56 protein-coding genes, 6 tRNA genes and 1 riboswitch (1 of these 63 running past the window's edge) are annotated in these 84,307 nt (G+C 45.7%); of the genes, 45 read left to right on the plus strand and 17 right to left on the minus strand.

Annotation, left to right across the window (positions count from 1 at the left end; all coding sequences use genetic code 11):
- A protein-coding gene (locus tag NH462_RS11800) for a hypothetical protein (RefSeq protein WP_253105784.1) crosses the window boundary here: on the minus strand, positions 1-413 show its 5' portion. The gene continues 55 nt to the left of window position 1, outside the view; the window shows 413 of its 468 coding nt (coding positions 1-413); its start codon is at positions 411-413; the stop codon falls past the left edge of the window.
- 157 nt (positions 414-570) lie between these two features.
- Positions 571-921 carry a helix-turn-helix transcriptional regulator gene (locus tag NH462_RS11805; RefSeq protein WP_253105785.1) on the minus strand — a complete coding sequence of 117 codons (351 nt, stop codon included), beginning with the start codon at positions 919-921 and terminating at the stop codon, positions 571-573.
- A gap of 346 nt (positions 922-1,267) precedes the next feature.
- Between NH462_RS11805 and NH462_RS11810 the strand changes: the two genes are divergently transcribed.
- Positions 1,268-1,501 carry a hypothetical protein gene (locus NH462_RS11810; RefSeq protein ID WP_010607079.1) on the plus strand — a complete coding sequence of 78 codons (234 nt, stop codon included), beginning with the start codon at positions 1,268-1,270 and terminating at the stop codon, positions 1,499-1,501.
- Between the two features lie 125 nt (positions 1,502-1,626).
- Here the strand turns inward: NH462_RS11810 and NH462_RS11815 are convergent, their stop codons facing one another.
- Positions 1,627-3,705 (minus strand): TonB-dependent receptor, encoded by a 2,079-nt coding sequence (locus NH462_RS11815; protein ID WP_253105786.1) that lies wholly within the window; start codon positions 3,703-3,705, stop codon positions 1,627-1,629.
- A 111-nt stretch (positions 3,706-3,816) separates the two neighbouring features.
- Between NH462_RS11815 and NH462_RS11820 the strand changes: the two genes are divergently transcribed.
- The 8 genes from NH462_RS11820 (at position 3,817) to NH462_RS11855 (ending at position 11,386) form a co-directional block, all read left to right on the plus strand.
- Positions 3,817-4,206 carry an acyl-CoA thioesterase gene (locus tag NH462_RS11820; RefSeq protein WP_130126973.1) on the plus strand — a complete coding sequence of 130 codons (390 nt, stop codon included), beginning with the start codon at positions 3,817-3,819 and terminating at the stop codon, positions 4,204-4,206.
- Between the two features lie 125 nt (positions 4,207-4,331).
- Positions 4,332-4,751, plus strand: a complete 420-nt coding sequence (locus NH462_RS11825) for an META domain-containing protein (protein ID WP_010368829.1) — start codon at positions 4,332-4,334, stop codon at positions 4,749-4,751.
- 68 nt (positions 4,752-4,819) lie between these two features.
- A riboswitch (TPP riboswitch) is annotated at positions 4,820-4,949 on the plus strand.
- Between the two features lie 118 nt (positions 4,950-5,067).
- A complete protein-coding gene (gene thiC, locus NH462_RS11830) occupies positions 5,068-7,020 on the plus strand; it encodes a phosphomethylpyrimidine synthase ThiC (RefSeq protein ID WP_010368827.1) in 1,953 nt (650 codons plus the stop codon).
- Positions 7,021-7,078: 58 nt separating this feature from the next.
- Positions 7,079-8,092 (plus strand): FAD-dependent oxidoreductase, encoded by a 1,014-nt coding sequence (locus tag NH462_RS11835; protein WP_253105787.1) that lies wholly within the window; start codon positions 7,079-7,081, stop codon positions 8,090-8,092.
- Entirely contained in the window at positions 8,089-8,286 is a 198-nt protein-coding gene (thiS, locus tag NH462_RS11840; RefSeq protein ID WP_253105788.1) for a sulfur carrier protein ThiS, read from the plus strand. Before NH462_RS11835 ends, thiS begins: the two co-directional genes overlap by 4 nt.
- 2 nt (positions 8,287-8,288) lie before the next feature.
- Complete coding sequence (locus tag NH462_RS11845) at positions 8,289-9,086, plus strand: thiazole synthase (protein WP_253105789.1); 798 nt, start codon at positions 8,289-8,291, stop codon at positions 9,084-9,086.
- Between the two features lie 34 nt (positions 9,087-9,120).
- The gene (gene thiE, locus NH462_RS11850) at positions 9,121-10,644 is read left to right on the plus strand and encodes a thiamine phosphate synthase (protein ID WP_253105790.1); all 1,524 of its coding nucleotides are present in this window, start codon (positions 9,121-9,123) and stop codon (positions 10,642-10,644) included.
- Entirely contained in the window at positions 10,637-11,386 is a 750-nt protein-coding gene (locus tag NH462_RS11855) for a HesA/MoeB/ThiF family protein (RefSeq protein ID WP_253105791.1), read from the plus strand. Before thiE ends, NH462_RS11855 begins: the two co-directional genes overlap by 8 nt.
- Before the next feature lie 185 nt (positions 11,387-11,571).
- On the opposite strand, the gene asd is transcribed toward NH462_RS11855, so the two are convergent.
- Complete coding sequence (asd, locus tag NH462_RS11860; RefSeq protein WP_017217228.1) at positions 11,572-12,438, minus strand: archaetidylserine decarboxylase; 867 nt, start codon at positions 12,436-12,438, stop codon at positions 11,572-11,574.
- Between the two features lie 98 nt (positions 12,439-12,536).
- Positions 12,537-13,589 (minus strand): small ribosomal subunit biogenesis GTPase RsgA, encoded by a 1,053-nt coding sequence (gene rsgA / locus NH462_RS11865; protein WP_010368812.1) that lies wholly within the window; start codon positions 13,587-13,589, stop codon positions 12,537-12,539.
- 161 nt (positions 13,590-13,750) lie between these two features.
- On the opposite strand from rsgA, the gene orn reads away from it, so the two are divergent.
- The 20 genes from orn to alr all read left to right on the plus strand — a co-directional run bounded on the left by orn (position 13,751) and on the right by alr (position 25,824).
- Complete coding sequence (gene orn, locus NH462_RS11870; protein WP_010368811.1) at positions 13,751-14,296, plus strand: oligoribonuclease; 546 nt, start codon at positions 13,751-13,753, stop codon at positions 14,294-14,296.
- A 165-nt stretch (positions 14,297-14,461) separates the two neighbouring features.
- Positions 14,462-14,537 (plus strand) — tRNA-Gly (locus NH462_RS11875).
- Between the two features lie 194 nt (positions 14,538-14,731).
- Positions 14,732-14,807, plus strand: a tRNA-Gly gene (locus NH462_RS11880).
- Positions 14,808-14,935: 128 nt separating this feature from the next.
- Positions 14,936-15,011, plus strand: a tRNA-Gly gene (locus NH462_RS11885).
- A 126-nt stretch (positions 15,012-15,137) separates the two neighbouring features.
- A tRNA-Gly gene (locus tag NH462_RS11890) sits at positions 15,138-15,213 on the plus strand.
- A 195-nt stretch (positions 15,214-15,408) separates the two neighbouring features.
- Positions 15,409-15,484 (plus strand) — tRNA-Gly (locus tag NH462_RS11895).
- Between the two features lie 206 nt (positions 15,485-15,690).
- Positions 15,691-16,032, plus strand: coding sequence for a 30S ribosomal protein S6 (gene rpsF, locus NH462_RS11900; RefSeq protein ID WP_010368810.1), 342 nt, complete (start codon positions 15,691-15,693; stop codon positions 16,030-16,032).
- Positions 16,033-16,070: 38 nt separating this feature from the next.
- Positions 16,071-16,400: a primosomal replication protein N gene (gene priB / locus NH462_RS11905; protein ID WP_010368809.1), complete on the plus strand. Its 330-nt coding sequence runs from the start codon at positions 16,071-16,073 to the stop codon at positions 16,398-16,400.
- 11 nt (positions 16,401-16,411) lie between these two features.
- Positions 16,412-16,639, plus strand: coding sequence for a 30S ribosomal protein S18 (rpsR, locus tag NH462_RS11910; protein WP_002962753.1), 228 nt, complete (start codon positions 16,412-16,414; stop codon positions 16,637-16,639).
- A gap of 35 nt (positions 16,640-16,674) precedes the next feature.
- Positions 16,675-17,127, plus strand: a complete 453-nt coding sequence (gene rplI / locus NH462_RS11915; protein ID WP_010368808.1) for a 50S ribosomal protein L9 — start codon at positions 16,675-16,677, stop codon at positions 17,125-17,127.
- A gap of 414 nt (positions 17,128-17,541) precedes the next feature.
- On the plus strand, positions 17,542-17,955 hold the full coding sequence (locus NH462_RS11920) for a type IV pilin protein (RefSeq protein WP_253105792.1): 414 nt from the start codon (positions 17,542-17,544) through the stop codon (positions 17,953-17,955).
- Positions 17,939-18,397 carry a GspH/FimT family pseudopilin gene (locus NH462_RS11925; protein WP_010368806.1) on the plus strand — a complete coding sequence of 153 codons (459 nt, stop codon included), beginning with the start codon at positions 17,939-17,941 and terminating at the stop codon, positions 18,395-18,397. The genes NH462_RS11920 and NH462_RS11925 overlap by 17 nt, the downstream gene beginning before the upstream one ends.
- On the plus strand, positions 18,388-18,810 hold the full coding sequence (locus NH462_RS11930) for a prepilin-type N-terminal cleavage/methylation domain-containing protein (RefSeq protein WP_253105793.1): 423 nt from the start codon (positions 18,388-18,390) through the stop codon (positions 18,808-18,810). Before NH462_RS11925 ends, NH462_RS11930 begins: the two co-directional genes overlap by 10 nt.
- Positions 18,807-19,295: a prepilin-type N-terminal cleavage/methylation domain-containing protein gene (locus tag NH462_RS11935; protein ID WP_253105794.1), complete on the plus strand. Its 489-nt coding sequence runs from the start codon at positions 18,807-18,809 to the stop codon at positions 19,293-19,295. The genes NH462_RS11930 and NH462_RS11935 overlap by 4 nt, the downstream gene beginning before the upstream one ends.
- Before the next feature lie 4 nt (positions 19,296-19,299).
- Complete coding sequence (locus tag NH462_RS11940; RefSeq protein ID WP_253105795.1) at positions 19,300-21,039, plus strand: polymer-forming cytoskeletal protein; 1,740 nt, start codon at positions 19,300-19,302, stop codon at positions 21,037-21,039.
- Between the two features lie 206 nt (positions 21,040-21,245).
- Positions 21,246-21,797, plus strand: a complete 552-nt coding sequence (locus NH462_RS11945; protein WP_010368802.1) for an RNA polymerase sigma factor — start codon at positions 21,246-21,248, stop codon at positions 21,795-21,797.
- Positions 21,790-22,269 carry a hypothetical protein gene (locus tag NH462_RS11950; RefSeq protein ID WP_017217223.1) on the plus strand — a complete coding sequence of 160 codons (480 nt, stop codon included), beginning with the start codon at positions 21,790-21,792 and terminating at the stop codon, positions 22,267-22,269. The genes NH462_RS11945 and NH462_RS11950 overlap by 8 nt, the downstream gene beginning before the upstream one ends.
- A 10-nt stretch (positions 22,270-22,279) precedes the next feature.
- Entirely contained in the window at positions 22,280-23,218 is a 939-nt protein-coding gene (locus NH462_RS11955) for a DUF4097 family beta strand repeat-containing protein (protein ID WP_010368800.1), read from the plus strand.
- 124 nt (positions 23,219-23,342) lie between these two features.
- Positions 23,343-24,722, plus strand: coding sequence for a replicative DNA helicase (gene dnaB / locus NH462_RS11960; RefSeq protein ID WP_017217222.1), 1,380 nt, complete (start codon positions 23,343-23,345; stop codon positions 24,720-24,722).
- 19 nt (positions 24,723-24,741) lie between these two features.
- Entirely contained in the window at positions 24,742-25,824 is a 1,083-nt protein-coding gene (alr, locus tag NH462_RS11965; RefSeq protein ID WP_045987983.1) for an alanine racemase, read from the plus strand.
- 12 nt (positions 25,825-25,836) lie between these two features.
- Here alr and NH462_RS11970 read toward each other — a convergent pair whose 3' ends face one another.
- The 4 genes from NH462_RS11970 to NH462_RS11985 form a co-directional block, all read right to left on the minus strand.
- On the minus strand, positions 25,837-26,268 hold the full coding sequence (locus NH462_RS11970; protein ID WP_017217220.1) for a secondary thiamine-phosphate synthase enzyme YjbQ: 432 nt from the start codon (positions 26,266-26,268) through the stop codon (positions 25,837-25,839).
- Between the two features lie 23 nt (positions 26,269-26,291).
- On the minus strand, positions 26,292-26,762 hold the full coding sequence (locus tag NH462_RS11975) for a chemotaxis protein CheX (protein WP_010368796.1): 471 nt from the start codon (positions 26,760-26,762) through the stop codon (positions 26,292-26,294).
- An 80-nt stretch (positions 26,763-26,842) separates the two neighbouring features.
- Positions 26,843-27,277 carry a zinc uptake transcriptional repressor Zur gene (zur, locus tag NH462_RS11980; RefSeq protein ID WP_010368795.1) on the minus strand — a complete coding sequence of 145 codons (435 nt, stop codon included), beginning with the start codon at positions 27,275-27,277 and terminating at the stop codon, positions 26,843-26,845.
- Between the two features lie 126 nt (positions 27,278-27,403).
- Complete coding sequence (locus NH462_RS11985; RefSeq protein ID WP_253105796.1) at positions 27,404-29,866, minus strand: EAL domain-containing protein; 2,463 nt, start codon at positions 29,864-29,866, stop codon at positions 27,404-27,406.
- A gap of 260 nt (positions 29,867-30,126) precedes the next feature.
- Here NH462_RS11985 and ggt point away from each other — a divergent pair, with 260 nt between their 5' ends.
- The 12 genes from ggt to NH462_RS12045 all read left to right on the plus strand — a co-directional run bounded on the left by ggt (position 30,127) and on the right by NH462_RS12045 (position 74,044).
- Positions 30,127-31,821 (plus strand): gamma-glutamyltransferase, encoded by a 1,695-nt coding sequence (gene ggt / locus NH462_RS11990; protein ID WP_253105797.1) that lies wholly within the window; start codon positions 30,127-30,129, stop codon positions 31,819-31,821.
- Between the two features lie 112 nt (positions 31,822-31,933).
- Entirely contained in the window at positions 31,934-33,949 is a 2,016-nt protein-coding gene (locus NH462_RS11995) for an amidohydrolase family protein (protein WP_010368791.1), read from the plus strand.
- Positions 33,950-34,671: 722 nt separating this feature from the next.
- A complete protein-coding gene (locus NH462_RS12000; RefSeq protein WP_253105798.1) occupies positions 34,672-44,595 on the plus strand; it encodes a non-ribosomal peptide synthetase/type I polyketide synthase in 9,924 nt (3,307 codons plus the stop codon).
- Positions 44,595-54,422 carry a non-ribosomal peptide synthetase gene (locus tag NH462_RS12005; protein WP_253105799.1) on the plus strand — a complete coding sequence of 3,276 codons (9,828 nt, stop codon included), beginning with the start codon at positions 44,595-44,597 and terminating at the stop codon, positions 54,420-54,422. Before NH462_RS12000 ends, NH462_RS12005 begins: the two co-directional genes overlap by 1 nt.
- Complete coding sequence (locus NH462_RS12010) at positions 54,422-66,478, plus strand: non-ribosomal peptide synthetase (RefSeq protein ID WP_253105810.1); 12,057 nt, start codon at positions 54,422-54,424, stop codon at positions 66,476-66,478. The genes NH462_RS12005 and NH462_RS12010 overlap by 1 nt, the downstream gene beginning before the upstream one ends.
- 32 nt (positions 66,479-66,510) lie before the next feature.
- Positions 66,511-67,479: a TauD/TfdA family dioxygenase gene (locus tag NH462_RS12015; RefSeq protein WP_253105800.1), complete on the plus strand. Its 969-nt coding sequence runs from the start codon at positions 66,511-66,513 to the stop codon at positions 67,477-67,479.
- A gap of 81 nt (positions 67,480-67,560) precedes the next feature.
- A complete protein-coding gene (locus NH462_RS12020) occupies positions 67,561-68,937 on the plus strand; it encodes a serine hydrolase domain-containing protein (protein WP_253105801.1) in 1,377 nt (458 codons plus the stop codon).
- Between the two features lie 265 nt (positions 68,938-69,202).
- Positions 69,203-69,763: a DUF697 domain-containing protein gene (locus NH462_RS12025; protein ID WP_010368778.1), complete on the plus strand. Its 561-nt coding sequence runs from the start codon at positions 69,203-69,205 to the stop codon at positions 69,761-69,763.
- A gap of 80 nt (positions 69,764-69,843) precedes the next feature.
- Entirely contained in the window at positions 69,844-70,020 is a 177-nt protein-coding gene (locus NH462_RS12030) for a hypothetical protein (protein ID WP_017217212.1), read from the plus strand.
- A gap of 155 nt (positions 70,021-70,175) precedes the next feature.
- Positions 70,176-71,837: a cyclic peptide export ABC transporter gene (locus NH462_RS12035; protein WP_253105802.1), complete on the plus strand. Its 1,662-nt coding sequence runs from the start codon at positions 70,176-70,178 to the stop codon at positions 71,835-71,837.
- Positions 71,834-72,913 carry a prohibitin family protein gene (locus tag NH462_RS12040; RefSeq protein ID WP_253105803.1) on the plus strand — a complete coding sequence of 360 codons (1,080 nt, stop codon included), beginning with the start codon at positions 71,834-71,836 and terminating at the stop codon, positions 72,911-72,913. The genes NH462_RS12035 and NH462_RS12040 overlap by 4 nt, the downstream gene beginning before the upstream one ends.
- A gap of 69 nt (positions 72,914-72,982) precedes the next feature.
- Positions 72,983-74,044: a DUF6765 family protein gene (locus tag NH462_RS12045; protein WP_253105804.1), complete on the plus strand. Its 1,062-nt coding sequence runs from the start codon at positions 72,983-72,985 to the stop codon at positions 74,042-74,044.
- A gap of 43 nt (positions 74,045-74,087) precedes the next feature.
- Here the strand turns inward: NH462_RS12045 and NH462_RS12050 are convergent, their stop codons facing one another.
- The 7 genes from NH462_RS12050 to cutA form a co-directional block, all read right to left on the minus strand.
- Entirely contained in the window at positions 74,088-74,834 is a 747-nt protein-coding gene (locus NH462_RS12050) for a hypothetical protein (RefSeq protein ID WP_253105805.1), read from the minus strand.
- A 415-nt stretch (positions 74,835-75,249) separates the two neighbouring features.
- Positions 75,250-75,326 (minus strand) — tRNA-Ile (locus NH462_RS12055).
- A gap of 341 nt (positions 75,327-75,667) precedes the next feature.
- Positions 75,668-77,014, minus strand: coding sequence for an acetyl-CoA carboxylase biotin carboxylase subunit (gene accC, locus NH462_RS12060; protein ID WP_010368767.1), 1,347 nt, complete (start codon positions 77,012-77,014; stop codon positions 75,668-75,670).
- 20 nt (positions 77,015-77,034) lie between these two features.
- Complete coding sequence (accB, locus tag NH462_RS12065; protein ID WP_010368765.1) at positions 77,035-77,496, minus strand: acetyl-CoA carboxylase biotin carboxyl carrier protein; 462 nt, start codon at positions 77,494-77,496, stop codon at positions 77,035-77,037.
- A 19-nt stretch (positions 77,497-77,515) separates the two neighbouring features.
- Positions 77,516-77,977, minus strand: a complete 462-nt coding sequence (gene aroQ, locus NH462_RS12070; protein WP_069021390.1) for a type II 3-dehydroquinate dehydratase — start codon at positions 77,975-77,977, stop codon at positions 77,516-77,518.
- Positions 77,978-78,173: 196 nt separating this feature from the next.
- Positions 78,174-80,000 carry a protein-disulfide reductase DsbD gene (locus tag NH462_RS12075; protein ID WP_010368762.1) on the minus strand — a complete coding sequence of 609 codons (1,827 nt, stop codon included), beginning with the start codon at positions 79,998-80,000 and terminating at the stop codon, positions 78,174-78,176.
- Positions 80,000-80,320, minus strand: coding sequence for a divalent-cation tolerance protein CutA (gene cutA, locus NH462_RS12080; protein WP_010368760.1), 321 nt, complete (start codon positions 80,318-80,320; stop codon positions 80,000-80,002). The genes NH462_RS12075 and cutA overlap by 1 nt, the downstream gene beginning before the upstream one ends.
- Positions 80,321-80,449: 129 nt before the next feature.
- Here cutA and NH462_RS12085 point away from each other — a divergent pair, with 129 nt between their 5' ends.
- The 4 genes from NH462_RS12085 (at position 80,450) to NH462_RS12100 (ending at position 84,032) form a co-directional block, all read left to right on the plus strand.
- Positions 80,450-80,962: an FxsA family protein gene (locus NH462_RS12085; RefSeq protein ID WP_253105806.1), complete on the plus strand. Its 513-nt coding sequence runs from the start codon at positions 80,450-80,452 to the stop codon at positions 80,960-80,962.
- Positions 80,963-81,118: 156 nt separating this feature from the next.
- Complete coding sequence (locus NH462_RS12090) at positions 81,119-81,406, plus strand: co-chaperone GroES (protein ID WP_010368755.1); 288 nt, start codon at positions 81,119-81,121, stop codon at positions 81,404-81,406.
- Positions 81,407-81,456: 50 nt separating this feature from the next.
- The gene (gene groL, locus NH462_RS12095; protein WP_010368752.1) at positions 81,457-83,103 is read left to right on the plus strand and encodes a chaperonin GroEL; all 1,647 of its coding nucleotides are present in this window, start codon (positions 81,457-81,459) and stop codon (positions 83,101-83,103) included.
- A 299-nt stretch (positions 83,104-83,402) separates the two neighbouring features.
- Positions 83,403-84,032: a hypothetical protein gene (locus NH462_RS12100; protein WP_253105807.1), complete on the plus strand. Its 630-nt coding sequence runs from the start codon at positions 83,403-83,405 to the stop codon at positions 84,030-84,032.
- A gap of 77 nt (positions 84,033-84,109) precedes the next feature.
- Here NH462_RS12100 and NH462_RS12105 read toward each other — a convergent pair.
- Positions 84,110-84,307, minus strand: a 198-nt coding sequence (locus tag NH462_RS12105) for an IS3 family transposase (protein ID WP_253105808.1), incomplete at its 5' end; no start/stop codon positions are given.

The raw sequence follows: 84,307 nt of genomic DNA on the forward strand, positions 1-84,307 counted from the left end.
CCGCCGATGGTTTTTCTAATTTCATCAATACCTAAGACTGTAAAGTTGAAGGTACTAGCTTTTGCATCTGCGAATAGCACCCTAGGAGCATCACCTTTAGCTCCCCCAGCTCCGCCAAAAACTTGCTTAATATTACCGTCAGTTAAATAAACTCGGTCGGAAGCTGTAAATTTATTATGTGATTTTTTAACTTTAGGGTCATCAGCTTGTCCTCCTGTAGTGCCACCAATCACCTGATTAACTGAGTCAGCACTAAGTGATGATTTTTTACTTGGCGCTACTGAGTCACTTTCGACTTTTGGGTCTTTTACTTTTGGCCCAAGCGATCCACCGGATACCCTGTTAGCTTGTTTTTGGGTAAGTGCTGTTAAAGTTACGAGCCGGTTAGCTATATTTTTTATAAAAAAGCGCATAATGACGTCCTTTCTAAGTTAAGTTTTGCGGTGTTTAGTTTCCACTCCACTTTACTCCTTAACAATAAAGTTGAAAACATCGTGTTGCAAATAGACCTTATTCGTAACTTTATTATTTGCCACTTTAATGAGGGGCAATGAAAGTGCGCGTCTTTCATTAGCCGTTATCCTCATTGCTTGGTTTGTTATTTCGCGGAGTTGGCGACTTGCGCCACAATTTGGCGTCGTCAATTTTGTCTCTTAAGGCAAGGATTTGTTCTCTAAGTGGATTAAGGTTGATACCGCAGGCGTCGCACCATACTTCAAAATATTCGTAGGGAAATTTGCTTACGCCTTTTTCGTAGTTTTCATAAGTGCCACGCTCCACGCCGACCAAGTTAGCCATTTCTTGCGTGGTTTTGCCAGCGACTTTGCGCATGCGGCGCAGGTCGTCTCCTGTAAAGCGCTTATCAAATTTCCCCACCAACTCAATCTTTTTTGCCTGTCGCACTCGCGTAACAAACAGCATCAGTCCCTATTTAGCTGGATGTACGCTATTTGTTTGTCTCTATTGTTCGCTTAACCAAGTTGCATTTTTGTATCTAAACCGTAAACGCGAGTCTATCGTAGAAAATTTCTTTTTCAAGAGTAGTCCGCCTAAAAATGAACATTTTGTTGCATTTAATTAATCTTCGCTCGATTTTTTAGGCGAAGCCTGAGATGAGTAACTCATTATTTAACTGAGGTGTTGCGATGATGATTTTGGCGTTTTTAATTAATTTACAAATAAATTCAAAAAAATTTTCTTCGCGCAGATTTTTGCTCGAAGCTTTTGTTACTTTAGTGTGAAATAAAGTGACATGTTGGAGAGCAATATGGATTATCTACGCCAATATCATGACTTAACGATTTATTACGATGCCCTCAAGAAGGCGGCAAGGCAGGGTGACGAGGTGCCAGACACCACAACCAAATGGTTAGCACTGGTGGAAACAACCCTGTTTGAACTGCAAGAGCTTGCCCATATGGAAAAGGCTTACATGCAGAAGTCAAAAACGATGAATAATCTGGTTGAGTTGGTGTATTCCAGTGCCCCAAGCATGGAATAACTAAAAGGGTAATTGCTTTTTGAGTTTTTGCGGTGAGGGGGAACGTTTTACTCTAATTTTACGTTCCCCCTTTTTTCTTTTTGTGCCCGTTTATCGCCTTATGTGTAGGCGATAAACGGGTCGTACTACAGTTCGTAAGTCAAACTTAGACCATAAACGCGCGGCTCGCCGTACTGTACATAGGTATTGTCTTGCCAGCCGTCTAGTGGATTATTACCAAACCTAAAGCCACGTACCACAATGTCTTCTTCTGCAAGATTTCTACCCCAAGCCGTTAATGACCAGTTGTCACCATAGTAACTAAGGCTTGCGTTGATCAGGTTATGATTACGCGCTTGTTCGTTGTGACTATCCGAGAGGTAATAGTTGTCTTTGCCTTCCACACCTAATTCAACCACTAGGTTATCCATTAACTCGTAATTAACGGCAAACGAGTATTGATAATTTGGCGCTTGTGCTTGGTCGCGACCATCAAGGTTTAGGCCACTGGCAGCCACAAAGTCTTCAATCTCGGTCTCTAAATAGCCTGCGCTGTAGCTAAAACCAAGACGGTCCGTATATTGTAGGTTACCTTCAACTTCTAGGCCGTAGTTACTGCCTTTACTGGCGTTGTCGATGTAGCCTGCAAATTGCTGGTTAGAAACTTGCCATTGCTTTAACTGGATATCATCGCGTTGCATATAAAAAGCGGTAACACGCACAAGGTGACGTTTGTCTTCAGACTCACCTTTTACGCCAAACTCAGCGTTCCAAACATACTCTGGGTCAAAGTAATGGTGTTCGGCCGGAATGTTTAAACCTTCATCTTTGGCTTTTGCTAGTGCTTCGCCGTTTACACCGCCGACTTTGTAACCGCGAGTAAGGCTGGTGTAGATCATCGTGCGCGGTACAACTTGATATTCAAGTGCGACTTTTCCGCCCCACATTACATCATCGGTTTCGATACTAAAGCCGTTACTATCTAAATAGTCAGCGTCATATTGCTCTGCGCGAAGACCACCGATTAGGCGAGTTTTGTCTGAAAGGTGATGCACGTATTGACCAAAAATCGCCTTACTTTCTACGGTGTATGCTGACGTAAATGGGTTCTCAAGCCAAGTGTAATGACGGGTCAAATCAACATCGTTACGCTTTGCAAAAACACCTATCACCCAGTCATTTTGTTTATCTTTGATTAAAAACTCTATGTTGCCATTTTCATGGTTACGCTCGTAGGCATCGGTTGAGCTGTATCCTTCTGGGTGTAATCCTGCTGCGCATAGCGCTGGCTGAGCTGCGTCATTACATACCCAATCTTCGTCGTAGCTATATAAAGTATCAGCATCTAGCCCAGATACTTTAAATTCCACATTGAATAAGTCTGAGCGAGTATAAATTCCGCGTAGTGAAAACGCATCGGAGCTGAGGTTGTCTTGGCCCGGGTCATCAGCAACACTGTTACGTGAATTATCTAGGGTGAAACCGTCGTACCCGTTTTCAGTATCAATATGGTGATAAGCAAACTCTAGTGCGAAATTATCGCTCACTTGAGAGTTAAGTTTCACTCTTGCTACTTGCTCGTCTTGTTGCTGAGTAGGTTTGTTTAGGTAGAGGTTATCTACGTAGCCGTCAGACTCTCGTTGATAAAGGCTGACGCGCACAGCGGTGTCGTCGCTTAACCCTGTGCCCGCCGCAAGGCCTGCTTCGTAGCTACCATAATTACCTGCGCCTAACTTCACTTTTAATGAGGGCGCTGTGGTAGCGGCTTGGGTATTTACTTCAACGATTCCTGCTAAAGCATCTGAACCGAATTTAGTGCCTTGAGGGCCGCGATACACCACCACTGACTCAGTATCAAAAAGCAGCGCACTTGCGCCTAATCCTGAGTAATTAATACCGTCAATTAATAAGCCAACGCTGGGATAAATAGGATCAACAAACTGTGAACGTAAGCCGATCCCTCGGATTTGCATAAAGCGACCACGAGATGCACCTGCCGTAAAGTTAACGTTAGCGGTGGCACCCAGTATCTCATCTAAATATTGCGCACCACGTTTAGCGATAGTGAGTTCGTCCACCACCGAAGCGCTTGCACTTAATGTCTGGATAGTTTCATTCTGAAAATCGCCGGTGACGACAATAGTTTCTAGGTTATCGTCGGCAAGTACCTGATGAGAGAAAAATGGCAGCAGTGCCAGGGTGATCGTAGAGAGTTTTAACTTCATGCTTAATCTTTGTCCCATTTTTAATTGGGCACAGTTTAACAAAAGCCAGACCAGTTGACAGTGAAATTGTGTTATATGTTAGCCCGCAAATGTTAAACAAATAGGCCAGATATGAGTTTTAAAGTTGATTTTAAAGTCCGAGACTATGAGTGTGACTTACAGGGAATAGTTAATAACAGCGTGTATTTTAATTATTTAGAGCACGCAAGACATGAGTTTTTATTGGCGAATAACGTTGATTTTGCAGCGCTTGCAGAGCAAAAAGTGAACTTAGTCGTTATTCGTAGCGAAATGAATTACAAAGACTCGTTACGTCCAGGCGATGAGTTTTATGTTGAAGTCGCACTTGAGCGTGAAAGCAGAGTAAAGTTTGCATTTAAGCAAAAAGTAATAAGAGCGCATGACGATAAACTCATGCTTGATGCTGTGGTCACTGGAACTTCGGTAAATGAGCGCGGTAGACCGTTTTTACCTGACGCTATTACACACTTATTTAATTAAATACTACGATATGTAAACATGGCGACGGTAAAATACTCAATTGAGTGATTTTTACAGAATTTTACTGCTATTTTTGTGTCTTGAAACGTTATAATAAACTCAGGGCATAAAATAGTTGGTTTACCATGAAATTCATCAGCATAATCGGCGCAATAATGGCGCTTAGTGGATGTATATCGACAGGGAAGGTAGACACGGAAGCGCTTAAGTATTCCGCTTGGCAGTTACAGAGTATTAATGGCCAAAATATTACGCAATTACAATCAGACGCTGGACTTGGTGAAAAGCCTATTGATATTCGTTTTATCGATGCACTGCAGGTCAACGGTTTTGCGGGTTGTAATCGCTTTTTTGGTGAAGGCGAAATTGTCGAAGGGCAGTTAAAAGTTAAAAACTTGGGCATGACGCGTAAGTACTGTGGTGAAGAAATCGCTCAGGTTGAATCGCAGCTTATTAACCAATTACAAATTGGTGTCTTGCTTGAAGTAAATGCTAATAAGTTGACCTTAAAAGGAAAACCTCAGTTTAGTTTTATTAAACAATAAGCTGAAAATAAGAATTCCAGTGTCAGTGCTTGCGAGCTTTCGTGTTAGCAAGTAGACTGGCGCTAATTCGTTACTTGTCGGAGTGCCTTGAATTTTTGCAGCAAATTTGTTGCAAATAGTCGGGCTGAGATCGCATTTTGCGGGATCCGTGGACCTGATCAGGTTAATGCCTGCGTAGGGAACAAGACAGCAAACGCGCTGCGTTTGTCTGTAGCAATAGTGGTTTATTGCTATCCACCTTACCCGAGGACTATCCTCGTCTCTCTCCTTTTGGAGATCTGACAAGACACCTTTGTATGAAAATAAGAGGGACGTCATGTCAAACAATAGTAGCAAGCTAAGTCGTCGTGAAGCGCGAGCAGCCGCGGCAGAATTTATCCATAACCTTAAAGGCCAACCTTTTCCAAACTCACATAAAGTTTATGTGAAGGGCGAGCAAGCAGGCGTACGCGTTGGTATGCGTGAAATCACGCTAAGTGATTCGTTTGTAGGTGGCACCGAAGAAAATCCGGTATTTGAATCAAACGATCCCATTCGTGTTTATGATACTTCAGGTCCATACACAGATCCTGAAGTACCGGTTGACGTTCGTGCTGGTCTTCCTAAATTTAGAGAGCAGTGGATAGTTGAGCGCGATGATACCGAAATGCTAGAGTCGGTGACGTCACAGTTTTCTCAGCAGCGTATGGCGGATGAAGGGCTTGATCATATTCGCTTTGAACACCTACCTAAAATCCGTCGTGCTAAGGCGGGTAAAAATGTCACGCAAATGCACTACGCCCGCCAAGGGATAGTGACGCCTGAAATGGAATATGTGGCGATCCGTGAGAATATGGGACGCGCTAAGTTGCGTGAAGAATTGCTCGCGCAGCAACACAAAGGCCAATCGTTTGGCGCCAGTATTCCTGAGTTTATTACGCCTGAATTTGTGCGTGATGAAATCGCCCGTGGTCGTGCTGTACTGCCAAACAATATCAATCACCCTGAGACTGAGCCGATGATCATCGGACGTAACTTCTTAGTCAAAGTTAATGCCAATATCGGTAACTCATCTGTGACCTCTTCTATCGAAGAAGAAGTAGAAAAGATGGTATGGTCGACCCGTTGGGGTGCAGATACCGTAATGGATCTGTCTACAGGGCGTTACATTCATGAAACCCGCGAGTGGGTGGTACGTAACTCTCCTGTGCCAATCGGTACTGTACCAATCTATCAGGCACTAGAAAAAGTGAATGGCGTTGCCGAAGATCTAACCTGGGAGATCTTCCGCGATACCTTGATTGAACAAGCTGAGCAAGGCGTGGATTACTTTACTATCCACGCGGGAGTACTACTGCGTTACGTGCCGATGACGGCAAAACGCGTGACAGGTATTGTGTCTCGCGGTGGTTCAATTATGGCGAAGTGGTGTTTAGCGCATCACAAAGAAAACTTCCTCTACACGCACTTTGAAGACATCTGTGAAATCTTAAAACAGTATGATGTTTGTTTCTCATTGGGCGATGGCTTACGTCCGGGTTCTATTGCCGATGCCAATGACGAAGCGCAATTTAGTGAACTGCGTACCCTTGGTGAGTTAACTAAGCTTGCGTGGAAACACGATGTTCAGGTCTTTATTGAAGGCCCTGGACACGTGCCGATGCATATGATCAAAGAGAATATGGAAGAGCAGCTAAAGCACTGTGATGAAGCACCGTTTTACACGCTTGGCCCACTCACAACCGATATCGCTCCGGGTTATGATCACTTCACTTCAGGGATCGGTGCGGCGCAAATTGCGTGGTATGGCTGTGCGATGCTGTGCTATGTGACACCAAAAGAACATTTAGGCTTACCGAATAAAGAAGATGTAAAAGAAGGCTTGATCACCTACAAGATCGCGGCGCATGCAGCGGATCTGGCGAAAGGCCATCCGGGTGCTCAAGTTCGTGACAATGCGCTATCTAAAGCGCGTTTTGAGTTCCGCTGGCACGATCAGTTTAATCTCGGTCTAGATCCAGAGCGTGCTCGTGAATATCACGATGAGACCTTGCCACAAGAGTCGGGCAAAGTCGCTCATTTCTGCTCTATGTGTGGTCCTAAATTCTGCTCGATGAAGATCACTCAGGATGTGCGTGACTATGCAAAAGAGTTAGAAGCGCGAGGCATTGATCCTAATAATGTAGGCGAAGAGATCAGCATTAAAATGGTGGATGTTGAAGCCGAGATGAAAGCAAAATCAGAAGAGTTTAAGCAATCAGGCTCTGAGCTTTACCACAAAGCGATATGATCTATCCCATCATAGCCACCTTGATGCCCGTCGGGTGGCTAATTTTAGGAGTGTAGCTATGTCTACTCAAGCACGTGTTGCTATCTTGGGTTTTGGCTTAACTGGGCGCATCGCCGCGTTGATGCTCGCTGAGCGTTATCAAATCAGCGTATTTGAACAAGCAAAGCAAGGTACGGAGAGCTCAGCAGGTAGTGTGGCGGCGGCCATGTTAGCACCGTTGGCTGAGTCTGTGATATGCGATGAAGCATTGGCGCGGCAGGGGCTGGAGTCCTTGAAACTCTGGCCACAATTACTGGCGAAACTGGAAAGCCCGGTATTTTTTCAGCAGCTAGGCTCTCTTATTGTGGCACATGGCCAAGACCGTGGTGATTTAGTGAGTTTTCAGCAGCGCTTAAAGCCGTTAAAAGATCATAGTGCGGAAGTGGTGAATGGTACTCGGATCGCGCAATTGGAACCAGAGCTTGGCGGTGTGTTCCATCAAGGCTTGTATTTACCTTGCGAAGGCCAGCTTGATAATCAGGCGTTCTATCAAAGTAGTGCGGCAACATTGACGAAGCAAGGTGTAGAGATTAACTACGGTGTCCATTGTGATGAAGCGCAAAAGGCGCAGCTTAGTCAAGCGTATGACTGGGTGATTGATTGTCGCGGTCTTGGTGCGAAAGCTACGTGTAATGGGCTTCGTGGTGTGCGTGGCGAAGTAGCGAGAATTTATGCCCCAGAAGTGACCTTAACTCGACCTGTGCGCTTGATGCACCCCAGATATCCCATTTACATTGCGCCAAAACCAGACCATCAATTTGTTATTGGTGCGACGGAAATTGAATCGCAAGATAATGGTGAGATAACGGTACGTTCTACACTCGAATTACTCTCTGCTGCTTATTCAGTTCATCGTGGGTTTGCCGAAGCGCGAGTATTGTCTTTATTAGCAGGGCTTAGACCTGCGTTTAAAGATAATCACCCCAAAATTGAACAACAAGGTAATGTGATCAGTATTAATGGCCTATATAGACACGGTTATCTGCTGGCACCGCTTATCGTGAAACAAGCACTATCTAAGGAGTTATTATGAAAGTCGAATTTAATGGCGAAGCGATTAATATCAACCGCGAGCAAAATATTCAGGAATTTATTGAAGCCAGAGGTGCCAAACCGCCTTTTGCCGTCGCGCTTAATGGTACTTTTGTTTCTCGTACGGAGCTGCCAAGCGTGACACTAAGCGACGGTGATAAGATTGAGCTTTTATCGCCAATTCAAGGGGGATAAACATGCAGTCTTTGACTGATACTAAGCTCACTATTTATGGTGAACAATTTACTAGCCGCATGTTAATTGGCTCAGCACTTTATCCTTCTCCAGAGGTAATGCAGGGGGCTATCGCCACCTCAGGTGCTGAAATTGTTACTGTGTCGCTGAGACGCCAGCAAACTAAGCAGGCGGGTGATGACTTTTGGTCACTTATCAAAGAGATGGGACTACGAGTCTTACCAAACACGGCAGGCTGTCACAGCGTAAAAGAAGCGGTGACCTTGGCGCAGATGTGCCGGGAAGTGTTTGCTACGGATTGGATTAAACTTGAGCTCATTGGTGATGAATATAACTTACAGCCAGACCCAATTGCATTGCTCGAAGCCACCGAAATTTTGCTAAAAGACGGGTTTAAGGTATTGCCTTATTGCACTGATGATTTGGTGCTGTGTCAGCGTTTAGATGCGCTTGGTTGTGAAGTTTTAATGCCTTGGGGCGCACCAATTGGTACGGGAAAAGGGCTGTTAAATCCATATAACCTGCAAACCATTCGCACACGTTTGCCCCATCAAACCTTGATTGTCGATGCGGGACTCGGCTTGCCGTCTCACGCTTGCCAAGCTCTAGAGCTGGGTTATGATGCCGTACTATTGAATTCGGCAGTGGCTGGGGCGGGTTGTCCTATCACCATGGCAAAAGCGTTTGAAGCCAGCACGATTGCAGGGCGTCTGTCTTATTTGGCAAAAGCAATGCCACAAAAAGAGGTGGCATCACCTTCTACGCCAACCTTAGGCATGCCTTTTTGGCACGCAAACTAACTTGAATTGCGGATAACTATATAAGGAGTTCTCTTTGTCACATATCGTTTGGAGTATTGCGGGTTCTGATTCTGGCGGTGGCGCTGGTATTCAAGCGGATATCAAAGCAACGCAGAGCTTTAATGTTCATTGTTGTACCGTAGTAACTGCGTTGACGGCGCAAAATAGTTTAGGGGTGGAAGCGTTAAACCCGGTTTCGACCACGGTTATCGAATCTCAGCTGACGGCGCTTTCGCAAGATATGCCTGCAACGGTGATAAAGATTGGCATGCTCGCCAATGTTCAGCAGATCCAACTGATCGCTGAACACCTCGAGCATTATAAAGCAACATGGGAAAAGCCGCCGCTTGTGGTTTATGACCCAGTAGCCATCGCGACGAGCGGGGATTCATTAACCGAAGAAGACACGGTGGATGCGTTAAAAACCCATTTATTACCGCTGGTGGATATCATTACACCCAATACACACGAAACTCAGCTGCTGACAGGCGTGTATTTGATAGGTCCTGAAGCGGTAAAAGAGGCTGCTGCCAAATTGCGTGAATTCGGTGCAAAGTCGGTGATCATTAAAGGCGGTCATTGGGATTACCCAAAAGGCTACTGCATTGATTATGGCTTAGCGGGTGATACCGAGTATTGGCTTGGCAATGAGAAAATTCAAACACCGCATAGCCATGGTACTGGGTGTAGTTTATCGTCAGTGATCGCGGCATGTATGGCCAAGGAGTACCCATTTAAAGATGCTTTTATTCTCGCTAAAGCATACATCAATGCAGGACTAAAAGCGGCGATACGTTATGGTGAAGGTGTGGGCCCTGTTGCGCATACGAGTTTTCCAGTTGATCTCAATGATTACCCGCAAGTGATAGAAGCGGGCTCTTGGCTTGCTGATGAACTAGAGTTTGCATTACCTGAGGAATTTAATTTTGCTGCAGGCTTTGCCAACATTGACGACCCTATTGGCCTTTATGCCGTGGTAGACAGTGCAGACTGGGTGGAAAAATGTCTCGCTTTAGGTGTCGGTACGGTGCAGCTGAGAATTAAAGATCCAGAGCAAGCTAACCTTGGAGCTGAAATACAAACTGCCATTGCACTTGGACAAAAATACGATGCGAAGGTGTTTATTAACGACTACTGGCAGTTAGCGATTAAACACGGCGCTTATGGAATTCATTTAGGCCAAGAGGATATCGATAAAGCTAATCTTGTTGCCATCCAAGAGGCAGGGCTGCGCTTAGGTATTTCGACCCATGGTTTTTATGAAATGCTCAGGGCACATAACTATCGCCCAAGTTATTTGGCTTTTGGTGCCATCTACCCAACCACGACTAAAGACATGACTGGCCAAATCCAAGGGTTGGAAAAGCTGACACATTTTGTACCTTTGATGCAAAGCAGCTATCCAACCGTCGCTATTGGTGGCATTGATCTTAGCCGAGCACAGGAAGTGGCTGCAACAGGCGTCTCTAGTATCGCGGTTGTAAGAGCCGTCACTGAAGCCCAAGACCCACAGCAAGCTGTACTTGAATTAAAGCAAGCTATGGCGCGGCATGACTGAACTCAATGACAAAGAGCGGCTAAGGTATAGTCGCCATTTGCTGTTAAAAGAGGTCGGGGAGCAAGGCCAACTCGCATTGAAGCAGGCGCATGTGGCTGTGGTTGGCTGCGGTGGGCTGGGAAGCCCAGCGTTGTTTTACTTAGCGGCGAGTGGCATTGGTAAGCTTACTTTTGTTGATGACGACGACGTGGAATTGTCTAACTTACAAAGGCAAATTCTGTATAAGGTGAACCACCTTGGTCAGCAAAAATCCAAAGCAGCAGCAAAGGTGCTGGCAAGTCTCAATAACGAGATCACATTAGTACCAATGAATGCGAGATTGACTGATAAGAACGTCGCCGAGTTGCTCCGTGATGCAGATATTGTCCTGGATTGCAGCGATAACTTTACTACCCGTTATTTGCTCAATCGGTATTGTTATCAAGCGAGCAAGGTGTTGATAGCTGGAGCCGCGATTGCCACGCAAGGCCAACTAATGTGTTTTGATTTTAGAGCCAAGTCGCCTTGCTATGCTTGCGTTTTCCCTGAGGGTTCGCAAACATCAGTGGAGAATTGTGACAACTTTGGCGTCATTAGCCCATTACTGGGGGTGATCGGCGCGCAGCAAGCTTTATTGACCATAAACGTGCTACTTGGACATCACCAAGGAAGTGTATTTTGTACGCTAGATGGTATGAGTTTTCAGCAAAAGCAGTATAGGCTCAGTAAAAACCCCGAATGTGAATGTAGTGGCTTGAAGTAGTTTCAAGCCACTAATACCAATTAGTCTTAATACTTGCTCAATTTGAAGGAGTAAATCTGACGCTAACGGCGTTAAAAATTTCTTATTTAGAACAAACTAAATAGCAAAATTTTTGCCTTGTTATCGACAAGATTTTCTCGCCTCAAAATAGGTCACTTAATTAAGCAAATTGGTATAAAAGTAATTTACTCTGCTATTTTTGCGAAAGGTGTACCCATGCGTGTGACAGTCTCTGGGTTTTGGCCATCTAAGAACTCAGCCTTATTTGCCCCCCACGCTAAGATCACGGTAGAACCAAGCTTAAAGCGACCCATCTCTTCGCCTTTTTTCAGCATTATCGCGTTGTCACCTTCTGCTGGATATGTCCAAGTAAAGACATCTCTTCCGGCTGGTGGTGTCACTGTACCGGCCCAAATCGTCTCAATGCTAGCGACGATAGTTGCACCAACCAATACCATAGAAAGCGGACCAATCTCAGTGTCAAAAATAGCAACAACTCGCTCGTTACGAGCAAATAAATTAGGCACATTTTGCGCAGTAAGTGGATTTACTGAGAATAAGTCGCCTGGTACATAAATCATTTTACGAAGTGTGCCATCAACCGGCATGTGGATACGGTGATAATCCTTCGGCGCTAGATAAATCGTTGCAAACTTACCACCAACATAAGGCGCAACGTCTTCTTCTTTACCACCTAGCAGCGTCTGTAAGCTGTAGTTGTGGCCCTTAGCTTGGATAATTTGACCATCGACGACATCACCAAGTTGGCTGATTGCACCATCAACTGGGTGGGCAAGGATATCGCTATCTTCTGCCAAAGGACGGATCCCCGGCTTCAGCGGACGGGTAAAAAACTCGTTAAAGGTTTTATAGTGAGCTGGATCTTCGTGCAATGCCTCGCTCATGTCGATTTTATATTGTTTGATAAACAGCTTAATTAGCTTTGTGGTTAAGGCGCCAGCTTCTGCTGCGGCAAGCTTACCAACCAAACGAGAAACCGCATGTTTAGGTAATGCATATTGCATGGCAATTTTTAGTTTATCCAAATTCACTTTTAACAGTTCCTAATTATTAGTCTTGTCACTTTCGCTTTTTTGTATTGCGAAGTGGCTATCGGGCTCAAGTCATTGAGCCAATTTAGCAAATATTATCAGACTCTCGGCGCGCGCGCACCTGCGCGGCCATCAGCCATAGACTCTAAAATACGATGGTAACTTTCAAAACGTAATTCGCTGATTTTACCTTCATCTACGGCTTCACGAAGTAAACATCCCGGATCGTTCAGGTGTTTACAGTCTCTAAAGCGGCAACCGCCAATAAACTCCCTAAATTCTTTAAAGCACCAAGTGACGCGTTCCACGTCTAAGTGCCATAGGCCGAACTCACGGATCCCTGGGCTGTCGATCAGGTTTCCACCGGACGGCAAGTGGTGTAAGCGCGATACTGTGGTTGTATGTTGCCCTAAGCCGCTATTTTCGGAGACTTCTTTGGTGAGAATATCTGCATTGGGTAGTACCGTATTGACCAACGTTGATTTGCCAACCCCTGATTGTCCAACAAAAATGTTATTTTTGTCCTCAAGCATGTGTTTTAACTCGTCAATGCCTTCGCCTGATTTTGTACTGACTAACAGTACGCGATAGCCAAGCTCACGATATATATCTAAGACTTCATCAATATATTCGAGGCTTTCTTGGTCAAGCAAATCAATTTTATTTAGTAATAAAATCGGCTCTATCCCCATATCCTCACAAGCGACTAAATAGCGATCGATGATTTGAGGGGTAAATTCAGGCACAACGGCCGACACCATCAATATTTGGTCAATATTTGCAGCAACAACTTTCACACCGTCATAAAAATCTGGACGAGTGAGTTGTGTGCGCCTTTCATGTACAGCCTCAATTACGCCGGCTAAGTCACCATCACTGACCTTGGCACGACGAAAAATGACTTCATCACCGCAAACTAAGCTTGTTACGGTACGACGGATATTGCAACGCAAAACCTCTTGGTCTGTGGTTTCTATATCCGCATGTTGGCCGAAGCGGCTGATCACCACTGCAGCTTCTGTTGGCCCTAAGTTGTCGTTTTGCCATGAAACATCAGATACTTCTGTCTCTTTCGCTTTATCGATTCGCTTCTGATGATTGGCTTTAATCCGACGGGATTGGCCCTTACTGAGTTTCTTTTTCTTTGCCATGTTTATAATCTGTTTAAGCTTAGGCGTGCAGAGCGTTCAAATTTAGGCTATAAATCAATAAAACGCCGCGCATGGTAAAAAAAGCTTTAGGTCGAGTGTTTAAACTAATATGATATATCTAATTGCATTGGATCTAAAGGAAAGTACCGCTAAGGTAAAGTATGACTTTTCATGAATCAAACTTGATCTGGCTCGATCTAGAGATGACGGGGCTAGAACCGAAAACAGATAAAATCTTAGAAATCGCGACGGTGATCACAGACGGTGATCTCAATGTTTTAGCTGAAGGTCCAGTAGTGGCAATTCATCAAAGTGATGAGCTGTTGGACAATATGGATGAGTGGTGCACCAATCAACATGGTCGCTCAGGTCTAACTGCTCGCTGTAAAGCGAGTCAGTTCACGGAAGCAGATGCAGTTAAGCAAACACTAGATTTCCTTAAAGAGTGGGTGCCGCCAGGTGCTTCTCCAATGTGTGGTAACTCTATTGGTCAAGACCGTAGATTCCTCAACAAATACATGCCAGAGCTAGAAGCTTATTTCCACTATCGTAATTTGGATGTCAGTACGATAAAAGAACTTGCGAGACGCTGGAAGCCAGAGCTATTGGGTGAAATAAAGAAAAAAAGCTCTCATTTAGCACTGGATGATATCAAAGACTCCATCATGGAGCTGAAAGTTTATCAAGAAAAATTCTTCAAAGTTTAAAAAACACTTGCAAAGCAAATTTTATCTTGTAGAATCCTGCCCCGCTTGAGATGACAAGCCTTGCGGGGTTTCTTGAGCATAAATAAAGCAGTACAAGCTCAGCTGCTACAGGTAAAGACGCGACCTTGCGTAGTTACCGACAATATAATGAGCTAACTATGGAATGCGGCACTAGCTCAGCTGGTAGAGCGCGACCTTGCCAAGGTCGAGGTCACGAGTTCGAACCTCGTGTGCCGCTCCAAACACTTGCTTTAGGTGTATAAACTAAAAAATGTGATGCGGCACTAGCTCAGCTGCTACAGGTAAGGACGCGACCTAGCGTAGTTACCGACAAATTCAGAGCTAAATATTGTGATGCAGCACTAGCTCAGCTGCTATAGGTAATCAACGCGACCTTGCGTAATTATCGACAACACAATGAGCTAACTATGGAATGCGGCACTAGCTCAGCTGGTAGAGCGCGACCTTGCCAAGGTCGAGGTCACGAGTTCGAACCTCGTGTGCCGCTCCAAACTTCTCAGTTTGTATTCGACTGGAAAAATAAAGAATATGATGTGATGCGGCATTAGCTCAGCTGCTAAAACGTTAGACGCGACCTTTAGGTTGCGCCCAGCGGAAAATTAAGAGCTACATCGGAATGCGGCACTAGCTCAGCTGGTAGAGCGCGACCTTGCCAAGGTCGAGGTCACGAGTTCGAACCTCGTGTGCCGCTCCAAACTTCTCAGTTTGTATTCGACTGAAAAAACAAAGAATATGATGTGATGCGGCATTAGCTCAGCTGCTACAGGTAAGGACGCGACCTAGCGTAGTTACCGACAAATCCAGAGCTAAATATTGTGATGCGGCACTAGCTCAGCTGGTAGAGCGCGACCTTGCCAAGGTCGAGGTCACGAGTTCGAACCTCGTGTGCCGCTCCAAACACTTACTTTAGGTGTATAAACTAAAAAATGTGATGCGGCACTAGCTCCGCGGCTACAGGTAAGGACGCGACCTAGCGTAGTTACCGACAAATTCAGAGCTAAAGATTGTGATGCGGCACTAGCTCAGCTGCAGTAGGTAATCAACGCGACCTTGCCTTTATTACCGACAACATAACGAGCTAACTATGGAATGCGGCACTAGCTCAGCTGGTAGAGCGCGACCTTGCCAAGGTCGAGGTCACGAGTTCGAACCTCGTGTGCCGCTCCAACTCTCCTAAATATTCTTATTTTTCAATCATTCTAAAAACCCCTTGCAGATATAGCTTTATTCCACCAATTTTTCATAACAAACTGATTGCTTAATTTTAATGCTACGCGTAAAATACGCGCTCTTTCGGCCTTACTATTATCGTTCCTTGCCTTACCCCGACTGGCCGAAACGGGACAAGGCTATACTAACCGTAAGGAATATCCATGCGTCATTACGAAATCGTATTCATGGTTCACCCAGACCAAAGTGAGCAAGTACCTGGTATGATCGAGCGTTATACTGGTGCTATCACTGAAGCTGGCGGTACTATTCACCGTCTAGAAGACTGGGGTCGTCGTCAACTGGCTTACCCAATCGAAAAGCTTCACAAAGCACACTATGTTCTTTTGAACGTTGAAGCACCAACTGAAGTAATCAACGAGCTTGAAACTTCTTTCCGCTACAACGATGCAGTGCTTCGTAACCTAGTTATGCGTACTAAAAACGCGGTAACTGAAGCGTCTCCTCTTGCAAAAGAAGAGAAAAAAGAAGCAGCTTCTGCTTAATCGTTGTTGATTTCGGATTTGACTAACCTTTCGAGGTAATGGTGAGTAATCAGGTTGACCTGTATACCAATCAATATCTGCTTTCGGGCGTGATTTGTAAAACACCTAAATTTAGTCAAAGCCCAGCTGGGATCCCACATTGCATATTTGTACTTGAGCACAAATCAATGCAATTAGAGGCTGACCTTACTCGAAATGCCTACGTGCGTATTCAAGTGGTTGCCAGTGGAGAACAGTTCCGAAACCAAACTGAGCATTTATACGTTGGGCAAGCATTACAAGTTCGCGGTTTTATAAATCGCCACGAGAGCCGAAATGGCTTGAGTCAGCTGGTATTGCACGCACAACATATTGAAAGAATTAATTGAGGAAATTACTCATGGCACGTTATTTCAGACGTCGTAAGTTCTGCCGTTTTAAAGCGGAAGGCGTACAACAAATTGATTACAAAGATCTGGCTACTCTTAGAAACTACGTAACAGAAAGTGGCAAAATCGTACCTAGCCGTATCACAGGTACTAGCGCTAAATACCAGCGTCAGCTAGCAACTGCTATCAAGCGTGCTCGCTACCTAGCCCTTCTTCCATACACTGACTTACACAAGTAAGCAGCTGATTACTAGTTTTTAAAAGGTGTAGAGACATGCAAGTTATTCTACTAGACAAAATTGCAAACCTAGGTAGCCTAGGTGATCAGGTTAATGTTAAATCTGGCTTCGCACGTAACTTCTTATTCCCTAAGGGTAAAGCAGTTCCTGCAACTAAATCTAACATTGAAACTTTCGAAGCACGTCGCGCTGAGCTTGAAGCGAAAATCGCTGAAGAGCTAGTTGCTGCACAGGCACGCGCTGAAAAACTAGAAGCACTAGCTGAAGTAACTCTAGTTTCTAAAGCGGGTGACGAAGGTAAGCTATTCGGTTCTATCGGTACTCGCGATATTGCTGATGCTATCTCTGCAGTAGGTGTTGAGGTTTCTAAGTCAGAAGTTCGTCTACCTCTTGGTACTATCCGTGAGACTGGCGAGTTCGACGTAGCTATCCAAGTACACTCTGACGTTACAGCTACGATCAAAGTAATCGTAATTGCTGAAGCTTAATTTTTAATTGAGCTTAAAAAAGCCGTGTATTTTTATACACGGCTTTTTATTCACTTAATTTACCTAAATGATCCCGAGTTTCGGATAGTAAAAACCTAGTTAACAGATATTCTTAATACTATTGGTTTTGTTGGTATCCAACTTTTAGGTTGAATTAAGTAACCCCTCGAAGAAAATCATAATAATAATCTTATTCATACCAATTTAAGGTGTGACATGGATGATCCTCTCGCTCAAAGTTTGCCTTATATCAAAAGGCAATACTGCTGTAATGTGGTGTAATAAGTTTCCTTTTTAGAAACTTTCGCTCCATGTTATGTTTACATATTATAGGTTAGTCCTTTTCTTTGTCTTTTGTCTGTCATACAGTGGAATAAAATGACAGCGCTATCAATTTAGTGGTGGAATAATTAAATGTCTGTAAATAAAGGTTTTACGCTTACGGAGCTATTAATTGCCGTTGCAATAGTGGCGATCACAGCCAGCGTGGCATATCCGTCATATGTGGAATACGTTCAGGATGGACGTCGTTCGCAAGCACAGCAGCAAATGTTGGAAATGGCGGGGGTGATTGAACGCATATACAGCCGTAATAGTGGCTACCCTGATGCGAGTTTACTTACAGATCTGCCTGAATCTAAATTCTACATGTTTAAATATATTCCCACTGATAAACCAAATGGCGCAGTTGGGCAGTACCGTAATTTGGGATATCAATTTACAGCCACGCCAATAGTGGGAAAAGCACAAGCGACTGATAAATGTGGTGTGCTAAGTATCAACCATCTTGGTGAACAAGGACCGAAGAACAATGATTGCTGGCAATAGACATTTAGGGTTTACCTTGCTTGAGCTGCTTATTGCCATGGCAATACTTGCAATTTTAGCTTCGATAGCTGCGCCAAGTTTTATAAAGCAAATTCAGCAAGACAGACTTACGACACATGCTAATCAACTGCAGGCGGTATATCGCTTGGCCCGCAGTGAAGCGGTTCGACGTGAGCAACAGGTATCACTGGTCGTTGAGGACAGCGACTGGGTTGTGAAAACCAATGAAAATGGCCAATTGACCGAAGTGGGGCGGTTTTCTATTAAGCATAGCTCGATAGAAGTGGCACTGGCCGATCAAGTTGTGCGCGAAAGTGGCGAAGTGCTGGCGACAAACAATATATTGATCACCGACAACATTACCGATACCCAGGATTATCGTTTATGTGTGCTGGTCAGTGGTCAAAGTTGGTTAGCTGAGGCGGAACAAAATTGCAGTTAAGTAAGGGGTTTTCTCTCATTGAGGTCGTGGTGTCGATGTTGGTGGCTGGGCTTATGTTGCTTGGTCTTGCTGCGACGCAGCTTAAGTCATTACAGTTTGCCTCCAATAGCTTTCAATACACGATGGCGTTAATTCATGGCCAAAATGCAATTGAGAGGATATGGCCCTTGTTATGTGAATTGCAACACAACAACGATGATATGACACTTGCTAATCCACTTATTCAACAGCTGCATCCAGCGGATAGTCGCTATACGTTAGCGCTGCCTCCGGTATATAGCAATAACATGCAGCTTACAGTGAGTTGGGAAGATAAACGGGTAAAAAACTCTGCTGAAAACCAAATTTCTTTGACTACCAGTTACCCAAATGTTGAGGATACTTGCGCTCCACCACCAGGAGGAGGCGTATGAAACAAATAAAGGGATATACCTTACTGGAACTCATGGTCGCGATGGTTGTGGGATTAGTATTAGTGATTGGGATTGCAACGTCATACACGTCGATAAAAGAAACGGTGACGACAAGCCAGCAGCTTGCGACATCACAAGAGATTGTTCGCTATACCAATCGAGTGCTGATGCGCAGCATCAAGCAAACTCAGGAAATCCCTACTGTGACGGCGACCGATATTACGATCCGGCAATTGGCTGGGGTGCCCGCTTGTGATGGCAGTGTCCCCACGGTTGACTACACTGAACGCTATTTTTTACAAGATGGGTATTTAGTGTGCGATCGCGGCACTGGCGATATCAATCTTTTGAAAGGGGTAACTGGACTCGCGTTTGCAACCGATGCCAGTGGTCAGTTAATTACAGTCACAATACAAGGTAGTAGTTTTCCGACACAATACGGTACAGGCATACAGATGAATTTTTACGCTGGATTAGGTAGCTAATACAATGAAACAACAAGGTTTTACACTGGTTAAAGTGATGCTGCTTGGCGGCATGGCTAGCGTTGTGGTATTCGCTTCCCTCAAGGAAGGTGTTGTACAAGAAAGGTTAAGTGGTAACTTCCAAAAAGACATTAATGCAAGATTAGTGGCTGAACAAGGGATCAGAGAATATCGTCAAAAGCTGGATGCGGCGTTAAGTGGCAATCCACAAGATGTCAATGCGCTGATAAATGGTATTAGTAAAACCGGTAGTGGAACGATCTCTGATTCGCAATATCAGATCTCGGTTAATGCCAATGGCAATGAGTTTGAAATTGAAAGCTTAGGTCAGCGTCATGGTGAGCACGCGAACCATCGGCTAGTTGCGCGCTTCGAGTTACAGCCAGCAGCGAAAGAGTCCATATTCCAAAATGCGGTTACTGGTTGTAAAGGTGTGAACCTATCTGGTAGTGGCTCTGTTGACAGCTATGACTCATCGAAAGGCACTTACGAAGAAACAAAAAGCCATGATGGTGATGTACACACTGTGGTGGGCGATGCAGATGTGGTGCTATCAGGTCACTCTCCGATTAAAGGCGATGTTGAAGCATCTGGTGTGATTTACTTAAAAGGTTCTTCACCTATTTTGGGTGACGTTAGATCAAATACTGGGGTAGATATTTCGCCGTCATCAAGTGGTATTCGAGTAGAAGGTAATGTCTACAGCCGCGGCTTTTTTACCCATAGAGGCGGCAAGATCCAAGGTTATGTGCGCGCCATGGGTGACGCGAAAATGGAGTGGGGCGCTGAGATCATCAACCAAAATGGCGATGCGTTCGATATTCAATATACTGGCAGTGGTCAATTTAAAGATACTGGCTTGCAAGTTCAAGATGGTGTGCATTACTCCGATGCTAAATTTAGAGTCGCTGATTTAGTGGTTGAGCCGGTAAAGGTGTACGATCCTGATTCTCCCGACTACGACCCTGCAAAGCCTAATAAAGAGTGTGATCCTTTGGCGTTACCCTTTAATATGGATAGCATTATCGATCCTCGTAATCGATTTACTCCTCTCAATGTAGGCGCGCAACAAATCTTACATTTTAAACCAAAACAGGCAGTGTATGAGCGTAATGGATCGAGCGTGTATGTTGCCAAAGAGCACACCATTTATTTATTCCAAGGAGTGGATCAAAACCTCGGCACAGCGACAGAAAAAACTCAGCTCGCGTTTCCATTTAAAGGGTTGAAGTTAGGATCTGATGGCAAAATCAAGATCTCAGGTGGCGATGTGATTTGGTTGATTGATGGTGACCTCACATTAACTGGTGACACCCATATCTGGATAGAAAAAGAAAGTTCTCTGACCGTGTTCACTACTGGCAAAGTTTCTATTGGTGCAAGTGCTAAGGTTATTGCTGAGCAAGAAGGCTTAACCAAGAACAGCAAACTGCCCGTGTTTAGCGTGTACTCTTCATTTGATGGTCCCGAGGGTTTTGTATTTAGCGGCGCATCGTCACTATATGCTGCTATTTATTCACCGTTAACTTCTATTCTGTTGAACGGCAGTGGGCAATTGTACGGTACAGTTCGAGGGGCATCGATTACTGGTACCGGTGGTACAGGGATCCACTTTGATCAAGCATTAAAAAATGCAGGCATTGGCGTACAGCCGCCGGGACAAAAGCCGAAATTAGTCTTTAAGGGCTGGCACTATAAACCTTACCAAGTTGCCGACGAGAGCGAGGCTAACAGCGCTGAGTAACTTTCCTGAGTGGAGCGTCAGGTTCCACTTTTTGCTGCTAAATAAAAAAGTAAAATTTTTTCCAACCCTTTTAAACCATTTCTGATTTTATCTGCGTCTAAATAAGTACTTTATAAAAAAGTAGAAATTGGCAATTGAGCGTTGGTGACTTTGTTTGTTCCATTCGATATGCGAAGATGAAGGAATCAACCCAAAGGAACAGACGCATGATAATTAATGCCAAAGAGGCATTTACACAAGAACAAACCGATGCGCTAGTGGCTAGGTGCCAGCAAGGGGACCAAGGTGCATTTCGCGAACTATTTGAGCAACATCACCGTCGCGTATATGCATTATGTCTTAGATTGCTCGCTGAGCCCGCTCATGCAGAAGATGCATGTCAGGAAGTTTTTGTGCAATTGTGGCAAAAGATAGACCAATTTAAAGGGCAATCACAATTTACGACTTGGCTACATAGTGTGACCAGTAATATTGCTATCAGCTACCTTAGAAAGCAAAAAAACTGGTTACAAAAGGTCGTAAGCTTTGAACAATCCGGACTGGATGAGCAAGGAGCTGAGCAGCTAGGAGAGCTAAATGGCCTAGATAAACTCATTGTCAGATTGCCGGAACGTGCCAGGTTGGTCTTCGTATTACATGCTGTCGAAGGGTATCGCCACGAGGAAATTGCCAATATGTTAAACATGGCCGTAGGGTCGAGTAAATCGCAATATCACCGAGCACGTAACTTATTACAGGAGTGGTACAACAATGACTAAACCATCTTTTGATGAATTTATGCATACCGCACTGAATGACGAACAGTCGCAGCCAAAGCCACAACGTGACTTATGGCAAGGCGTTGAGCGTGCAATCAATCAAGCACAACCGATGCAGTCGCCAAAGCAAAATAATTGGCAAAAGTTATCTGGTATTGCTGCGTGTACTATTGCGGGCTTACTCGCTTGGCAAGTCATTATGAATCAGCCCAAGCAAGACTCACTGGCTAATATTAGCGCTTTTTTTGAGCAGCAAAAGCAGTCTTTACTGGTTCAATATGAAACGCAGCCAGCGCTGACTTCTGATTGGCAGACACAATTGCAAGAGCTCGAGCAGGCGGAACAAGCGATTAAGTTGTCTTTAAAGCAAGATCCTGAGAACGCTGCGCTGTTAAAAATGTTAGCTCAGGTTTATCAGCAGCAACTCGACTTAATCAATAAGGTTCACCAACCTCGTTGGCAACAAATTTAGGAGAATTAGGATGAAAGCATTAATTATTAGTCTAGCGGCGCTACCTGCGATAGTGTTTGCTGGAGAATCTATCGATAAAGAACTGTCGGTTCCTGCAAATGGTAAAGTTGTCATCGAGAATCAGCGCGGTGACGTAACGATAAAAACATGGGATAAAAATGTTTTTAAAGTGACAGGCGAGTTAGACGATAAAGCCGAGGGTTATAAACTTGAAACCTCTGGTGAGGTAACCGAGTTTATCGTGAAGATGCCAAGACGCTATAAAAGTTGGGGCGGGGGTGATGGCTCTAAACTCACCATTTACATGCCTCGTAGCAGTGAATTGAATTTTGAAGGGGTGGTGGTTGACGTTGAGGCTGCTGATTTAACGGCGGGCGCCCGTATCAAAACAGTCAACGGTAATATTAAAGCGAGTAAAATCAGCGGCAAAATTGCATTAGAAACGGTAAATGGTGATATCGATAGTCGTGACTTAGATGGCAATATTCAGTTTGAAACCGTCAATGGGGACATTGAAGATATCGCTTCGAGCGGTAAATTAAGGTTTAACGCCGTTAATGGCGAAATTAAAACACAAACCACTGCAACCGAGCTGCGCTTGGAAAACGTCAATGGCGAAGTCGAGTTGAAGATGGCAGAGTTAAAAGACTTGCGCTTATCTACCGTTAACGGCGAAATTGCAGTATATGCGGCAAAGTTACTGGATAACGCTAATATAAATATGGACAGCGTTAGTGGCGATATTGAGCTTTATTTCCCTGCAGATGTATCGGCAAGGTTTGAAATCAACGCGCATTCTGGTGGTCATATCACCAATGAGCTAAGTTCAGAGCAAGTTAAAAAAGCCAAATATGGCCCAGCTCGTTCACTTGAGTTTGTGCTTAACGGTGGTAATGCAGATGTAGAAATTGATACCGTTAGCGGCAATATTGAGCTAAAGCGTAACTAGTGAAGCAATAGAGCAGTAAGAACAACAAAAGGCCAGAGTTTCCCCCAAACTCTGGCCTTTTGTTATTTGCACTTATGGGTAGACCAGATACAATAGAGGGCCTTCAATTTCTCAATGTTGTGATATGGCTAAACCAGATATACAAGTCGATACCTTAAAAGTTCCACCGCACTCAATTGAAGCTGAGCAATCTGTGCTCGGTGGCTTGATGCTAGATAATGAAGCCTTCGACCGTGTTGCGGAATTGGTGGTGTCTCATGACTTTTATACCAGAACCCATAAGCTGATTTTTGAAGCAATGGAAAAGCTGGTAGAGCTTAGTCAACCTATCGACTTAATCACGATTTCTGAGAATCTAGAAAAGAACAATCAGTTAGAAACCATAGGTGGTTTCTCCTATCTTGCTGAGATTGCTAAAAACACGCCAAGTGCTGCAAACATTGATGCATACGCGAGTATCGTACGTGAGCGTGCGGTTGTTCGTGAAATGATTGGTGTGGCGAATGAAATAGCAGAGGCTGGCTTTAATCCTGAGGGACGAGATAGCCATGAGCTGTTAGATTTAGCTGAGAGCAAGGTATTTAAGATTGCTGAGCAGCGCACTAAAAGCACTGAAGGTCCGCAAAGTATTCACAGCATCCTAGAGAAAACTGTTGATAAAATTGAAGAACTTTACCAATCTCCACAAGATGGTGTTACCGGGGTAAGTACAGGCTACGGTGACTTAGACAAGATGACGGCAGGACTACAGCCTTCTGACTTGATCATTGTTGCAGCGCGTCCGTCGATGGGTAAAACCACGTTTGCGATGAACTTGGCTGAGCATGCCGCGATGACGCAAGATAAGCCGGTACTGATCTACTCGCTAGAGATGCCTTCAGAACAGATCATGATGAGGATGCTCGCCTCACTCGGCCGTATCAACCAAACCAAGGTACGTACCGGTCAATTAGATGATGACGATTGGGCACGCCTGTCATCCACCATGGGCTTACTGATGGAAAAGGGCAAGATGTACATAGATGATGCATCTGGTCTTACACCAACAGACGTGCGTTCACGCGCTAGACGAATTGCACGCGATCACGGTGGGATCAGCATGATCATGGTGGACTACTTGCAGCTCATGCGCGTACCGAGCCTTTCAGACAACCGTACGCTTGAGATTGCCGAGATTTCTCGTTCATTAAAGGCGTTAGCCAAAGAGCTGCAATGTCCAGTTATCGCGCTTTCTCAGCTTAACCGTACGCTAGAACAACGTGCAGATAAACGCCCAGTAAACTCCGACTTACGTGAATCAGGCTCTATCGAGCAGGATGCCGACTTAATCATGTTTATTTATCGTGATGAAGTTTACAACGACGATAGCCCAGACAAAGGCACGGCCGAAATCATCATAGGTAAGCAACGTAACGGTCCGATCGGTAAGGTTAGGTTAACTTTCCAAGGTCAATACTCTCGATTCGATAACTATGCGGGTCCAGCAATGGATGACGAATATTAACTGTCAATTGAGTAGTGAAATGCGACTAGCGAGTGCTGAAATAGATTTAACCGCGCTGAGAGAAAACCTACAGTTAACGCAAAAACTGGCGCCAAAAAGTAAGATTATGGCGGTACTTAAGGCCAATGCTTATGGTCATGGTTTGGTTAAAATAGCTCAGCATTTGCAAGATGCGGATGCATTTGCTGTGGCGAGAGTTGATGAAGCGCTCGCGCTTAGAACAGGTGGTATTACTAAACCAATTGTTCTGTTAGAAGGTTTTTTTCATCCTTCTGATTTACCTATTCTACTTGCCAATAATTTGCAAACCATAGTGCATGACATTTCTCAGCTTGAAGCCATTGAGCGTGCTAATTTAGATGCGCCGCTCACCGTTTGGTTAAAAGTAGATACCGGTATGCATCGTCTCGGCGTTGAGCCTGAAGAGTTTGAAGCATTTTATGCCCGCCTTAAGCGCTCAAAAAATGTTGCTGATAAAATCCACTTAATGACACATTTTGCTTGTGCCGATGATATCAAAGACAATAAAACTGAAGTACAACAAGTGCTATTTAAGTCTTTAGTTGGCCAAAGTCACGCACCATTGTGTTTGGCAAACTCCGCGGGGATCATAGGTTGGCCTGAATCTCATGGCGATTGGATCCGCCCGGGCCTAATGCTTTATGGCGTTTCTCCTATGCTTGCGCGTGTGGGCCAGCAACACGGTTTAAAGCCAGTCATGCGCTTAACCACTAAAGTTATTGCTATCAAGCGGGTGAGAGCGCATCAAGCGGTGGGATATGGCGGGCGTTGGCAATGTGAACAGGACACCTATCTTGCCGTTATTGGTGTTGGCTATGGAGACGGTTATCCCAGACATGCTAAAATTGGCACCCCAGTAGTTATTGGTAACCAGCGTTACGGCATAGTCGGCACCGTGTCTATGGATATGATCAGTGTGAATATTGGTGATAATCCTAATGGCATTCAAGTGGGTGACGAAGTAGAAATGTGGGGACCAAACCTGCCCGTAGAAGAAATAGCACAATGTGCAGATACTATTCCATATGAGCTGCTGTGTAACGTCACCCCAAGAGTAAGCTACGAATACATCGAAGGCTAATCGCTTGAATACCTAGCCTGTTCTGTCACCTTGAAGCGTTGCGATAACGCGTCTGGCACCGCCATGGTCACGATGCTCACCGAGATAAATACCTTGCCAAGTACCTAAACGCAGACGGCCCTCAGAAATGGGAATGGTTACTTCACATCCTAAAGTGCTGGATTTGATATGTGCTGGCATATCGTCGTCACCTTCATAATCATGGCGGTAGTAGCTTTGCCTCTGTGGTACAAAATGATTAAAGTGGCTTTCCATATCCATACGTACCGTTGGGTCGGCATTTTCGTTAATTGTTAGGCTAGCGGAGGTGTGTTGTATAAACAGGTGCAGCAGCCCTATACGATAGTCATGTAGTTCAGGAAGCTGAGAGATAATCTCGTCGTCTATCAAGTGAAAGCCTCGTTTTCGAGGCTTCAAGGTAATTTGTTTTTGAGTCCAACTCATTAAGTAACGTGTGTTTTTAACTGTTAGGCGAGTTTGTCGAAGCTGACTTCGATATTGGCATTACCGTCAGGAGAGGTGAATGGCATAATAAGTTTAGGGCCATCACATTTATGGGTGATGGTATGGCCTGGGCCTGAAACGACAACCGGTGTTGCCATATCAAACTCGTAGCCTTTTTCGCCGAGCAGGTTTTTAGCACCGCCAGTGACCATGTTGGTGATTTCACCAACCATATCAGTGACGTCTTCATTAATGGAATCAGGGCGCTCACCAAGCATACGCTCCATAATGGTTAGCGCTAGGCTCTCCTCAAAGGTGATCGAAAATGACCCTTTCGTTTGTGGACCAACCATGCCAATCAGACCCGATACATCACCTTGTGCGACTTCGTCTTTCTTCACTTTTGGCTTACCCGGCGTCAATTCTGTTTGCGCCATTGTAGCCAATACATTGATTAGAGATGATAAAAAGGGGTTGATGAACTCTACATTCATATGGACTTTCCCTTACGCATTTTTAATAAATTAGTGTCGCTCTTAGTGATAAGTGTAGTGGGCTTTTTTGCTCACTGCACTTAATCTTTACATTTTTCGCAACGGCCATGAGCCTCGATGGTTTGCTCTGTAACCACAAATCCGGTTTCTGCAGCTAGGCTGTTCAGTTCATGCGAAATCGTGTTTGAGTGTAACTCTTGAACGTTACCGCAACTATCACAGATCAGTAACTGCACTGGATGTGTGTGGTCGAAGTGATGGCAAAGCATAAACGCATTAGTACTTTCAATTTTATGGATAAAACCCAACTCAGAAAGAAAGTCTAAGGCACGATATACGGTAGCGGGTTTTGCAGCCGCTTCCGTCAACTTGAGCTCTTCAAGTAAGTCGTATGCGCCAACGCCACCTTGTTTAGAGGCGAGTAGTCTAAATACTTTTTCTCTAATAGGAGTAAATCGTGCACCACGGTTGTCACATACTTGCTTGGCTTTGCTAACTAGTAACTCTATATTCATGATTCAAAATCCTTACACTGCCTTGCAATACTAACATATTATTTTTATTAGTCTTGTGTTTACCCTGATTTATTATCTCAAGTGGATATTCGGGCGCGATGTTGCTTTTAAAGTTTGTTTTTCTTGCTAAGAAGAGCGCTTAACTGGTTCGATCTTAGTATGGTAAAAGGTTTCAAACTGTGCTGCAGAAAGCGGTTTGCTGATCAAATATCCTTGACCAAAGTCACATTCCAGCTGCTGCAATAAACGTAATTGCTCCAGCGTCTCCACGCCTTCGGCGACTACCTTCATCGATAAATTATGCGCCATGGCAATAATGGTTTTAACTAACGCTTTAGACTCGTGAGTGGCGAGCATATCGCTGATAAAACTGCGGTCTATTTTGAGTAAATCGAAGGGGTAATGACGGAGATAGTTCAGTGACGAATAGCCCGTACCAAAATCATCCAAAGATAATTTAAACCCTAACTGATGTAATTGGGTTAGGGTCTGTTTTACCTGTGCCTGTCCTGATATCAGTACGCCTTCCGTGATCTCCAACTCGATAAAGCGATTGGCAATCGGGATGTCTTTTACTAATAGCTCTATCTGTTTCAAAAGGCTTGGGTCTTTAAACTGCCTAGGTGATAAATTGATTGCGATACGGATGTCGGAGTCTAAGTGTTGCTGCCATTGGTGTGCTTGGTTAATAGCAGTTGAGAGCACAAACAATCCGATGTCGATGATCAAACCGCTTTGTTCTGCGACGGGAATAAACTCCGCAGGAGAGACATTACCCAGTGTTTTACTGTGCCAGCGGAGTAAAGCTTCCGCGCCAAATACATCACTGTCTTCAATATAAAATTGCGGTTGGTAAAACACTTCTAACTCGTTTTCATTCAGTGCTACGCGCAATGCTTCCTCAATTTCAATGCGCCGAGATAACTGTTGACTCATCTTCTGATTAAATAGACAGTAGTTGTTGCGACCATTACTTTTGGCATTGTACATTGCGGTATCAGCGCAGCTAAGTAACTCTTGGGGGGAGTTCGCGTCTAAAGGATAGATAGCAACACCTATACTGACTGAAATATTAAAATCTTTATCGTCGACAATAATGGGATGGTGAAAAAGTTTGATGAGCATATCGGCAACAGAGGTAATGTCTGCAGTGTGCTTAAACCCTCCCATCAACACAATAAACTCATCACCACTGAGGCGTGACACGGTATCTTGCTCACGTAGAGATTGCTTGAGCCTTTCCCCCGAAGCGATGAGAATTTGATCCCCCGTTTCGTGTCCGAGTGAATCATTGATCCTTTTAAAATCATCTAAATCAATAAAAAACACTACCGCAAGCTCATCGTTGCGTTCCGCATCAAACAGTTGCTGTGCTAGCCGCTCCATCGCTAAAAAGCGATTTGGTAAATCGGTCAATGAATCATAAAAAGCGTGATGTAAAATGACTTCTTCTTGACGCTTTTTCTCGGTGATATCTCGCACTGCGATAACCAGTTGATCTGTTCCTGGAATAGGAGATAACCGAGCTTCGAATAGCTTCGCTTGATCAGCAATTGTCAGTGGATATTCTATTTGGGTTAATTGGTGGCGCTGATTGGCAGACTTGATGGCTTGGCTAAATTGTTTAGCTGCGTGGGAGGGCAGTACCTCCGCCATTTTCTTGTTGATAAACTGCTCAGGCGACATATACAAGTCGTCTGATTTTCCGGTATGGCATTCTAAGATGGTACCATCCGTATTGATTATAAAGAATATATCCGGTAAAGCCTCAAAAACACTATTAATAAGAGCGTGCCGACGCTGTAATTCTTGGGTGCTTTGTAATTGTTGTTGCCAGTTTTTCTCTAACGTTTGTGCCATGACATTGAATTGCTTAGCAAGGACTCCAAGCTCGCCATGTCCCACTATGTCGGCTCTACTGCTCAAAGACTTTGTGGATAATGCATCGCCTACTTGGATCAGTCTTTTGATTGGCTTATGAATGAAGTAATGAGTAAAGCTTAGTAGCGCGATAATGATGAGTATCAAAAACACCGCTAAAATACTCGCCTTCGTTATCAATTGTTGCTTTAACGAAAGAAAAACGGTGCTTACGTCATAAATAGCAATCAGCCTAACTACATCAGCGGACTCAGCGACGGGCACTTTAGGTGAAATGGGAATGGCTGCGAGAAAGTGCTGCTGATTAGGGTCAAATGTTACAGTGAGATCAAGTGTGCGTAATGTTGCTGTCGCTTGCGCCTGACTGATAACTTGATTAAATACTTGTAGTCCAATCGCTGAGTGTTGGCTTTCGTTGAGGAGCGTTTCTCCTTGAATAAGGAAGAGCGCTTTATATTTACCGTCAGAATAATAATCCTCGAGAGTCAGACTTATCTGATTATCGTTGCCCTCCACAAATTCAGTGAAAAGATGTCTACCTAAATGCGTAAAGTTTTGTCTCAGCCTAGCCTCATAGCTTTCGAGCAGCATGTCTCGCTGGTTAACATATGAAATGGAGATAATAAAAGACGAGATCACCAAGCCACAGAGTACCGTGCCCCAAGTCAGCGTTTGTTTTAAATTTATAGAAATAACCTGATTACTCATAAATAACCAATTCAATTACCCCGATCCCGTTGCGTTTATTTTTTCCTGCAGAACACTCCAACATTAGTGTAGTCCAGCTGCAAAAACCTGTATCAAATTTGGGCGAATATTCTCGTGGTAGAGTGAGTACTATGACAATGGATTGTTGAGTTTTCGCATTAGGTCCAATCTCGTTTTCTTTCGCTTTGACCGCAAATGAATTGCTGTAAGCAATTTGGCTTTTTATATTGGTTAAAAAGAAAACAACAAAAGAGAAAATAATGAATAAGGTAGTTAAATGCACGCTGGTTACTATGCTTTGTGCATCAGTAAGCTCAGCGGCTCTCGCTTATGACAGGATCACGGGAAAAGCTTTCGCTAGTCGTTCTGAGGTTATTGCCACCCAGGGCATGGCGGCAACTTCTCAACCACTGGCAACACAAGTTGCAATAGAGGTATTGAAGCAAGGCGGAAGCGCCATAGATGCTGCAATTGCAGCCAATGCCATGCTTGGCTTAGTGGAGCCTACAGGTTGCGGTATTGGTGGCGACTTATTTGCGATTGTGTGGGACGCGAAGCAACAAAAGTTATTTGGTCTCAATGCTTCGGGGCGCTCACCAAAAAGCCTTTCGCTAGCAAAATTACAGCAGCAAGGCGATACAATTCCAAGCTATGGGCCGCTTCCTGTTTCTGTCCCCGGTGCGGTCGATGGTTGGTTTGAACTACACAACAAATTTGGCAAACTGCCAATGAAACAGTTACTTCAACCCAGTATCGACTACGCTAGAAGCGGCTTTCCAGTTTCTGAGTTGATTGCTTATTATATGCAGCGCTCGGTGTCGGCTCGTGAGCAATATGCCGGATTTAAAGAAGTATTTATGCCTGATGGGGAAATGCCTAAAAAGGGGGAGATATTTAAGAATCCGGCACTCGCTAATACCTATGAGTTACTTGCAGATAAAGGCCGCGATGCTTTTTATAAAGGCGAAATTGCTAAAGAAATTGACCGTTACATGAAGGCAAATGGTGGATACTTAAGTTACCAAGACTTGGCTGAGCACCACAGTGAGTGGGTTGACCCCGTAAGTGCTGATTATCGCGGCTACACATTATGGGAACTACCTCCCAATGGTCAGGGCATTGCCGCCCAGCAAATTCTCAATATTTTAGAAGGCTATGATATCAAGGCAATGGGATTCGACAGCCCAGAGTATATTCACACTTTTGTTGAAGCAAAAAAACTAGCCTTTGCGGATAGAGCAAAATACTACGCCGATCCAGACTTTAATGAGATACCAGTCGCGACACTTATTTCGCAAGTATATGCAGATAAAAGACGCGCATTGATTGATCCAAATAAAGCAGCAAAACGCGATCATGCAGGTCCTGTAGAAGGGGACACCATTTATCTTACGACTGCCGATAAAGAAGGGAATATGGTGTCGCTGATCCAAAGTAATTTCCGTGGTATGGGCTCGGGTATGACTCCAGCTAAACTTGGATTTGTCTTGCAAAATAGAGGCGAGCTATTTGCGTTAGATAAAAACCATTACAACGGTTATGCGCCGGGAAAAAGACCTTTTCACACCATTATTCCTGCATTTGTCACAAAAGATGGTAAACCATGGATGAGTTATGGCGTGATGGGAGGCGCTACTCAACCGCAAATGCATGCGCAGATCCTGATTAACATGATTGATTTTGGTATGAATCTACAAGAAGCGGGCGATGCGCCTAGAATTTTGCACAGTGGTTCATCGCAACCAACCGGTGAAATCATGACTGATGGAGGGTATGTCAGTCTCGAGTCTGGTTTTTCCATGGAAACCCGTAGAGAGCTGATAAAAAAGGGTCACAAATTACAAGAAGCAGTTGGTCCCTATGGCGGTTATCAAGCGATTATGCGAGATGGTAAAACTGGAGTGTACTACGGTGCATCCGAAACAAGGAAAGATGGTCAAGCAGCAGGTTACTAAAAGTCTGATTGAGTGGTGAAATCAACACGAATTGTAACAGTTAAAGCACTTCGCTTTTTGTTATCTTGATGTAATATCATTGTTGTTAAACGGAAATGTAAGGAACAAGAACATGACAAAAATAATAACAAAGCGAAGTGCCTTGTCGACACTCGTTGCGGCGCTTTTAACTACTCAAAGTTGGGCGGTATTTGCTGACACCATTACCAATAATGTTTACTCAGAAAAAGGCTTAGCGGGCACGCTAACCCAAGAAAAAATCGACGAGCAAAACTATAAAGCTAAAATTGAGTTCGGCTGGAACAACCGTCGGATCTTAATTGATGAAACCTTAAAGTTGAATGAAAAAGGACTACCCATCAATTTTAGTCTTAAAGGGCGTTCTGCTTTTGGCTCCGCAATTGATGAAACGTTTAGCTATAACAGAGGCATTGCGCAGTGGAAAAGTGTCAATGAATCAGGCATTAAGGCTGACGCGACACTCGATTTCTACGTACCGTCTAATAATCGCCTTGCACTAGATAACGCGACGATGCGTTATGTTCTAAAAAATAATAAATACGAATTAGATGTTTACCCTCAAGGTAAAATGCTTATCGAAAAAATGAAGACGATGAAGTTGGGGGAGCAAACCGTTCATCTATTAGTAACGAGTGGTCTTAGTCTTACTCCTAATTTTGCATGGTATGACGACGATGGTAACTACTTCGCACAAAGTTGGGGATCAATGTATGTCTTGCGTGACGGCTATACCAAATCACAGTTCGAAGAGCTTGAGGCTATCCAAAAACAAGCCGAACAGCAGTATTTAGAAAACCTCGCTAGCAAGCTGACACATGATGTCCCTGCATTACTGATTGAAAATGTTGCCGTCTTTGATGGTGAGCAGAAAAAACTGCTGAAAAACCATGATGTGTTAATTAAAAATGGCAAGATTGTAGAAATAACTAAACATATTAAAAAACAAAATGGCGTAGCTAGCCTTGATGGAAAAGGGAAAACCTTGATCCCAGGGCTTTGGGATATGCACGGTCATTTATCAAAAGATAACGGTATTCTTAATATTGCGAACGGTGTTACCAGCGTTAGAGATATGGGGAACGATCATGACAATATTATGGAAATTGAAGCGCTCTTTAATACTAACCAGGTGCTGGGTTCTCGCGTGTACCGTGCTGGCTTTATGGATAAATACAGCGAAAACTCAGCTGGCTTAAGTGTAAAGTCACTGGAAGAAGCGCTTGAGACGGTCGACTTCTTTGCCGATAATGGTTATGTTCAAGTGAAGCTATATTCTTCTATCGATCCGAACTGGGTAAAGCCTATTTCTGAGCGTGCGCATAGTCGTGGATTGAGACTTAGCGGTCACGTGCCCGCGTTTATGACGGCAGAGCAAGCCATTGCAAATGGCTATGATGAGATTCAGCACATTAATATGCTGTTCCTGAATTTCCTTGCGGGTGAAGAAGTGGATACCAGAACACAAAAACGGTTTTCACTGATGGGAGAGCAAGCGTCAGGTTTATCACTCGATAGTCCACAGATGAATGCGTTCATTAAGCTACTAAGCGATAAGCGCATCGTTGTGGATCCAACTGTATCTACATTCAGAAGTTTATTGATGGCAGAAGATCAAAAGATCAATCCAGAATATGCTGCTATTTCAGAGCACATGCCAATTGCATTCGCTCGTGGTTTAAAAGGAGCTGAGATGCATGTTGATGAACAGTTTAAGCTGAGCTACCAAGAGTCGGGTGAAGCGATGCAACAAATGCTGAAAAAGCTTTATGATGCTGGTGTTCCAATGGTACCTGGAACGGATAACATTGCAGGCTTTACCTTGATCCGTGAGCTTGCGCTTTACGTTGATGCGGGTATTCCTGCGGCTGACGTGCTGAATATGGCAACGCTAGAAAGCGCCAAATTGATGGGCGTCGCACATCAAACCGGTTCAATTGCCAAGGGTAAAGTAGCAGATTTAGTGTTGATCGACGGCGATCCTCTTAAGGACATTACAGCACTGCAAAAAGCGACATTGGTGATCAAAGGTGAGCAAGCGTTTAAGCCTGCTGAAATTTACCAAGCGATTGGAGTGAAGCCGTTTACTACCTCACCTTCGCTAAAGTAATATTAAGCACATTACAAAAGTAATAGTTTGATGCTGTAAGACCAGTGCAAATAAATATAAAACTTGCACAGGTCTTACTTTCGTTACCTCGATATCAGGCTAAATTGTATTTCTGAGTTTTATCAAAAATGTTTCTAAAACAGAGGCTTGTTCAGTAAGTGAACAAATCGTTCTGACTTTCCTGTTACTACCTAATAAAAAGTTCCTAAAAGCGGTTCGGTGTAATCTTGTGTAATGGATAAATTTACTTTTTTGTTAATAAAGCGGTTTATTTATCAGTTTCTTGTGCTAGCCTTTTTCAGTACAGATCACGACTCGTTGATGTGAAGCCACACAAATTGTGTGTGTTTTACCAGCTTAAGTATGGTCTTTTTTATAACTCTATTTGAGACTTTGATGTCGTCACCCTCGCTACAAGGATGGTAAAAAAGTTGCCATATTCAAGCGTTAAAGTGACAGTGAGTGATTACAGCAATGTTGTATGCATGCTGCAAGCAAATAGCAAAAGGTGCTGTTGATTAACTTGGCTCGCGGTTTTAGCGGTTAGTTAACCTTTATAGATATACCCTACAAACGTTCTCCTACTTAAGTGGGTACTGTGTTTGTTGCGGTTAAGTAATTGATTGGTTTTTTACAACGTTACTGATGGTTAACTGTCGCAAGCCAAATTGATACTGCTCGCGCTGTTGCCAAAGGAATCCCAACCAAGTTATGGGGATGGCATGAATACAAATATTGTTACTATACTCGCGGGTTTAGCGCGTACTCGATCTCAAGATATTGCCTATCAGTATTTTTACGATGAGGCATTACCAAGTAAAACCATTTCCTACCAAGAGCTGCATGAGCGTGCAGCCTCTATTGCTGAGACATTGAGTGAATATTTTGAACCGGGTGACAGAGCATTATTACTGTACAACTCTGGATTTGAATTTATTGAAGCCTTTTTTGCTTGTTTATACGCAGAGATTATTGCAGTACCGGTCTATCCACCTAAAAAGAATCAAAATGTTGATCGTCTGCGCGCCATCATCGAAGACGCAGGTGCCAAAGGTGCGCTTACCAGTGAAAAGATCAATGAAATCGCCAAGCCATTGCTTGATTCTGAGCCAAGTCTAGCGCAGTTAGCACTATTTACTACCGATAACATTGCACTTAAATCGACGACTCAACAGTGGCCTCGTGCACAGATCCGTGGTGAGCAATTGGCATTTTTGCAATATACCTCAGGCTCGACGGGCACACCTAAAGGCGTAATGGTAACCCACGACAATATTCTTGATAATCAGGCGCTAATGAAAGAAGCGTTTGGTCACGATAGCAACTCTTCGATTGTAAGTTGGTTGCCTCATTTCCATGATATGGGACTGATTTTTGGCATTATGCACCCAATCTACATTGGTGCGACAGCGGCGCTGATGAATCCGGCTTATTTCCTGCAAAAACCGCTACGTTGGCTAAAACTGCTTTCACAAACCAAAGCATTGACGTCAAGCGCGCCAAACTTTGCCTATGACCTGTGTGTGGACACCGTCAAAGATGAAGATCTTAAAGACTTAGATTTGTCCCATTGGCGCTCAGCATTAAATGGCGCAGAACCAGTGCGTGCCAGCACGTTAGAGCGCTTTTATCAAAAGTTTAAAGTGTGTGGCTTACAAAGAGAAAGTATCGCACCTTGTTACGGCATGGCAGAAACCACCTTATTTGCAACAGGTGGACGTCTTCTAGAAAAGCCAAGGATATTACGTATTGATGCGACCAAGTTACAGCAGGGTAAAGCCGAACAAGTCGCAGATGAAGATACAGTAGATGCGTTTTATGCGTTAGATGTGGCTGATGAACAGCAGCCTTATTACGCAGTATCTTCTGGCGTGAGTTGGGGCGAGCATAGTATTGCGATTGTTAACCCAGAGTCTTTTGAAGCCTGCAATAATGGTGAAACCGGAGAAATTTGGGTAACTGGACCAAGTGTAGCAAAGGGATATTGGAATAACCCAGAAGCAACTAAGGCTACGTTTCATGCCAGAATTAAAGGTGCTGACGAGCGGGCTTATCTGCGTACTGGTGATTTAGGCTTTATCCTGCGTGGGGAATTATTCGTTACAGGACGCGCCAAAGACGTGCTTATCTTCCGCGGTAAAAACTACTACCCGCAAGATATAGAACTTACGATTACAGAAGCAAGCGATAGCTTAGAGCAAAATGGCGGTGCGGCGTTTTCGGTAGCTTCCAATGGCGATGAAGAACGTTTGGTGATTGTGCAGCAAGTTAAGCGTACCGCGCTTAGAAAGTTAGATACTGAGAAGGTATTGCAGCAGATCACCGCTGCGATCGTTGAGCACCACGGCATTACGCCTTATGACATCGTATTGATAAAGCCTGGTCGCATTCATAAAACATCGAGCGGTAAAATTCAGCGCCAGGAGAATAAACGCAGTTATTTAACCGATAATTTTGAAGTAATTGCGCGTGCCCGTGAAGAAGCTACGCCACAACAAGCTGAGGTGTCATCATCCTCATCGTCACTACAGCAAATTCAGCGGTTATTACAAGAGTTAGTCGCACAAGAAATAGATAAGCCCGCGCGTAGTTTGGATATCGACGCGCCATTCTTGGCATTAGGTGTGGATTCGATGAAAGCGGTGCGGATCTCAGGGGAGTTAATGGAAGTACACGAGCTAGATCTTGAGCCTACGGTACTTTACGAATATCCCTCAATTCGCGAACTAGCCCAGTACTTAAGTCAGTTTAGTACGCTTACTCAAGCTCTAGGACAGACAGAGCTTAACGAGTCGAAAGGTACTGAGCAAGCGAATAAGACGCAAGCCTCTCGCCGAACTGCACATATTGCGGATACAGATATTGCCGTGATTGGCATGGCCTGTCGTTATCCTTCAGCAAATGGGCTTGAGGCATTTTGGCAGTTGTTAAGCCAGCAGGGCGATGGCATCACCACGCCAGATCCTAAGCGCCAGCAGCTTTGCCCTAACCTTGAAGCCGACCGTCTCGGTGGTTATCTAGAGAATGTCGATGAGTTTGACGCTGCATTATTCGGCATCTCGCCACTCGAAGCTAAGCATATCGACCCACAGCATAGGTTATTGCTCCAAACGACTTATCACGCCATACAGCATGCTGGTTACCAACCCGCCACGCTCGCAGGTAGCGATATTGGCGTGTATGTTGGTATATCGCAAAATGACTACTTTTTATTGTCGCAACAACAGCAAAAAAGTACCGCGTATTTAGGCACGGGTACAGCGCTGAGCATTGCTGCAAACCGCATTTCTTATAGCTTTAATTTTACCGGCCCAAGTGTGGCAATTGATACGGCGTGCTCGTCATCGCTGGTGGCACTTCATCATGCAATTCAAGCACTAAGAAATGGGGAAACGAACGCGGCATTGGTGGCGGGCGTTAATCTTATTCTGAGCGATGATGTGACTAAGGCCTGTGAAAACGCACAAATGTTGGCAGCAGACGGCCATTGCAAAACTTTTTCACAGGCAGCGGATGGCTATGTGCGAAGTGAAGGCGTTGGGGTGGTGATGCTAAAGCCGCTACAACAAGCCATGGCAGACAACGACCCGATTGTTGGTGTACTCAAAGGCAGCGCAATTAATCAAGACGGCCGCAGCAATGGTATTACTGCGCCAAATAGTGCCGCGCAACAGGCAGTGATCAATGCAGCCCTTGGTAATGCCAAGATGCAGGCGGGAGATATCCACTATGTGGAAACCCATGGCACGGGTACGGAGCTTGGCGATCCTATCGAGATCACTGGGTTAAACCGCACGTATGGAGAACACCATAGTCGTCATAATCCGGTTATTCTCGGTGCGGTAAAAGCGAATATTGGCCACCTTGAGTCCGGCGCGGGTATTGCTGGACTTATCAAAACGCTACTGTGTTTACAGCATGGGCAAATTCCTGCGCAGCGTTATAGTGAGGTGTTAAATCCGCATATTCCATGGCAAAAACTTCCGTTTATGGTGCCGCAAAGCATGCAGACATGGCCTGTACAACAGGGGGGAATAAGAGCCGCTGGATTAAGCTCTTTTGGTTTTGGTGGTACTAATGCACATGTGATCTGCGCACAGGCTCCAGCGCCTAAACCCGACACACAAGCTGAAGTAACACCGCCTTCGTTTTATCTATTGCCTCTCGCTGCTAAATCGAAAGCTGCATTGCAGCATCTTGCTGGTCACTATAGTGAACGATTGTCGAGTCTGACTCCTCAAGCGTTTGATGACTTTTGTGCACAAAATGCCGAGCAAGTGCCGCTTAAGGGGGTGCATAAAACGTTTAGTGGTGTGAGTAGAGAAACACTTATTTCGCAACTGAATACTTCTATTATTGCCGAACCGTCCTCGGTAAATGCTGCGCCAGAAGTTGTGTTTTTGTTCACCGGACAAGGTTCGCAATACCCCTTGATGGCTCACTCTTTATATCAACACCATGAAGTGTTTCGTAGCCAGTTAGATGACATTGACAGTTTGGTTGGCGAGCGCTTTGGTGCACGCCTGTTGGATGTGTTATTCGATGAAAAGTATAGTGAACTACTGGCGCAAACGCGTTGGACGCAAGTGAGCTTGTTTGCCGTTGAGTACAGTGTGGCAAAATTATTGATGCATTATGGGGTGAAGCCATCCCAGCTGCTCAGTCATAGCGTTGGTGAATATGCGGCTGCTTGTATTGCTGGCGTGTTTTCGCTTCGTGATGGCGTTGAGTTGATAGCGGCGCGTGGTCAACTAATGCATGCATTACCGATAAAAGGCAGCATGATCGCCGCAAGATGTGATGAAATAACAGCACGCAATTGCTTGAGTGAGTATCAAGGGCAAGTGGTGATCTCAGCCTTCCATGGTGAGGCTGGGGTAGTATTCTCCGGTGCTGATGAAGCAATCACAGCCCTCAGTGACGTACTTGCAGTACAGCAAATTAAAGTAAAAGCGCTGCATACGGCAAACGCTTTCCACTCTCCATTGATGACTCCCATGTTAGACGCCTTTAGGGAAGTCGCTGAGCAGGTGAGATTTCAACAGCCTCGGCTGCCTTTTGTTTCATCCATGACAGGACATGTAGAGAGCGCACGTATCGCAACAGCTGAATATTGGGTTGAGCAAATTATGGCACCGGTTCGCTTTGTTGACTGTGTAACTGCTCTGGAGTCACTAGAGCATGGCTTAGCGATTGAGCTTGGTCCCAAACCTATTTTGAGTGGCTTACTGCAAGAAAACAGTAATGACAAAGCGCTCAATTATGCCCATGTATTGCACCCCAAAGGCGATGATAGCATGAAGTTCGCCGAGTGTTTAGGCACATACCTCGATTTAGGCGGGGCGCTCGAATGGCAACAGGTGTATGGCAATCGCCCGAGCGCTAGAGTGAGTTTGCCGCAATATCCATTTGATTGCAGCTCATACTGGATCTTTGGTACTGAACAATCACAGTCCGAAGCACAGACAGTGGTAGAAGCGAGTGACCGTGATGCACAAATTCGCAGCTTTGTGCTCAATACCCTTGCGGGACTCTTGTCGATGCCCGCTGATGCTATCCAAACTAACCTTCCGTTGTTAGAAATGGGGGTTGATTCGTTGATGATCATGCAGGCCGTTAGAGTATACGAGCGGGAATTCGGTTTAGAGTTTAGTGTTCGTCAATTTTATCAAGAGCTCAGCGATGTCGATAAATTAGTAGCCTATATTCAAAGCCATAGTGACTATCTCAAAGCGTCGCAAAGTCCTCAACAAGCTGGCAGTTTGCCATCACCTGTATCGGGCACGACTGATACGCCAAAAGGTAGTGCAGTAGAGGCTGACAATCAGACGCTGGTCGCTATCTATCAGGCACAATTGCAGGCGGCAAGTACAGTGACCAACGCTGAAGCGAGAGCTGCGTTAGAAGCTGTGGTGGGGCAGCAGTTACGCCATATACAAGGCGTGAAAGTTGAAAGTAGTGCAGTCACTACGACAGCAACTGTGGTATCAAAACCCAAGCCAAGCAGAACGCAATCAGTATTACCAGGCGCACAGCAAAAACAAGTGCAGCGTGCCAATAGCAGCCCGGCTATACGCCAACACCTTGCTGCATTGAGTGACTCTTACATTGCGAAAACGCACAGTTCAAAAACGCTAGTGAGCGAATATCGCGCACGCCTTGCGGATTGCCGAGCATCAGCAGGTTTTAGACTATCGAGCAAAGAGTTACTTTATCCGGTGTTTTCTAAGCGCTGTGAAGGCGCATATATTTGGGATATCGATGATAATCGCTATATTGATATCACCATGGATTTTGGTACTAACTTATTTGGTCATAATCCTGATTTTATCAAAGCTGCGCTGGCACAACAGCTTGAGGCGGGTATGCAACTGGGGCTTGCAAGTCCTGATGCGCCCGAGGTCGCCGCACTTATCTGTGAGTTGACTGGGCTTGAGCGGGCATCGTTTTGTAACTCAGGTACAGAGGCGGTCATGACGGCGCTACGCTTGGCAAGAACAGTGACCAAGCGCGATAAAATTGTTCAGTTCTCAGGTGCGTACCATGGTCACTATGATGGTACTTTAGCAACTGAGTCGCCAGAGCAAGGCGTTGAGGCAATGTGCGCTGGAGTGCGCTACGGCGCAATCTCCGATAATCTTGTTTTACCTTATGGTGATGATGAAGCACTAGAGGTTATTACCCAAGAGGCGCAACATATTGCTGCGGTGATTGTTGAGCCGGTACAAAGCCGTCACCCTGAAAATCAACCTTGGGCGTTTTTACGTAAACTACGTACGCTCACTGAAGCGCATGGTATTGCCCTCATTTTTGACGAAATGATCACCGGCTTTAGAGCACATCCCGGTGGTGTTCAAGGTTTGTTAGGGGTTAAGGCCGATATGGCAACCTATGGCAAAATCGTCGGTGGTGGTATGCCTATCGGTGTGGTCGCGGGGGCCGCTACCTACCTCGATGCCATTGACGGCGGCAATTGGCAATACGGAGATGATTCCTACCCCTTGACCGATACCACCTTCTTTGCTGGGACTTTCTGCAAACATCCAATGACCATGGCAAGTGCCAAAGCAGTGTTGCAAGCTATTCAGTCGCAAGGTCCAGCGTTACAACAAGGGATCAACGACAAAACCGCGGCATTTAAAGCACATCTCAATGCGTTTTTTGAAACCCATGACGTACCCATTCGAATAGAAGCGTTTGCCTCATTATTCCGTTTTCGCTTTTCGCAAAATCTTGATGTGTTCTTTTATGAAATGCTAGAGCGCGGTGTGTTTATCTGGGAAGGACGTAACTGCTTTTTCAGCGCCGCCCATACAGATGAAGACATTGCAGCGGTGATAAACGCAGTTGAAGCCAGTGTACTTAGCTTAAAACGTGCGGGCTACTTTGGTGAAACGAGTCAAAGTGATGACGATGCTGCATTTCCACTTAGCCATAGCCAGCAGCAGCTATTAGCGATGGCGTTGACCTCAAGCGATGGAGCGAGTGCATATCAACTACAAGCGATACTAAAGCTCTCCGGCAAGCTCGATTTACCGCGGCTGCAACAAGCCGTTACCGCGGTCTGCCGCGACTTCCCAATCTTGCGTTTTGGTGTCGATAGTGACCGCTTAATGCAATATTGCCGAGTGGAAAAAGCCGAGTTGCATGTTGAGCCATGGAGTGAGGACGACCAAGTAACATTGCAAACGCGGTTATCCGCGCTGCGTTATCAACCATTTGACTTTGCAAAAGACCCACTTTGTAGAGTGACGCTGTTGAGTGATGGCAAAGCGCAGCACTATCTAAGTGTTGTGGCCCATCATGTGATCTGCGATGGGCTTTCACTACAGATGGTGCTGGCAGCAATCGCTGAGCGCTACAATCAGGATGCAAAACAAAATGAGGTGGCAAGCCGAGCTGTCTCCTTTAGTCACTACGTTGATAGCTTGCAGGCATATTCGCATTCACCGGAAGCCGCAAAAAACCAAGCTTTTTGGCACCAGTGCTTAGCGAGTTCAACACCACTTGAGCTGCCAAAATCAACGACGGTGAGCGTGGCTTCATACCAAGTTAATCAGCTCACATTACCCATTTCTTTGAGTGCAATCCGAAACACTGAGAGCCTTGCTCAGTCTTTACGCTGTGGGCAATTTGCGACAATGCTTGCACTTTATTGCTTGTGGCTACACAAGTTAAGCGGCCAGACTGTGATAAGTGTAGGAGTGCCGGTATCGGATAGGCAACGACTGGCATCGCAGTTTGAGCCTGAGTTACTCGACCAAGCGTTACTGGGCTATTGCACCAATATCTTGCCCATTGTGGTTGATATAGCTGGCCTTAGCACTATCGGTGAGCTGGTACAGCGGGTGCAAAATACTTTACTTGATGCCTTTGATCACCAAACTCATCCGTATGCAAGCCTTGCCGATGATCAGCTAATTCTACCTAGCACTATGTTTAATCTAGATAAAGTCACCACTTTGCCGAGTTTTAATGGGCTAGAAGTTGAGGTACAGCCAAGTGTAGCTAAATTTGGCCAATTTGAACTGACGACAAATATGACCTGTGTTGCAGGACAGTGGTCACTGTTAGTGGAATATCACACAGCGCAATTTGATACTGAGTTAATGACCCAGTACGTGGCTAAGTTCGTCCATTTGCTGTCGCAGGTTCAAGGCAACACACCTATGGGGGCTCAAAATGAGTTGATACAAAGTAGTGATGATATCCACAGGTTAGTTGAGTTACCACTAGAGCAAGAGAAGTCGGTTAAGGTCGCGACGAGTTTCATTGAAACTTGGCAGCACAATGTATCGTGCCGCAGCAAGCGTACGGCACTGGTAACGGATGATGTGAGTCTCAGTTATGAAGCGCTTGATGCGCGTGTTAACCAGCTGGCTCACTACTTGATGAAGCAGCAGGTAACGCCCAATAGTATCGTGGCGGTGGCATTACCACGCAGGGCGGAGCTGTTGATAGCACTGATGGCGGTGATGAAAGCTGGAGCGGCATTTTTACCACTCGATCTCACCTTTCCTGACGAGCGCATCGCGCATATTTTGCATGATGCCAAAGTGAGTGTTGTGCTGTGTGATGCCAGCAGTGCAGAGTCTGCGTTATTCAATCATGGTCGTTTCAAACGAGTCTGTATGGATAGCGATGCTGAAGACATTGCTAACAGTGCAGTTCGCAGCCCAAGCTTGCTAATTCAAGCTCAGCAGCGTGCTTACGTGATTTATACCTCTGGTTCCACGGGGTTACCCAAGGGCGTTGAAGTTAATCACGGGGCATTTGTTAATCTGCTTGCATCTATGAGTCGTGAGCCGGGGTTGGTGGCAGATGACCGCTTATTGGCCATCACCACAGTGGCGTTTGATATTGCCTTGCTTGAGTTGTTTGGGCCATTACTCGTTGGTGCGTCGGTGGTGCTGGCAAGTGATGAAAGTATTAGCGATCCTGCTGTGCTCGGCGCGCTTATTGAACAGCAGCAGATCACGGTGATGCAGGCAACGCCAACGCTATGGCAATTAGTGTTAAATGCGGCGCCAGCATGCACTTCTGGCATAAAAGTATGGAGTGGCGGTGAGCCTTTACCTCAGGCACTGGCTGCGCAGTTATTTAGTCACAGCAAAGCGGTTTATAACTTATACGGGCCAACCGAAACCACGATTTGGTCGGCGGTGGCACATATCGACAATGCCGCAGAGATAACCATTGGTAAAGCGATACAAAATACCAGCTTATTTGTGCTCCCAACCGAGTGTCATGGTGAAGGGTTGCCTTTACCCTATGGCGTATGGGGCGAGTTATACATTGGTGGTAGTGGTGTTGCTATGGGTTATTTACATCAAGCGGAGCTGACCAAGCAGCGCTTTATCAATCATCAATTTACCGCTTCCATTAGCCGCCGTTTATACAAGACGGGAGATAAAGCGAGGCGTTTAGCTGATGGCCGTTTTGAAGTAAAAGGACGCTTAGATAATCAAATTAAACTCCATGGTCATCGTATAGAGCTTGGCGACATTAGCCATCACTTGGGGCGGATACTCAATACTAGTGAAGTCGATGTTTGCGTACAAACGTTAGAAACTGGCCCATGTCTGTGTGGTTATATGATTGATGATGGTGAGCTATCAACCGAGTGGTCTTCGCCTCGGCTGCGCCAAGCGCTCGGTGAATGGTTACCAAGTTACATGGTGCCTGAGCATTTTGTTTGGTTAAGTCAATGGCCGATGACACCAAATGGTAAGCGCGACCGAAAAGCACTACCAATGCCTGCTGCTGAGCAAGTATCAGAAATATGCACGTTGGCTCCTCGCACTGAAACAGAAAAACAGCTACATCAACATTATATAGCGCTTCTCCCTGTTGAGCAGCTGGGCGTCACAGCACGTTTTGTGGATAGCGGCGGCAATTCGGTGATTGGTATGCAGTTGGTATCGAGACTCAACCGAGCTTTCAATATTAAATTGACCATTGGCGACATTTTTGAGCACGCCTGTATTGCAGAGCTTGCTGAGTGTATAGAAGCGCTAAAACAAGCTCATGATGCTATTTCGGTTGAGACGCAAACTCCAAACGTAGAGAAAGTCAGTGATATTGTAAGCGATCGCGATTTGAGTGCTGCGCTAAGTGATAAATCTATGACAGAGATGGACTTGTAATGATGGAAAACTTTGCAATAAAACAATGGTTAGATGAGCTTGACCGTCAACAGATTTATGTTTATTTACAGCAGGATAAATTAAAACTTAGAACACCGCATGGGCAGGTGCCTGAGGGTATTCTGGATAAGATAAAGGCGCACAAAGCTGCGCTTATCACCTACCTTCAAGGACAGCAAAAGCAATCTGCTGCGCTCTCGGCAGCACAGCAAAGAATGTGGTTTATTGATAAATATGAAGGGGGCACTGCGGCGTACAACATGGCTGGGCTAGTTAAGTTATCGCAGCCATTTTCAGTCACGGACATTGAACAAGCGTTGAGCCGCTTGATAGCTAAATACGATATTTTGAGAGCACGATTTATCACGGTTGAAGGGAAGGTCGTGCAGCAAATTGAACCTGCTGAGGCGATGAAAATTGCTGTGATGACCGTGGATGAAGAAGTGCTACCCAATCAACTACCAGAGTCGATTAAACAGGCTGTGCGATATCAGTTTGATCTTGCCAACGAGTCGCTGCTGCAAGTGACGGCTTTAGTGAGTAACTCTCACACTGTTTGCCGCTGGTTACTCGTTAACATGCATCATATTATTAGTGATGGCTGGAGCGTGACTGTATTTATCAACGCACTGCTGTATGAGCTATCGGAGGCGTGTGTTGAGCTTCCCGATTTACAGTATGTTGACTATGTGCACTGGGAGCAACAATTAAGGCAATCCCCAGACTATCAACAACAATTGGCTTATTGGACTGAGCAGTTAGAGGCATTTACACCGTTTGAATTGCCCACCAGCTATCCAAGAAAAAAAGAAAAGCAGTACCAAGGTGGCACGGTTCGTTGTGCGTTTAATACGGAGCAAATACAACAATTAGATGAAGCCTGCCACCGCGATGGCGTAACACACTTTACCGCCTTGCTGGGCGTGTTTTACATCTTGCTTTATCGCTACAGTGAGCAAGCCGATATTACCTTAGGGGTGCCGGTTGCAAATCGTCAGCAAAGCGAGTTTGAAGCTATGCTTGGCTGCTTTATTAATACTTTGCCACTGCGTATGCAGATAAACGGTCATCACTCCATGAGTGAGGTGATTAAGGCGCTGCAATACAAAGTATTGCAAGGGCTTAGTAATCAAAACGCTGCCGTGGAAGACATCATTGAAGCGCTGGAGCTACCTAAATCCGCTGCGCATTCCGCCTTGTTCCAAGTGTTATTTAACTACAATGGCGTAGCAAGTAATAAGGTGTCGGTAAATAACCAATTAGAAGCCGAGTTAATTGCCCTAGATAATGGCACTGCGAAATTTGACTTAACCCTATCTGTTGATGATACAGATGATGGCCTTGTGTGTGACTTTGTTTACGCAACAGGGCTTTATGATCGTGCGCTTATTCAGCAATTTGCCGATGATTATTTGGCACTCGTCCAGTGCTATTGTGCTAAAGAGGCGCTGCCAATTGACTACTTGGTGCTCAAATCAACGAGCGTACTGACAACGGCGGCGGGTATCAATCACAACATCAACCAGCCGATGCTTGTGCCGCAAGCAATCAGAGATATAGCGCAAACCCAAGGCGAGGCGATTGCAGTGGTTGTGCCAAGCAGCAATGGCGAAGCATCGCGGACCCTAACGTATCAGCAGCTACAATCTCAAAGCCTACAAATTGCCAACAACTTAGATGTTCCAGCGTCAATCATTGCGCTGATAACAACGGGTGATATGAGTGATATTGTCACTATGCTTGGCGTAATGCAAAGTGGTCGCGCGTATCTACCTATTGATGGCAATATGCCCACTGCCAGAGCGCTACAAATGCTAGCGCAAGCTGAGTGTAATACGGTGGTGGTAAGTGTCGAAACGCCACTTTGCCAAGCGCTACGAGAAGCTGACATCAGAGCGTTTACATATAGTGAGCTGAGCCAAAACAAAGGAGCGCCGCAGCAAACTTATTCACCAAGTTTTGATGATAGCGCGTATGTGTTGTTTACTTCTGGTTCTACTGGTGTGCCCAAAGGGGTTGAGATCAGCCATGGCGCGCTGAGTCACTATTGCAGCAGCATCGCGGCGAGATTGAGTTACAACCAAGATACGCGAGCGGGCGTGGTCACAGGACTTGCCACGGATTTATGCTTAACGGCTGTGTATCCGGTGCTTACTCATGGCGGTACTGTGGTACTCACCCTTGCAAACCAAGCGCCAGAACCGACTGAAATCGCAGCCAAGTTAGTGGCTGAGCAAGTTAACTTGATAAAATTAACTCCTTCTTTTGCCGCGGTGCTGTTGCCTCAATTTGCAGAGCGAAAGCCCGCTATTTCGCAGTGGGTGTTAGGTGGAGAAGCATTAGGTGAGCAGCTTGTTGATAGCATTCGCGCGCTGACGCCAGCAGCGCGTATTTTCAACCATTATGGTCCGACGGAGGCTTGTGTTGGAGTAGTTTGTCATGAAGTGACAGACAGCAGGCTAACCGGCCACAGTTATCCGATCGGTGCGCCTTTGGCACATGTCACCACCTGCGTACTCAACAAACAGGGGAAGCCAACACCCGCTGGCATGCCTGGAGAGCTCTATATTGGCGGGCCGAGCCTCGCCAAAGGATATATAAATGCGCCTTCAGAGACTGCAGCTCAGTTTACAAGTAGCTTGCAACATAGTGCCCAATGCGCCCGTTTTTACCGCAGTGGTGATAGCGTTAGGCTGAATGTGAGCGGCGAGCTTGAATTTCTCGGTCGAATTGACAAACAAGCGAAAATTCGCGGTTACCGCGTTGATCTCAATGAAATAGAAGCTGCACTGTTAGCGCTTGATGAGGTATCTCAGGCAGCAGTCGTGGTGCGCAAGCTCGGCAAGCAAGATGCTTTGGTTGCTTTTGTGGTAAGTGGTGGTGGCAGCCAGTGCGCCGCAACCAATCTGCGCGAGGTGATCCGCCAAGGCTTGAAGCGTCGCTTGCCCGAGCCGATGATCCCAAGTTGGATAGAGCTTTGCCAGCACTTACCCACCTTGAGTAATGGCAAGATAGACCGCCAACAATTACAGTCTTTGGCATTAACTTCTCAAAGCCAAAGTAGTGAGGCGACAAGTGCGTTGCAGCGACAGTTAATCACACTCTATCAAACCTTAACGGGCGCACCAGAAGTGGGGCTGCACGATAGCTTTTTCAGCATCGGTGGTCACTCTTTATTGGCAATGCAATTACTCAATGAACTAAGAGCCCAGCTCTCGGTGGAGGTGAGCTTAAAGCAACTGTTTGCCAATCCTAGCGTATTTGAACTAAGCGAGATGTTGGCTAACGCTCAGTCTCAATCTTCATTACCAAGTCTACAACCTGCGCCATCACAGCCTAGTTATCCTTTGTCATTTGCACAGCGGCGCTTGTGGTTTGTTGATCAACTGCAAGGGCACAGCAACCAGTATAACCTACAGGGTATATTCCAATTGCAAGGCAAGCTGAATACCAAGGCCTTAGAGCACGCCTTTATTGCTGTGATTAAGCAACATCCAGTCTTGGCGTTTAATTATCATCAAAATGAGCAAGGAGAACCGCAGCAAAGCATTAACCTTGATGCTCGATTTACCCTGGTTAAGCACGACTGGACAGATAAATCTGCTGAGCAACAAGCACATGCGTTAGAGCAAGCTATCGCAGAAGATTACGCAACCAGCTTCGATTTAAGCCATGATTTAATGCTGCGCGCCAGTCTTTATCAACAAGAGGCGATGCAGGCTACGCTAGTGATCACCTTACATCATATCGCTGCCGATGGTTGGTCTATTGCGTGTTTGAGTGAGGCGTTAGGACTGGCTTACAAAGCTGCGCTCAGCAGCGAAACCTTACCGCTACAAGAGGTGCATTACGTTGATTATGTAATGTGGCAACAGCAGCTGGAACAGGGGTCGCTATGGCAACAGGAACTAGACTATTGGCGTATGCAATTACAAGGTCTGCCCAAAGTTCATGAATTACCGCTTGATTACCACAGAGAAGCGAAAATTTCACCTCGCGGCGCCTTAGTGATTGAGTCCATACCTGCGTCGCTGGTCAGTGCGCTTCGAGCGTATCAAACTCGCTCAGGACAAACCTTATTTGTGTTACTGCAAACGCTATTTTCATTGTGGTTAAGCCGCTTTTCTCAACAGCGCGATGTGGTTGTTGGTACGCCGGTATCAGGACGTCACCTCAAAGCATTTGAAAGTATGATTGGTAATTTTATCAATACCTTAGTGCTTAGAAGCGAATGGAGTGAAGACACCAGTTTTACCCAAGCGCTACAGCAAACCCAAGGCTTACTCAATGACGCGTTGCAATATCAACATATTCCCTTCGATGTGTTAGTGGATGAGCTAGACATTGAACGCTCAAGCGCCCAGCATCCGCTGCATCAAATCGTGTTTCGGGTAAATAATCAGGTAAATGAAAACCTTACGCTAGCGCAACTGGAAGTGACGCCCTGCCAAAGTAAAGTACGCGGTGCCAAACTAGATTTAGAAGTCGCAGTGATAGACGAGGGGGATGTACTCACCGTTGAATGGCTTTATGACAGCAATTTGTGGCAAGAAGCGAGTATAGTTAGTTTCCATCAGCAGTTTTGTTATGTGTTATCGCAGTGTCTTGCAGAGCCAAATACTCTGTTGTCAGCATTGTCATTGTGGCCCGCTGAGCAGCAGTTAGCGCTATTAAAACAGCAGCAAAGTGTTACGGTAGAAGTGACAGAGCAACAGCCATGGGTGACTCAGTTTAGTCAGGCGGCTCTTCAGACTCCACTACAGACTGCGGTGCGTATGGGAGAGTTCACTTGTAGTTATCTCACCTTAGAAAAATGCGCGAACCAACTTGCTAATAGCTTATTAGAAATGGCATTTGCCGAGCAAAGTCGCATTGCTATTTTACTGCCGTCTTCGAGTTACATGGTGGCCGCGGTGCTGGCAATATTAAAAGCGCGCCATACCTATGTGCCCATTCATCATGACACGCCAACCGATACCTTAGCCTATATCATGGATGATGCAGACATCGTATTGACGCTGGCGCTAAGTGAAGATGCCGAGCGCTTGATTGAAGCCGGTAGTGACTTTTTGTTGCTTGATGATTTGTTCGAAGCCGAAGGGAACTTTGCGTTTTACGATACCAGTTTGTTGGTAGATGAAGACGCATCTGCATTTAACCAAGCCGAGCTTGCCTATGTTATTTATACCTCAGGTTCAACCGGGCAGCCAAAAGGGGTGCCCATTAGGCATGGCAACCTCAATAATTATCTGCGTTTTGCGTCTCAGCGCTACTTGCCACAATCGGGTGGCATAACCAAGGCTGTACTCAGTACACCGCTGGCGTTTGATGCGACGGTGACCGCCTTAGTGCCTATTTTAATGCGAGGCGGTGAGCTTGAGCTGCTCCCTACGGACGCCGAATTGTTGCCTGCGTTACATGAACAGATTTTTGCCGCTACGGAAGCCAAGTTATTCAAGTTAACACCGGCTCACTTACGCGCGGTATTTGCATTAAGTGACGCACAAACTCATAACAATATCGCCCACCGATTTGTGGTTGGCGGTGAAGGGCTAAGCGCAGCTTTGGTTGATAAGCTGATGGATAAGCTCCCTAACGCCCAGTGGATAAACGAATATGGCCCAACAGAGGCAACAGTCGGCTGTAGTATCTATGCTGTAAGCCGTGAGTCGCGCCACCTGTTAGCGGGCCACGAAGAAGTGCCTATCGGTCATACTATCGATAATATGACCCTTGCGGTAGTCGACGAATTTGGTGAACTGGCTTTACCTAACATGCCCGGAGAGCTTTGGTTGGCGGGAGATGGGGTGTGTGAAGGCTATATTAATCTCGCGAGTGTGACGCAAACACGCTTTGTTGAGCAAGCAGTGCCTGCGTCTGGTACTTCAAGCATGCGTTGGTATCGCAGTGGCGACAAGGCAAAGTGGCAGGCGAATGCGCGCGGTGAGGCTGACTACCTTTGTTATTTAGGGCGGTTAGACGAGCAAGTAAAACTGCGAGGCTACCGTATTTCTCTTGTGGCAATCGCCCATCAAATCGACGCGTTGGCGCAAGTAAAAAGCTGCGCTGTGAGTGTTGATGAAGCACAAGAAAGCCTAGTGGCTCATGTGGTTTTAAATGGTGAGGCTAAGCTCACACACGTGCAGTTGCGCCAAGCTTTATCGCAGTCGTTGCCCAGTTATATGTTACCTGCCGCGCTGGATATCGTTGCTGATCTTCCACTGACTGCAAACGGAAAAGTAGACAAGCAAGCATTACAGCTTGCCTATCAGGCTCAGGCGAAAAGCCAAGAGGTCGCTGAGGTAATTGATGGATCTAAGCTCACGGACATACAGCGTTATTTACTTGAGTTATATCGTGAGCTACTGCCGAGCCAAGTACAGAGTATTAACGATAGTTTCTTTGACTTAGGCGGGCATTCTCTGCTTGCCATAAAAGTGATAAGCCGAGTGCGCAGTGAGCAGCGGCGAGATATCACCTTACCACAACTCTTTGATGCGCCAAGTATTGTAGCGTTTGCTGAAGTAATAACCGCAAGTTCGATGATTGCGCACAGCCATACCATTGAGCCAGTATCAAGAGCCCAAGCGTTACCTCTGTCTTTTGCTCAGCAGCGTTTGTGGTTAATTGACCAGTTACATGAGCAGAGTCTGCAATACCATATGCCAGCGAGCTATTGGTGTGAGGGAGCCTTAGATATTGATGCTTTAACACAAGCGTTAAGCGCGATTGTTGCACGTCATGAAGTACTCCGTACGGTCATCGTTCCTGCAAATGGTGAGCACGGTGCAGTGCAACAGGTTCGTGATCAAGTAGCCTGTCCTGTGGAATTAGTAGATTTGTCTGGGCTGAATAACGCAGAGCAACAGCTGCGTTGGCAAACATTGCAGCAACAATCACTCAGCAAACCTTTTGATTTATGCCAAGACACTATGCTGCGCGTTATCTGTGTACAGTTTAGTCACAACCAATTTGGACTCTTGTTTAACATGCACCACATTGCCAGCGATGGTTGGTCGATGGCGCTGCTGGCCAAAGAGTTCGTGGCGTTTTATCGGCACTTTAGTGAAGCGCCAGCGTACCCTTTGCCAGAGCAATACGCTAAACCGTTAGCGCTGCAGTATGCAGACTTTGCCTACTGGCAGCAGCAACAGCAAGATAGCTATCAGGCGGATCTTGCCTATTGGCAAACTCAGTTGCAGCAGTGTCCTGTTGTTCATGAATTACCGCTGGACTTTGAGCGACCACAAGTTCAGTCCCTGGATGGTGAGTGTATTCGTCATACTCTTACGACGTCGCAAGTTGAGGCGATAAAAGCGCATTGCCAAGCACAAGGGGTGACCTTGTATATGTGGTTGCAAAGTGCCTTTTCGCTGTTGATGCTTCGTCTTAGTCAAACGCAGGATATTGTTATTGGCTCGCCCATTGCCGGACGTGAGGTGAAAGAGTTAGAGGGGTTACTGGGCTGCTTTGTGAATACCTTGGCTATTCGCGCTCACAAAGTGGGGGCGCCGTCATTTAACGACTGGCTAAGTGAGCAAAAGCAGGTGATCTTGGCGGCGTTTGCCCATCAGAGCTTACCCTTTGAGCAACTTGTTGATGCCATTAATCCTCCGCGTAGCCTAGCGCATTCGCCCGTGTTACAAATACTCTTTGCATTACAAAATAACGAACAAAGTGACTTCAAGCTACCTCACCTTAAAATTGAGCAACAGCTTGATCTAAAGCCTGCAATGAAGTTCGACTTAGAAGTGAATGCACAAGAATCGGGCAGTGAGATAGCAGTGCAGTGGAATTATGCCAAAGCCTTGTTTAAACACACTAGCGTACAGGCGATGGTTGATGCTTTTGTGACCTTAATTGATGCTGCGCTCACAAGCCCTGAGCAAAGCGTGAATACCTTACCATTAGTTGAGAGTAAAGCACTCAGCGAGCTAGGGCTCGCCACGCAAGCACAGCCTCAATCTCCTTGGTTTATCAGCGATAAAATACAACATTTTGCTCAGCACCACGCGAACCATAATGCAGTGCGAGATATGGCTGGAAAACGGTTAAGTTTTGGCGAGTTGGAGTCCCAAAGTAATCAACTAGCGCGTTACTTGATTGAGCAAGGTGTTACAGCAAGGTCACAGATTGCAATAAGCTTAGCGCCAAGCTGTGAGCAAGTTGTGGCACTTTTGGCAGTCTTAAAGGTCGGGGCCGTGTATGTGCCGCTTGACCCCAATGCACCGAGTCAGCGTCAGCAATATATAGTGCGTGACAGTAAAGCGGCTTGCCTTATCACCACCTCAGCACTACTTCCAAACAGCGCAGATCTCAGCTGCCGTGTGATGCTAATAGACACAGAGCAGGGTTGGCTGAACATGCCTGTAGAAGCGCTTGCGCCGTTAAGTGATATTGATGCGCCGGCTTATATAATTTATACCTCAGGCACCACAGGGCAACCCAAAGGCGTGGTGGTCAGCCATCGTAATTTGCACCTTTATCTTGAGCACGTTAGCCACAGTTATCTCCAAGGCGATATACAAGAGAGTGTTGTCAGCACGCCTTTAGCGTTTGATGCGACTGTAACGAGCTTATGGGGCGCGCTGGTTAATGGTCTTGGTGTAGTACTGCTAAGCGATGGTGAGCAGTTAATCACAGAGCTTAGTGCGTGTTTAGCGCGCGAAGAGTCATTGCTGTTTAAGCTGACTCCAGCCCACTTGCAAGGCGTGCTGGCACGATTACAACCGAGCAATGCTGTGCACCACATTGTGGTGGGGGGAGAAGCTCTATCTAGCAGCGTGGTTGCTCAAGTTGGGGCACTGTTGCCACAGGCTTATTTTTATAACGAATATGGCCCAACAGAAGCAACAGTCGGTTGTTGTGTGTATCGCTGTAACGGCCAAGATGCAGTGTCGCTTGCACAACAATCGCAGCGCTTTGTGCCAATCGGTAGCGCCATTCAAGGCACTCATTTGGTGGTGCTGGATCAGCATCAACAGCCTGTGCCTATGGGCATGCCCGGTGAGCTATACATCGCAGGCGATAATGTGGCTCAGGCGTATTTTGGGTTGCCAGAGCTCAGCGCCAGTAGATTTGTGTCATTGTCTTTGAGCAATAACTTGCAGCGTTATTATCAGACGGGCGACCAAGTGCGTTGGCTGCTAGATGAAGAGGGCTGCCCTTGCGTGCTGCAATTTATTGGTCGTCGAGACAACCAAGTTAAGCTGCGTGGTTATCGCATCGAGCTTGAAGAGATCGCGGCGCAACTTGAGCAACTAGATGCAGTGCAACAAGCACATGTGTTACTTAACGAAAGTAAAGATAACTTACAGGCCTGTGTGGTGCTAACTACGCCATCCCAAAGAGATACCATCTGTGAGCTTGAACAGGCGCTACACACTCAGATTTTAACCTCGTTAGCAGAGGTCCTACCAAGTTATATGTTGCCTTATAAGCTGTATGCACTGGCTGCTATGCCGCTCACTAATAATGGCAAAGTAGACTCGGGCGCGCTTGCACAACTGGTGCAATCGCAACAGGCGCAAGCGCTTACGGCACCTTTAGCTCCTATGACTGAACTACAAATGCTGCTGGCAGAAATTTTTTCTCAAGTGCTCAACACTCAAGTTCGAGATATTAACAGTAACTTCTTTGAGTTAGGGGGGCACTCTTTATCAGCAAGCCAAGCGGTTGCCTTAATTGAACAGGCGCTTGAGGTGCCTATCACCTTAAAAGTATTGTTCGAGCGGCCAAGTGTAAGCACACTTGCAACTTGGTGTGAGATCCACCGTGCAGCCAAAGCGGCAGACGAAAGCGGCCAGTCTGAGGAGATGTTTTTGTGATGAATGAACAGCAAAGACAGATAGAGGCGTTGATTGCAGAAGCATTGGCAGCTGGCGTGACCTTGTATGAAAAAAACGGTGGCCTGGCATTTAAGCAAACCGCTGGATTTCCTCCACAGCTAAAACAGCAAGTGGTTGAATATAAATCAGAGATCATTGCCTATTTCCAACAGCAAAGCCGTGATGTGGCGAACTCATCGCCGAAAATAGTCGCGCAGCCAAGCGCGGGGAAAATCTTACCGCTGAGCTTTGCGCAGGAAGGACTGTGGTTTATTGAGCAACTGCAAGGTAGCAAGCAGTATTATATGCCCGCCGAGTTTTTGTTACGCGGCAAGCTTAATATTCAAGCAATGCACAGCGCCGTACAAAATGTGGTGCAGCGCCACGAAATACTGCGCGCTAGGTTTGTAAAAAATGAACAAGATGGCCAACCCCGGCTGCAAATAACGGATGACGTGAGTGCGCCGTTTGAGTGGCTTGATGCCAGTGTAGTACCTGAGGAAACAAGGCAAGCCTACATTGCTTCGCGCATCGCAGCACATCAAAACAAGCCTTTTGACTTGGCTCATGATTGTTTACTTCGCGTGCTGGTGGTGAGTGATGACGATGAGCATCACCTTGCTTTTAATATGCACCATATTGTCTCTGACGGGGCGTCAATGGCGCTACTCGCACAAGAGATAGAGGCTGGTTATTGCAAACACATAGGTGCACCTTATACACCGCTTGCAACTATGCAGGTGCAATATGGCGATTTTAGCCAGTGGCAGCGAGCACAGCTAACGCCAGATCGCATCGAGGCACCACTGGCGCAACTAAAACAGCAATTTAGCGAATTAGCACCGTTGCAGTCATTGCCTTGTGATTTTGTCCGTCCAGCGGTGCAATCGTTAACGGGGAAAGTATATCGCCAAGCGCTCGATGCGTCGTTATTTACGGCGTTTTCGACACAGGCTAAGTCGCTTCAGCTGACACCCTTTATGTGGCTACTCAATACCTTTATGTTGTTTATCGCAAGGCTTACGCAATCGCAGCAGGTGGTTGTAGGCACGCCAGAGCTTGGCCGTCATCATCCTGAATTAACACCGTTAATTGGCTTGTTTGTTAATACCTTAGTGATGCAAGCAAAGCTTGAAAGTGATATGCCATTTAGTCAATGGTTGCAGCAACAAAAAGACCTCAACTTAGCAGCGTTTGAATACAGCGATATTCCTTTTGATAAAGTGGTTGAAGCGATTGGCGCTCCAAGAGATTTAAGTCACCATCCGCTAGTGCAAATATTATTTACACTGGAAACCCGTGATGAGCGTGCTTTTACGCTTCCGGGATTATCGGTTCAAGAAGTGCAAAAACAACAGGCGGATAGCATAGCGGTAAAATGCGACTTAGAACTCAATGCCGTAGTTGATGAGCAGGCGCTTTATTTACATTGGAAGTTTGATAGCCATCTTTACACAGAAGAGACCATCAAACATTGGGCAGATTGCTTTCACACGCTGCTTCAAGCTTGTGTTACAGCCCCTCATACCGCCGTTGGTGAACTTGCGTTACTGAACCAAAAACAGCAGCAAGCTTTAATAACGGACGCTCAATGCCAAGCGGCAACTTGGCCTAAGCAAGACACCATCACCAGCTTATTCACGCGCTACGCCGAGCGCTTTGCCACACGCACTGCCGTGCAAGATAGCACGACTGTGCTGAGTTATCGTGACCTTAACGAGCGAGTCGATGCGCTGGCTATAATGCTGTTACAACAAGGCGTCACGCCGCGAACCATGTTGGTGGTGAGTATATCGCGCAGCGTTGAGATGATAGTGACCTTGCTGGCAGTGCTTAGAGTTGGTGCTGCCTACGTGCCAGTAGATCCCGATTACCCTCAAGAACGCATTGAGTATATTTTGGGAGACGTGCAAAGCCCATGGCTGCTTTGTGACAACGCTACGCAGGCACAGTTTAGTCAGCTTTCATACCAGCTAATTAATGTGTCACAGGCAGAGCCTCAGGCCAGCCGCGAAGCCCTCAAGCAGCTTGATGCTATTCAGGTTGAGCCGCAAGATTTGGCGTATATGATCTATACCTCGGGCACCACAGGGCGACCAAAAGGCGTACAAATTGAGCATCGTCATGTGGTGCGGTTACTTCATGTTGAGCCTAACTTGTTCGATTTTAATGAGCAAGATGTTTGGACCTTGTTTCATTCCTTCTGCTTTGATTTCTCTGTGTGGGAAATGTATGGCGCGTTGCTCTTTGGTGGTCGTCTTGTGGTTGTGGATAAAGCGACTACGCAAGACACCCAAGCTTTTGCTCAGTTGTTGGTTGATGCTCAGGTTACGGTCTTAAATCAAACACCAAGTGCGTTTTACGCGCTACAAGCCACGCTACTCAATGACAGTCAGTTGGCGAGCCAATGTGCAGTGCGGTACGTGATTTTTGGTGGTGAAGCGTTGCAGCCAAGTAAGCTACAGCCTTGGGCACAGCACTTACCAAATTGTCAGTTAATCAATATGTATGGCATTACCGAAACCACGGTACATGTTACCTTTAAAGCGCTGGAGCCTGCGGATCTGACGCTTGGCACCAGTAATATAGGTCGTGCGATTCCGACCACCAGCTGCTATGTACTTGATGACAAGCAAAGGCTCTTGCCACAAGGTGCCGTGGGCGAGTTGTACGTAGGGGGCGAGGGGGTTTGTCGGGGATATTGGCAACGTGATGAATTAAACGCAACCCGCTTTATTCAAAACCCCTTTAATGAAGGGTCTGAGCAGCGGCTATATCGCTCGGGGGATCTCGTGCGGCTAATGGCCAGCGGTGAGCTGAGCTATGTTGGTCGAATTGACGACCAAGTAAAGGTTCGAGGTTATCGCATTGAATTAGGCGAAATTGAAAACCAGTTGCGCCAGCATCCCGAAGTGGCTGAGGTCACTGTGCTGTTAAATCGGCAAGACCCAGAAAATGTCTGGATCTGCGCCTTTGTGATGTTACACAAACAAGTCGAGTTCGACGACATCACGTTGGTCATGCAGCAGTTTTTAAAACAAAATTTACCCGACCATATGTTGCCTGCCAAAGTGCAAGCGGTTTCAGCCATGCCACTGACCAGCAATGGTAAAGTAGATAAAAAAGCACTACTGCAGCAACTTGATACAAGCCTTAACGAAAACACTTATGAAGCACCGATTGGCGAGCTTGAAACCCAACTTGCAAGCTATTTTGCCGAGATACTGCAGCGCGAGTTGGTTGGTCGCTATGACGACTTTTTTAGACTCGGCGGACACTCGCTACTTGCTGCAAAACTGGCAAACCATATTCGCAAGACGCTGCACATTGAGTTACCGCTGCAAGCGATTTTTACGCACCCTACAGTACAAGGTTTAGCGGCTGCACTTGAAAAGCAAGACGCGCAGCTAAGTGCTATTGCTGTGGTGGATAAAACCAATGGCGTAGTGTTGTCTTTTGCTCAGCAGCGTTTATGGACACTAGATCAAATGCAGCAGGGCAGCCAGCAATATCAAATTCAAGCGTTATTGGCGTTTTCAGGGGAGTTTGATCTGAGCGCATTCGAGCAAAGTTGGCAAAAGGTGCTGTCACGGCATCAGGTGTTGCACTCGGCTATCACCAACACGAATGATGGGCCTAAACAGTACCTTGTGGCTTTGCCTGAGCATTTTGTTACGCTCATTGATGTCTCCACACAATCGCCGCTTTGGCAAAACTTGGTTTGGCAGCGCGCGGTACGGGACGACCAAGCACAGGGTTTTGATCTTAGTAAAGATCTAATGATCCGCGCAACTCTAGTTCGATTTTCATCAGGTTATCATCGCCTTATCGTCAATATGCACCATATTGCTAGTGATGCTCGCTCTATTGAAGTATTAATGCGAGAGCTTACGCAGTTTTATGCCCATTACACCCAAGGCTGTGAACTTGCCCATGACTTAATTGCGCCACCTGAGGTGCAATACGCGGATTATGCCCATTGGCATCGATCACTGTGCCAAGGCGCGCAGCAAAGTGCAGATATGGCATTTTGGTCAGCGCACCTTGACGATGCGCCGCCACTGCACCAATTACCGCTCGATACGCCGCGTGGGCAAGCGGTGAATAATAGCGCGCAAGCATTTAATGAGCAGCTAAGCGCAGAGACTTGGCAACGGCTACAACAGCATTGTCAGCGCTTGGCAATAACCCCGTTTATTTGGTTGCATAGCGCGTATGCGGTGGTGCTCGCTAAGTTTAGCCAAGTGGATGATATTGTGGTTGGTGCGCCATTTTCAGGGCGGCATCACCCGCAAGTGGAGCAGTTGATTGGCTTTTTCGTCAATGCCTTGCCTATTCGCGTGAAGGTCGATTGGCAGCAGAGTTTCAGTCAGCTACTCGATATACAAAGAGAGCAGATTGAGCAAGTACATCAACATCAATCACTTCCCTTTGAGCAGCTCATTGACCATCTTGGTGTTAGCCGTGAGCTGAGTCACCAAAGTGTTTTCCAGTTGAGTTTTGCGTTTAATCCGGAGCCACAGCACACACCGGAGTTTGTAGGCCTTAGCACGGAAGTTTTAGCGTCGGAAAACGCGCGTGCCAAGTTTGACCTAGAGCTCAGCGCAACAATAAATGGGCAAGAGTTAAGGTTGCACTGGCTATACAACAGTGGATTATTTGAAAAAGAAACTGTGGCTAGCATTGCAGAGTGTTTTAATGTTGTGATCGCGCAGTTACTCGCGCAACCTGAGTGCCCGCTTGCGGATATAAAACTTTGCAAGGATCAGCCGCTAGAGAATCATGCGATTTCAGGCAACTCAGCGCCGGAACACTTTGAGCAGTCAGTGCTTGAGCAAATTGAGCGACATATGGCAGAGCCTGCACAAGCCGGGAGAGTTGCGGTAATTGACACAAACTCAAATCAAACCTTGAGTTATGGTGAGCTTACTGAAAGAGCCAAGGCATTGGCGGCGCTGTTATTGAACGAAGGGCTGCAACCAGAGCAGCCTGTGCTTGTTGCGATGACGGGTAGCGCAGATCTCATTGTGGCGATGTTGGCTGTGTTAAAAGTGGGTGGATGTTATGTACCTGTGGACCCTCATTACCCTCAAGCGCGAGTCAATTACATCGCTAAAGACAGCGGCGCAGCGCTGGTTTTAACCAAGTGTGAGTTTGCCGCTCGCTTTGAGGCAGCAGAGTTAGATGATAACCACATTGAGGCTGAATATCGCTCCCCACATGTCATTTGTGTTGATGACGCCAACGTGCAAGCGCGCCTTGCGGCAATACCACTACCTCAGCAGTTTCCAAAAGTTAAAGCGGAGCAGCTGGCCTATGTGATTTATACCTCAGGCACAACAGGTAATCCTAAAGGCGTGATGATAGCCCACCAAGGGCTGGCGAATTTATGTGGTTGGCACCGACGCGCCTTTGCGGTGGATAATCATAGCGTAGCGAGTCAAACCGCCAACCCCGCCTTTGATGCGGCAACCTGGGAGATTTGGCCTTATCTATGTGCTGGCGCGAGCTTAGTGTGTGTGCCAAAAACCGTGCTGCAGTCACCGGCCGAATTAACTGCCTGCTTCAATACGCACCAAGTCACGCATAGTTTTATTGCAACGCCAATCGCTCAAGTGCTGCTCACTGAGCCTTTGTTTAATCCACAAAGCTTGCGCTATTTGCTGGTTGGCGGCGATAAACTCGGTGCGCTGCAAGCAAAAGAGTACGGATTTACCCTAGTCAATAACTATGGACCTACCGAAGCTTCGGTGGTCGCGACTTCTGGTGTGGTTGAGTTTGACAAACAGGTGCCAGATATCGGCTTGCCCGTCGACAATAGTCAGCTATTTATTTTAGACCCACAACTGCGCGCTGTGCCACCGGGGATGATCGGTGAGTTATACGTAACAGGGGCAGGACTTGCCAGAGGATATTTGCATCAACCACAGCTTAGCGCTGAGCGTTTTATTGAGCTACAAGTCTCTCCATCGCAAGCGGTGCGTGCCTATAAAACCGGAGATTTGGTTCGCCTGCTGAGCAACGGCCGAATCGCCTATATGGGTCGTAACGATGGACAAGTAAAGCTGCGAGGTTATCGTATTGAGCTGGCCGAAATTGAACAGCAAATTGGGCTACTATCAAGCGTACAAGAATGTGCAGTTCAGATAACCACAAGCGCGTCAAGGCAGCCACAGTTACAGGCATTTGTGGTGGCAAACACTGAGCCTCAAGTGCTTCAAGCCCAGCTAAAGGAGAGACTGCCAAGTTATATGGTACCAGAGCATTTTGTTATGCTCGCAAGACTGCCTTTGACACCGCATGGCAAAGTTGACCATCGTGCCTTGGCAACGCTTAGTAAAACTCAACAGACTACCACAGTAACCGAGCAGAGCGCGGTCACATCACAGGCTAACAGCATCGTAGCCCAGTTACTGGCGATTTATCGGCAGGTATTAAATACGCCATCCATGACCGCTGAAGACGACTATTTTGCTTTAGGCGGCGACTCTATTTTGAGTATTCAAATCGCCAGTAAAGCCAAAGCACTCAAGTTACCTGTTAGCGCTACCGACGTGTTTACCTACCCCTGTGTTTCGGCACTTGCAGCAAGACTTGCCCAGCAAGATATTCTGGTGCCAATAGGCAAAGAAAGGCAGCCACTGGTTGGTAAACTCGATAAATTACCAATTCAGCATTGGTTTTTTGCTCAACAATTTGCCAACCCCAGTCATTGGGATCAGAGCGTGCTGGTGAGTGTAGATAAATCCGTTACACCAGCGCAGCTCATGCAAGTGATAGGGTACTTGATAGCCCAGCACGATGCGCTACGTTTGGTGGTTGCGGATGAAAATACCCTATTTATACGTGATGGCATTGATACTCAAAAGGTAGTTACGGCGCATACGCTTGAGCGTGACGTATGGCAAGCAGAGCTGAGCGAGTTCAGTGAGCAAGTGCAGCAAGGCTTTGCGTTTACTGGCACGCCACTGTTTAAAGCAGTGCTATTTGAGACACCTGATAGTGAGGCCAATAATCGCTTGTTGTTTAGCACACATCACTTGCTAGTAGATGGCGTCTCTTGGCGTGTGTTACTTGAAGATGTGAGCCAGCTACTACAGCAGAAAATAAACAATGTGCCGTTGGAGCTTCCTGCCGCAAGCGCGAATTTGGCTGAACTTGCCGATTTTTATCGTGAACTTGCAACCGATGAGCGTGGTTTGCGCAAATGGCAGAAGGTGGCTGCACTGGCTGAAACCTCACACTTATTGAGTCTTAAGGATACAAGCGCGACCCCAACCATAGCCAAAGTTCGCCACACACTGTCAGCAATGCACACCCGTGCGCTACTGGGAGCCGCCAACACCAGTTATGGTACAACGGCGCAAGCATTGCTGCTCAGTGCGCTTGCCTGGTGTGCGCAAAAGCGTGGTGCAGGCAGTGAAGTGATCATGCTAGAAGGGCATGGTCGCGAGTTACTGACGGAGGCACTGGACAGTAGCCGAACCATTGGCTGGTTAACGGCGCTTTATCCAATGCAGTTATTTAGTAATGGCAGCCGCTTGCATGATGTGATTTGTAGTATCAAGGCAGAGCTTGAAAGGAGCGCTAAAGTTGCCAGTAGTTATGGTGCTGCACGGTATTTACACCCAGAGCCAAACGTTCGCTCATCGCTTGAGATTGATACCCGAGGCTTACTGTTTTTCAACTATTTAGGCCAGCTAGATACAGTCATTGAGCAACAAGGTTTGCTGGGAGATGCTCGTGAGTCGACAGGCACTTTGGTTGCAGAGTCAAATCTCAGTTACTTTGGAGCGCAGCTAACAGCGGCTGTTGTCGATGGTCAATTGGCGTTAACGCTGGAGTTTGACAGCCTGCGCTTATCATCTGAAGAAGCAGAGCGACTAAGTAAAGAGATACTCGAAAGTCTAATTCAGGTCATCGAGCATTGCCAATCCCAGCCTCAACGTCATTACACAGTCAGTGACTTTGCACTTCTCAGCGGCATTTCTGAACGGCAGTTACAGCGCATACTTGGGCAATTTGACGAGGAAGTTGAGGATATTTACCCTCTAACTGGTTTGCAGCAAGGCATGTGGTTCCACAGTCAAACGGCACGTGAGACGCACACTCAAAGCACGCTACCTTACGTCGAGCAAACCAGCTTATTGCTACAAGGTTGTGTGGATATTGAGGCGTTGAGTTATGCTTGGCAGCAATTGATTACACAGCACAGCATATTACGCACGGCCTTTATAGATGTTGCTGGCGAACCGCTGCAAGTGGTCTGTAAACATGCCGATGTACCACTGACGCTGCTGCACAGCGATGCTGTTGCAGAAGAACAATCGCACATGGTGAAATCACAGGCTGCGGTGGAGCTTGCCGAGCCGCTTAGGCTCTCACAAGCGCCTTGTATGCGGTTGTGTTTAATCGTTTTTGAAGATGGCAATGTCGGGGTGGTGTGGACCTATCATCATCTTATTATGGATGGATGGTCGCTGCCGGTGTTATTTGCTGAATTATTGGCATTTTATCAAGCCCGTTGCCAAGGTGATTTACGCCCCATTGTGGTAGATAATTTCCGCGATCATATCGAATATTTGCATATGCATGTTGACCGCGACGAAGCGTTTTGGCGGGAGTATTTGGGTGGAGTTACCGCGCCCACATTACTCAGCGAAAAGGTACTACATACTGAAAATAAAGTGACTGGTGTTAAAGAACTTAGTGTGACTTTACCGCAATCGCTGCAAGATGCCGTGACTCGCTTTACGAGCGAGCAAGGACTTACCATCAATCAGTTTATCCAAGGGCTCTGGGCTTATTGGTTGGCAAGTTGCTGCAATGAACCGTATGCCTTATTTGGTCAAACCATCGCGGGTAGACCTACAGCGCTTAGTAGAATGGCGCAGCGCGTTGGCTTGTATATCAATACTCAAGCGGTCCATGTAACGATAGATCAAAATGCGCGTGTGAAAGATTACCTGCAAGCGGTGAAGTCGCAGCTTACGGCATTGGCGCAGCACCCGCACACACCACTGACACAAGTTCATCAATGGTCGGGTATTGAAAATGACAGTCCATTGTTTGATTGCTTGTATGTTTTTGAAAATTATCCGCAAGATCCGTTACAAAATAGCGCTGCGCTACCTTTTATCGCAACAACCTTAAGTGAAGTTGACGAAACGCACTATCCATTGACCTTTGTGGTAGGCGTAGGGGCGGGTTTATCGCTCACGCTGAGCTATCAGCAGCAATGCTTTGATGAAGTGTTTATCGAGCAAAGCCTTGCGGCGATGCAGCAGCTGATGTTAGCTGCGACACAACAGCCAGAGCAAACACTCGGAAAATTGTCTTGGCAGCCTCAACACGCGCCGTACAGCAAGGCATTGCCTTTGCCTACTTTTGCACTGACGCAAGCGGCGAAATATCAAACGCCAAATTTACCTATTCAGCAATTGTTTGCTCAAGTTGCTGCTGAATTTCCTGAGCATATTGCTATTCGTGAATATAGTACCGCCTCTGGGGAGGCACGCTGTTATCGCTATTCACAGCTGGATAAAGACGCCAATCAGCTCGCCTATTACCTTGCTTCACGACTAGAGCCGAGTACATCCCCCGTTATTATTGGTCTGTGTCTAGAGGCGAATTACCAGCTTATTGTGGCTATGCTTGCGGTTCTCAAATTGGGCGCAGCTTATCTACCAATTGCACCAACACTACCCGAGTCTCGACGTCGTTTGCTGCTGCAAAATGCCAATGCAGCCATGCTGGTTACTAAAACAGAATATTGGCAGGGTAGCTCGGAGCAAGTGGTGCCTCAAGTCGATTTAGATAGTATTCAGGGCACTTTGGGCGAGCAGCCTAGTCGTTGCTTTACTGCGCCATGCCAGATTGACGACCTATGTTATGTAATTTATACCTCGGGCACCACAGGCATGCCAAAAGGGGTGATGGTGGAGCATGCCAGTGTCGTTAATTATGTGCAGGCATTAGCCGCGCAATATGCGATTACGCCAAGCGACAATTACCTGCAATTTGCTAGCATGAGCTTTGATGTGTTTGCCGAAGAAGTTTTTTGTACTTTACTTCATGGCGCAACGCTGGTGATGGCACCGACAGACGACATGTTGGACCCCAACAAGCTGGCGCAATTAAGCCAAGGTGCCGAGCTGACACTGATGAGTTTACCAACGGCGTATTGGCATCAACTTGCTGCGACTTCAGTCACCTTGCCAACCTCGTTACGGATCATCACCATAGGTGGCGAGCAAATGCAGGTAGCCGCGCTCACCGATTGGCAGCAGCGCTATGGTGACCGTATTCGAATTATTAACGCCTATGGCCCGACCGAAGCAACCATTTCTGCAACCCTTAATGATGTCACACACTTCAGCGGTGCACGCGTGCCAATTGGTCAGCCCGTCGCGGGTTTGTCTTTATATTTACTTGATGAGCAGCTCCGAGCGGTAGCCACCGGTGTGGAAGGCGATTTATACATTGCGGGTATTGGCCTTGCCAGAGGCTACCTCAATGACAAAGAAAAGACGCAACAGGCCTTTATTATTGAGCCAAATAGCGGCCAGCGGCTTTATAAAACTGGCGATCGCGCTTGCTGCTTAGCATCAAATGAATTGCTGTATCTAGGCCGTGGTGATGACCAAGTTAAAGTGCGCGGTTACCGCATCGAATTGGGTGAGATTGAACGACAGCTTCAGCTGCTAGACGAGGTTGCTGCTTGTGCTGTGGTGGTGCGCGAAGATAGCAGCAACAACGCGCAATTGGTGGCATTTGTACAGCCAACGCAGCATACGGAAGTGAATGATGCTGCTGTGCGAGCGCAGTTACTCGCAGTACTACCCGCTTACATGGTCCCTGAGTTGTTCCAATCAGTTAGCCAACTTCCGCTTACAACGAACGGCAAGATAGATCGCAAGCAGCTCATTGCACTGGCCGGTTCATACACTCCGCCTCAATCCTTGCGGCAAGAGGATAAGCTGGAAAGGCTCACACCACTACAAACTCAATTAGCGCAGCAGTTTGCCTGTCGTTTGCTGGTGGATGGAGTGTGCCTTGACGATAACTTCTTTAATCTAGGTGGTCATTCGCTATTAGCGATGCGTCTTGTGGGTGATATTAATCAGCACCTACAACTCAATTTGCCACTGTCGGCACTTTTTGAGTATCCGACTGTGCGTGGGCTCAGTCAGTATATTCAAGCATTGAGAGATGGTCTTGGCGAATGCGATGGCGAACCTCAATCGCTTGAAACCTTAGTGTGTTTGCAAGAGGGGGAGCTTGGTTTTACACCTGTGGTGTTGATTGCGGGAGCGGGAGGTTGGCTAATGGCATTTCATGCGTTAGTGAATGGGCTTGATAGCCGTATACCCGTTTATGGCTTGCAGCCAGAGGCGCTAGCCGAGGAACCCGAGACACTAACCTCGATTAGGCGCACCGCAGAGTATTACTTGAGTGTATTAGCAGACGCTGAACTTGGAGAACAAGTGCATTTGGTCGGACATTCTTTTGGTAGCTTTATTGCCTATCAACTTGCCACTTTACTTGAGCAACAAGGTCGAATTGGTTGCTCGGTAACTGTGATTGATACGCCCGTACCGAGCAACTCAACTCTTAGTTTGGATGAAACGCAAATCGCACAAATGATGCTGGATAATCTGATGGCGTTTTTCCGCCTTAGTGTCTCTGGTGCTGAAATCAGTGCTTATCAACAAGGTGATGCAACAGCACGCATTGCCTATCTCAATCGTTGGATACACCAAGCTGGATTTAATTTTAGTGATGCGCATCTACGCCACTTTCAGCAAGTTTTTAGTGCCCAACTGCGAGCAAATGTTGAGATGCAGTCTATGCTTAGCGACACCCCAATCTGCGTTGTAAAAACGCAGCAAACGCAAGAATTTGAAGGCCATCCTGTGAATAAAGACATGGGGTGGAAACCATTTAGTCACTCTCTCTCTTGTTATGAAGTCAAAGGAGATCATTTGTCCTGCCTACAAGCCGAGCAAGTGGGGCAGTTGGTTAACATAATTGAGCGCAACTATGTGTTGCACTAGCAAAAGTACTTACTTTTAAGGATGGGAAAACAATGGATCACGCACTTTCTTTGGAATTGGATCCGACAACAATTGCAGCAGACTCTCGGATACATGACTTATCTGAGGTTAAACAAAGCGGCATGGCATGGGTGAAAAACCACGTTCAAGAGGTGAATAACTGGGTTGAGCGAGATGGTTTTGCATTGCTTCGTGGCTTAAATATTGTGAGCACGAATCAGTTTAGCGCCATACTTGAGACCTTGTTTGGTGAGCGTTTAAGCCAGTATGTTTATCGCTCCTCACCACGTACGGCACTGAACAACAATATTTACACCACCACGGAATATCATGCCGATCAAGTGATCCTGCAGCATAACGAAAATGCTTACTCCAATGTTTGGCCGATGCGAATGGGCTTTTTTTGTGTGATCCCAGCAACCACGGGTGGGTGCACTCCACTTGCCGACAGCCGTGAAGTATATCGTCGTATTCCCAGTGAATTAAGAGACAAGTTTGAGCGTTTAGGTGTGCAGTACGTGCGTAACTACGGTGATATTGACCTACCTTGGCAAGAGGTTTTTCAGACCGAGAGTAAAGCCGAGGTTGAGCAATATTGCCGACAAAATGAAATCGAATTTACTTGGCTTGATGATAAAAGGCTACAAACCAAGCAATGGCGTCCGGCGGTCATGCGCCATCCAAAAAGTGGTGAAAAGGTATGGTTTAATCAAGCTCACTTGTTCCACTGCTCGAGCCTAGATAATCAACTCAGTGCACAAATGCGTGACAGTATCGGCAGTGAATTTTTACCTCGTAACGCCTTTTTTGGTGATGGTAGCGAAATATGTGACCAAGACATCAAGCTCATCAATCAGGTTTATCAAGACCTCAGTTTTGCTTACCCATGGCAAAGAAACGATATTTTGCTGCTGGATAATATGCTGTTTACTCATGGTAGAGAGGCCTACACAGGCACTCGTAAAGTACTAGTTGGCATGGCAAATATCGCGTCAGCATAACTAGTTGGTACTCATTCCGATGAAAGTCGGGCAACAACATTTGTTAGTGGTTACGTGGTTGGCAATGTAAGGAATGAAAAAATGAAATGGCTAATACAACTGCGGCTAAGAATGATGATGCTATTTTGCATCACCTTAGCACTGGCTTCTTGTTTGCAGAAAAAGAGTATCGCAGATAATCACACGATTATGCCTAATCAATTAGAAATGATAGAGGCGGTGGTGAAGGAATATTGCGATGCCAACCTATTCTTTGGCACGGTTTATATCACCTCGGTTGATAAGGTGGTGTACCAGTCCAACTGCGGACCACAGAACATGCAATATGATGTTGATAACAGCGTTAAGTCTAAGTATCGCATTGGCTCCAATACTAAAGCGTTTTCGGCCGCTATTTTAATGAAGATGTTAGATGGTAAGGACTTACGGCAGGAAACCATTGGCGATCATTTGCCTTGGTACCCAGATAATCAATGTGCGGATGTTTCGTTACATCATTTGCTTACTATGTCGTCTGGGATCAATAACTACAGCGATAACGAAGCCGTATACGATAACTACGGTTGGCGGCCTTATTTATATAACGCGAGTCTAGATCTTAACGGACCGGAAGATTTTAGTAACCGCTTTTGCACCTGCGGTGCCGAAGCGGGGCAAAGTGGTACACCGTCATTTACGCCCGGCAGTAAGTATGAATACAGCAACTGTAACTACTATCTTATCGGTAATATCATCGAGCAGTTAGCGGCTGGTAAACAAGGCAATATCGGTCGTGAGTATTGGTTTGCCAATATTGTTCAAGAGCAAATTCTAAACCCGCTTAACATGACTGACAGCGGCTCTTACAGTGCGATTGGTGTCTATGCAAATATGACAACAGGTTATATCTATAATCAAAACCAATACTTATCGCTTGCTAATGGCCGTCCGCCAGCCACTGGAGGCCCCGCACCTTACGAAGACATTTTAGTGAATCCATATAGCAACCCTTTGGTGCTGTATTCCGCTGGAGATTTGTATTCCACAGTGGAAGACATGCATAAATGGGATCAAGGTTTGTATGGCACTCAAATCTTAAATGATACCCAGAAACTAGCGGCCTTTGCTCCCTACTCTAACACTGGTAGCAGCGACGAGTGTGAATACTATGGCTATGGCTGGTTTGTCACTTATGTCGACCCAAACCAGTACGGCAAAGTGGCAAATTGCCCCGAAAACCCAGCCGATGCAAATCTCAGAATGTATGAAAAATTTTTACAGTACTCTGGTAGTTACCCCTATTCATGGGTGACCAGTTTCACCCGTTTACTGGAACGAGATCAAAGCATCATGGTGTTTAGCAACTATGTGAAAGAGGGGATTGAGTCAGATTGTATCGCCAAGGAGATCCGCAACATTATCTTCTATAGTGATAAACACCGTACCGAGCAATGCCAGCAAGATTTGAATCAGGCATAACGCGGTAGGGAAAATACCGAGCTTTCGTGCTCGGTTAAACAAATTAATAGAACGCCTGCAGTAGGTGGCAACGTTTCGCTCAGTTGTATTTGTGACACTGTGCAAGTCCTTGGTTGTTCTTAGGTTTACTTCTTCATCATGGATGAAGGCGGTAAAGCTCAGAGTTGAATAAGTGCTGCTTGTTTGATTTTGGGTACTAGGGCAAGTGCCAATATGGTGCTTGATGAGTTCGACAACTGTTTAAATAAATCATAGAGGATGAATTATGGCAGTGACAAAAACAGCGAAGGATGACAAGGCGAGCGACGCTCCAGAACAACAGGAATCACAACTTGTTGCTGATGAAGACAGAGCAGCCGTTGCTCAGCTGATTGTCGACAAATACACAAAATGGTCGTTTGGCTCTGGGTTTATTCCCGTTCCTGCGGTTGATTTGGTGGCGTTGACAGGGATCCAAATGAAGATGATAGGCGAAGTAGCGAAAGTCTATGGTCAATCATATGGTGACAACAAGCTGCGTGGCACAGTAAGCGCATTGATCGGCGGCTCTTTTCCACAAACCTTAGGGGGCGCGGGACTAAGCAGCTTTTTGAAGGCGGTTCCTGTCCTTGGCACGTTAAGCGCAATCGCATTTATGCCAGTTGTGTCTGCGGCATCAACACACGCAGTAGGCGCAACTTTTGTTCGACACTTTGAAAATGGCGGCACGCTGATAGACCTGAATCTAGCAAGTATGAAAGGGGATATCGCAGACATCGCAGCTAAGTATCGTGCAAATAAAGGGAATGCGGACGCAACAGCTACAGCGGATAAAGCCACAGTATAACCGATACTGGCTGACATAAACCGGCAGGCAACTGCTGGTTTATTCTCCGCACCGAATTTATCAACAACTTGGAGAAAATTATGCTTATCGCTTTATATTTAGTGTTATGCATTTTAACTGGTTATTGGGGACGAAACACCTTTGCGGGGCCCGTGGGCTTCTTTTTAATTTCGCTGATGTTTACGCCTATTGTTGGCTTGATCATTTTACTAGTTGGGCAAAAGCGCAAGCCCACAGAGGTGAATGACGAGGAATGAGATTTTACATTGCCGGTAAAACTGGGCGATTTATAAATATAACTTAATGTTTTAATGCAATATTTATTTAAATCCAACAGGCAGTTTTGATTTTTAGGGACTATGCTAAGTAGCATGCGCGGGCGGTAGCCCAATAACAATAAAAGATAATAACAATGGTATTGTACGAATTAATTCGCCGACATATTCAGATAAAGAAAAGGACCTTTATTGCACTGGGGTGCATTTCTGGTTTGGCCAATGCGTTGGTGCTTGCGCTTATCAACAACGTAGCTGCCAATATCTCTGATATTAATAAAGAAAATCATATTCTTTACTACTTAGTGCTATTTACACTGACGATTGCAATATATGGGTTCACTCAGCAAAGATTGATGACTAAAGCCGCGCAAATGGTGGAGCGTGCCATAGACAAATTGAGAGTCGATCTGTTTGAAAGCATTCGTCATACCGAGTTGTCAACACTAGAGAAAATTGGCAAAGAGCGGATCTTTAATACCATTAGCAAAGAGTTACAGACTATATCTCAGTCGGCACAGCTGTTTGTGATCATTGGTCAATCCATTAGTTTGGTGTTTTTCACATCGCTCTATATTGCTTGGCACTCTTTTGTGGCGTTTATGGTTATCTCGACACTGATTTTGGTCGGAGCCAGTATTCACCGTTTACGCGCCAATGAAATCCAGCGCAACATGCGCATTTCTTTTGAAAGCGAAAATCAGCTTATTCAACGCTTATCTGACTTGCTCGATGGCTTTAAAGAAGTAAAGCTCAGTGAGCCAAGAGCTGAAGATTTAGAACATGAATACCGCCGCGATTCGAATCGTGCAAGGCGTGCAAAAACCAAAACCCAAACCTTGTTTGCGACCGACTTTATCCTGTCGCAAATCACCTTTTTCGCAGCGACTGGCGCTATGGTGTTTATCGTCCCTATGCTTTCGGATGTATATACCGATGTGGTCATTAAAGTCACCACCGCATCGCTATTTTTAATCGGCCCTATTACCAGTATTGTTGGTGGGATCCCCGTTTTCACCACCGCAACAGAGGCGGCGCAAAACGTCTTAGCATTGGAGCGCGATTTAAAAAATGTCCAAGATGAGCAAGAGATTAAACGACCTGAACCGAGTGAAAGCCTAACCTCATTTAATGCCATCACCTTAGCGGGAGCGTTTTATCAACATCAGAAAAAATCGAGCGATCGTCCGTTTGCTGTGGGGCCAGTGGATATCACCTTTGAGCAAGGGAAAACCACTTTTATTACCGGTGGTAATGGTAGCGGTAAAACAACGTTTATACGGATGTTGACTGGCCTTTATGAATTACAGAGCGGACAAATCCTTTTGAATGGCAAAGCGGTTACGGAAGATAATCGCCTTGCTTATCGAAGCCTATTCACAGCCGTTTTTGCGGATTTTCATTTGTTCCAGCAGCTCTATGGTATTCGTGATTTGAGTACTGAAGAAATCGACGAATGGTTGGACTTTTTAGAGATGCGTGCCAAAGTGGGTATTCAAAATGGGGCGTTTAGCACCATAGATTTATCATCAGGCCAGCGCAAGCGTTTAGCGCTTTTGAGTACCATTTTAGAAAATCGTCCCATTTACATCTTTGATGAGTGGGCGGCAGATCAAGATCCTATCTTTAGACGAAAATTCTACGAACAAGTGTTACCTCGTTTAAAAGCGCGTGGTAACACCATTATTGCCATCACCCATGACGACGCCTACTTCCATTTGGCCGATGTGCACTTAAAAATGGAGGAAGGTCAGTTGTTAGCACACCACGACAGTGAAAGTAATGGAGTACCATCATGAACATTAATATTTCAGGGGATTTTGCCTTACTCGTCGCTGGCGGCTTAATACTGGCACTGATCCTATCTAATTTGCTCATGCGGGTGTTAAAGCGTTACAAGCCCAAGTGGCATAAGCGTATTTTGTCTTGGCGTTTTCGCGCTGGTGTGACGTTACTTATTCTACTGTTTATTGCCGTTGCATTGGTCAAGATCATTTTTATCAAGGTCGACTCAGGTCAAGTTGGAGTGCTGTGGAAGCGCCTTGGCGGCGGTACGTTCGTAGAACATCCATTTTATGAGGGCACGGTGCTAGTTTATCCTTGGGATACATTGACGATTTATTCGAGTCGATTCCAAACCGCGACCACAGAGATCCATGCCATCACTTCTGAGGGTCTCAGGATCAAAATGGAAATAACAGTGCGGTACCGTCCTGTTGTGGAACATATTCCCTACCTACATAAATTAGTTGGAGAGGATTATTTAGATGAAATTGTGATCCCTGAAGTTGCATCAGCGGTTCGCATGATTGTTTCTGATTATACCGCTGAAGAGGTCTATGCTAATCAGCGATTAAAGATCCAAGATCAACTGTTAAGCACTGTGTTGAGAGAAGTTCAGCTACAAGAAAAGTCGATACTCAAACAAGAAAAAAGCGAAATGCAAGGGCACAATTTGGTGAATCTAGACGATATGCTTATTCGTCAGGTTGATATTCCTGAAGGCGTGCATAGTGCGATTGTTGCGAAGGTAAATCAAATGCACTTATACCAAGAATATAAAATGCGTTTAGATGTTGCTGAAAAAGAGGCTGAGCGAAAGAAAGTGGAGGCTCAGGGGATAGCCGACTTCCAAGAAACAGTGAGTGGCGGGATATCTGAAACATACCTAAGGTGGCGTGGCATAGAAGCAACCATAGAATTGGCGAAATCTAATAACGCAAAAGTGGTGGTAATAGGCAGTGGTAAAGATGGCCTACCATTGATCTTAAATACGGAGGGCAGCACATCCGCTTTGCCTGCCTCGGTTAACCCAAATGCTACGGATCCACAAAGCCAAGAGCCACAAACGCCTAATGCGACTAAATCAAAGTAAGGAATAGTTACATTTTCAGTGTCACGGACTACACTGTGGCGATAAAGGAAAAGAGAAGGACAACGAAAAATGCAAATTGATTTACATCATGGCATGACATGGGTGGTCGCACGCGCGGCGGGATTCACTGACCAAGAGGCTGAAATTATTGCTCACGCGGCACAATACGTTGATGATGCAACAAACTATGGTCACATCAAGTTTGATAACGGTGCTGCTTACGAGCGCATCGCAACTGCCCATAAGATGCTCGATTATAAAAACCTAGACAGCTTAAAGAACATGAAAGTGTGGGTACCTTTTCATTTCCTACCGGGTAATGGCGGTTTACCTGCTGGGCAAAATCCGTCAGGCACCTTTATTCAAAAGCTAGTGTGTAAGCCACATTCCCATGTAGCAAAAGATATGGTCGCTGAGTGTATTGCAGATAAGCATAGGCCTTATGGACTGCACCGTCTTGGTATTACCTCTCATGTCTTTATTGATACTTGGGGGCATCAGGGATTTGCTGGAATACAGCATAAAGTTAATGAAGTGACTGAAATAACGGACTTGAATGGTGAACCAGAAGAGACTTGGCGCGAGCGAATAAGCGAATACTTTTCTGATGTTTTTCAAGATGATATTCCAAGTTTAGGACATGGGCAGGCGCTTTCCCACCCTGATCAGCCTCATCAGCAGTGGAGTTACATCAACGGATTGGGCGAGAAAGTGGTGCGAGATAATCCAAGCGATTTTCTGGTCGCAGCCGATGAGCTCTGTAAAGTCTATCAAGACTATCGAGGCGAGGCTACAAGGGGCTTGAGTGAGTCATTAAAGCAAGAAATAGCGCAGTGCTTTGCTGAATTTGATATGGATGATGGTGAAGAACGTCATCAACTGTGGCTTGACGCCATTGAAGCTAACCGGTTTGGACTTGGAAGTTATACCCTAACTTACATTGCAAAAGGTGAGGGGTCTTGGAAACACCAAGCGCTAGGTACAACCCGTGCTAAAGGTGACGACGATAGCTATTCATTTCGCAGTGAATTCTTAACTTCTAACTGGAAGTATTTTCACGATGCAGCCAAAAAGCATCGCCTCTGTGTCATTGATGATATTTTGCCCAAATACGGAATTTGTGTGAGCTAAGCTTCAGTAAAGTAAGTGCAGCTAGGCTGCACTATTTTTGTGTTTAAAATAGCTCGGAAGAAAGCTCACGGGATTGCGAGTTTTGATTTATATGCCAAGTTTCGACAAGGCGAGTTGTACCACCCGAGTTTTTACAAATTAATTCTGTCACCAGCACTTTATAAAAACCACTGTATTTAGCCTCACCGACAACATTCAAGACATCACTATAAAATCCACCATGATGTCTTTCATTGAAAAATTCTGGGTTACCACTGACATAATTGGCTTTGCGGCACTGGCCTTGGTGCGAGTTGTTATTAATATTAATCAAGCCGGTATATTGAACATCCGCAAAATACCCTGGGCCATTGCTCGGCGTTTGCCAATCAGCCACTGTGATTTCACTGTGCCATACAATGGCGGGAGCCTTGGGTATCTTGTGATATACAATCGCCTCTTCACCTGAGGGCAAGGTGCAGCTGAGTTTAACCGACTTTTCTGTCAGCTTATGCTCCGCAGGTAGTGGGCCAGAAATAAAGGGCGCGTTGAATGTGAGAGGAGCAATCAAATCGCCGGTTTGTGTATTAACCACTTCAAATTGATGGCACTCATCCGCCGCTAAGCCGCCTGTGAGCGCATTAAAGTACTCAGTTGTGCCTGCACGAGCTGAGATAAAATCAACAGGTGCGCCCTGATACTGCGAATGATCTCCCGCACCATCCTGATCATAAAATACCTGAGTAGCCAAAACAGAAGTGGAACTACAAGCCAATGCCATAGCAAGTAGTCGAGTGTTGAATGTAACCATAGTCTTTCCTTTACAGTTGTGTTTGTTTTTTATTCAGTCTCAATATAAGGTAACTGTAACTTCATGCAACTTTTTGATTTTTCTGGTTTTGGCAACTATCTAATTACTGCAACCGCTATCTGGAGTGGTACGTGATGTGGATATAAATACTTAGAGTTTTGCCAGCACTAGATGAATGGAGTTCAAGTGGGTAGAGGTTCGAGTCATCTGACGCTCTAGTTACTAGGTTTCAGTATTTTATTATGTGGATTGATAGTTGTGTCTGTACTTTTTTGGATTGAAGCCGTGAAACTTTAAAGTTTATGGCTAAGGAGTTATGGGGCAAATATTTTTATAGTTTGCAATCAAATAGGCTTTTGAATATTGATTTAAGCAGTACGTTAAAAAAGAGTGCAAAAGACGTAAGGTAAGAAAATGGTGGCCCCACCTGGACTCGAACCAGGGACCTAACGATTATGAGTCGTGCGCTCTAACCAACTGAGCTATAGGGCCATTTGCTATAGTAATTTAAAGGTAAATCACTGAAAGCGCAGGCAGTATAAAAATTTTTAACAGGCTTGTCACTATTAAAACGTGAAAAAGTCGGGGCGAATGGATTGATCGCTCAATAATAAGCCAATGTTGTAGCGGTTAGGGTGTTGAGCTGTGCGGATCAGTAAAATGGTGAGGTAAGTACTGGTCTGGTTTTGCAGTGAAAAAAATAGAGTCTCTTAGAATTCGGGTTGGATTTTTGCTGTAAACACAAGATGAGCAAGCAGTAACGTTCGTTGGAAGTAGGGCAGAGATAAAAGAAGCCGGCAATTGGCCGGCCTCTTTTAGGAGAACGAATTAGGTTATTGGTGCATGCCTAGTTTTTTCTCTAGGTAGTGGATATTCGTGCCACCGTTTTGGAAGTTCTCGTCAGACAAGATCTTCTTGTGAAGCGGGGTATTGGTTTTAATCCCGTCAATCACTAGCTCATTCAGTGCATTTTTAGCGCGAGCAATTGCAACATCACGGTTTTCACCATAAGTGATTAACTTACCGATCATTGAGTCGTAATGTGGCGGTACTGTGTAATCAGCGTAAATATGGCTGTCCCAACGGATCCCAAGGCCACCTGCTGGGTGGAAGCGTGTAATTTTACCCGGTGAAGGGATAAAGTTTTCTGGATCTTCTGCGTTAATACGGCACTCGATTGCGTGACCACGGATCACCACGTCTTCTTGTGTGATAGAAAGCGGTTGACCAGCAGCAATCTTAAGTTGCTCTTTGATTAAGTCTACGCCAGTGACCATTTCAGTTACTGGGTGCTCAACCTGAATACGGGTGTTCATTTCAATGAAGTAGAACTCGCCGTTTTCGTATAAGAATTCAAACGTACCTGCACCGCGATAACCAATCTCGATACACGCACGAGTACAGCGATCACCAATGTACTTACGCATTTCAGCTGTGATCCCTGGTGCAGGTGCTTCTTCCACTACTTTTTGGTGACGACGCTGCATTGAACAGTCGCGCTCACCTAGGTGGATTGCATTGCCTTGACCGTCAGCGAGTACTTGTACTTCGATATGGCGTGGGTTTTCTAGAAATTTTTCCATGTAAACCATGCCGTTACCGAAGAACTGCTTCGCTTCTTGTTGTGTTAAGGCGATAGAGTTTGCGAGTTCTTTCTCGTTGCGAACGACACGCATACCACGACCACCGCCGCCGCCAGCCGCTTTGATGATAACTGGGTAGCCGATACGCTTAGCGATCTGCGTATTGCGGTCGTTGTCATCGGTCAATGGACCATCAGAACCTGGCACGCAAGGTACGCCTGCTTTTCTCATCGCTTCAATTGCTGATACTTTATCACCCATTAGACGAATAGTGTCGCCCTTTGGACCGATAAAGATAAAGCCACTTTGCTCAACTTGGTCTGCAAAGTCGGCATTTTCAGAAAGGAAACCGTAACCTGGGTGAATAGCAACCGCGTCTGTGACTTCGGCTGCCGCGATAATACGAGGAATATCAAGGTAGCTTTCGCTTGCCGCAGGTTTACCGATACAAATGGTTTCATCCGCAAGAAGAACGTGTTTTAGGTCGCGGTCAGCTGTTGAGTGCACAGCAACCGTCTTAATACCTAGCTCCTTGCAGGCACGCAATACGCGAAGTGCAATTTCACCTCGGTTTGCAATGACTACTTTATCTAACATAACGTTGACCTTCTGCGTAATTATTCGATGATGAATAGCGGTTGGTCGAATTCTACTGGCTCACCGTTTTCAACTAGGATTGCTTTCACTACACCAGCTTTGTCTGATTCGATCTGGTTCATCATCTTCATGGCTTCAACGATACAAAGTGTGTCGCCAACATTTACTTTTGAACCTACTTCAACGTATGCCGCTGCTGTTGGAGAAGAAGCTGTGTAGAAAGTACCAACCATAGGAGACTTAACTTGGTGACCTGCAGGTGCGCTGCTTTCTGCTGGTGCTGCTTCTACTGCAGGAGCCGCCGCTGGTGCTGCTGGTGCAGGTGCCGCTGGAGCTGCCATGTATTGTTGAGGTTGCGCATAAACTGGTGCACTGCTGTGGCGATTGATACGTACTGACTCTTCACCTTCAGTGATTTCTAGCTCTGCAATACCTGATTCTTCTACTAGCTCGATAAGTTTTTTGATCTTGCGAATATCCATACAATGACCCGCCTGTTAGTTAATTTGAGTTATTTTGTTTTCGCAATTGCGCTAACGCTGCATCAAGTGCAGCACGATAGCCCAACGCGCCTAATCCACATATCACGCCTTCCGCCACATCAGAAAAATAAGACTTGTGGCGAAATGGCTCTCTGGCGTACACATTGGTGATGTGTACTTCATAAAAAGGGATGTCCACACTGAGTAAAGCGTCTCGAAGGGCAATGCTCGTATGGGTAAATGCGGCGGGATTAATGATAATCGCATCGCATTGTTCATATTGAGCGTGAATAGCCTCGATTAGCTGCGCTTCACTATTACTTTGAATGTGTGACAAGCTGACTTGCTGTGCTTCTGCATATTCAGTTAATGCGTCAACAATTTCGTTGAGAGTCTGCGTGCCGTACTTGTGCGGCTCACGGCGACCTAGCATATTTAAATTAGGGCCGTTTACTAATAAAATCTTTAATTTTGCAGACATATTACGCGAACTTCCTTTAACTAAAGCATTAGCCAAAAATTTAGACTGTATGGCTTGTTAACTTAAGCCGAATTCCAGCAAATAGCAAATATTTCTCCATTTCGTGGAGTATTATAGAGAGTTCGAGGTAAATAGCAGCAAAATACTGGTCTAATCAGAAGGGAGGAGGGGCAAACAAGCTTGCCCCCTAAAATGGTTACTTTGCGTCCTGCTTGGCCTTTTCTAGGTGGGCAGCAAAGTCTTTTGCGTCTAAAAAGCCTGTGATGCGGTGTGCTGGCATCTCATTACCTTGGCTATCAAAGATTAAAATAGTCGGTAAACCAAACACAGTAAATGCTTCCATGATCTCTTGGGTGTTGTCATTGGCTTTGGTCAAGTCGAGCTTTAATAGCTCATAATCTTTGAACTGTGCTTGTACTTCAGGTTTCGGGAAAGTGTATTTCTCAAACTCTTTACACGCGACACACCACTCTGCGTATAAATCAACGATAGGCACTTTGCCTTTTGCATTGGCCTCAGCAACGGCGACTTTAAGCGCGGCTAAGTCAGGTAGTAGCTTAAACTTCTGCTCTCCGGTAACGGTCTCGGTTTGAGTCGATGCAGTACTTACAACAGCTGCAGGTGCTGGAAACAGGCTTGTTTTTAATGCATATAAACCAACAATAAACAGGGTGATCGCGAAGCCCCATAATGTGGTTTTACCTTTGCCTGCCTGTAATTGGCTTTGCCAATAATGCAAGTAGAGTGCTGTCGCTACGGCGAGGCCACCGGCAAGTGAGATAATCACTGTCGCATCGAGTATGCGCTCTAAAAGGATAAGCGGTACGAAGAGCATCACAAAACCAAATAGCGTTTTGACCTGATCCATCCAGCCACCTGCTTTTGGTAGTAATTTTCCACCTGAGGTACCTAGCAGTAATAGCGGTAGGCCCATGCCCAAGCTAAGGGCATATAGCGTTACCGCGCCCACCACATAATCACCACTTTGCGCGACAAATAATAGCGCGCCAGAAAGTGGAGCCGTGGTGCAAGGCGATGCAATAAGTCCAGAAAGCACACCCATAATGAATACGCCCCAGTAATTGCCGCCTTTTTGCTTGTTACTGAGCTGAGTGAGTTTATCCATCATGCCGCTAGGCAAACGAATTTCGTAAACCCCAAACATAGATAGCGCAAGTGCGACGAACAATATACTAAAGCTGATAAGTACCGCTGGATGCTGCAAGTAGCCTTGAATTTGGCCACCGAAATACGCAACGACTAACCCAAGCGCAGCGTAAGTGACCGCCATACCTTGCACATAAATAAAAGACAAACTGAAGGCTTTTTTAGTCGAAAGACCTTGTTGACCGGCGATGAGGCTCGACAAAATAGGGAACATCGGGAATACACAAGGGGTAAACGCAAGGCCAATACCAAGGCCAAAGAACGTCAAAATATTCGCAAGTAAGCTGCGCTGCATTAACTGCTCAGTGAAAGATAAATTATCGTTATCCACAGGCGCGCTTTCGCTTTGAACTTCTGCTTTTTTCTCAGGTGCTTTCGTTTCAGGAGCTTTGGTTGAGGTGGTCTTTGGCTTTTCTCCGGCAATCGTGCTTAGCGGCACTTCAACAATTTCTGGCGGATAGCAAAGCCCCGCTTCGGCGCAGCCTTGATAGCGTATTTTTACGATTGCACCTTGCTCGATATTACTGAGCTTAGAGATAACGGATAAGTTATTAAAGTAGACTTCAGTGCGACCAAAAAACTCATCTTCAATCATCTTTCCTTGCTCAAGCTCCGGCACTTGGATGTCGGCTTGTTTGGCGATAATTTGAAGATTCTTCTTATATAAGTAATAGCCGTCGGCGATGTCCCAACCTACAAACAAGGTGTTGCCTTGTTGGTCAAAATCGAACTTGAATGCTTCTTTTACTGGTAAAAAAGTCTGTTGTTTAGGAGCCAGTAAGCTGTCTAGCACTGCATTGTTTGCTTGCGCGGGAAACCACATCAGCAATGAGAAAAGAACTACTAAGAGTCGCATTACAATAATACCTCGTCCATCCATTTGAAATAAGCTAAGTTGCCGCTGGTTACGTCCACGACTTGAATTTCTGGAACATCATAACTGTGTAGTTCACGAATCGCGGCCATCACTTGCTCTAGTTTTTCGGATTTTGTCTTGATTAACAGCTTGGTTTCTTGTGCATGTTCAACCTGACCTTCCCAAACATAAATAGATTCCACTGCTGGGATTAGGTTCACACAAGCTGCAAGTTTTTGCTCTACAAGTTGCGTTGCAATCTTACGCGCTTCAGTAACTGAATCGCATGTAGATAAGACGAGTTTATATCTTACGCCCATTGCCATTTCCATTTTAGGGTTAGTAATGGCATCTTAGCGGATAGCGCCTCTTTTCTAAAGCGTCTTACTTGTATCGCTTGAATTAAGACCTTAGCACCCATATTTATCTTTCGTAGATTTGGAGAAAGTATGTTTAGATTCTTATTTATTTTATTTATCGCTATTCCGATTATTGAAATTGCTTTGCTGATCCAAGTCAGCGAGGTGATAGGCGGTTTTGCTACCATTGCGCTTGTAATTGGTACCGCTATTTTAGGGGCAAGACTTGTGAAACAGCAGGGTCTTGGCGCTTATGTCAACGTACAGCGACAGATGTCTCGTGGGCAATTGCCTGCACAAGATTTATTTACCGGTTTGTGTGTGATTATTGCCGGCGTGCTATTGATGACGCCTGGGATCATGACCGATGTATTAGGTTTTTTACTGTTAACTCCAGCCGTTAGAAAAAAGCTGGCGCAGTCGCTTTTAGCTCATGCCACCGTAAGAGTGCAAACAGACATGCATTCAGGCCAGTCACCGTTTGCTAGTCAATCACGCGATGAGCGTCCGGAGCAGCAAGAAGAAATTAGAGATCCATATAAAAATCAATCGGGTAGAAATTCTTCAACAACGATTGAAGGTGAATACGAAAGAAAAGACTAAATTTTTTTGGTTTTTTCTCTTGGGTTTTAATTTGCCCATCCCCATAAATGAAAGCAATTAAAATTGCGTGTGTTAACCACAACCTGTGGATGTAACACCGCCTTAAAAAAGCATTATTTCTGTCATTGTTCAGAAACTGTTAGGAGAACTATATAAATGAACATTCGTCCTTTACATGATCGCGTCATTGTTAAGCGTCTTGAAGAAGAAACAAAGTCAGCTGGCGGCATTGTGTTAACTGGTTCTGCAGCTGAAAAGTCTTCACGTGGTGAAGTAGTTGCAGTAGGCAACGGCCGCGTGTTGGACAATGGTGAAACTAAAGCACTACAAGTAAAAGCTGGCGACACGGTGTTGTTCGGCTCTTACATCGAAAAAACTGAAAAGATCGAAGGTCAAGAGTACCTGATCATGCGCGAAGATAACATCTTAGGCATCGTAGAATAATTAATACTTTTTAGTTTAATCGACAACAGAATTTAAGAGGAATTTATAACATGGCAGCTAAAGAAGTTCGTTTTGCAGGTGACGCTCGTACAAAAATGCTAAAAGGCGTAAACGTACTAGCAGACGCAGTAAAAGTAACACTAGGTCCTAAAGGCCGTAACGTTGTTTTAGAAAAGTCATTCGGTGCACCCACTATCACTAAAGACGGTGTATCTGTTGCGAAAGAGATCGAGCTTGAAGATAAGTTCGAGAACATGGGCGCACAAATGGTTAAAGAAGTTGCGTCTAAAGCTAATGACGCAGCGGGTGACGGTACTACAACTGCAACGGTTCTTGCGCAAGCTATCGTGAACGAAGGTCTTAAGTCAGTTGCTGCGGGTATGAACCCAATGGACCTTAAGCGTGGTATCGACAAAGCAGTTATCGCTGCTGTTGAAGAGTTAAAAACGCTTTCAGTGCCTTGTTCAGACGCAAAAGCGATTGCACAAGTTGGTACGATTTCAGCTAACTCTGACAAAGAGATTGGTGACATCATTGCAGAAGCAATGGAAAAAGTAGGTCGCGAGTCTGGTGTTATCACTGTAGAAGAAGGCCAATCACTACAGAACGAACTAGATGTAGTTGAAGGTATGCAGTTTGACCGTGGTTACCTTTCTCCGTACTTCATCAACAACGCTGAAAAAGGCCAAGTTGAACTAGATAACCCACATATCCTTCTAGTAGACAAGAAGATCTCTAACATTCGTGAACTTCTACCTACACTAGAAGCTGTTGCTAAAACAAGCAAGCCGCTACTAATCATTGCTGAAGACCTTGAAGGTGAAGCGCTGGCAACTCTGGTTGTAAACAACATGCGTGGTATCGTGAAAGTTGCTGCGGTTAAAGCGCCTGGCTTTGGCGACCGTCGTAAAGCGATGCTACAAGATATCGCGACACTAACTGGTGGTACGGTTATCTCTGAAGAAATTGGCCTTGAGCTTGAGAAAGCTACGGTTGAGGACTTAGGTACAGCTAAGCGCGTGGTTATCACTAAAGATGATACAACTATCATCGACGGTGCTGGCGAGCAAGAAGCAATCGATGGTCGCGTATCTCAGATCAAAGCACAAATCGAAGAAGCAACTTCTGACTACGACAAAGAGAAACTACAAGAGCGCATGGCAAAACTTGCAGGCGGTGTTGCAGTAATCAAAGTTGGCGCAGCAACTGAAGTTGAAATGAAAGAGAAAAAAGACCGCGTAGAAGATGCACTACACGCAACTCGCGCAGCGGTTGAAGAAGGTGTAGTACCTGGTGGTGGTGTTGCGCTAGTTCGCGTAGCGAGCAAGCTTGAATCGCTAACTGGTGACAACGAAGACCAAAACCACGGTATTAAAGTGGCACTTCGTGCGATGGAAGCACCACTTCGTCAAATCGTTTCAAACGCAGGTGACGAAGCATCAGTTGTGGTTAACGCAGTTAAAGCTGGCGAAGGTAACTACGGTTACAACGCTGCAACTGGCGAATACAGCGACATGATCGAAATGGGTATCCTAGACCCAACTAAAGTAACGCGTTCTGCACTTCAGTTCGCAGCATCAGTTGCTGGTCTAATGATCACCACTGAAGCGATGGTTGCTGAAATTCCGAAAGAAGAAACTGCTGGTCCAGATATGGGCGGCATGGGCGGAATGGGTGGCATGGGCGGCATGATGTAAACATCATCTCCTAAGCACTACACGCTTTAGAAAAACCCTAACAGTTTGATGTTAGGGTTTTTTTATGCCTGAAATTTGCTAAAGCGTCATTATTTTAGGGATATAAAGTGGGGTATCGATTTAAGTCCCATGTGTTGTAAAAAAATGTGCTTTGTGCTGTTTCACACAAATGGACTAGTAGCAGGAACATGCTTAGGTGGGCTAATAAACCGATGTATAACAACCATAAAATCCAACACAATATGCTAAAGTAAAATAGGAATACTGCCGATACTAAGGCAATACGAAAAGGAGCTTTTATGACTATTCATTTTAATATCCATTCGGCGTCAACAACGAATGCGCCAACATCAACACCTACACAACCGTTTGCTGCGCCCGTAAAAAAGGAACCAGAACCAAATCAGATTAAAGATACCAAAGAGAAACAAGTATCTGACGAGTCTGTGTCTATTGCTGCATTTACAGGTGATGCACCGAGCAGTTCACCATACAGCGCTCTACTTAATCCTGAGGGCTTTGATTTTGAGAATATGTCTATCAATGAATTTAAAGGTATTGTTGACGCAATTCGAACGTTGGAGTCTGATATGGCACGCTCGAGTGGGTATACAGGGAGCTTACGTGACACATTTTGGGATGATGTAATGGGGGTGAAAGGTTCTTTAGATGGTGTCAATTTTGAGGAAAAAGGTTTCAAGCCTGACGAAAAAATAAATATTATCGACTTCTTTGTAGATCATGTAGAAGGCGCGGCGCAAATGGAAAAAGAGAACTACCGCTCATTTCATGGTGTGTTGGGTAATGCTCAAAAGAAACAGCAAACAGTTGCTAAAATCACTTCAGAATCTTTTCTCCAAGAGTATCAAGAGAAGGTGATCAATTTCCTAAAAAGCCAAGAAACTAAACTTGTTGATACGCAGGCTTAATTAGCCTGCGTAATATAAATTGTACTAGCTCAGACTTGACCTGACAGTTACCCGTTTTTCAATCGGTGACTGTCAGCCTAGATTTGGGTTAAATTCTTTTCAACCCAGATCGATTTCCCATCTAATAATGTTTCAAATGGCGTTCTAGCACAGCATTTTTTTCCTTGATGAGTTCGGTCATTATTGTAGTAATTTATCCACTCGTCCAGATCCTTTTGGAGCTCTTCCAGAGAGCTGTATAACTTTTTGCGAAATGTCACTTGATAAAACTCTTG

Source organism: Pseudoalteromonas sp. OANN1 (assembly GCF_024124685.1).
In the GTDB taxonomy this organism is placed as follows: Bacteria; Pseudomonadota; Gammaproteobacteria; order Enterobacterales; family Alteromonadaceae; genus Pseudoalteromonas; species Pseudoalteromonas piscicida.

What these genes read in the sequence shown, in the direction of transcription:
- NH462_RS11805 (WP_253105785.1), bottom strand. Translation starts at nt 921, where the DNA reads ATGCTGTTTGTTACGCGAGTGCGACAGGCAAAAAAGATTGAGTTGGTG.
- NH462_RS11810 (WP_010607079.1), top strand. Translation starts at nt 1,268, where the DNA reads ATGGATTATCTACGCCAATATCATGACTTAACGATTTATTACGATGCC.
- NH462_RS11815 (WP_253105786.1), bottom strand. Translation starts at nt 3,705, where the DNA reads ATGAAGTTAAAACTCTCTACGATCACCCTGGCACTGCTGCCATTTTTC.
- NH462_RS11820 (WP_130126973.1), top strand. Translation starts at nt 3,817, where the DNA reads ATGAGTTTTAAAGTTGATTTTAAAGTCCGAGACTATGAGTGTGACTTA.
- NH462_RS11825 (WP_010368829.1), top strand. Translation starts at nt 4,332, where the DNA reads ATGAAATTCATCAGCATAATCGGCGCAATAATGGCGCTTAGTGGATGT.
- thiC (WP_010368827.1), top strand. Translation starts at nt 5,068, where the DNA reads ATGTCAAACAATAGTAGCAAGCTAAGTCGTCGTGAAGCGCGAGCAGCC.
- NH462_RS11835 (WP_253105787.1), top strand. Translation starts at nt 7,079, where the DNA reads ATGTCTACTCAAGCACGTGTTGCTATCTTGGGTTTTGGCTTAACTGGG.
- thiS (WP_253105788.1), top strand. Translation starts at nt 8,089, where the DNA reads ATGAAAGTCGAATTTAATGGCGAAGCGATTAATATCAACCGCGAGCAA.
- NH462_RS11845 (WP_253105789.1), top strand. Translation starts at nt 8,289, where the DNA reads ATGCAGTCTTTGACTGATACTAAGCTCACTATTTATGGTGAACAATTT.
- NH462_RS11855 (WP_253105791.1), top strand. Translation starts at nt 10,637, where the DNA reads ATGACTGAACTCAATGACAAAGAGCGGCTAAGGTATAGTCGCCATTTG.
- rsgA (WP_010368812.1), bottom strand. Translation starts at nt 13,589, where the DNA reads ATGGCAAAGAAAAAGAAACTCAGTAAGGGCCAATCCCGTCGGATTAAA.
- orn (WP_010368811.1), top strand. Translation starts at nt 13,751, where the DNA reads ATGACTTTTCATGAATCAAACTTGATCTGGCTCGATCTAGAGATGACG.
- rpsF (WP_010368810.1), top strand. Translation starts at nt 15,691, where the DNA reads ATGCGTCATTACGAAATCGTATTCATGGTTCACCCAGACCAAAGTGAG.
- priB (WP_010368809.1), top strand. Translation starts at nt 16,071, where the DNA reads ATGGTGAGTAATCAGGTTGACCTGTATACCAATCAATATCTGCTTTCG.
- rpsR (WP_002962753.1), top strand. Translation starts at nt 16,412, where the DNA reads ATGGCACGTTATTTCAGACGTCGTAAGTTCTGCCGTTTTAAAGCGGAA.
- rplI (WP_010368808.1), top strand. Translation starts at nt 16,675, where the DNA reads ATGCAAGTTATTCTACTAGACAAAATTGCAAACCTAGGTAGCCTAGGT.
- NH462_RS11920 (WP_253105792.1), top strand. Translation starts at nt 17,542, where the DNA reads ATGTCTGTAAATAAAGGTTTTACGCTTACGGAGCTATTAATTGCCGTT.
- NH462_RS11925 (WP_010368806.1), top strand. Translation starts at nt 17,939, where the DNA reads ATGATTGCTGGCAATAGACATTTAGGGTTTACCTTGCTTGAGCTGCTT.
- NH462_RS11935 (WP_253105794.1), top strand. Translation starts at nt 18,807, where the DNA reads ATGAAACAAATAAAGGGATATACCTTACTGGAACTCATGGTCGCGATG.
- NH462_RS11940 (WP_253105795.1), top strand. Translation starts at nt 19,300, where the DNA reads ATGAAACAACAAGGTTTTACACTGGTTAAAGTGATGCTGCTTGGCGGC.
- NH462_RS11945 (WP_010368802.1), top strand. Translation starts at nt 21,246, where the DNA reads ATGATAATTAATGCCAAAGAGGCATTTACACAAGAACAAACCGATGCG.
- NH462_RS11950 (WP_017217223.1), top strand. Translation starts at nt 21,790, where the DNA reads ATGACTAAACCATCTTTTGATGAATTTATGCATACCGCACTGAATGAC.
- NH462_RS11955 (WP_010368800.1), top strand. Translation starts at nt 22,280, where the DNA reads ATGAAAGCATTAATTATTAGTCTAGCGGCGCTACCTGCGATAGTGTTT.
- dnaB (WP_017217222.1), top strand. Translation starts at nt 23,343, where the DNA reads ATGGCTAAACCAGATATACAAGTCGATACCTTAAAAGTTCCACCGCAC.
- alr (WP_045987983.1), top strand. Translation starts at nt 24,742, where the DNA reads ATGCGACTAGCGAGTGCTGAAATAGATTTAACCGCGCTGAGAGAAAAC.
- NH462_RS11970 (WP_017217220.1), bottom strand. Translation starts at nt 26,268, where the DNA reads ATGAGTTGGACTCAAAAACAAATTACCTTGAAGCCTCGAAAACGAGGC.
- NH462_RS11975 (WP_010368796.1), bottom strand. Translation starts at nt 26,762, where the DNA reads ATGAATGTAGAGTTCATCAACCCCTTTTTATCATCTCTAATCAATGTA.
- zur (WP_010368795.1), bottom strand. Translation starts at nt 27,277, where the DNA reads ATGAATATAGAGTTACTAGTTAGCAAAGCCAAGCAAGTATGTGACAAC.
- NH462_RS11985 (WP_253105796.1), bottom strand. Translation starts at nt 29,866, where the DNA reads ATGAGTAATCAGGTTATTTCTATAAATTTAAAACAAACGCTGACTTGG.
- ggt (WP_253105797.1), top strand. Translation starts at nt 30,127, where the DNA reads ATGAATAAGGTAGTTAAATGCACGCTGGTTACTATGCTTTGTGCATCA.
- NH462_RS11995 (WP_010368791.1), top strand. Translation starts at nt 31,934, where the DNA reads ATGACAAAAATAATAACAAAGCGAAGTGCCTTGTCGACACTCGTTGCG.
- NH462_RS12000 (WP_253105798.1), top strand. Translation starts at nt 34,672, where the DNA reads ATGAATACAAATATTGTTACTATACTCGCGGGTTTAGCGCGTACTCGA.
- NH462_RS12005 (WP_253105799.1), top strand. Translation starts at nt 44,595, where the DNA reads ATGATGGAAAACTTTGCAATAAAACAATGGTTAGATGAGCTTGACCGT.
- NH462_RS12010 (WP_253105810.1), top strand. Translation starts at nt 54,422, where the DNA reads ATGAATGAACAGCAAAGACAGATAGAGGCGTTGATTGCAGAAGCATTG.
- NH462_RS12015 (WP_253105800.1), top strand. Translation starts at nt 66,511, where the DNA reads ATGGATCACGCACTTTCTTTGGAATTGGATCCGACAACAATTGCAGCA.
- NH462_RS12020 (WP_253105801.1), top strand. Translation starts at nt 67,561, where the DNA reads ATGAAATGGCTAATACAACTGCGGCTAAGAATGATGATGCTATTTTGC.
- NH462_RS12025 (WP_010368778.1), top strand. Translation starts at nt 69,203, where the DNA reads ATGGCAGTGACAAAAACAGCGAAGGATGACAAGGCGAGCGACGCTCCA.
- NH462_RS12030 (WP_017217212.1), top strand. Translation starts at nt 69,844, where the DNA reads ATGCTTATCGCTTTATATTTAGTGTTATGCATTTTAACTGGTTATTGG.
- NH462_RS12035 (WP_253105802.1), top strand. Translation starts at nt 70,176, where the DNA reads ATGGTATTGTACGAATTAATTCGCCGACATATTCAGATAAAGAAAAGG.
- NH462_RS12040 (WP_253105803.1), top strand. Translation starts at nt 71,834, where the DNA reads ATGAACATTAATATTTCAGGGGATTTTGCCTTACTCGTCGCTGGCGGC.
- NH462_RS12045 (WP_253105804.1), top strand. Translation starts at nt 72,983, where the DNA reads ATGCAAATTGATTTACATCATGGCATGACATGGGTGGTCGCACGCGCG.
- NH462_RS12050 (WP_253105805.1), bottom strand. Translation starts at nt 74,834, where the DNA reads ATGGTTACATTCAACACTCGACTACTTGCTATGGCATTGGCTTGTAGT.
- accC (WP_010368767.1), bottom strand. Translation starts at nt 77,014, where the DNA reads ATGTTAGATAAAGTAGTCATTGCAAACCGAGGTGAAATTGCACTTCGC.
- accB (WP_010368765.1), bottom strand. Translation starts at nt 77,496, where the DNA reads ATGGATATTCGCAAGATCAAAAAACTTATCGAGCTAGTAGAAGAATCA.
- aroQ (WP_069021390.1), bottom strand. Translation starts at nt 77,977, where the DNA reads ATGTCTGCAAAATTAAAGATTTTATTAGTAAACGGCCCTAATTTAAAT.
- NH462_RS12075 (WP_010368762.1), bottom strand. Translation starts at nt 80,000, where the DNA reads ATGCGACTCTTAGTAGTTCTTTTCTCATTGCTGATGTGGTTTCCCGCG.
- cutA (WP_010368760.1), bottom strand. Translation starts at nt 80,320, where the DNA reads ATGGGCGTAAGATATAAACTCGTCTTATCTACATGCGATTCAGTTACT.
- NH462_RS12085 (WP_253105806.1), top strand. Translation starts at nt 80,450, where the DNA reads ATGTTTAGATTCTTATTTATTTTATTTATCGCTATTCCGATTATTGAA.
- NH462_RS12090 (WP_010368755.1), top strand. Translation starts at nt 81,119, where the DNA reads ATGAACATTCGTCCTTTACATGATCGCGTCATTGTTAAGCGTCTTGAA.
- groL (WP_010368752.1), top strand. Translation starts at nt 81,457, where the DNA reads ATGGCAGCTAAAGAAGTTCGTTTTGCAGGTGACGCTCGTACAAAAATG.
- NH462_RS12100 (WP_253105807.1), top strand. Translation starts at nt 83,403, where the DNA reads ATGACTATTCATTTTAATATCCATTCGGCGTCAACAACGAATGCGCCA.